We start from the raw sequence: 115,343 nt of genomic DNA on the forward strand, positions 1-115,343 counted from the left end.
AAGTGGGGGAGTATTCATTATTGGCTGGAAACAACTAAATAAAACTGCTTTTAGTACAGGGAAAACAGAAATATATTTTAAGGAAATTGGTGTAGAACTTGTACGAACGTTAGGCCCAAGGCATATTTGTTATCAAGCAATGAATCGTTCTGTAGTTGATGAAGTAGCACATTTCTTACATAATGTTCGTGCACCAATCATTCGTGGACCGATAGAAGTAAAAGAGTATTCAGAAGGATATTATACAGTCGATTTTTATGATCCAAATGGTTACATATTAGAAGTTGTGTATGCGCCGAATATGAAGATGTAAATAAAAGATGACCTCTGACAGAGGTCATCTTTTATCATATCTGGCGAGAAGACCCCCACCTCAAGAGCGAAGCAGATAGGTGGGGGTGGTTCAATAAATTAACTAAGCCAGGATAAAGATAAAAACAATTTACGAACATATATTCTTTTGTTAAAATTTACATGGAATAATATGGGGGTGGATTCGATATGGAGTTAAGGAATATAAATATTTCCGAACGTATGGAGCATTATCATGTATCTGGTTTAAGTATTGCTTTCATTCATAATGGTGAAATAAATAGGACAAAAGAATTGGGTGTTATGAAAGCAGGAACGAATAGTAGGGTAAATAGTGACTCTATTTTTAATGCTTGTTCAATGAGTAAGTTTTTAACAGCAATGCTGGTTTTAAAGTTAACTGAACAAGGTATCTTTGATTTAGATGAGGATATAAATAATAGACTTATATCTTTTAATATTCCGGAAAATGAATATACTCAAAATAAAAAAGTTACGTTACGATCACTACTTAGTCATCAAGCGGGAGTAATAGATCCTGAAGGAAGTTTTAGTGAGCTTGATTCTACTCTAGGTGTTCCTACAATGGTTGAATTATTAGAAGGAAGAACACCGTATTGTAAAGAACGTATTGAAGTGAAATATGAACCAAACAGTGACTTTCAATATTCAGATGCAGGCTTTTGTATCATACAGCAATTAATAGAAGATGTTTGTGGTAAACCTTTTACGGTGTTAATGAATGAACATATATTTGAACCGTTACATATGAAAAACAGCACATTAGAACAAACGCTGTTAAAAGTAAGAAATGGACAATTTTCTTGTGGTCACAATAAAAAAGGAGAAATAGTTCATGGTGAATATCCAATCTATCCATATCCAGTGGCTTCTGGACTTTGGACAACACCAACAGACTTAGCAATTTTAGTAATTGAATTAATGAATTCTTTAAAAGGTAAAAGTAAAATTGGTCTTTCTGAAAATAAGGCAAAAGAACTAATTACTTCACAAGGTTGTAAAGAATGGACTGGTCTAGGCGTTTTTCTTGATGGTTCAGGAGAAGAAATTGAAATTTCCTCACTTGGTTGGGGAATAGGATTTCAGTGTATGCTGGTTGCTTATCCGTATTTAGAAACAGGTGTTGTGATTATGACAAATACAGACTTAGGAGTTCATCAAATGAAGGGGATTATTGGAGAAATATTTGCATCTCTTAATATGTAATGATCTGAATTACAAATAGGATTGTTTAAAGGAAAAGAGCGCCCCATAAAAATTGGCGCTCTTTGTTTTGGGGATAAATCTTACTAATAGAAATTCTATTTTTCAGTTTTCGTAAACAGAAGCGGCTTTGTACTTAAAGTTGCTGGTAGGTGCAGTTTAAGCTCGTTTAGTTCACCTGCTATATTCATCTCATAAGAAATTAATATGTTCATTTCCATTTGGAAAACATTCCATTTCGTGCTGAACATATCATAGTGATGATGTTTCATTTCAATATCAAATGAGGCAAATTTTAAGTATAGGGTTTCATTTCGTTTGTGTATTTCGATTGTGCCGTAAGCAGGATGTTCGAACGTTCCGATATAATCCTTTAATGGATGTGAAAGAATAGTTTCCTTTACTTGTGGTAGCGGTTTGTCCATTTCTTTCATTATTTCTTTAAACTTCGCTGTGTCTTCTACAGCACGTTTATGCCAATCAATTGGTTCTAATCCAAGTAATTCATCATAAATTTGATGCGCAAGGTAAGATGGAAGTAACGTTTTACCGGAATTCGTTAACACGACAAGCCCAATATTATGTTCTGGCATAAAGGATACAAGTGCCGAGAATCCATCGATATTCCCGCCATGATGGATTTCTTTATGTCCGCGATAGGCGCTAATAAACCAGCCGAGACCGTAGCTGTTTAATGGGCATTCCGGCATAGCGAACATTGGTTCATCTGGAATTGGGATATGCGGTGTATACATTTGTTGGAGCATGTCCGGCATAATAAGTTCATGTTCACCAACTTTTCCTTTATTTAGATGAAGTAATATCCATTTTGCCATATCTTCTATATTAGAGTTGATACATCCAGCAGCACCAATTGTATCAATTTTGCAGAAAGGTACTTCTGTTATGTTCCCATCTTTCTCGCTGTATGGAAGTGCGTGGTCATCTGATTTTTGTGAAGTACTAACTGAAAAATTTGTGCGTTCCATATGGAGAGGTTCTAAAATATGTTCTGTGACATATTGTTCCCATGTTTGATTTGTAATGTTTTCAGCAATATAACTAATCGTGGCATACATTAAGTTGTTATATAAAAATGCCGAGCGAAATGGTGCATCTAGTTCTAAGTGGCGAATTTTTTCAGCGATTTCTTGTCGAGTTAAAGAAGAGATATACCATAATGTATCATGACGACTGACACCGGTACGATGAGATGCTAGGTCACGAGCTGTAATTTGTGCGCTTGCTAGCGGATCATGAAGTGAAAAAGTTGGAATGTAAGTTTGCACAGGTGTATCCCAATTAAATTTTTGCTGCTGTGCGAGTAAGCTTAAAGAAAGTGTACCAAATGCTTTTGTCGATGACCCAATTGCAAATAACGTTTTTGGGGTAACTGGTTTTTTATTTTTTGTATCACGGAACCCATAACCTTCTGAGAATACTACTTCTCCGTTTTTTACGATAGCAACTGCAGCTCCAGGGACGTTTAAATCTTTCATCATGTTTTGGATTTTCGTATGTAATTTACTTGTAAGAGGCATTTCAGTTTTTTGCATAGTAAAACCTCCACTCATATATTATTTACTTCCGCACTATAGTTTCTTGAAAAGGATAGGAAAATCCTTTTTCTTTTTATGGGAAAGATTGACAAAAGTATGTCAGATTTAAAAGTGAAAAAATTTTTAAATACTAGGTTTCTGCGCGTGTATACTATATGAAAGAGTTTTTTACTAAAAAGGCAGTGTGAAATTCAAAGGCATATGATAAACTCAAATAATGTTACATAAAGCAATTGTGAAAGAAGGTTACTTGATGAAACACGCAGAGTATGAATATTTAAATATGTGCCGTCACGTTATGGAAAACGGTACGAGAAAAGAAGATCGCACTGGTACAGGGACAGTATCTGTATTTGGGTATCAAATGCGCTTTGATTTAAGTCAAGGTTTTCCGTTGCTTACGACAAAACGTGTGCCGTTTCGTTTAGTAGCGAGCGAACTTCTTTGGTTTATGAAAGGTGACACAAACATTCGTTACTTGTTGCAGCATAATAATAATATTTGGAATGAATGGGCGTTTAAAAATTGGGTTGAGAGCGATGCGTATACAGGTCCAGATATGACAGATTTTGGACTACGTTCACAGCAAGATGAAGACTTTAATAAGCAATACGAAGAGCAAATGGAATTGTTTAAAACAAAGGTGTTAGAAGATGATGAATTTGCGAAGCGTTATGGTAATTTAGGAGATGTGTACGGGAAACAGTGGCGTGCATGGAAAACGACTGCTGGAGAGACGCTTGATCAATTGCAAGATGTAATTGACATGATTAAGAAAAACCCAGATTCCCGTCGTTTAATCGTGTCTGCATGGAATCCGGAAGATGTACCAAGTATGGCACTGCCACCTTGTCATACATTATTCCAATTTTATGTGGCAGATGGGAAATTATCTTGTCAGCTATATCAACGTAGCGGTGATATTTTCCTGGGTATTCCGTTTAATATAGCTAGTTATTCTTTATTAACACATTTAATTGCGCATGAGTGTGGACTAGAAGTAGGAGAGTTTGTTCATACAATTGGTGATGCACATATTTATACAAATCACTTTGAACAAGTAGAAAAACAATTAGCACGTGAACCACGTTCATTTCCAACGTTAAAGCTAAACCCAGATGTGAAATCTATTTTTGATTTTGAAATGAACGATCTTATGTTAGAAGGATACGATCCACATCCAGCAATTAAAGCACCGGTAGCTGTGTAAGCGAAGATAGGAGGATACATATGATTTCATTACTTGTAGCAATGGATAAAAATCGTCTAATCGGTAAAGACAACCAATTACCTTGGCATCTTCCAGCAGATTTGGCGTACTTTAAAAAAGTAACGATGGGCCATCCGATTATTATGGGAAGAAAAACGTTTGAATCAATTGGAAGACCTTTACTTGGTAGAACGAACATTATTTTAACTCGTAACAAAAATTATGAAATGGAAGGCTGTGAAGTTATCCATTCTATTGATGATGTACAGAAAATGGACGAGCAAATGAATGAAGAAATCTTTGTCATTGGCGGAGCAGAGATTTTTAAAGAAGTTCTTCCATTTGCAGATCGCTTATATATTACGAAAATTGAAGAAGTATTTGAAGGTGACACATTCTTTCCAGAAATTAATTACGATCAGTGGAAAGAAATATCTGTAGAACAAGGCGTGACAGATGAAAAAAATCCATATACGTATGCTTATCATGTGTATGGTAAATGAAAATAAAGTGGGAGAGAAGATTGGTGTATTACATACCAATCTTCTTTTGTTGTTGTCTTTTCTAAGTACACTCCACAATTTTGTATCCTCTCCTTTTTGTTTCTATACTAAGAAAACGAAAAATAAAAACAAATCCTTATGTAAAAATTTTCTGAATGTTATAATGGTAATATAAAGAACGACGCATATTGCGTCGGTTTTTATATTGGGTTAATTTTATAAAATTGGATTTTTATAGTATGATAGTATCGAAATATACAAGGAGGGGAAAATGTGAAAAAAATATGGGGAATGCTTTTTATTTTTTCAATGCTATTCATAGTAGGCTGCGGAAAAGAAGAGAAGCCAGAGCAAGCGATGGATACATATGTAAAAGCATGGAATGAGCAAAAGTTTGATGAAATGTATGAACAGTTATCAAAAGAGGCAAAGCAGTCGATTACAAAAGAAGATTTTGTAAAGAAATATGAAAACGTTTATACAGGAATTGCGGTGAAAAATTTAAAAGTAGAAGCAGAAACGAAAAAAGAAGATAAAAAAGATGAGAAAAACAATGCGAATGTACCTTTTAAAGTAAGCATGGATACAATCGGCGGGAAGATTACGTTTGACAATGATGCAAAACTTGTAAAAGAAAAGGATGGAGATAAGGACGTCTGGAAAGTTGATTGGAATCCATCATTTATTTTTCCAACTATGAAACAAGATGATAAAGTACTTGTTCAATCATTTTCGCCAAAGCGCGGTGAAATTTATGACAGGAATGGAAATGGATTAGCAACGAATGGGAAAGCTTCAGAAGTTGGAGTTGTGCCTGGAAAATTAGGTGAATCAGCACAGCAAACAAAAGAAACATTAGCAAAATTATTAAATATGCCGGTTGAAGATATCGAAAAGAAATTAACAGCAAAATGGGTACAACCAGGCTACTATGTTCCACTTTCTATTTTACCAGAGGGTGCAAATGAAGATGATTACATATCTATGCCTGGTGTAGCGACGCGTACAGTTAATGTTCGTACATATCCTTTAGGAGAAGCCGCGGCACATTTAACTGGCTATATGGGGAAAGTGAATGCAGAGGATTTAAAGAAATTAGCGGATAAAGGATATAAAGCCGATGATCCTATTGGAAGAACAGGTCTAGAAAGTGTTTTTGAAGATAAACTTCGCGGTGAAAAAGGCGGACGTGTTTATATTGCAGATGCGAAAGGAAAAGAATTAAAAGAACTTGCCAAAAAAGAAGCGAAAGATGGCGAACATATTACACTAACGATTGATGGAAGTTTACAACAAAAAATATATGCAGAAATGAAGGGCGAAGCGGGTTCAAGTGCAGCAGTGCATCCGCAAACAGGAGAAACATTAGCACTTGTAAGTAGTCCATCATACAATCCAAACGCTATGATAAGAGAGTCAGCAAAAGCAGAGCGAGACGCTTGGAATAATGATCCGAAGAAGCCGATGACAAATCGGTTTACACAAGTATACGCACCCGGTTCTGTTTTTAAGCCCATTACAGGCACAATTGGTCTAGAAACAAAAGTACTGAATCCAAAAGAATCGCTTAACATTGATGGTTTGAAATGGGCAAAAGATTCTTCTTGGGGTAACTATTATGTAACGCGTGTCAAAGATGTTAATCCAGTGGATTTTGAAAAAGCAATGATTTATTCCGATAACATTTATTTTGCACAGGAAGCATTAAAAATTGGTAAAGATAAGTTTATGGAAGAAGCGAAGAAATTTGGATTTGGTGAAAAGTTACCGATTGAATATGGATTTGCAACTTCGCAAATCGCAAAAGATGGTATAAAAAATGATATTCAACTTGCCGATACAGGGTACGGTCAAGGTGAAGTTTTAATGTCAACTCTTCACGTTGCATTATCTTATGCACCAATTGTGAATGAGGGGAATATTCCATCTCCACACCTTTTAAAAGATGAAAAGCAGGTAAAGGCGTGGAAAGAAAACGTGGTATCAAAAGAGAACAGTGATATTTTGAAAGACGCTTTAATAAAAGTTGTGAATGACCCAGAAGGAACAGGTAAGATTGCAAAATTAGATGGTATTACGCTTGCTGGAAAAACAGGAACAGCGGAATTAAAAGAATCAAAAGAAGCAGATGGAAAAGAGTTAGGATGGTTTGTTGCATTTGATGCAAATTCTCCAAATATGATTGTGGCAATGATGATTGAAGATGTAAAAGGTAGAGGGGGAAGTAGTATTCCCGCTGAGAAGGTCAAACATGTGTTTCAAAAGTGATGGAAAAAGAGCTATCTCATTCATAAGTGAGATAGCTCTTTTTTATCCCGCTATTCGTGGGCAGTAAGACCACCACCTCAAAATTTAGAGAGAAGCGAAGAAATGTCTCTAATTGTTAATAGCTTTCCGTAATTCAGTGATGAATTTCTTTCAATGATGAAAGTCTCGCTCAATATAATTATTTACTTACGAAAAAAAAGTAACTATTTTTATTGACAGATAAAAATTAATTATATATTATTACTTATGTAAGGTAAGTGATTTACTTTTTAACAAAAAATCTTGAATTGAAGATATTAATGAAGAGAAAAAAGGGAGAGAAATTAACATGACAAAAGTACTATTTATTACAGCAAATCCAAATCCAGTAGAAGTATCATTCGGTATGGCGGTAGGAGAAGCGTTTATTGAAGCTTACAAACAAGCGAATCCACAAGATGACGTTGTAACAATTGATTTATTCCATACAAACGTACCTGCAATTGATGGAGAAGTGCTTGCCGCTTGGGGAAAACTTGGTGCAGGAGAAGGCTTCGAAACATTAAGCGAAAGTCAACAACAAAAAATTGCAGCAATGAGTGGGAATTTAGAAACATTTATGCATGCAGATAAATACGTATTTGTAACACCAATGTGGAACTTAAGCTATCCACCAGTTGTAAAAGCATACTTAGATAACTTATCAATTGCAGGTAAAACATTTAAATATACTGAAAATGGTCCAGTTGGTTTATTAGAAGGCAAAAAAGCACTTCATATCCAAGCAACAGGCGGCATTTACGCTGAAGGACCATACGCAGCAATGGATTTTGGCCGTAACCACTTAAAAGCGATGTTAAATTTCATGGGTGTAACGGATGTAGAATATATTGCAGTAGAAGGTATGAGTGCAAATCCTGCACAAGCACCTGAAATTAAAGAACAAGCAATCGAAAAAGCACGTGAATTAGCAAAACAATTCTAATCTATCATACTTATGAAAAATGTCCAAACACTTGCCGTTTGGACATTTTTTCTTCTTTTTCCTTCGTTTGTCTAGTATAATGAAGAACGGAATGACAATATGTGGGGGTTCTATATGATTCAAACGGTTTTTAAGATTTTGTACTTAATTTTAATTGTAATTGGTATTACGCCAAGAATGTGGCGTGTAAAACGAAAGGTACATACATTATCACCGCAAGAAAAAGATTATCAGGTGTATAAAACAACAAATTGGTTTGGCAAGAAGATGATTCGTGTAGCTGGATCAACAGTACAAGTGAATGGACTTGAAAATGTACCGCAGGATATGCCGGTACTAGTAGTAAGTAATCATCAAAGTGATATGGATATTCCTGTTTTACTAGGGTATTTAAATAAGCCAATTGGATTTGTTTCAAAAGCGGAAATTAAAAAATTTCCACTTGTATCAACATGGATGGAATTGATGAACTGTGTATTTATGGATCGCAAGGATCGCCGTCAATCTTTACAAGCTATTAAAGATGGAATTGAGCTGTTAAAGCAAGGTCATTCTATCGTTATTTTTCCAGAAGGAACTCGTAGTAAGGGCGATAGAATGGGAGAATTTAAAGCTGGTAGTTTTCATCTTGCTGTAAAAGCAGGTGTAGCGATTTTACCAGTAACATTGGACGGAACTTATAAAATGTTTGAAGCAAACGGTAGACGAATGAAGCCGGCACATGCAACAGTCACAATTTCGAAACCAATTACAGCAGAACAATATCGAAATATGGATATTAAAGAATTAGCAAAATATACGCAAGATATTATTGCAGGTCAGCTAAATAAGTAAGTAAAAAGGTCTCAGCTTTTATTATAGCTGAGACCTTTTTTATCCCACTATTTGTGGGCAGTAATATCCTCGCCTCAAAATTCAGCAAAAGCAAAGAAGTTAGGTGGAGGGAAGAGAATCCTCCCACTGATTAAAGTTTCACTTCATGCTACAGGTAATACATAAAATAAAACGCATAAAAACATCATCGTACTTCCGCCTAATACAAATACGTGCCAAATTGCATGGTTAAACGGGAGCTTTTCCCATAAGAAGAAGATGGCGCCGACAGAGTATAAAATGCCACCAATTAATAATAACGAGAAGCCACTACCTGTTAAGTTTTCATATAACGGCTGAATGGCAACAATAATGAGCCAGCCCATAATGACATAAAACAAAGTTGAAAGTTTAATAAAACGACGTACAAAAAAGATTTTAAAGACGATTCCGGCGATTGCTAATGTCCAAATGATTGCGAGTAATGTCCAGCCCAGTGGTCCGCGCAGTGTAACGAGTAGAAACGGTGTATATGTGCCAGCAATTAATAAATAGATGGCAGAATGATCTAAGATAGTAAATAACTTTTCTACTTTTGGGTGATGGATACTATGTAATAGCGTTGAACATAAATAAAGTAAAAACATGCTCACACCGTATATAGTAAACCCTACAATTGCCGATGCTGTTCCGTACTTTGAGGCATGGATAATTAAAATAATTAACGCAGGGATACTTAAAATGGCACCGACGCCATGTGTAATTGCATTTGCGATTTCTTCTTTAACAAACTGAGTCATTCGATTCATCTTTTGAGTCATGTTTCGACTCCTTTCTTACATAGTAAAATGAGGAGTGCAGTTTCTTTCACCATATCATATACAAAAGGAATAGGAAATGAAAATTGTATAAAAATTATATTTTCAAATTTTTGCGACAAAAGGTAACGGATACATTGACGTTAACAAATTTTTCTGACAAAATAAAACCAAGGGATAGCAGAACCATTCAATCTACTTATAAGGGGGATGGAAATATGTTTTCAAATATTGGTTTTCCAGGCTTGATTTTAATTTTAGTAGCTGTACTTATTTTATTCGGCCCTAAAAAATTACCTGAAATTGGACGAGCTTTAGGGGAGACTTTAAAAGAATTTAAAAAGTCAACAAAAGAATTAACGGATGATGCTTTCCAAGATAAAGAGCGCAAATAATACATGTATGATTTAGAAAAGGTGTAAGGCGAAAAGCTCTCTTGCATCTTTTTTATCGGATGAAAAAAGAGTGGTGAAAAAATGGATGATCGAGAAATGAGTATTATAGAGCATATTAGTGAATTGCGAAAGCGTTTAATTATTACCGTCCTATCATTTGTTTTTTTCTTAATTATAGGATTTGTATATACAAAAGATATTTATTTTTTACTTGTGAAAGATTTAACAATGAAATTGACAGTTTTAGGTCCAAGTGATGTGTTATGGATTTTCTTTTCTATCGCTTCATTATTTGCAGTTGTTTGTACAATACCAATAGCTGCATTTCAATTATGGTTATTTGTAAAACCTGGTTTGCATCCACGAGAACAAAAAATGACTTTAATGTACATTCCTGTGTTGTTTATATTATTTATTGCAGGGCTATGTTTCGGATATTTTATTGTGATGCCGTTTTTATTTCACTTTTTAACGCAGATTGGAAATGAGATGTTTAATACGATGTTTACAACCGAGAAATATTTTTATTTCGTATTAAATTTAACGGTACCATTTGCAGTTATATTTGAATTACCTATTGTTGTTATGTTTTTAACAAGTATAGGTTTTTTAACGCCATACTTCCTACAAAGGATAAGGAGATATGCATATGTCATATTAATTATTATAGCATCATGTATATCGCCACCTGATTTTTTATCACATAGTATGGTAGCGGTGCCTCTTATATGTATATATGAAATTAGTATCATTCTGTCGAAAATTGTGTATAAGCGTAAACAAAGCCGTGAAAATGATTTTGAATCGAAAAGTGCCTCTTTATAACGGGCACTTTTTTTATTTCTTTGTTATACTATTAATGTAAGCGTATACAATATAAAGAAGAAAAAATTAATGCTTCTCCAAAATTTAGACAAACTTTTTGTCTTTGTCGGTTTATACTAACATTATAAATCCAAAAAAAAGAGGATTGATATCGTGATTATGAAGAGTTTTTATTTTACTCATCCAACAGGAAAATGCGTAAAGGTGGTCGAAATCCCTGTGCTACAAACACAGCATCCATTAGCGTTTCAAATTCAGTCGCGTCTTCAGCTCTTTATTTCAAAAATTCAAAAACAAAAACAACCAAGGTTTTCGTACTCATTTCGAGAATATTTGCGAAGTTGCTTAAAATGGAATGATTATTCAAATGTATATGAAACAAACACGTTAGAAAAAAATGCATAGAAAAATTCGAGACAGAGTAAATGCGCTCTGTCGTTTTCTTTTTAGTCATAAAAAGTGAGAATTTTGTCGGAAAATTATCTCAAACTGTTGAAAGCAATGGGAATACTAGTATAATAACAGGGAGAGCGTAGTGGAAAGGGAAGAAGTAAAATATGCAAAAAATTAAAATTGTCACAGACTCAACGGCGGATTTATCACCAGATGTGATTGAAAAATATGATATTCATGTTATCCCATTATCAATTTTTGTGAACGGACAAACTTATTTAGATCGTATAGATTTACAACCAGATGAGTTTATTGAAGAAATGGAAAAAGCGGAAGAATTGCCAAAAACATCTCAACCAGCAGTTGGTTCATTTGTAGAAATGTACGATCGTTTAGGAGAGGACGGCAGCCAAGTTCTTTCGATTCACTTAACAAATGGCCTAAGTGGATCAGTTGCAACGGCAAATAGTGCAGCAACGATGACAGATACAAAAGTAACGGTAGTAGATTCTTTATTAATTACTCATGCTTTAGGATATCAAGTAATTGAGGCAGCGAAAATGGCGCAAGAAGGCCGTTCTTTAGAAGATATTTTAAAACGTATTGAAGAAGTTAGAAAAAATACACGCCTATTTGTTGTCGTTGATACGTTAGAAAACCTTGTAAAAGGTGGCCGTATTGGTAAAGGAAAAGCAATGATTGGATCTTTATTAAATATTAAGCCGATTGCTAGTGTTGAAGATGGGGTTCTCAATCCGATTACTAAGGTACGTAGTCAAGGCCAAGTCGTAAAAACATTAGCGAAAATATTTGAAGAAGATATAGCTGGTAAGACAGTAAAGGCCGTTGCGATTCCACATGCAAAAGCATTACCGTTAGCGCAGAAGATGAAAGAGGCAGTTGAAAGAATTAGTGGATTTACACAATCAGAAATCTTCTTTACAACACCTGTTATTAGTACACATACAGGTGTTGGGGCGATTGGATTCACTTATTTTGCAGAATAGAAAAAAGCTACTTGATTATATTCAAGTAGCTTTTTTAGTATAGTGTAAAAGAAATAATACGCACGATATGAATGCTCACACTATTATGTTCTGATTTTGTAAATGTGTTATACATGCGTATTTTCTTTTTTTATTTTTTCTTCTTGTATGGAAGGCGAAGTAGCTATATACGTTTGCCCAAGAAATAAAATGTGCAATTGTTCCCATGGGAGCATTCGTAAATTCCAATTGTTGCGAAGTCTTGTAATCGCCTCCTTTGGCGTTTCATCTGCGAGCGAAAATGTACCGTAATGCATGGGGATAAAATGTTTTGCTTTTATATCTAAAAATGCTTGCACCGCTTCTTCTGGAGAAATATGCGATATTTTCATAAACCATTCGGGTTCATAGGCTCCAATTGGCATGAGGGCAATATCAATTGTAAAGCGTTCTCCAATTTCTTTAAAACCCCGAAAATATCCGCTATCGCCACAAAAATAAATGGTTTCTTCTGTTGTTTTGTTTTCGATGACCCACCCGCCCCAATGAGAGGAGTTCATATCAAATAATGATCTTCTCGTCCAATGCTGAGTTGGAACAAAATGCAAATGTACATTATCAATTACTGTATGTTCCCACCAGTTATATTCTTCAACATGGAAAAATTTCTTTCGTAAAAATAACTTTTTTAAACCACTTGGTACCAAATATAGTACATCCGATTTTAGTTGACGAAGCGTGGGGAAATCAAGGTGATCGTAATGACCGTGAGAAATAAGTACTATATCAATGGGCGGTAGTTCTTCAATAATTAGTCCAGGCTCTGTAAGGCGTGGTACAACTTTAACTTTTTTAGACCATACAGGATCGGTTAAAATATTGAGTCCATTTGTTTGAATAAGGAATGTCGAGTGGCCAATCCATGTAACGGTTGTTTTATATTCATTTGCACGTAAAAAAGTAGCTTGTTTTACAGGCGATTGTTCTATAACGAAAGAAAAGTCTTTCTTCTTTTGTTTGCGTTCTTTTCTCCACCGTAAAAATTCTCTTATCGGTTTTTGTGTACTAATATTATCCATGTTCTCATAACGCTTTCCACACATGAACATCACCTCACATAAAATCTATTAGCCCTATTGTATCGAAATGTTGTAAAGGAAAGAAGTGAATGAAATTGACTAATTATTAAAAAAGTGTAAAATTACAACGAGGTAATCTTTACAAAGCAAGCAGAGGTGTACACATGAATAAAGACCAAGTGGTACTGAAAATCGCGAAAAGAATGAAGTTGATCCGAACAGAACATAATTATACACAAGAAGAAATGGCAGAGATTTTAGGTCTTTCCAAAAAGACGCTTGTTCAAATTGAAAAAGAACGCATTTCACCTTCGTGGACGACTGTTGTTGCGGTATGTGCGTTATTTCAAGACAGTGAAGTGTTACAGTCTGCGTTTGGGGGAGCTGCTCTTGAAGTTGTTCAAACAGTCTCTCATCACCATATTGAATATAAAAAAGAAAAAACGATGGGTGGACATGTATGGTGGAAGGAAATTGAGAAAAGAGGACTTTTCTGCTTACAGCAAAATATTGTTAGTCAGCATTATCGTATTTTAGATGACGAAGATTATAGGTGGTTTAGCACATTTGATAAAGAAGAAGCTATTGAAAAATTAGTACGATTTAGTGAACAAGTGAAGTAAACACTTCTCTTGTAGTGTTTACCTTTGTTACAATAAAGTGAAACTTTCATTAGTAGGATTGTTCCGTATTGATGAAAATATCTTACAAATCGGACTCTTACTGTTCGTTAGCATAGGATAGAAAAAATGTTACATTTTGAAAGAGAGAAGGGTGTTCTAGAATGAAGAAATATCAAAAATGGATTGGTATTCTTACTGTTTTTTGCTTACTAGTCTTAGCTGGATGCAGTTCAGGATCAAAACTTCGAGATCCATTAAATTGGGATGTTGAAAGTTTTCAATACATAAATCAAAATGGTGAAAAGTTTGGTACGAAAGATTTAAAAGGAAAAGTGTGGGTAGCGGATTTCGTATTTACACACTGTCAAACGGTATGCCCACCACTGACAGCTAATATGGCGAAATTACAAAGGTTGGCGAAAGAACAAAAACTAGATGTTCAATTTGTATCGTTCAGTGTTGATCCAGAGGTAGATAAGCCCGAAGATTTAAAAGCATTTGCACAAAAGTTCACAGATGATACGAAGAACTGGAATTTGCTAACAGGGTATACGCAAGATGACATTGAAAAGTTTGCGAAGAAAAATTTTCAAATGCTTGTTGACAAACCTGACAATACAGATCAAGTTGTTCATGGCACATCATTTTATTTAGTAGATCAAAACGGGAAAGTCGTGAAGCAATATAGCGGAATTAAAAATACACCATATGAGGATATACTACGTGATATTAAGCGTTTAACACAGTAAAAAAGGATGCGAATGAGCATCCTTTTTTATTCAATTGATAAAATATCATGTTGCTGCGGAAGTTTTGGTGCACGAATTTCTAAAATGCCATCTTGATAAGAAGCTTTCGCTTGTTTCTTATTAATCGTATACGGTAGTTTAATCATGCGGGAAGCTTCTGACATTGCGCGTTCGCGGCGATAATAATTATGTGATTCTTCTATTTCTTCTCCTAAAACATCTTCTTTTACGGAAATTTTTAAGTATTCACCCTGTATTTCAATTTGAATCTGTTGTTTTTGAACACCAGGAAGTTCAGCTTTTATAACAAGGTCTTCTCCTACTTCAAATAAATCAACAGGAAATGTTAATAAACGATTTCCTTTTTGGAAAAAGTGATTCATATCTGCGATAACATCACGAAGCGGAGTTTGTTCGAAAAAGTCATCAATTTGCTTTAAGTAATTTCGAAATGGCGGACGTGAAGGCTTTTGTTCATCACTCATAATTTCCCCTCCTAAAGATAAATCTGAAATATCATATGACCAAAATGCCTAAATGTGAGTGTGGTTTTTTCAGTTACGTAAGAAATTGAAAGTTGATGAAGGATAGGATAAGAATAGGAGCGGTTTTTTTGTACTTTTTGTCGCCATATTGTTATGATTGTGCTAGTATAAATAGGGTTAGTAGTATAGAAAAAGAATGAAAACCGAAAGAGGGTAAGAAAGTATGTGTGGTTTTGTAGGATGTTTATGTGAAAACCCTAGAGAGTTTTCAGCAGAAGAAAAACATCAATTTGAAAATATGAATACGGTTATCTTTCACCGCGGTCCAGACGATGAAGGATACTTCCGTGATGAACATGTACAATTTGGCTTCCGCCGTTTAAGTATTATTGATTTAGAGGCAGGACATCAGCCGTTAACGTATGAAAATGATCGTTATGTAATTATTTTTAATGGTGAAATTTATAACTATGTAGAGCTTCGTGAAATGCTTCTTGAAAAAGGTGCAACATTTGCGACGCAATCTGATACAGAAGTAATCATTGCATTGTATGCTCATATGAAAGAAAAGTGTGTAGATTACCTTCGTGGTATGTTTGCATTTATGATTTGGGATCGCGAAGAGAAAAAACTTTTCGGTGCGCGTGATCATTTTGGTATTAAGCCGCTTTACGTTGCACAGCACGGAGATACAACATTCTTTGCATCTGAAAAGAAAAGTATCTTACATGTGATGGAAGATAAAGGGGTAAACCCAGCTTCTCTACAACATTATTTTACGTATCAATATGCTCCGGAACCTGAAACATTAACAGTAGATATTAACAAAATTGAGCCGGGTCATTGCTTTGTAAAAGAGCTTGGTAAAGAAATGGAAATCCGTCGTTATTGGCAACCATATTTCAATGCATCTGATGCAACGAAAGAAGAGCATATTCAAGCAATTCGTGATGTATTATACGATTCTGTGAAAATGCATATGCGCAGTGATGTACCAGTAGGTTCATTCTTATCTGGTGGTATCGATTCATCGATTATCGCGTCTATTGCAAAAGAAATGAATCCAAATCTGTTAACATTCTCTGTTGGTTTTGATCGCCGTGGCTTTAGTGAAGTTGACGTAGCGAAAGAAACAGCAGAAAAATTAGGTGTAAAAAACTATAGCGTATTCGTAACACCGCAAGAATTCATGGATGAATTCCCAAAAATTATGTGGCATATGGATGATCCATTAGCGGATCCAGCAGCTGTACCATTGTACTTCGTTGCAAAAGAAGCGCGTAAACATGTAACAGTTGTTCTTTCTGGTGAAGGTTCAGACGAGCTGTTTGGCGGATATAACATTTATCGTGAGCCAAACTCTTTAAAAATGTTCTCTTACATCCCTAGCCCAGGAAAACGTGTGTTAAAAGCGTTAAGTGGTGCATTAAAAGAAGGGTTCAAAGGAAAAAGCTTCTTAGAGCGCGGATGTACACCGATCGAAGAGCGTTACTATGGAAATGCGAAAATTTTCCGTGAAGAAGAAAAAGCAGCACTTATGAAGCACTACAATGAGAGTGTTAATTACATGGATATTACGAAGCCATTGTATGATGATATTAAGAACTACGACGATGTAAGCAAAATGCAATACATTGACATGTTCACATGGCTGCGCGGCGACATTTTATTAAAAGCTGATAAAATGACAATGGCACATTCATTAGAGCTTCGCGTGCCATTTTTAGATAAAGAAGTATTTGATGTTGCATCTAAAATTCCAACAGAATTAAAGATTGCAAACGGTACAACAAAAGCAATTTTACGTGAAGCAGTACGCGGTATTGTACCGGATCACGTATTGGATCGTAAGAAGCTAGGCTTCCCAGTACCAATCCGTCACTGGTTAAAAGATGAAATGCATGATTGGGCTGTAAATATTATTAAAGAAAGCAAAACAGAGCATTTAATCGACAAGCAGTACGTATTAAACTTATTAGAAGCACATTGTGCAGATAAAGGCGATTACAGCCGTAAAATTTGGACAGTACTTGCATTTATGGTATGGCATCAAATTTTTGTTGAGCATAAATATGATACAAATGTGTTCCATGAAGAAACAAAGCGTGCTTATAGCTTAGTATAAATAGAAAACCTTAAGATAACATTGTTATCTTAAGGTTTTTTTCATAAATACTTGTCCTACTTGATACAATAATAATAAGAATGAAGGTGAAATAGTTATGTTAACATTTGAAAAAGTGATAGGTGAAACAAGGCTAGTAATAGAAGAAATGTTTTTTTCTCATAATCTACCTGTTCAAGATGTAGCGTATTGTATAAAAGCAGACGATACATACGTAGGGATTATTGATTACACTGTGCAACAAAATAAAGCGATTTTATCTTATCTTCTCATTCATCATGATTATGAAGGATACGGATATGGAACAAATGCTTATTATACGTTTGAAGAAATCGTCAAAAGAGACGACGTGGAAGAGATTGAAATCACACTTATAGATAAGAATGAAAGAGTAAAAGCATTTTTTGAGCAACTTGGCTTTCAACAAAATAATCATGTTTATATAAAGCAACTGTAATGGGGGAGACGAAGAAATGGAAATTCGCAGCGCATATAGGGAAGATGTAAGAGCTATTTTACATATATATAATGATGCAATTGTACATACAACCGCTACATTTGATTTGCAAGAGAAATCATTAGCAGAAATGAATATGTGGTTTGATACACATAATGAAATGTACCCAATCATTGTTGCTGAAGAAGATGGTATCGTACTTGGGTATTGCTCTTTATCTCCATTTCGAGAAAAAGAGGCATATAAGCAAACAGTAGAAATTTCAGTTTATGTGGAAAAGCAAGCGCGCGGAAAAGGTATTGCGAAAAAATTGATAGAGCGCATACTTCGATTAGCAGAGGAATTGAGGCATCATACTATTATTGCTGGGATTACAAAGGGGAATGACATAAGTGTGAAGTTGCATGAACAAATGGGGTTTACATATGTAGGATGTTTTCGAGAAGTTGGCTATAAGTTTAATGAGTGGCAAGATGTGTTATTTTATCAGTACATTATAAAATAAGGTGGGAAGTGTATGGGAATGACGCTAGCGCTTATTGCAGTTCTAAGTTGTTTTTTATTTGCAGAGTTATTTCAATTACTTGTGAAAAATATATTGAACAAGAAGCGTACACCATATGAGTGGCAATATTTCCCTTTGTTTTCAATATTGTTTCTTGCACTATATACTTTGCAAAAAGTCACTTTTTTTCCACCACCAATTGCAATTTTTTTGAAATTAGGCTTGCTATATAGCGGTATTGGTATGGGAATTCTATTCTGTCTATTTTGTATGAGATATACCCACTATCAAACTTATATTTTTATTTTAAATTGGTTGAAACGAGATGATGGGAACCGTCTTTCATAAGATGGTTTTTGTCTATCGTTGTAACATTCTGTAAATTCTATGAATAAAATAGAAAGAGTACAACCATACGTGCTTTAAATGAAGGGAAAAAGAAAGGGATTGATTGATGAAACTTGTCATTGATGCAGGACATGGTGGATATGATTTGGGTGCTGATGGAAATGGCTTAGTAGAAAAAAATCTTACATTACAAATCGCACAGCGTGTTCATGATATTTTGATAGCAAACTATTATGTGGACATTGAAATGACACGTGATAGTGATGTATTCGTAGCATTATCACAACGTGCAAATATTGCTAATTCATATAATGCTGATTTTTTCATTTCATTTCATATTAATAGCGGTGGTGGGACAGGCTATGAAGACTATATTTATAATGGTCTCCCAAGCGGTAGTTCTGCGGCAGGAAAACAAGCGAAAATGCATGAAGCAGTACATTCTGTTTTAACTCAGCATGGCTTGCGTGATCGTGGTGCTAAAACGACAAATTATGCAGTATTAAGAGAAACAGCGATGGACGCTCTCTTAACAGAAACAGCATTTATTGACACTGCGTTTGATGTAAATTTATTAAAGAATCAACAATTTATTGAAGATTTATGTCAAGCGTATACACGTGGTATTGTGAATATTATGGGATTGTCTGCAAAAGAGAATCCGAATCCCCCAACGCCAGTACCAAACCCACAAACAATTGGTGTAGCAAATATTCTTGGAACGAACGTAAATTTACGAACAGGACCATCAACGAGCTATTCAGTTATTCGTTAGTTAAATGCACCAGAATCGTATGTTGTTTATCAAGAGGGTAATGGTTGGTTAGATCTTAGAGTGAGTCAATGGATTTATTATGATTTACCATATATTTAATAAACTTTATATTAAATTATTTAGAAGAAAAGAATCCATGCCTTATGGGTCTTTTTTTATTCCGCTATTCGTGGGCAGTAAGACCCCTGCCTCAAGATTCAAAGAGAAACGAGGAAGATAGGTGGGGGATGAAAAAAAACCTCACTGATGGAAGTTTCACTTTATCTTAATTCCGTCAAATGAATCTTTAAAATGGGATGTATACTAAAAGACTAGGGTTCCTTGTATTTTACAGGGGCCCCTAGTTTTTGTGAGTAGAAAATTATACTTTTTCAATGTACAAAGAGGCTTTCCGTTATGATAATTGCTTGAGATAATAACGTCTTCTTTTATTCATTCGCAGCTTTTGGAGCTGTTTCCTGTGAAATCGCTGCTTCCAATTCTGACTATAAAAATGAATAGAACGTACAATTAAAGGCGAAAATGCTCCGCTGAAACTATTATATCCTTCGAGTAACCCCAAGCTAATCCCCCCTTTTTAAGAGATAAAAAACTGTGAGAATTAGATACCTTAAACAGTTCGCGTCTAATATTTTATGTATATATATATGTTATGAGCAAGTCCTTTTGTAGATTGTGTTAGCATTTAAATGTAGAGAAGTTTTTTGTTATATAAAAGATTGAAAATTCTTTCTTTTTAAATGATTTAAGTTGTACAATGAAAGTATATATGAAGAGGAGGCGAGAGATTATGAAAAGTGTTCATAAAGATTGGATTTTATTTAATGGAAGCATCGTGAATACGAAAGAGAAAGAACCAATGATTTCATTAGAAGAGAGAGGATTACAGTTTGGGGATGGAGTATATGAAGTATTTCGTTTATATGATGGGAAGCCTCATTTATTAGATCTCCATTTAGATCGTTTCTTCCAATCTATGGAGGAAATTGAATTAGAACCGCCATTTACAAAAGAAGAACTTATTTCTCAACTGCAGCAATTGATTGAGAAAAATCAATTTAAAGAAGATGGGAATGTATATATTCAAATTTCGAGAGGTGTACAACCTAGAAATCACTTGTTCGAACTAAATCTCCAACCTACATACTACGCAAATATCGTACCATTTACGAGGCCAACTACTCTTATGGAAGATGGAATTAAAGTGACAGTAACGGAAGATATACGTTGGCACCATTGTCATATTAAATCTCTCAATTTACTTCCTAATATCATGATTAAAAATAAAATTGCAAAAGAAGGCTATTATGAAGCAATTTTAGTTCGTAATGGTATTGTAACAGAAGGGTGTCATTCTAATTTCTTTATCGTAAAAAATGGAACCCTTATTACACACCCTGCGAATCAATTTATTTTGTATGGAATTACACGTCATCACGTTATTTCCTTAGCAAAGCAGCTGAATATCCCTGTAGAAGAACGCCAATTTTCACTTCAAGAAGTATATGAAGCGGAGGAGTGTTTTTTTACAGCTACACCTATTGAAATTGTACCAGTAACGCAAATTGGAGAAGATTGGTATCAAACGGAAGAACAACGAGTTATAAGAAAGCTGCAGGCAGCGTATAAAGAAAGTGTTTATACTGCTAACATCTAATAAAAATGGTTTTTATTAGATGTTAAAAGTAAATAAATGCTTAAAAAGCTGGAACATGTCCAGCTTTTTTTTGTTATATGATATAATCAGACAAGTAGGGATTTTGAAAACGTTATAAAAGGGGATTTGGAGTTATATGGATTATCAAGCATTCAAAGATATTATTCATGGGCGCCGTAGCGTTCGTAAATTTACAGAGCAAGATGTTTCTGTGGAGGATATTGAAGAAATTATCGATTGTGCGAGATATGCACCGAGTGATACAAATTCGCAAACGTGGGAATTTGTCGTTATTATGAATCGTGACAAAATTAAAGATATAGAAGAAATGACATGGAACGCGTTACATAAGCGAGCGGAAGAAGCGGCACAAAAAGGAGAGGAAAAGGCAGGGAAGTTATTGACACGTTCCTTTGGACCATACGCAACCGCTTTTTCAGATGCGCCTGTTTTAATTATTTGTTTAGCAACACCATATCAGTCTAAGTTTCGTGAAAAGATTTTTGATCCGATTGATTTTGTTCCAGAGTCTATTTGGGAGGAAGAAGGAATTAAAAGCAGCTGTTTAGCTGCACAAAACTTAATGCTCGCAGCCCATGCTCGTGGTCTTGGTACATGTCCGATGACAGGACCGGTGTTATTAGCACAGAGCGAGCTAAGAGACTACTTACAAATTGAGTCTGATAAACAAATTAATATGGTTATTTCGTTAGGCCATCCAAAGGATCAGCCGAAAAAGTTAGCTCGAAAAGAAGTAGCGGAAATTACGAAATTTATCAAATAAAGTAAGACTCCTATTAATAGAGATAAACGTTAAAATAATCTTAGTTGTAAGGACTAAGATTATTTTTCATGTAGAAATGAAGGAAATATATAATTAATAGGTTATAAAGAATGCTGAAAAGGATTTACTAAAAATTTCTTGGAAAAATAATGATGATAATAGAGGGATAAGTGTGGTACAGTTAGTTGTGTAAATAACATGCTTCGATTATGAAAGTGTTTCAAATAAATGTATATATTTAAAAGTTATGTTTAGATAATAAATTAACATTAAGATACAGGGGGAATGGATTTTGAAAAAATTCATAATCACTGGATTATCTGTTATGTTGTTAGTGGGCTGCGGAGCAACAAAAGACAAGAAAGTGACGGAAGAAACACAACAAGAACAAACTGTTAATGCGCAGCAAGAAATCAAATATTCATTCCCAGAAGGAGTAACTTCAGTTGGTGAAGGAACAGTGAAAGTTATTACTCCGGATGGTACATCAGAAAATGGGAATGTGCCTGTAGTATTTATCAAAAAAGATACGATTATCCAAAAAATGGAAATTGAACTTTCGGATTTCCAAGAGGATAAAGAAACATATGTATACGTTGATAAACAATTTGAAGAAAAGCATCAAGTAAGGAAAATAACACAAACGACAATTGCATTAAAAGAAGAGACACTACAACCAGGTGTTCATACCGTAACAGCAATCCAGTATGAAAATAATGATCCGAATGGAAAAGTAATCAACTTTGCCCAGGCGAAGTTTGAAAATAAACCAGCACAATAAGAAGAAATCTGCTCTAGGAGCAGGTTTCTTTTGTTGTTACCCCGCTACTTTTGAGCAGTAAGACTCTCACCGCAAGATTCGGAGAAAGCGAAGAAGATAGGTGAGGGATGAAAAAACATTGATGGAAGTTTCACTTTATAGGGATTTTCATTACAAATGTCGAATATGTAATAAGGCGTCGTTATAACGCGTTTTCTATTGTTTACTGTGAAACGAAAGGAAGAGAAAAGATGAAACGAGCACTTATTAATATTGATTATACATATGATTTCGTAGCGAAAGATGGGGCCCTAACGTGCGGAAAACCAGCGCAAGTTATAGAAGAGCAGCTTGTAGAAATAACGAAGCAGCATATTGAAACTGGGGATTATGTTGTGTTCGCCATCGATAAACATGTAGAAAATGATTCTTATCATCCAGAGACTAGATTATTTCCACCGCATAATATAGCGGGTACAAAAGGAAGAGGCTTATACGGTGAATTGCAAAATGTATATGAAAAATACAAAGATGATGAAAATGTATACTACATGGATAAAACAAGGTACAGCGTTTTTGCTGGAACGGACTTAGAAATCAAATTGCGAGAAAGAGGGGTACAAGAAGTGCATCTTGTTGGTGTTTGTACGGATATTTGTGTGTTACATACAGCAGTGGATGCTTATAACAAAGGATTTCGTATCGTAGTATACGAAAAAGCAGTTGCCTCATTTAATGAACAAGGGCACGAGTTTGCATTACAGCATTTTAAGTCTTGTTTAAATGCTGAAGTAAAGTAGGAAGAAAAAACCGCCAGAAGAATAGGGATTCTGGCGGTTTCTTTATTTTTTGGCAACTATACAAATTGATCCCCTATATTCATGAAATACCACACTGTTATATCCAGTTTCTTTTAGTAATTTTTCTATATCTTCTTTTGTTTTAAATTGTGTCATATGATAATTTATTTTATAGAATTCAGCTACAATGATAAAATAGCCATTTGGTTTTAACACCCGAAATATTTCTTTCACATCATTCTCTAAGTTTGGCCAAAAGTAATGTGTTTGAAATGCAGTAATTAAATCAAAAAATTGATCTGAAAAAGGCATAGAAGATACGCTTGCTTTTTTTATAAGAACTTTCCCGAAATTTACATCCTCTTTATTCATCTTTATAGAGTTTTCTACTGCTTTTTCGGAATAATCTATACCATATACTTTTCCATCTGGATTCATTTTTGAGAGAGTATATACTGTCTTTCCTCCACCGCAGCCTATATCTAGTATTGTTGCACGTTTTTTAATTTTAATCTTACTTAAGGCCCACTTTGTCATGTTTGTATGAGCTACATTCATGATACCTAACATAGTTGAACCGACAAAGCCTTGTGGATTTTTAGCTTGTTTAATTAACCTGTTTAATAAGCTCAATTCCCTCTCACCTTTCTTATATTGTTTTAGCGTACAAAAGTTTTCACTGATAGCAATTCCTTTGTATATCTTCCTTGTATTTCCTTTTAATTCCTTTATATGAAAGAAAGATGTGATTTTTTAATTCTTATATTTATGAGTAGTAAAATTTTTTACCTTAAGATTATGAAAAAGCAAAGAAGATAGGCGGGAGATAGTTGCTGGCATTCAATTAATTAGGGATAGAAATTCCGCTCCATTTGTAGTATTTAGAATTTTCTTGATGTTATAATGGGAGATGGTGATGAACATGAATGAAAATGAAAAGCAAATGCATCGATTACAAGCGTTAAAAGAAATTGCCGAGTTATTAAATGAAGCGACTAATTTGCAGGAAATGTTAGAAAAGGTACTACATACGCTATTGCAAGTTATGAATTTACAAACAGGATGGATTTTTTTTATTGATGAAAAAGGAACGCATCGAATGCTTGTTGATACAAATTTGCCACCAGCACTTACATGGGAAGAAAAGAAACCAATGTGTGAAGGAGATTGTTGGTGTATTGATCGATTTGTTGCTGGACGTTTGCAAAAAGCAACAAATATTATTGAATGTAAGCGAATAGAAGATGCGATTGAAAATAAATGGGGAGAAACAGAGAGTGTTACTCATCATGCGACGATTCCGCTTCAAGCAGGAGAAGAAAAGTTTGGATTATTAAATGTTGCTTCTCCTCATAAAATGCACTTTACAGAAGAAGAATTAGCTTTATTAGAAGCCATTTCCTTTCAAATCGGGACAACAATTCAACGTATAAAACTGGTTGAGAAAGAACGAAAATATGTAGTCATTGCAGAAAGAAATCGATTAGCACGTGATTTACATGATTCTGTCAAACAACTTCTCTTTTCAATTATGTTAACAGCTAGAGGAACGATTGATATGACGAAAAATAAAGAACTACAAGAGATGTTGATGTATATAGGAGAGTTATCACAAGAGGCACTGCAAGAGATGACATTATTAATTTGGCAATTACGGCCTGAGGGTTTAGAAAAGGGCCTTGCTGAAGCGATTCAGAATTATGGGAATTTACTTGGTATCCATGTAACCATGCGAATTGATGGAGTTATTTCGATAAGCGATGAAATGGAAGAAATGCTATGGCGTATTAGCCAAGAGGCGCTTCATAATTGTAAAAAACACGCATCTTGCGAAAAAGTATTTGTACACTTAAAAATAGAAAATAATATGTTGAAGTTTCAGATTGAGGATGACGGAGTAGGATTTATGAAAGAAAAAGTAAGAGATTCTGCGCTTGGTTTGAAAAATATGCAGGAGCGTATTGAGTTAATGAAAGGAAAGTTTCATATTCAAACGAAACCTGGAGAAGGAACGAAACTGGGGATTCAATTACCCATTTGAAGGGGGAAATTCATTGAAAATAAAACTATTACTTGTAGAGGACCATCATATTGTACGAAGGGGTCTTGTTTTCTTTTTAAAAACAAAAGAAGAATTTGATATTATTGGTGAAGTGGGAGATGGAGAAGAAGCGTTGCAATTTATTCAAAAAGAACGACCTGATGTTGTATTAATGGATGTATCGATGCCGAAAATGGACGGAATCGAAGCGACGAAGCGTATGAAACAATATGATCCATCTATTAAAATACTTATGTTAAGCAGTTTTTCAGAACAAGATTATATTCTTCCGGCACTCGAAGCAGGTGCAGATGGATATCAATTAAAAGAAGTACAACCGGATCAACTTGTAGCTTCAATTATTGCAGTTCATCAAGGAAATACTAATTTCCATCCGAAAGTAACCCCTGCTTTATTAGGACGCCCAGCAACAGTTGAGATAAAGCAAGATAGTTTATCTATGTTAACGAAGCGGGAAAAAGAAGTGCTGCGAGAAATTGCTAAAGGGAGAAGTAATAAAGAAATTGCAGCAGAGCTACATATTACAGAACAAACCGTAAAAACGCATGTTTCAAATGTTCTTGCTAAATTAAATGTAGATGATCGAACGCAAGCGGCTCTATATGCGGTAAAGAACGGTGTTATATAGGAAGAATGAATTGAAATAAAACAGGAACTCATANNTATGAGTTCCTGTTTTATTTTTTCATACTATTTTCTCAATCGTTTTCCGTCTTTTTTACGGTTTATGAGAGAGAATTTTCTGATAATATAAATGTATAAATTCAAACAAGGGAGAGAAATAATTATGAAACTAGTTGTAATTAACGGTACACCACGTAAATCTGGTAAAACTCGCGTCATTGCAAAGCATATTGCGGAGGCTTATAAAGGAGAATTATATGATTTAGCTATTGAAGCACTTCCATTATATAACGGAGAAAGTTCTCAATATGAATTACAAGCAGTAGCAAAATTAAAGAAACTTGTAAAAGAAGCAGATGGAGTTGTACTATGCACACCTGAGTATCATAATGCAATGAGCGGTGCTTTGAAAAATGCATTTGATTTTCTTGGAAGCAGCGAGTTTATGCATAAGCCGGTTGGGCTTCTTGCGGTTGCAGGCGGTGGTAAAGGCGGTATAAATGCCTTAAATAGTATGCGCATTGTTGCAAGAGGGGTATATGCAAATGTCATTCCGAAACAAGTTGTCATTGATAGTCTTCACATACAGAACGGAGAATTGGGTGAAGAGGCAAAACCACTTGTTGCGGATTTATTAAAAGAATTGAGAGGATACATGAGCATCTTTCCAGAACTGAAAAAACAATTAGGAGCTGATTAATATGTCATCTCTTTACCGCGATTCTCGGTTGTACTATATTCTTGGAGCCAATAGCTTATCTGCGATTGGCTCCGGCATTACGATGATTACGATTTCGTGGCTACTTGTAACGTCACCAGGTGGAAATACCATGTTTGGCTATATTTCGATTATATCCACACTTGTTATGTTTTTGTGTACACCGTTTATTGGACATTGTATTGATCGTTTTTCTCGTAAAACGCTACTCTTAGTGAATGAAGCCATTGGAGCAATTGCTGTCGGTATTATGGTATGTTGGGGATTTACAGGTCATTCTTATGAAACAATACATTATATTGTGCTGTATATAACAGGTTCATTTTATTATTTAGTATTTTATCCGAACATTTTCGCCTTTAATCAAGAAGTGTTTGCATCGGAGCATTATAAATCATTAAGTGGAACGATGGAAATACAGGGACAACTGACACAAGTTATTGCTGGTGCGGTTGCCAGTTTTATGATTACAATTGTTGCTGTGAAATGGATTTTATTTATCAATATGTTAGCGTATGTAGGCGCATTTGTATTATTATCATTTATTCCTTATACAAGACGGAGTACAGAAAGCGGAAAACAACCATTCACAAAGCAAATTTTTGAAGGCGTTCATTTTATGAAGAAAAGAAAGAAATTATTTTGGTTTCTATTTGCGACATATATGCCGTTTATCGGTGTCATGATGACAAACTATTTAATGCCTGTGTACATTTCGGATGTGTTAAAGGAAAGTGGATCCGTATATGGTACGGAAGGAATGATGTACGGTATCGGTGCAATGCTTGCAGGAATTGGAATTCCAATTCTTATGAAATATGTAAAAACAGAAGTGTCAATTGTATTAACGATGTTCATATATACAATTTCAATTACCGTAATGGTTATAAAACCATCAGTTTTTTTACTATATGGCCTTGCTATTTTTATGGCGATGGGAAATGCCGGCACACGTGTTGCACGCAATGTGCTCATGATGGAACAAATTCCAAATGAAGTAATTGGCCGTGTGGATAGTCTATTTCGATTTGTTGGTACAGGTGTACGCGTTATTCTTCTTCTTGTCTTTACAACGTTTGTGTCTCAAATTGGTGTTATGATTCCGTTTTATGCACTGAGTATTTTATTAATTGTTGCAACGTGTATAGGATTTGTGTATGTGAAAATGAAGCAGCAAGAACGAATTCATATTACCAATAAAACAGTTGTATAGTAGCGAATCTAATGCACATCATATAGATGTAACATTCTAAAAAAGGTGTGAAATGATATGGGAAAAACAAAAGCATTAGGATCTGCTAAGCATAAGGGAAATCAAACGCAGGATCATACTTCTTCAAAGAAAGCACGCAATGCCCAAAATGCAGGGCAGCGTTAAGATTAGAAACATAGCGAGGATTTAATTTAAAGACATATAAATATTAACAGTAAAGATAGTAAGGATTGATTATCAATCCCTACTATCTTTTTTATATTGAATTACAAAAAGAAAAAACGTTCCCTGCATGAAGCAACCGCAAGAAAAGGAAGGAAAACAAAGAATGCAAGTGCAAAACGGAACAATAAAAACACACCGCATGTAGATGGAATCTACTTAGGGGATAAAGTGAAAGTATTTGGACAAGTAGGGTTTGTGACAGGATTTACAGGGGAAATGGTATATGTACAAGATATCAATGGACAATATATACAAAATCCTACTAAATCTTATAAGCAAGTGAAGATATCAGATATGGAATGTATACACCATATTAACAATTGGCAGTTCTTACAAATCAGTTAGGCTATGCCTAACCGAAATTCATCTCCACCTTATCGTTGGGCTCTTGCCCGTCACGTGCTTGAAGATGGGGATGAATTTTGGAAATACGTTAAAGGATATAACGCACAGAAGATCGCTCATCGCTCCGCATGCCGGATAAGCTGTTCAATGAAAGGGAACTATTAAAAGGGTACTATTACACAGAACAAGCCCAAGAAATGGATAAGGAGTGAGTGAGCGATGGACAACATGATGGCGGAGGGCGGTTCTGGCTCATCAACCGGAACGGCTCAAAAAACAGTTGGCCAGTATTTGTTCGATTGCTTGAAGATGGAGGGCATTACCGAAATTTTCGGCGTCGCAGGGGACTATAATTTTACACTGCTTGATGCTCTGGAGCGGTATAACGGCATCCGGTTTATAAATGGAAGGAACGAACTAAACTCGGGTTATGCTGCGGATGGCTACGCAAGAATCAAAGGCATGTCCGCTCTTATTACGACCTTCGGGGTCGGGGAGCTCAGCGCCTGCAATGCGATAGCGGGAGCCAACAGCGAGCATGTGCCAATAATTCACATTGTGGGTGCGCCTCCTGAGAAAGATCAAAAGGGGCATAAGCTGATGCACCACACCCTAATGGATGGAAATTTTAGTATCTTCCGGAAGATGTATGAGCAGATTACGGTTTATACCGCGGTGCTTACGCCGGATAACGCCAAGATTGAAATTCCGGCTGCGATTCGCATTGCTAAGGAAAAGAAAAAGCCGGTATATCTGGTTGTGGCAGATGATTTAGTGAATAAGCCGATCACTGCCCGGAAAGAGCCGATGCCGCCGCGTCCAACGTCCAACCTAAAAACCCTTCAGGCTGCGGCGGATCACGTCCGTCGGCTGCTAGAGCGTGCTCACAGGCCGGTTATCCTGGTGGATGTCAAAACAATGCGCTTTGGCCTTCAGACAGCAGTTCGGCGGCTGGCCGACGCTATGAACGTGCCTATTGTGACGATGATGCTTGGGAAGGGGGCATTCGACGAAACCCATCCAAATTATATCGGAATGTACCTAGGCTCTTTCGGAAGTTCTGAAGTCCAAAGTACGGTGGAAAATGCAGACTGTATCATTGCGGTCGGGATGTTATGGGCGGACACCAACACCGCGAATTTTACCGCAAAGCTGAACCCGCTGGTGACTATCAATATTCAACCGGACATGGTCAAGGTCGCTGAGGCGGAATATCCAAATGTTTTTGCAGCCGACATGCTGCTTGCAGTGCAGAAGGTGGGTTACATAGGTCAAGGTTTGGCGGGAAATTTGTTATTCCCTTACGATCAAGTCACAGCTAGTGCTGAAGAGCCTCTAATGGCGGCCGGCTATTATCCCCTTTTTCAGCGCATGCTGAAAGAAGGCGATATTGTGATTGCCGAGACAGGAACGTTCTACAATGGAATGGCTGAGGTGAGACTGCCGAGCAATGTAACATATATTGGGCAAGGAGGCTGGGGATCCATCGGTTACGCAACCCCCTCGGCGTTCGGTGCCATTATCGCCGCGCCGGAACGCCGGGTATTGCTGTTTACAGGTGACGGCTCCTTGCAACTAACAGCCCAGGAGATCAGTTCCATGCTCTATTACGGCTGCAAGCCTATAATCTTTGTCTTGAACAACGATGGTTATACGATCGAGAAATATTTGAATGCCAAAACAGAGGATCAAAAGTACAACCAAATTCCTCGATGGTCTTACACTAAGCTGGCCGAAGTCTTTGGAGGCAACGCGTTTACCGTTACGGTCCGGACCTATGGAGAGCTTGATCAAGCTATAACCCAAGCTGAAAAGGAACGTGCCGAAAGACTCTGTATCATTGAAATGATTGCTGGAAATCCGATGGACGCACCCGAATATATGCGACAGATGCGCAGTTATATGGAGAGGCAAGAGATGCAGCGCAGTCAGAAATAGTCCCGAATAACACGAGTGTTACTGAAAGATGGATCTGATCTTTAAGGGGTACCCTTGAAAAATGGTTATGGAGAAAAATTAGCATTTTTAAGCCGCTCCCTTCTATTAGCTACCTAAACTTTGCTAAGCAATTCTTTCTGTTACTCCCAGATGGACAAAAAACACCATTATTTTGATGGTGTTTTTTAAATCATGTGAACATTATGGATTATCTAAAAAAATGGCGTTCCATGTGGGTAAGAGTTAATAGGAAGAACTTAGAAGTTTGATTGTGAATTATTATACTTAAACTAACGGGTGTGATTCTTCAACAAGAAATACGGTTTATATATAAGAAAGCCTGTATCTATGATTANNTAATCATAGATACAGGCTTTTAAATTCAATCTCTATAAATCTTTATATATATTTAATGTGATACATTGCTATTTGTTGAAATCAAGTGCGGACCACAAGATAAAGTACTTCTGCATAATCCCTTTCTTTTATATAATAAAAAGAAAGGGAGAGAACTGCTATATGAATAAATGGTTTTTATTATTACTGTTGTTATTGCCGCCATTATACGTTGTGTATATGACATACCGCATTAAGAAAACTGCCAATGAAAAAGTAAGTCGTACAGCGCCATATGTTTTAGTTTTAGGTGCAAAATTATTTGGAGATAAACCATCATTATCACTACAATATCGATTAGATGCAGCGCTAGGTTATTTACAGATGCATCCAAAAGTAAAAGTAGTTGTATCTGGTGGACAAGGAGCCGACGAGGATATTCCAGAAGCACTTAGTATGTGCCGTTATTTAATGGCAAACGGTATTGAAAATGAACGGATTTTACTCGAAGATCGTTCTACAAGTACATATGAAAATATAAAGTTTTCTATAGATTTATATGATGTGAAGCATGCGGTTGTAGTAAGTAACACTTATCATTTATACCGAACAAAAATTATTGCAAATCGTTTAGGGATGAGGATGGAATCGCTTGCTGCACCAACGCCAAAGCGTTCAAAGAAAAAGGCATATATACGTGAATATGTTGCTATTATGAAAACAATTTTAGTGGATCATTAGAGCTCAAAATAGAGCTCTTTTTTATTTTTGAAAAAACAAATCATTTGAAAATAGCTCGAATTTCCGTGAGAATGGAAGAGAGAATGAAAAAGGAGTTGTGTATGTGATTCAATTTGAACGTGTTTCAAAAACATTTGATGATGGAACGAAAGCAGTAGACTCTCTACAGTTAGAGATTCGTAAAGGAGAATTTTTTGTTCTGATTGGCCCGAGTGGATGCGGGAAAACAACGACAATGAAAATGATTAATAGATTAATCGAAACAACAGAAGGCGCCATTTTTATTGATGGAAAGAACATTCGGGATTATAACATTCATGAATTACGATGGGATATTGGATATGTCTTGCAACAAATTGCATTATTTCCGCATATGACAATTTCAGAAAATATTGCGGTTGTACCAGAAATGCGCAAATGGAGTAAATCGAAAATTCAAAAGCGTGTTGATGAATTGTTAGAAATGGTTGGTTTAGATCCTAATATATATAGGGGACGTATGCCAGATGAATTATCTGGCGGTCAAAAGCAGCGTGTTGGTGTTGTGCGGGCACTTGCTGCTAATCCGAAAATTGTTTTAATGGATGAGCCATTTAGTGCACTTGACCCTTTAAGTCGTGAGCAGCTGCAACGTGATTTAGTAGCCTTGCAAAGAAAGATTCAAAAAACAATTGTCTTCGTAACACATGATATGCAAGAAGCGTTATCGCTTGGTGATCGCATTTGTATAATGAAAGATGGAAGAGTTGTCCAACTTGATACGCCAGAAGTGATTTTACAAAATCCCGCAAATGTATTTGTAGAAGAATTTATTGGGAAGCCGCGATTATCATCTTGGTATGATAATAGAAAAGTAGAGGATATAGTATCCATATTTGCACAAGAAGGGAAACGAGTTGGCGGTACCCCACTTTCGACTGAAGTTACCTTGCAAGATGCTTTACTTCGTTTAGAACATGAAAAAGAAATACCAATCGAACAAAACGGTACATATATTGGTACATTAACAAGTCAACATATCGTTCATAGTAAATCAAATGAAAGAAAGGGGATAGACAGTGTCAGCATTATTACAAACGATGCAAGAGCGTAAACAAGAACTGTTAAGTGCTCTTTTGGAACATTTGCAAATTTCGTTGATTGCTTTATTTTTCGCAGTTCTTATCGCGGTTCCGCTTGGAATTTTGTTAACAAGACGAGAACGCATTGCCGAATGGGTTATTGGTACTTCTGCTGTGATGCAAACCATTCCTTCCTTAGCGCTTCTTGGATTATTAATTCCATTAGTTGGTATCGGAAAGGTTCCAGCTATAATTGCTCTTGTTATTTATGCGTTGCTTCCTATATTAAGAAATACATATACAGGTATTCGCAAACTAGATCCATCTCTAATTGAGGCAGCAAGAGCGATGGGGATGAATGGTTGGAGACGATTATGGAAAGTAGAAATACCACTTGCCTGGCCCTTTATTATGGCAGGGATTCGGACAGCAATGGTACTAATTGTTGGTACGGCGACATTAGCTGCTTTAATTGGAGGCGGAGGATTAGGAAAGTTTATCTTGCTTGGAATTGATCGAAATGATTATGCTCTTATTTTGTTAGGTGCTATTCCAGCTGCACTATTAGCATTGTTCTTTGATGGAGTACTACGCATAATCGAGCATGTAAGATTTTCACCAAGGCGAACAGTGATTACAATAGTTGCTGTAGCCGTAATCACAATTGCACCTTTTCTTTGGAGTACACAGAAGAAAGATATCATAATTGCTGGTAAGATTGGCTCAGAACCGGAAATTTTAATTCAGATGTATAAACAATTAATTGAGCAGGATACCGATTTAAAAGTAGAAACAAGACCAGGTTTTGGAAAAACATCTTTTGTATTCGAAGCATTAAAATCCGGAGAAATTGATATTTATCCGGAATTTACAGGAACAGCATTATCAACTTTCGTAAAAGAAGAGCCAAAAAGTACAGATCGTCAAGAAGTATATGAGCAGGCGCGAAATGGCATGGAGCAGAAATATAATATGAAGCTGTTAAAACCGATGAAATATAACAATACATACGCATTAGCGGTACCAAAACAAATAGCGGAGCAGTATAACATAAAGACTATTTCTGATTTGAAAAACGTCTTTTCTCAAATGAAAGCTGGATTTACACTTGAATTTGCAGATAGAGAAGACGGATATAAAGGAATACAAAAGCTATATAATATACAGTTTCCAAATTTAAAAACAATGGAACCGAAGCTGCGTTATAGTGCGGTTCAATCTGGTGATGTAAATGTCATTGATGCTTATTCAACAGACAGTGAATTACAGCAATATGGTCTACAAGTACTAGAAGATGATAGAGGTTTATTTCCGCCCTATCAAGGAGCACCATTATTACGCGAAGAAACGTTAAAGAAATATCCAGAGATTGAAAAATCACTAAACAAACTTGCTGGGAAAATTACTGATGAAGAAATGCGTAAAATGAATTATGAAGTGAATGTAGAAGGGAAAGCAGCAGAGAACGTAGCACATGAATTTTTACAAAAAGAAGGACTATTGAAATAGACATAATTTACAAATATAACCTTAAAAAAGTCGTTTATACAAAAAGAAACGACTTTTTTTGTGCATACTTATACTTTTTTTCGAAAAAGTATTCCATTTTTGCTCGTTTTCTTTTAGAATAAGTAATGTTTTTCTGAAAGAATATAAAATGAAACGGTTCGTCATTTTCAGGGTACGTATTTGATATATAAATGACTCATAATATGAATGCCTGGTAGAGCGGAATGAACGCATCAAGAAATTGCAGACGGGGTGATACCAATAGAAAAGAAATTAGGATTTTTTCCATTAATCGCACTTGTAGTAGGAACAATGGTTGGAGGAGGGGCATTTAGTTTACCGCACGATTTAGCAGTAGGAGCAAACAGCGGTGCTACCTTAATTGGTTGGTGTATTACAGCACTAGGAATGATTCCACTTGCCCTCGTATATCAATCTTTGGCATATCGAAAGCCTGAACTTGAGGGCGGTATTTATAGTTATGCACGCGCTGGCTTTGGAGAGTATATTGGATTTAACAGCGCATGGGGATATTGGATTGCTGGAATATTAGGTAACGTTGCAACAATTATGATGTTATTTAACACATTAGCATATTTTTTCCCAATTTTTAAAGGCGGCAATAATGTCCCGGCAATCATCGGTGCATCATTCGTATTGTGGACGCTTCATTTTCTTATTTTACTTGGAATTCGTGAAGCCTCTATTATGAACTTTATTGCGACAATTGGTAAGCTTGTTCCAATTTTATTATTTATAGTCATTATGGTTACTGCGTTTAGTTTGGATACATTTACGCATGACTTTTGGGGGAAAGGTACAGTCTCATTATCTTCTGTACTTGGACAAGTGAAGAACACGATGCTCGTTACGCTTTGGGTATTTGTTGGCGTAGAGGGGGCAGTTGTTTTATCTGGACGAGCAAAACGTAGCCGTGATGTTGGTAAAGCAACTGTATTTGGTTTACTGCTAGTAATGAGTATTTATATTTTAATTTCTGTTTTATCGCTAGGGGCGATGCCACGAGAAGAATTAGCAGCACTTGAAACGCCGTCAATGGGACAGGTACTAGAACATGTCGTTGGTTCATGGGGAGCGTTTGTTATTAACATAGGATTAATTGCTTCTCTTATTGGTACTTTAATTGGTTGGTTTTTACTCGTTTCGGAAATTTCTCACGTGGCTGGAAAAGACGGTGTGTTTCCAAAGGTATTTACAAAAACGAATAAAAATCATACACCACATATGGCATTATGGATTTCAAACTGTGTTGCCCAAACAATATTTATTATTGTGTTATTTTCAGCATCCACATATCAGATTATGTATTTTATTGCATCGACATCGATTTTACTTCCATATGTATTTTCAGCACTATATCAATTGAAATTAGTGATTACAAAAGCGTATGAAGGAAATAGATTGAAAGATGGGATACTTGCTATTATGGCATCAGTATATGGTTTCTGGCTTGTGTATGCAGCTGGATTGAAAAACCTATTACTTGTTTCTTTAGTATATGGTATTGGACTTATCGTGTATGTCGCTGCAAGAAAAGAAAAAGGGAATCGATGTTTTACTCGTGGCGAACAATATGTGATGATTGTCATTTTACTTGCAGCGTGTGCGTCTATTTATATGTTAGCTACCGGAAAGATTGGAATGTAAACATATCAATCCAAAAAAGGATTTATGCTAAAGTGTGAGCATAAGTCCTTTTTTATTGGTGAATATGATTTATTTAATAGCAACTTGTTTCGTTTACGTAGTTTCTTATGTATCATTTTTATAGAAATAGCAGGGATTTTTAGTAATTGGCAGAATAGTTAGTTTATACGGTGTGTAGGAGGGATTGTTATGAAAGAGACGGAAAAATTGGTGCGAATTGCGGAGTTAGCAAAAGACGTTCAAAAATTATTAGTGCAAGAATCGTTCTTTAATCGACATCCCGAACTGCGCGGAGCGGTAGAGAATTTAGCGTGTTCTGTAGAAGTTTTAGCCAATATGCATATACACGGAGATGAGAATGCGGAAGATACATTACGTTATGTACTAACAAAAATGAGGATTGCTCACAATGCAATTTCTCAAGAAAAAGAAGGCTTTCATTTAACCTGACGATAAGCGTCAGGTTTTTTGTTTCTAGTTTGCTTTTATTGTTCATACAATGATAAAAGCATCGAAAAAAGAAGGTGAGTGAGATGAAACTGGAGAAAGCTCTTCATCCAAGCTTTGTAAAAAGATTGCAGCATATGCGTTTTGTTGGAAAATTTGTAGAAGAGCAAAAGGATAGGAAAGGCTCGTTTTTTGTCGTTTGTCTTTCACCAATTCCAAATATAATTGAAGCTGCTTTTGGAGAACGTTCTTATATATTTGAGGGTTTATATAAAAATAAACAAAATGAAAAGTTTTTTGCAAGTATAAAAGAAGGAAAAAGAGAAAAACAATTGTTGTTATTTCGTCTTTCTTATACAGGAGGCGCTTTATATGTGGAATTAATACGTGCTGAAGAACGAGAAATAGCAAATTCCTATAAAGTGATTCCTTCTCCTAAATTATCAGCTCCAAAGGCGAGAGAAGCATTTGAAAGAAAACTTGGAAAAGGATATGTTTCATTTTTGATACCAAAATTTCCGCATGATTTTGGTACGCCAGAGTTGTTATGGTATGAAGGACGGATATATGGGAATATATTTTTGAAGCCTTCGATTAGTGCTATTACATATCGGGAGCAGAGGGGGGATGTTCGTTACCTTGATGTAGACGATTGGGTGCAATATGCCGAGATGAATGTCGAGAATAGCTTGTTTTTTGTTCGTACAGAAGTGTATGAACAGCTAGAAAAGCAAGTAAAAGAGAGTGGAAAACAAATTGAAATTATCGATACATGTAAAGAAGAGAAAGGAAACGAATGGAATGAACGTGAACATTCTTTTTTACAATATGTAAAGCAAATTATCGCAGAAAAAGAATTATATATTGATGAGAGCGATATTTACAATTTTCATGTTTGTGTAAAAACAAATCTATTAACAATAGTAGGCGGTATGCCTGGTATTGGAAAATCACAATTTGTGCAAACCTATGCGGAAGCACTCGGATTAACGTTTGGGAAAAATTTTATTTGGATTCCGGTGTCACCATCCTATCAAGAACCTCATGATGTACTAGGCTATCTACATTCAAATGGAACGTACATGGAAAGTGAAACAAAACTTGTACGAACACTTTTGGAAGCAGCTGAAAACCCAAATCAATTATATATGATTGTATTTGATGAAATGAATATGTCGTATATTGAGCATTGGTTTACTCCTTTTTTATCTCTCCTGCAGTTAGATCGGAAAAATCGTATTTTATCTCTGTATGCAGCTTGTAATGAAAAAGAACAGGATATACCAGCACAAATTGAAATTGGTGATAATATCATTTTTATTGGTACAGTTAATTTTGATGAAACAACAAAGGAGCTATCTGACCGTTTATTAGATCGTGTAAATGTTGTATTACTTCAAAAAATTCCATTTTGTGAGATGAGCATGGTGGAGAAAAAAATGCTACATCTTCCGTTTGCATTTTCTGTTTCTGCATTAGAATTTCGAATGAACTGGGTTTATCGCAAGGCAATGCTTGATGTATTTACAGATGAAGAATTAGAGTTATTAGATAAAATGCATCAACTGTTATTTCATCACGATACTTCAAAAGGAATTTCTTTTCGCGTTGCATCAGCAATTGCATCTTATTTGAACAATATTCCATGTGATGAAGGCCGATCTTTGTTAATAAGCCGTGAAGAAGCATTTGACCTGCAAATAAAACAACGTATTTTAACGAAGTTACGCGGTACAGAAGCGACAATTGGTGCATTGCTTCGTGAAGAGGGAAAAAAAGAGATGTCTCTTGTACAATTGCTGCAATCAGCACTTGCAAATCGTGTATCAACTTTTGAACATTCTCTAATGTATATGAAGCAGAAACGGCGAGAATTGGAGCTGTACGGATATGTTAAATGAGAGTGCGTGTGAAACAGAAATTATAGAGACAGGGGAGAGGCTTCCTTTTGTGCTGAAAATAATAGTAGGGGCAGAAGAGAAGGGTGAGCATATTGTATTGAATAAACTTTGTACTTCGCCATTTACAATTTCTTCGTGTGTGTACAAAATTCAAGAATTAAAACCGCTCCGGCTACATATACAATCACAAAAGTCAATAAAGATTACGTTTATTTGGAATAAAGTATATGAAGGGCAAAAGCAACATATGGAATGGAAATATGAACTTAATGAACGACAACGTACTGTTTTACTGTATGAGCATGGTAAAACAGACTATTTATATCCATGGCGCTGTGGTGTATATCATTTTGAAGTGCAGGTTGGAGAAGAATTATTTTATGGAGCATTTCAAATTGTTCCGAAAAACTTTTTTGATGATCAGCTAGAGTTAATTCAGCAATATGTAAAGTCTGTGCTAGGTGGAATTATTTTAGATCGTGGGTATTATAAAAAGACGTTTGTTACGTTTACAGATATTGAAGATTATTCATATATGCGCATACTCCGTGCACTGCCGCAAAAAATGAAAAAAGTAAAGCAGTTATATTATGAAGTGCAGAAAAAAACAAATTTTGAACAAGAGTATATATGGGAGATGAGAGAGAGAAAACCAACAAGAAAAAGCATCATTACACATGAGAAAAAGCCATATGCAAAATGGTATAATCGCTGCTTTAGGGAGCAAAAGCATAGTAAAGAAAATGGCTATGTGAAATATAAAACGAATCAATTTTATAATAAGTTATTAGAAATTGATTCATTTTTACGCGAAACCATTCAGAAACTAGAGAGTGCACAACAAACGCGGAGAGAAGAGAAAAAAGCAGTGCATACTATTTTACAAACGATTGAACGAAATGGATCTGTGACCGAACGAGATAAACAAAAATATCGCAACATCCACTTGTTAAAAGACACTGACCTACGCAAAATGGCAATGAAAATCCAAGAATATAAAGTGCTCTATACAATTTTGCAAAGTACACTCACATATTTTTCATATCTTCTATATACGCCGTTTTGGAGAGGGATTCGGGAAGAAGTTACACTTACAACACATTCGCTGCCTCCTGTATATCATCAATTATTACATCAACTTGAGTTCTCACTGCATCGCAATGAATTAGAACCATCGTTTTTATTTGTTTATAAGCCGACATTTTTAATTTATGAGTACTTTGCGTATTTTACTGTTATTGCAATTTTACAAGAGATTGGTTTTGTTGATTCCCTGTCAATTGCAGAGCAAATTCAATCTTATTTTTATTTAGACGGTTTACAAGATGGAACAACAATTGTGTTAGACAATAAAGATTTGCAGCTGCATGTGGCTTTTAATGATTTAATTGAAACACATCCGCTTATTGCGCTTAGTAAAAATAGTCATTTTTATAATGGAGAAGACACAAAAAAGCCGGATATCCGTATTGATTGTTATAAAAGAGGAGAAACTGCTTATGAATATCAATCATCTATTATTATTGAAGTGAAGTATAGTCCGATGTATAACATTTTTCAACCAGTTGGAAATACGAAAGCAACCGAACAGATGTACAAATATTGGTCAATTAAATATGTAGAAAAGCAGAATGGAAAACGATTATTTCATCGCCGTGCGATTTATGAAGTCATATGTGTATATCCAGGAAGCAATATGCATGCGAAAAAAATTGAAGCAGGTTGTGGTGTGTTTTTACAATTGTATCCGTATAAAACGAAAAAGGGAGAAGAGAGGCTAGCAGGGAAAAAAGAACTATTAAATATTTTTCAGCATTGGTTAGCGGAGATAAGGAAATAAAGTGAAACTTTTATTAGTAGGGATCTTATCTCCACTCATTTTTTGCTTCCTCTGAATATTGAGGTGAGGATGTCATTCCCGGTCTGTAACATGTTTCCTTTTTTTTAATATTGTCATGTCTTTTGTAAATTTTTTATATAAATATAAAAGTAATACAGGAATGATGATTCATATATGGAAACTATAAATAAAGAAATAGTTTTTCTTGCATAGCATGTTTCCTTTTTATATGATATATGGTGAAAGCGCTAACAAAAAAGTAAAGGGTGATGAGAAAGGCGGGGGAGTATGTTCCAACGTGTTCAAACAAAGGAAGAACATTTTTGGTTCGAGCAATTATGGGGAGATTTTTGTGAAGAACGAAACTTAATGTTTGTAGAACGAAATTTAACACCTTCAAGATTTTTATTGGTAGAAGAAAATCATTACATCGGAACTGTTGAATGTATAAATTATACAGTACCTGAGCAATCAAATTCTGAGTTTTTTTACCCGTTTTCTAAAAATAAATATATAAAAGATTTAAAAAACGTGTACGAAATTGGGAAATTAAGTATTGCAAAAACATCTCGCGGTCGTGGACAATTTAAACAACTTGCGACGATTTTATTTATACATGCATTAGAAGTAAAAGCAGAGTGGTATATTGCGGTTGTAACAAAGCGGATGTATATGTACTTACGTTCATTAGGATTTCCAATCGAGCCAATTGATGATTCGTTTGCTGTTAATGATAAACTGCAAGGTGTACCGGTTCGCATTCATGTTATGAAAGGATTAACTCATATGTACTCTTTAAAAGAGTTTCGTGATGTGATTCAAGGAAATGCACATGCACAAGTTTTAATCCAAGAGAACAGTAAAAAAATTATGTTAACAAGATGAAGATTGTCACAAAATTGCATCATTCCATGTGATTATCATCACATCTTCCAATAGCGATGTGTATTACGCTTACATTGTAAAGATTGCTAGAGAGGGGATGGGAATGATGTTTTGTCATCAATGTGAACAAACGCCTACCGGTGGATGTAAAGTGATTGGAGTTTGTGGTAAAGACGAAACAATTGCAAGCTTGCAAGATATTATCGTCTTTGCTTTAAAAGGAATTGCCGCATATCGCACTCATGCAGCGCAACTAGGGTACACAGATCCGTTTGTAGATGCAGTAACACATGAAGCGTTATACATGACGTTAACAAATTCAAACTTTAATGAACAAGAACATTTAGATATGGCAATGAAAGTCGGAAAAGCTGCTATTCGCGTGATGGAACTACTTGATAAGGCACATACTGAACATTTTGGAGTGCCGGAACCAGTACAAATTACACAAAATCGTGCCTATGGAAAAGCGATTGTTGTTACAGGGCATAATTTATTTGCCCTAGAAGAGTTATTAAAGCAAACAGAAGGAAAAAATATCAATATTTATACACATTCTGAAATGCTGCCAGCACACGGTTATCCACAGTTGAAAAAATATGCACATTTAAAAGGGAATATCGGAAAGGCTTGGTATGATCAGCGTCGCTTATTCGAAAAATTTTCAGGAGCTATATTAGCAACGACAAATTGTGTTATGCCAATTAAAGGCACATATGCAGATCGCTTCTTTTCCTATGACGTTGCAGGGTTAGAAGGGGTACGTAAAATTGAAAATGATGATTTTACACCACTTATTGAAACGGCATTGAAGCTTTCAGATGTACAAATGGAATCAGAAGAACAATTAATAACAGGATTTCATCATGAGACGGTATTATCGCTCGCACCAGAAATTATTGATGCTGTGAAAGCTGGTAAGATTCAACGTTTCTTTGTAATTGCTGGCTGTGATGCGCCGGGAAAAGGTGGAGAATATTATCGTGAATTAGCAACATCATTACCAGCAGAAACAGTTATTTTAACGACATCTTGCGGGAAATTTCGTTTTAATGATGTAGATTATGGCGTTGTACCTGAAACGAATATACCGCGTTTTATTGATTTGGGACAATGTAATAATTCAATTTCAACAGTGAAAATTGCAGTAGCTTTAGCGGAAGCGTTCCAATGTGAAGTGAATGAGCTACCAGTCAGCATTGTACTGTCTTGGTTTGAGCAAAAGGCTGTAGCGATTTTACTTGGGTTATTTAGCCTTGGTATTCAAGATATTCGTATTGGTCCGAAAGCGCCGGAGTTTATATCACCAGGTGTACTGCAAGTGTTGCAAGAGGCATTTCGCTTAAAACTAATTACAACAGCAGAAGAAGATATGAAAGCTATGTTATCATAATAAAAAAGACGANNTCGTCTTTTTTATTATGATATATTAAAATCCAAAAATGCTTAAAAGCATTTTATGACGCTTCGGTTTTTCTTCCTGTTTTGCTGCTGCTACTTCTGGCGTCATATAAATTGATTCTTTTTGCTTAAGTGTCATTTCTAATTGCTCAATTCTTGCGTGCATTTCTTCCATTTCATTACGGTGTTGTAATAATTGATAATTCACCACATCATCTGCTTTTTCTTGTAATTTTTCTTCTAGCCGATCTAAGCGCAAGGAAATGTCTTTTAATTGCGTTATAAATTGTTGCATTTCATTGGATGGTGCTGCTTCAGCAGCATGATAGGAAGATGGTTCATGTTCTTGGTTTGGTACAGAGCGTTGAAATTCGAGCATTTGTTGTAAATCTTGTTCGTAAAAAACATAGTGTCCAAATTTATTCTTTTTTAATTCTAATCCAATTTGCTGTGCAAGACGGATGACAGCTTTTGGACTAGTACCTAATTTTTTTGCAATCATCGGCGTTTTATATTCCACAATAATCCCTCCCAAATCTTGTTGTTAGAAGGTTTCGTGATAGTTTGTTCGTTCCCTGCATGCTTGACAAAAGAAGTGAGAAATCGGCAAAGAAAGTGCTTTTTCACAAAAATAAAATTGTAAGAAAGAAAACATCTCGAAAATGAACAAAAGTTGTCTAATTTCAGTTGTTTCTCTTATTTGACGGAGAGTATAAGTTTCGTTATCATAAACGTAAATATCTTTATTATGTATGCATATAATGTATACAAGGAGATTGCTAGTGTAGAAACTTGTAAGATTGTTAGAGAAGTCCTTTCTTTAGAATAAAACTATTAGGAGGTGGCTTCCTTACTTACACAGTGAGTAAGGAAACGTATTTGGACATATTTAGTATAAGTATGGTGATTGTTTTAATTGCCTTAACTGCCTTCTTCGTTGCGTCTGAATTTGCAATTGTCAAAGTTAGGAGCTCACGTATCGATTATTTAATTGCAGAAGGAAATAAACGTGCAACTGCTGCAAAAACAGTCATTACAAACTTAGACGAGTATTTATCAGCGTGTCAGTTGGGAATTACAGTGACAGCACTTGGCCTTGGATGGCTAGGAGAACCGACGGTTAAACGTATGCTTGATCCGATTTTTGCAAGATTGGAAGTGCCTCCCTCGGTGGAATCCGTCTTATCTGTTTTTCTAGCTTTGATGTTTATTACTTTTTTTCACGTCGTAGTAGGTGAGTTAGCTCCAAAAACATTGGCAATTCAAAAGGCGGAAGGGATTAGTTTAGCAGTTGCAAGACCGCTTATCTTTTTCTACCGACTGGCGTATCCATTTATTTGGACATTAAATGGTTCAGCACGTATTGTTACGAGAATGTTTGGACTAAAACCAATGCATAAACATGAGGTAGCACACTCTGAAGAAGAGTTACGTATGCTTGTATCAGAGAGTTATAAAAATGGTGAAATTAATCAATCAGAATATAAATATGTAAATAAGATTTTCGAATTTGATGATCGACTTGCGAAGGAAATTATGGTTCCACGCACAGAAATGGTAATTTTAGGAAAAGGGCAATCTGTTAAGGAAGCAATGAAATTGATGTCAAATGAGAAGTATACAAGATATCCTATCATTGACGGCGATAAAGATCATGTTATTGGTTTTGTAAATTTTAAAGATATTTTTACAGATTTTGTGAAACATGATGGTACAAATAAAGAAACCGTTGCACAGTATGCCCGTCCGATTATTCAAATTATTGAATCAATTGCTATTCATGATTTGTTTGTGAAAATGCAGCGTGAACGCACACATATGGCAATTTTAGTGGATGAATACGGCGGAACATCTGGACTTGTAACAGTTGAAGATATATTAGAAGAAATCGTTGGTGATATACAGGATGAATTTGATACGGATGAAAAGCCGGAGATTCAGCGCATTAGCGAAACGAAAACAATTTTAGAAGGAAAAGTGCTTGTTAGTGAAGTCAACGCATTATTAGGGCTTTCAATTGACGATGGAGACGTCGATACAATTGGCGGCTGGATTTTAACAGAACATCTTGAAATTAAACAAGGTGATATTGTCGACATTGAAAATTATAAATTTCGTATTGTTGAATTAGATGGTCATTACATTAAACAAATTGAAGTGACGAAGCAAATTGCGCCGCAGCCTGTAGAAGTAACAGAACAACATGTTTCACTCCAAGAACAAGTAAGTTCATAACCTTGCCCATATGGTGAGATTTTTTATTTACGGTAAAGTATTTTATCCCGCTATTCGCGGGTAGTAAGACCACCACTTCAAGATTTAAAGGATAGGTGGGGGATAACTGCTGGCATGTGCCCACTGATGGAAGTTTCACTTTATAAAAATGCACCCGACTTCTAGTCAGGTGCATTTTTGTTAGTTCATCTCTTGCTTGTAAATTTCATCTTCTACATAAATATGCTTTTTCTCAACTGCTGTATCATGCGCGAGTACAAGGCCAATTGGTGTGTTTGTATCTTTATTTTGTACAATTGTAAACGGTACTTGTTTTTCATTTGCTAATTTAATGTATTTAGATAAATGTGGGTAAGCGATGCTACCGTTCACATACAATGTTAATCCTTGAGAAGAGCCCATGCTTTCTTTTACTGCTGTATATACGTTTGTTTGCATGACTTGCCCAATCGTTAACGCAATTTCCACACGCTCACGCAATGTGCTTAAAAACATGTTGCGTTCTTCAGGTTTGTTTTGTTTTTGTCCATGAATGCCTTCTTGAAGATAATCTTCCACATTTTTATTTCCCATTTTTTTCACACCTTTCCTATTTCTATTGTACGAAAGAAATGAAAAGGATGCAAAAAATAATTTCACGTACTGAATTTTAAAATTTTATCAACATGAAATAACAAAATGTGACATTACTCTCTTAACGAAATTTGTTTTTTGTGTTAATATTCAAAATATATAGGGTATTTTTTGTATGGAGATGGAGGGAATGGGGGTTTTTCCAATCGATAAGGATATTAGTAAAATGTTTTGTACGTACTTAAAAAAGAATAGTCAACAATTCATAGAGAACTGGAAAACCAAAATTATTATTTCAGCAAATGATCCATTTAAAAAAGAAATCATTGAAAATGGAGAAAATTTATTAACATTAATGATGGAACTCATTATGCAAGAGAAAGAAATTGAACATATTAGACTGTTATGCGAGAAAATCGCCATTGAGCGTGCGGAGGCAGATGCAAATATTGGAGATTTTGTCTATAATGCGAATGTAGGACGGAATGAATTGTTTGAGGCAATGTGTGAATTAGATGTGAGTGCTCGTGAATTGAAACCAATCATGGGGAAAATACATACTTGTTTTGACCGTCTAATCTATTATACAGTTTTGAAATACTCAGAAATTATATCGAAAAATTTGGAAGAAAAGCAACAATTCATTAACGAAACACATAAAGAGAGATTGACAATTTTGGGACAAATGTCAGCAAGTTTCGTTCATGAGTTTCGCAATCCGCTAACTTCTATTATGGGGTTTGTGAAACTGTTACAATCAGATCAACCGCATCTTCCATATTTAGATATTATTTCGCATGAGCTTGACCAACTAAATTTTAGAATTTCTCAATTTTTACTTGTTTCCAAAAAAGAAATTTGGAATGAAGCAGAGCGGTTTTGGCTGAATGATTTATTTCATGATATTATCCAGTTCTTATATCCAAGCTTAGTGAATGCAAATGTTTCTATTGAGAAAAATCTGCCGTATCCAATACCATTTATCGGGTATCGAAGTGAAGTTAGGCAAGTGCTTTTAAATATTTTAATGAACTCCATTGACGCTCTTGAAGGAATGGAAGAAAGTAAGAAAATTGTTATTGATGTGTGTGAAGATGAAGAACTAATACATATTTTTATTAAAAATAATGGACCGATGATTCCGCCAAAAAATATTGAAACAATATTTGAACCATTTGTAACGACAAAAAAGTTAGGAACTGGAATTGGCCTATTTGTTTGTAAGCAAATTGTAGAAAAACATAAAGGGTCTATTACATGTAAGTCAACAGAAGAATGGACAGAATTTCATATTTCTTTTGAAAAATCGATATAGAATAAAGTGAAACTTCCATCAGTGGGGGAGGGGGGATTTCCCACTGATGGAAGGCCCGTTAATGCGGGATAAAAAGAAAAGTCTACACGGCGATAGCGGTGTAGACTTTTTAATTTGTTAAAAATACTGTTTCTAACTTTGGTGATTTATTTGCATAACCAAGTGCAACAATTGTATAAATTTTATTTCCCTCAATTTTCACTTCGGGAATTGTTAATACAACGTTTTTTGTTCCCGCAACTGATACTTCTATATCTGCTACGCCAGGACTTACTTGCAAGAAATCTGTTACCTGTTTAAAAGCAGCCTTTTCGAACAGTTTTTCTCCATCTTTTAAAGCTACATCTATTTCGGGGGTATCAGGAGATAAATGGACGAATCGTATTTTTGCTTGACCATATGGTAGAGGCGTATTATCAATGAGAGGTAACAGTTGAAGTTTATCAACATTACCAGCTACCGCAAGGGTATATACATGGTTTCCCATTACAGGAACGAGAGCTGAAAAGATTGGAGTTTCATCACCGGCAGGTACGATATCAATGCGGTATTGTCCTTGTGTAAGTGAAAGGTATGGACTATGCTGCTTAAACGAAATGTTTTTCACCACTTTTTGTCCATTTATGACAATATCAACAGTGGGTGCATCAGGAGAAGCGTGTAAGATTCGAACTTGAGATGGTAATGACTGTTCGCTTGAATGTGGTAGTGATATCCGGCTTTGCTCGTAAGCCTGTACAAATTGTTTCATAGCGTTATAGTGTTTCAAATATAATTCCATATATTTTTGTGGATTTATATATTTGTAATAACAGGCAAGTTGCTCATACATTGCAGCTTGCTGCGCATACTTTTCTACTTCAGATGGATTCATTTATTTTCCCTCCTCTAGTATCATTATTACAACTATATGCATGTACAAATGTCATAAGTACTTGATAACTGCTGATTATTTCTTTGAAGAGAGAGGGAAAAGTTTTGTTACAATTGATTTTTTTGGTAAAAGTTAACGAATATTTTGTGCAAAATTAGCATTTGTAAACATTAAGTTTTTGGAAATAAATGATTTATGAATGCTTTAACTGCGTTTTTTTATATTTTGAAAAGATAAGATAATAAATTGTTATTATCAAAAAATAATTACATGTTGTTTTTGTGTTAAATAAAATGTATTAAAGCTATTGTTAATTTTCTGCTACTTCTGGAATTGTATTTGCTTTTAATGGATTTCAAAGTCCAATCAATATGGCTGGTGAAGCGAATAAGCCGAATCGCTCTATTCCAATTGCAGTCATCGGATCTATTTTGATTGCTACAGTTGTGTATGTTGTACTGCAGGTTGCCTTCATCGGAGCAGTAAATCCGGCGGTAATTGCCAATGGGTGGAATCATTTGAATTTCAATTCTCCGTTTGCTGATTTGGCAATTGCACTCGGAATGAATTGGTTAGTTATTTTACTGTATGCCGATGCGTTTATCTCTCCATCTGGGTCTGGAACTACTTATACTGCAACCACAGCTCGTATGGTTTATGGAATGGAGAAGAATGGTTATCTTCCTAAAAAATTAGGTGTTTTACACCCTGTGTATGGTGTTCCTCGTCCAGCTTTAATTTTGAACTTATGTATATGTTTTCTTTTTTTAATATTATTTCGTGGATGGGGCGTTTTAGCCGAGATTATTTCAGTTGCCACGTTGATTTCTTACATTATGGGACCAATTGCACTTATGACATTACGGAGTACAGCGGGTCACTTATATCGTCCATTTCGTTTAAAAGGAGCTAATTTTATTGCTCCGTGCGGATTTGTTTTTGCATCGCTCACTTTGTATTGGGCACGCTGGCCGCTAACAGGTGAGGTATTGTTCATCATGGCAATTGGATTACCGATTTATTTTTATTATCAATATAAAAATAAATGGCGTGGGTTTAAAAATCAGTTCCGTTCGAGCATTTGGTTAATTGTATATTTACTATGTATGGTAACGATTTCCTATCTTGGAAGTTACAAATTTGGCGGAATGAATATAATACCATATGGTTGGGACATGCTTCTTATTACAGCAATAGCACTTGTTTTTTATTTTTGGGGAGTAAGAAGTGGAAGTTATACAGAATACATGATAGAAGCTGAGAAAATTAATGGAAGTTTATCAGGTCAAGAAGATAAGAGTGAATTTTCTTCTAAAAGTCAAGCGATGTAAATTGTTATCATATACGATATTAATAAAGAAAAACGCAGCACATTGCTGCGTTTTTCCACTGTTATTAATTTTGTCTCTTCATTAGAAAAGCTGATTGAGTGTAGTACTTGAACAATTTTCGTTGAACATTGCTGAATTTATGTCAGAAGAATGTTCGGAATTTGTCTATAAGAAAATGAAAGCAATCAACAACAGTTGGGTGCACAAACTGAATTTAACTCATTTTTCACACTATCTTTTTTATCCCGCATTAACGGGCAGTAAGACCCCACCTCAAGATTCAGAGAAAGTCGAAGCGCTGCCCGTAAAAGCCCGATTGGTTCAACTAACCATCAGTGGGGGATGAAAAAACCCCCACTGATGGAAGTTTCACTTTATCTTTACCAGTAATCCTATATTTAAAAATGACAGTAAACGGAATCTCTAGCTAAGCTGGAGATTTTTTTTATTTCTAGGCAAACACACATACAAAGTGAGGTTTGTCCTACATATTTTGTCAATGTAAACTATTTTAAATGGATGTAAGGAGTGAAAAATTATGTGGGGTTATGGTGGAGGATATCCAGGTTTTGGATGTGGCTACGGTGGATATGGCTACGGCGGTTGTGGCGTTGGAGGCTGTGGTTCTGGCTTTGCAATCGTGGTTGTGTTATTTATTTTACTAATTATTATTGGAGCTACTTGCGTGCGCTTCTAGTTATTTAGAAAGAGCGTCATGGTGAACCGATTAATTATACATTAATCGGTTCTTTCTTTTGTAAAATCCTTATTTAACCAAAAAACATAGGGGAAATAGTTTTTTTACGAACATTAACGTTGTTATCTTGTAGATAATTCGTTAAATCCGTTGACATTCCAAATAGAACATGGTACTTTTAGTAAGGGTTTTCTAAGGAATGCAATGGGGGAATGAATACATGAATACGAACTATGATGTAATTGTTGTAGGTGCAGGTCCTGCTGGAATTTTTACTTGCTATGAAACAATTGTTAAAATGCCAGATGCAAAAGTGCTGTTAATTGATAAAGGACATGATATTTATCGTCGTAATTGTCCGATTCTTCAGAAGAAAATAACAAAATGTCCACCTGCTGCTGGAAAGAAAGATCATGCAGGATGTTTACCAGCATGCTCAATCACAAATGGTTTTGGCGGTGCAGGAGCATATTCAGATGGGAAATTTAACATTACAAGTGAATTCGGTGGTTGGATGACAGACTATTTATCTACATCGACTGTAATGGATTTAATCAAATATGTGGATGAAATTAACTTAGCACACGGTGCAACTACTTCAATTACAGATCCATTAACAGATGAAGTTCGTGATATCGAAAAACGCGCTTACGCAGCTGGATTAAAACTATTGCGTGCACAAGTTCGTCACTTAGGTACAGAGCAAAATTTAGAAATTTTAAAAAGTATTTTCGAATATTTAAAAGAGAAAATCGATATGAAATTTAAAATAGAAGTAGACGACATTATAACTGAAAAAGTGGAGAATGAACATGTCGTACGCGGCATTGTTTTAAAAGACGGAACAATGCTATCTGCGAAAAAAGTAGTAATTGTACCAGGACGTGACGGATCTGCTTGGTTAACAAAAATTATGAAAAAGCGCCGTTTAAAAATGAACGCGAACCAAGTTGATATTGGTGTTCGTGTTGAAACTTCAAACATTGTGATGGAGGAAATCAACAAGCATCTCTATGAAGGGAAATTCGTATTCAATACATCTGTCGGAACGCGAGTACGTACATTCTGTAGTAATCCATCTGGTCACGTTGTTGTTGAAAACCACTCCGGTATTATGACAGCGAATGGTCATGCGTACAAAGATCCTGCGCTTGGCAGTGATAACACGAACTTTGCGCTCTTAGTATCACATCAATTTTCAGAGCCATTCGATCAACCGAACGAATACGCACATGAAGTATCACGTCTAGCAAACCGTATTTCAATGGGCGGAGTGACGGTACAAAAGTACGGAGACATTCTAAAAGGTCGTCGTTCTACACCGAAGCGTATTCAAGAAGGTTTCCTTGAGCCGACATTAAAAGAAGCAGTACCAGGTGACTTAGGTCTTGTATTGCCATACAATACAATGAAAAGTTTAATTGAAATGACAGAAGCATTGAATCACGTCACACCAGGTATTGCATCTGAACATACATTATTTTACGGCGTAGAAGCAAAATTCTACTCCGCAAGACCAAAACTAACCGAACATTTCGAATCTGAAATTTCCGGCTTATACTTAGGCGGAGACGGTGCTGGCGTAACACGCGGATTAGCACAAGCAAGCGCTTGCGGCGTTCACATCGCTCGTCACATTATAGAACATTTAACGAGTAAAACAGAAAAAAGAGAAGAAGTTGTAGTGGGGTAATATATAATAGAAGAAAAACGATCTTATGATAGAATGAGATCGTTTTTTTATTAGTATTTCACCAACTTAACGAAATGACATGGCTGTAAAAAAGAATCAAATTAATAGAAGTCATGTGTTTGTAAGAAAGTCGCACCGTTTTGAAAAAAGTTCAATCGTTTATAAAAAAGATGAACCGAAATAACTTATTCTAAGTAGGTAGAAGGGAGTTCAGTTTCTTATTAAACAAGTGAGGTCATGTTAGTTTAAAAGAAGCATGCAATTTAATTGCTGTGAAATTAATATTTAGTTGTGTTTTGAAAGGAGGGGTATTAATGGATTCCATTCAAGAGAAATTGGATTTGCTACATAATGAAATAAAGGAAATGGGTGACATAATCGACTTAGATTGGTGTGGCAAATTGTTGTACACCTATTATGAACACTTTAATGATAATGACTTGAGATATAGAGCGGGTTCACTTATTGCTTTTTGGGGGCTTCTCCTTGAGTGGAAAGATGAAAGTGGATTCCCGTTCTATACAGGTACTGAAGAATACGATTGTCACCATTTTGATAAATACCTAAAAGAGTTTCTGAAGTATTCTTCTGACATTAAGAAGCAATTCCCAAATATTTATCTTGTTACTATTGAATCGCTAATTCAGTTGGATAAAAGAGAGAATTGGGAAAGTGAATTTCCTAACATCCCAAGTGGTCTATTCGATACCGTTAGAAAAAATTTGTTTCGAAATGATGTTAAAAAGCTAAATGATGAGACTTATCAAAAGGCATTGAAAGAAGCAGGCATGCTTTATTAAACTAAAGAGGGTAATGTTCAAAAAAACTTATCCTAAAATGAACAGACTTTTTTATAAAAATTCTATCTGTATTCTAAACTGCAAAATACATTTTAATCGATTTTTTCAAAATAGACTCTTTTTAATTATCATAAATTAAGCATTTATGAGGTATTTTTAATCAAACTTTATTCCAAACCAACAGTAAGAGAAGAAACCTCGTGTAGAGGATTAACACAGTTTCTTTTCTAGTCTACCTTCAAAATCCTGATCCATATAAGAGAAGAAACCTCGTATAGAGGATTAACACAGGATATTGGTTTGCCTAATAAAGCCATAGCTGTGCTAAGGGCAGTTTAGTGAGATTACCAGAAGAATGTCCTTTGCGTTTTATAAAATCTGTCTCCTGCGCGAGTTGTTGAAGGATATGTGGAGATAGATATCGTTGTAGTTCTTCAGCGAATAAATGGAACTCATCTTGAATCGAAAGTTTCATAAAAAACGCCATCTACAGTGAATGTTGGATTTCTAACACAATGTTTAAAGGATGAACTACCTTATTCCTCTCAATTTATGGCTAAATAAATGGCAAATTTATTTATTAAAAGCCCCCTTACAGTCCCTATGTTCTTCATAAACTTATATTAAATTTCCACCATCCATTTCATTTCAATTGGATGGTTTTTATATGTTGTCTTTTAATCCTACACTTTTGATTTTTCTGTGTTTCATAAGCTATTTATTGAATCCTTCATGACAATTGATATAATTTTTATAAACAATGTGTTGTTTATTGTTTCTTTTCATGGTGTAAACGTCTTTAAAACTAAATCTTTTTTGTTAATAAGGAGTGAACGACATGATGAGTAATCAAAATCAACGCCTTACTGAAGTAGATGTACTTATTGTTGGAGCTGGACCTACAGGCCTTACACTTGCATCTGAGCTGCGACGCTTTGGTGTGGATTGTAAAGTTATTGATAAAGTCTCTGGAATTTCAACAAAAACGAAAGCCCTTGGAGTTATGGCGAGGACATTGGAGCATTTAGAAAGAATGGGAGTTGCTCATGAATTTGTAAAACGCGGACATCCTACGTATGTTTTTAACGCCTGTTCTGAGAATATTTCATTAGCACGTCTAGACTTTAGAGAAAAATTACGAGGTCCTTATCCATTTGTTCTCATGATTCCTCAGAACATTACAGAAGACATACTATACTCTCACTTCCTCAATATTGGCGGTGAGGTGCAGTGGAGAACGACATTGTCAGGCTTCAAACAAGATCAATTAAGTGTTAAAGCGACTATAGTAAATTCTGAGGAAGAAGAATCGATTATAAAAGCAAAATATTTAATAGGATGTGATGGGGCCCATAGTGTAGTAAGGCATGGCTTAAATATGGACTTTGAAGGAATTACGATTGATCAAAATTTTGCGTTAGCAGACTTGACTGTGAACTGGGATTTGCCGCACGATGAATTATATGCTTTTGTAAAAAACGGAAAATTTACGGCTTATTTTCCAATGAAGAATGGGCAACATCGGATAATGATCTCCATTGACCACTTTGATAATCAGAAGGCAGACATCCGTTTAGATCAAATTCAACAGATTATTAATGAAGTCGGTCCGAAGAACACCACCGTCCATAGTCCAACTTGGCAATCTACATTTAGAGTCAATCAACGAAAAGTTAAGAACGGAAGTGTTGGTCGAATCTTTTTAGCTGGTGACGCAGCTCATATTCATTCGCCGATTGGAGCACAAGGAATGAATACTGGAATGCAAGACGCTTTTAATTTAGCTTGGAAAATCACATATGTCTTGAAGCACCAAAGTTCTCCCTCTTTACTGGATACTTATACAGAAGAACGAGAACCTATTTGGTCATCCCTTGTTAATGGAACAGAAAGAGCAACCAAAATGATTCTGAATGAAAGCCGTTTACTGCAATTGATTCGAAATATAGTAGCCCCAAGAATTACCTCTAATGAACGTGTAAAATCTCGAATTGTGAATATGTTATCTCAACTTGCTATTAACTACCGATATAGTCGGATTGTTGAAGGGCACATGGAAAATCGTTCTTTATCAAATAACTTAAGAAAGAAGAAGTTAATATATCCCGGAGATCGTTCTCCAGATGGTTACGTAGATGGAGTCAATCGTTTGTTTGAGTTAAATAGTGGTAAAGAACTTACTATCCTGCTTTTTTCTAATGACGAAACATTGTACGCAAACCTGGATTTTTCCCTGAAAAAGCAAGCTATTCCTTATAACTTTTACCAAGTGACAGCTGTACAAACTAATCAAGCTGATATTAAATTTCTTAAGGAGCAATATGGATTTGAAAAGGATGGACTTGTAGTCATTCGGCCGGATGGATATGTAGGCTTTATAAGTGATACTCCAACCATTGCGTCTACCTTAAATCACCTAAAAAAGTATTCCTAGTAGGAGCTACTATACATGCCAATTAACTTCATGCTCTCATCGCCTCTTTTTCTTTATTTTCAACAATAAAATGAAAGTGAAAAAATGTAAAATATTTCAACGAATTCATAGTTTAAAAGGGAAAGCTGTTTCACCATATTGGCAATTGAATAAAGAAAGATTTCAAGAAGAAGTGGGGAAACTTTATCGTATTTTGTAGTCGTTACAGCAAAATGAAGGTGCTATGAAAAAGAAAAACCCCGGGTTAGGGGATTAACACAAATCTGGGCTTTTTAATCGGCTCAGTATTACTGCGATGAAAAAGAAAAACCCGAATTAGGGGATTAAATGTGATTGCTATACCACCCTATGGTTCTTTGCCATAGGGTTTTTTATATTTTGTCCTAAGAAGCAATCCGATTTCTATTTCAAGAATTAAAGGAAGAAATCGTTGTCTGCTGGAAGAATTTTCTTTATCGAATTTTGTCTAAATTTATTTGAAAGTATACGATATAAAGTGAAGAAGAAGGAAGGAGATTTACTAGAGGAATGTCGAAGTTTACACATTAGCAGCATGTTTTCACTTCGAATGTTATTTTAGAAGAGAGGAGTAAGAGGGATTTTTTGGTTGTTGGTTGTGTTTGTGTAGGAGGGGGATGTAGAGAGAATATTGTTTACTTACATTTTTTTGTTTCTGAAATTTCTTTCTATTTAATTTTTATGCATTTATTTTTATATTCTATAATAATGACTTTTTAATAGATTCACTGCATAGGCAGAGAGTTCTTTTTTTATGAGAGAAAAGTCGATTTTTTTCACATTTACATATGAGTCGAAGAAACGGGGGAAGCGTCATGCGCGATTACTTAATTAAACCACTTGTTGGTCAACCTTATCCGATGATTTCGCATGGAGAAGGTGTATATTTATATGATCAAAACGGTAATAAATATTTTGATGGTTCGTCAGGGGCAATTACGGCAAGTATCGGACATGGCGTAAAAGAGATCGCAGAAGTTATTAAGCAGCAAGCAGAGGAGATTGCATTTGTATATCGCTCGCAGTTTACGAGTGAGCCGGCAGAGAAGCTTGCGAAGAAGCTTAGCGATTTAAATATGGGGGATTTGAATTGGAGCTTTTTCGTTAATAGCGGTACAGAGGCAAATGAAACGGCAATGAAGATTGCGATTCAACATTTTCAAGAGCGCGGTATTCAAGGGAAAAATAAAATTTTGTCACGCTGGATGAGTTATCACGGAATTACGATGGGAGCATTATCATTGTCTGGACATCCGCTGCGTAGGCAACGCTTTGTTTCCATTTTGGAAGATTATCCGACATTGCCAGCACCGTATTGTTTCCGCTGTCCGGTACAAAAGGTGTATCCGACATGTCAACTTGCATGTGCAACAGAGTTAGAGAGAGCAATTGAACGTATTGGGGCGGAGCATATTGCGGCATTTATTGCTGAGCCGATTATCGGTGCAGCTGGCGGAGCAATTGTACCACCGAAGGATTATTATAAGGTGATTAAGGATATTTGTGAGCATTATGATATTTTATTTATTGCTGATGAAGTCATGACAGGACTTGGCCGTACTGGTACGTGGTTTGCAATGGAACATTGGGGTGTTCAGCCGGATATTATGACGCTAGGTAAAGGATTAGGAGCTGGCTATACACCGATGGCAGCAACTATGGTAAGTGATCGCGTGATGGAACCAATTCTGCGCGGTTCTCGTTCTGTAATGAGTGGGCATACATTGAGTGCAAATCCACTTTCCGCTGCGACAGCTTTAGCGGTGATTGAATATACGGAGAAGCATCGTTTACCAGAAGCGGCTGCTGAAAAAGGAGAGTATTTAATCGCAGGACTGCAAAAGGTGCAGCAAGAATCGACAATTATTGCTGATGTACGCGGGAAAGGTTTGATGATTGGAGTAGAATTGCAACCGTTTACAAAAGCATCTGAACTTATTTCTGTTGCGGCGAAAAATGGCCTTCTTTTATATCAAGCTGTATCAGGACAAGCAGGCAAGGAAGATAGTGCATTGTTAGTTGCGCCGCCGCTTACTACTACATATGAAGAGCTTGACGAATTACTTCATATTTTTGCGAAAAGTGTAGAGGAAATAGTTCAAAAAGGAGGGCATAGTATCGTATGACAACTATTACAAATACATTTGGGAAATTAAAAACAATACAAGATGTTATGCCATATTTTCATGATGAGATGACACTTATGTTTGGAGGGTTTGGAGGTATTGGTTCTCCTCCCTCTTTAATTCAAGCAATTTTAGATAAAGGAATTTCCGATTTACATTTAATCGGTAATGATACTGGTTTTCCTGATGTGGGAATTGGCCGCCTTGTGACAAATGAGCGTGTAAAGTCGTTAATTACGTCGCATATCGGTTCAAATCCAAATGCAGGACGACAATTAAATGAAGGAAGACTGCATATTGAATTTTCTCCTCAAGGTACATTAGCAGAACGAATTCGAGCTGGCGGTGTCGGGCTTGGTGGTGTTCTTGTTGATGTTGGGATGGATACGATTGTAGAAGAAGGGAAACGAACTGTTGAAATAAATGGGAAGACATATTTAATTGAGACAGCATTAACAGCTGAAGTGTCCATCGTGTTTGCGAAACAAGCAGATCCTTTTGGTAATCTTGTGTTTGATAAAAGCGCACGCAATATGAATCCACACGTTGCAATGGCTGGGGATATTACGATTGTGGAGGCTGAAGAAATTGTTCCGCTTGGGGCACTGAACCCAGAAGAGATTATAACGCCTGGTGTATTTGTTGATTATATTGTTCCATCGGGAGGAGTGAATTGGAAATGGGCATGGGAGTAGAGGTTCGCAATAAAATTGCAAAGCGCGCTGCAAAGGAAATTCAAAACGGAATGATTGTTAATTTAGGGATTGGCATCCCATCTCTTGTTCCGAATCATTTGCCAGATGATATGCATGTTATGTTTCATGCGGAAAATGGCATTGTTGGTATGGGGCCGACACCAGTAAAGGGCGAAGAGGATGAAAATTTATGTAATGCGGCTGGATTGCCAACGTCGATTATTGACGGGGCTAGTTATTTTGACAGCAGCATGGCATTTGGGATGATTCGAAAAGGGTTGCTTGATATTACAATTCTCGGGTCATTGCAAGTAAGTGAAAACGGAGATTTAGCAAACTGGATTGTACCAGGTAAGCGTGTACCAGGTATTGGCGGGGCGATGGATTTAGCACAAAAGGCAAAGCGTGTTGTCGTTGTGATGAATCACGTTGATAAATATGGGAATGCGAAAATTGTTTCAGAGTGTACACTTCCGCTTACGTCAAAACGATGTGTGGATGTAATTATTACAGACATGGCAGTAATGGAAGTAACGCCAGAAGGTTTAGTGCTGCAAGAATTGATGAGTCCATACACAGTAGAAGATGTAAAAAAATGCACAGAAGCTGCTTTTCATGTGAGTCCATCTTTACTAGTAATTGAATGAAAGGGGATGTAATAATTGGAGCAATATAAAAAACAAGTGTGTGAATATATTGAAACTCATGAAAATATGAGTGTGAAATTATTAAAACGTTTAATTCAAGAGAAAAGTACGAGCGGGGATGAAAGCGGCGCGCAGGCAGTTGTGATTGAAAAATTGCGTGAACTTGGTTTAGATTTGGATATTTGGGAACCTTCATTTACGAAAATGAAAGATCATCCATATTTCGTTTCACCGCGTACAAACTTTACTGATAGTCCGAATATAGTGGCAACATTAAAGGGAAGCGGCGGCGGAAAGTCAATGATTTTAAATGGGCATATTGATGTTGTACCTGAAGGAGATTTGAACCAGTGGGAGCACCATCCATATGCAGGAGAAAAAATTGGGAATCGTATATATGGACGCGGCACAACAGATATGAAAGGCGGAAATGTTGCGCTCATGCTGGCGATGGAAGCAATTGTAGAAACGGGGATTCATTTAAAAGGAGATGTATATTTTCAAAGTGTAATAGAAGAAGAAAGCGGCGGCGCAGGTACGCTTGCGGCAATTTTACGAGGTTACGAGGCGGATGGTGTAATTATCCCAGAGCCGACAAACATGAAATTTTTCCCGAAACAACAAGGTTCAATGTGGTTTCGTTTATTCGTAAAAGGGAAAGCTGCTCATGGTGGTACGCGCTATGAAGGTGTGAGTGCCATTGAGAAAAGTATGCTTGTTGTAGAGCATATGAGAAAGCTAGAAGCAAAACGAAATGAAAGGATTACAGATCCGTTATATAAAGGAATTCCAATTCCGATTCCGATTAATATTGGAAAAATTGAAGGTGGCAGTTGGCCGAGTTCTGTTCCTGATTTCCTTACTTTAGAAGGCAGATACGGTGTTGCACCGAATGAAAGTATGGAGGGTGCAAAAATAGAGTTTGAAAATTGGGTAGAACAATTAAATAAAGTAGATCCATGGTTCATAGAGCACCCAGTAGAAGTAGAGTGGTTTGGCGCACGCTGGGTTCCAGGTGAATTAGAGGAAAAGCATCCACTTATTACAACTCTGAAGGACAATTTTGTGCATATTGAAGGCACAGAGCCGATTGTTGAGGCATCGCCATGGGGAACAGATGGTGGTTTATTTACACAAATTGCGAATATTCCAACTATCGTGTTTGGTCCAGGTGAAACGAAAGTTGCCCATTATCCAGATGAATATATTGAAATTGACAAAATGATTGCGGCGGCAAAGATTATTGCATGTACATTACTAGACTGGTGCGAGGTGGACGAATGAAATATTATGAAGAATTTGCAGAGCAGACGAAGGACTATACATTAGAATGTTCGTTAGATTATTTTAATAAGCGTATTCGTGTTGATCATTATAAAGGAAATGTTGAGCAAGTAATGCGTAAAGTGGAAGAACTCGCAAACTCTCATTCTTTCACTAAATTAATTATAAAAGGAAAAAGAGAGCACGTTCCTGCGTGGCTCTCTCTTGGCTTTATGCTTGAAGCTAGTATTCCGCAATACTTCCAAGGGCATGATGCATATTTTATGGTGAAATATCGTGATGATGAACGCCGTAATAGTGTGCAGTGGGTGAAGGAAGATGAAATTATAAGTGGTGTAATTGCGAAGAGAGTAATCGAAAAGGAAATACCAGCACAGTTTGTTTTGCGAAAAGCGACGGAACAAGATGCAGAGCAGCTTGCGGACGTATTTGGAAAAGTATTCGAGGTTTATCCAACACCTTTGAACGAAGCAGACTATATCGTGAAAACGATGAAGGAAGATACGATTTATTACGTGTATGAAATGGAAGGGAAGATTATTAGCACAGCTTCAGCAGAAATGAATCTAAAAGAAGGAAATGCGGAGTTGACAAATTGCGCAACATTACCAGAGTATCGAAAGCATGGATTCATGAAAAGCTTACTTATGAAGTTAGAAGAAGAGCTGCGAGATAGATCTATTTTTTGTTCGTATACAATTGCACGGTCGCTTTCTTTTGGTATGAATGCAGCGTTTTATCAGCTTGGATATACGTACACAGGCAGATTGGCGAATAACTGTTATATTTTTGATAAGTTAGAGGATATGAACGTTTGGGTAAAAGATTTATCTCGCACTAACGGACAATAAGCCCCTTACTGAGGGAAGTTTCACTTTATCCCGCATTAACGGGCAGTAGAACCCCCACCTCAAGATTGTGAGGAATCCGAAGAAGCTAGGTGGGGGATAACTGCCCGTAAAAGCCCGATTGGTTCAACTAACCATCGGTGGGGGATGAAAAAAACCCCCACCGATGGAAGTTTCACTTTATCTCGTATTTAATAGACATTACAGAATAGAAATAAAGGTTCATAAAGAATCAATTTATTCAACTTCCATAAGTTAGGGATGAAAAGCCCTTGCTGATGGGAGTTTCATTTTACCGGTAGGTGCTAAAAATTCGGCACGATATTGCTGATTTTTTAGCAAAGGAGGGAAATGCGTTGCTGGCGATTTCAACACAAGAAGTGATTGAAGCGATTTTAAGTAGTATTGATGAAGCTATTCATGCAGTAGATGAAAATGGGGTTACGATTTTTTATAACACAGTAGCAGCAAAACATGACGGATCAAATGTAGAAGATGTACTTGGTAAGTATTTATTGGAAGCGTTTCCTTCGTTAACGCCAGAAACGAGTACATTACTAAAGGTACTGCAAATGAAAAAGCCAATCCTACATCAAGTGCAGCGATATCAAAATCAAAGTGGGAAAGATGTTTATACGGTAAATACAACGCTTCCGATTTTTATAGAAGGGCGCATTGCTGGCGCTGTTGAGATTGCAAAAGATTACTCTACCATTCAAAAGCTGACAGAAAGTATTGCTGATTTGCAGTCAAAAATGAGGCGATCACCAGCGAAAAAAACACAGCAGAGGCATGTAGCATTTGATACGATTATAACAAATGATAAGCGCTTTTTGCAGACGAAACAGCTTGCACACAAGGTTGCTACCACTAATGCGAACGTACTCATTTATGGTGAAACAGGAACGGGAAAAGAGCTGTTTGTTCAAGCGATACATGAAGCTTCGAAAAGAAGAAATAATCCATTTATCGCTCAAAACTGCGCTGCTTTGCCAGAATCATTACTTGAAAGTTTACTGTTTGGAACAACAAAAGGTAGTTATACAGGTGCCATAGAACGCGCAGGGTTATTTGAGCTTGCGGATGGTGGTACGTTATTTTTAGATGAATTAAATTCGATGCCTTTAGATTTACAAGCAAAAATGCTTCGGGTATTGGAAGATGGTGTCATTCGCCGCATCGGTGATAACAAAACAAGAAAGGTTGATGTACGCGTTATTACAGCAATGAATCAGCCGCCGGATGAGTGCCTTCGTGAAAATAAAATTCGTACGGATTTATATTATCGATTAAATGTGTTTTCTTTATTTATTCCACCGCTTCGCGAGAGAAAAGAAGATATTTTATTGTTAGTCCCGCACTTTCTGAAGGCCTATAACATGGAATATACAAAGCATGTGATCGATATAGATGAAGATGCGAAAAAGCAATTGCTTCAGTATCATTGGCCAGGTAATGTGCGTGAATTAAAGCATATGATAGAACATGCGGTCATTGTTACAGAAGGAAAAACACTCACGTTATCTTGTTTACCACGTTCGTTTCGACAAGTGCCGCATCCGCAGAAAAAGCCGATATTACCGCTGCGGGAGGCACTTCATGAAACGGAAAAAGAATTAATTGAACAAGCAATGTTAGAAACGAAAGGAAATGTTCTACAAGCTGCAAAGTTGTTAGGCATTCCAAGACAAACTTTACAGTATAAATTAAATAAAAATGCGAAAGCTGCCGAATAATTGGCAGCTTTTGTGCATTTGCACCAATAAATGAGTGCTTACATATATAGAAAGTAAAGAAAACTCTGTTTTTTCTGTTAATTATTTTTATTTTGTTTTTGTATAAAATGATATTTTTATAGTAAAGAAACGTGTAATAGCAAGGTTGTACTAGTAGAGATAAATAGAAATTTAAATTTAATAGTTATAATTGGCATGATTATTGCTTTAATAAATAGCGAGCGTTTGAAAAAAAGGGGGAATTGCAATGTTACACGACGTATATAAACCAAATCGTCATTGGAAAGAGATTGAATTATGGAAAGATGTTACAGAGGAGCAATGGAATGATTGGATTTGGCAATTAACAAATACAATTAAAACATTAGATGATTTAAAGAAAGTTATCAATTTAACACCGGAAGAAGAAGAAGGTGTTAAAATTTCAACAAAAACAATCCCATTAAACATTACACCATACTATGCATCCCTTATGAATCCAGATGATCCGCGTTGTCCGATTCGTATGCAATCAGTACCGATTTCAGAGGAGTTATATAAAACGAAGTATGATTTAGAAGATCCGCTTCATGAAGATGAAGATTCACCAGTTCCAGGATTAACACATCGTTATCCAGACCGTGTTCTTTTCTTAGTAACAAACCAATGTTCTATGTATTGTCGCTATTGTACACGCCGTCGTTTTAGTGGACAAATTGGAATGGGTGTTCCGAAGAAGCAATTAGACGATGCAATTGCGTATATTCGCGAAACGCCGCAAGTACGCGACGTCTTAATTTCTGGCGGTGATGGTCTTCTTATTAACGATAATATTGTAGAGTACATTTTAAAGAATTTACGTGCAATTCCGCATGTGGAAATTATCCGTATTGGAACGAGAGCTCCTGTTGTGTTTCCGCAGCGTATTACAGAAAATCTTTGCAATATTCTTAAGAAATATCATCCAGTTTGGTTAAATACACACTTTAATACTTCTATTGAGATCACGGAAGAATCAAAACTTGCTTGTGAAATGCTTGCAAATGCAGGTGTGCCACTTGGTAACCAAGCTGTTATTTTAGCAGGTATTAATGATAGCGTACCGATTATGAAAAAATTGATGCATGATTTAGTAAAAATTCGCGTGCGTCCTTACTATATTTATCAATGTGACTTATCAGAAGGAATTGGTCATTTCCGCGCACCAGTTTCCAAAGGTCTTGAAATTATTGAAGGGTTACGTGGACATACGTCTGGTTATGCAGTTCCAACATTTGTTGTAGATGCACCGGGCGGCGGTGGTAAAATTGCCGTTCAGCCAAACTACATTATTTCACAAAGTGCTGATAAAGTTGTTCTTCGTAACTTTGAAGGTGTAATTACAACGTATCCAGAGCCAGAGAATTATGTGGCAGGCAGAGCGGAAGGATACTTTAAAGAAATTTATCCAACTTACGAAGAAAAACGTTCTGATGTTGGAATCGCAGGGCTGATGAGCGATAAGAAGTTTAACCTTGTACCAGAAGGCTTGCAGCGTATGAATCGCCGTAAAGATTACGAAACAAGTACAGAACATGCTTCATTAAAAGATAAACGTGACAAGCGTGACCAGTTGAAGGATAAAAAATATCAAGCGCAAATGGCAAAACTAGATGAGAGCACGAAAACTGAGGGAGATGCAGTATGAGATGTATGTGGTGTGAAGGTGAGGAAGCAATTGAGAGTGTAAACACTGTATACTGGGAATTACCAGACGGAACAAAAACAGTTGCAATTGAAGAAACACCTTGTATCGCATGCCAAAATTGCGGAATGCATTATCAATCAGAGGATATTGTGAAAGAAATTGAAGATCAGCTCTTTTTGATTTATACGAAAGATTTGCCAAAACAAGTCACTTATACAGAGCTCATGGAGCGTCCACGTTTATTAAAGCGAAATTATTTTGATTTTTAACCAGCATTTTTATGCTGGTTTTTTTCTTGTTGGCCTTGTATAATGTAGCCAAGTTAGAAAGGCAGGGAATATTGTTGAAAAAGTCATTTTATCATTATATGATGAAGCACCGTGCTTCTTTACTGAAAGATGAACTCTCAGACTTGGCGGAAACAATGTATGAGGACCATAGTTTTCCAAAACAATCGGAGGATTATGATGAGATTAGTTCATATTTGGAATTAAGCGGTTCACTAGAAAGCATGGCCATTTTTGATCGTGCATGGGAATTATATATGCAAGAACGATAGAGTGAAATGTCTATCCATAGGCCGTTTTATCACTAATCATTTTCAATTTGTGTTATGTACACTCCAATAGCGGAGTGTATTTTTTTTATCCCGCATTAATGGGCAGTAAGACCCCCACCTAAAGAAATTAAAGTGAATTTTAGGAATTTTAAATATTATATTTTGGGTATACTACTTAATTAAGTAATCATCTAACTTCTAACGAACCTTCCCCTTTTAACGAAAAATGCAATTGTATATAATAAATCCTAAAACTAACACTAAAATTAATAAACCTGTACCTTTCCAATCTATACAACCAGATAAATCAACTAAATTACCATTTTCTTCTCTTTTTAATCCTTCATTAAGAGAACCTGTAGGGTTATTTTTTAATTCGTTTTGTCTTAAGCGTTCTCTTTTTTCTTTTGGTGTTTCTTTTGAACCCATGTAATAATCACCTCTAAAATTAATTCATACTTTGCTTATTTATACCACTATTTTACAGATAAATAGGAAAATAGAATTTATGGATTCAAATTCTAATCCAACACCATTGTTTTAAACGATTTTATTATTCGTGAAATGTATGCCTCTTTTTTGAGGGAGCTATTTATTCTTAAAAATCCTACATATGTTACATCATCCTTTTGTCAAAAAATAAAAACTGATCTTTTACGGATAAAGGAAGAGGTCATTTTAATCAAACTTTATTATAAAACAATAATAGGTGGAGGATAACTACCCGTAAAAGCCCGATTGGTGAGAGCTTTTCATCAGTGGGGGATGGAGAACCCCCACTGATGGAAGTTTCACCTTATAAAAAAATATTCAATTATACAACCTCATGTGATAAGCGTTTTTGTAGTGGCTGGCATATACTGTTAGCGTCACATACTTAAAATCACGACTTCAAAAGGAGAGAGAGAAATGATGAGAAAAAAGCAGCCCAAATATAATATAGGAGATATAGTCGTGATTACGTTATATGGTACAGTCGGTAAAGTCACAAATGTTAATTTTCTATTTTTATTCGGTTAATAATGTGGAATCATTCCCAATACATAGACTAAGAGGTGAAGTAAATGGGATTAGCCGCGATTTATTTACGTTTATCCAGAAACGAAGAGCAACTAAACATAGATGAAATTTTATCTAACCATAGAAATGCTCTAACGAAGCTTGCAAAACAGCAGAAATTAACTTACGACATTTATCAAGAAATTTCAAGCGGAGTTAATACTGACAGACCTCAATTGAATTTACTATTAAGCAGATTAGATGATTATGACGCTCTCCTTGTAATGGACATAGACAGAATTTCTCGTGATAACGCTCATGCTGAAGAAATTAAAAAGATGCTCATTCTTCATGATATCAAAATTTTGACTCCTCAAGGTGCAATTGATTTGTCGCAGGAAAGCAATGAAATGCTGTTCTCCTTTCAAGCAATGATGGCAAACTTTGAATATAAACAAATTCGTAAACGTTTGGGAAGAGGACGATTAGCAGCAGCAGAACAAGGGAAATGGACGATGTCAAATCAAATTCCTTTGGGATACAAGAAGAATGAAGAAAAACGATTAGAGATAGTTGAAGATGAAGCTAAAATCATTCGCTTTATCTTTCAAAAGACATTAGAACGAGTTAGTGCTAACGAAATTGCAAAACAGTTAGATACTTTCGGATGGAGAAGCAGAAATGGTAAAGTTCTCACATCAGCACATGTTAGTCAAATCAGAAGAAATGTCGTTTATTATGGAGTTGTTCAAGCGTGCAGACGAGTTAACGGTAGGGTGGTTGATGAAGTATTTGTTGAAAATGCTCATGAACCGATTATAAGCAAGCAAACATTTTTAGAATTGCAGGAGATATTGGCAGAAAATACGACTGGTAATTTCTTTAACAAAGCGAAATCTATAAGAAAACTTCAAGGCTTAATTTACTGTAATTGCTGTAAAAGGAAAAGATATATTCAATGTGATGGAAATGATGTGGATTATATAAAATCATGTATCTATAAAGTTGATAATAATAAATGTAGGGATCGAGGATTCAAATATAATCCAATTGAGAAATTTGTATTACAAAAGGTTAAAGAAATGAAACCAGCTTTTGAACAAGAGCTGAAAATGTTGAAATCTCTTGATACGACAGAGATAGAAAAGAAACTATTAATTCAAAGAGAGTCTTTAGAGAAACAAATAGATAGATTTAATAAACGTCAACGGAATCTTAAAGAAATGCGGATGGATGGAGAGATTACGAGAACTGAGTTTTATGAAATGCGTGAAGAAAACGAAGAACAAATCAAACAAGTTAAGCAACAAATGGAGCTCATTGATATTAAAATTGAGAATTTGTCTAATACGGATGAAGAACAGGAAAGATTGCAAGATGCTATTAAAAAATTAGATAAATTAGAAGAGCTTAAAGCAGAATCATGTAATACTTTTTTGAAGAAATTTATAAAAAAGATATGGTTCAGTAGTAATACAGAAGCAAATTATGATACGACAAGACCGAGAGAAGCAGCTACAATAGAAATTGAGTGGTTATAAATTGATAAGATTGCGGAATGGTTCTTAGAAAACTTTAGAGAATCACTGTTGAATTATATAATGTGGAGAGTGTAGCACTGAGTATTGAGGACGTTTTAAGACTTATCATAGTCCAAAATAAGTAACGGGCTCTATCGAAATTGATAGAACCCTTTGGTTAAAACTTCATTTATTATCTCTCACATTATTAATTATACACGGTTTATTCCAATTTATAAGCGGTTTTAGGTAAAATTCCCGAAAGTTACCAATTAATCTAAACTCTGTTGAAGTAAAAAGGATTCTTCTTTACGAATAACCCTCGAAAATTACTTCTTCTTTTTCTCTTCACCTTTTTCTATATTCCATTCGTCGCCCCAATAAATTGAAATACCATCTCCATCTTGCATGCTTACCTCTTCTGTATCATTCAATTCATCAATGTTTTGGCTTTTTCTTGATGCTGACTCTTTTTTGGAATTATTCCACTTATTAGTAGGCATATTCATTTCTCCCCTTTAATTTAATAATTACTACATACACCGGTATTATTTCTGTTTTATGAAATCTTATACCGTTTTATCATATCTAGTGAGAAGACACCAACCTCAAGTGCGAAGCGGTAGGTGGGGGGGAATTCAATGTCTAGTAGACATTAGGTCTTCGGTATTAAAGAAACCGCTCAAACTCAGTTGAAGTTAATTATGTCATATAATATTTAGTGAATTGAATAAAAGATATTTTATATTGGTTGAAAGGATGAAATAGGAGGAAAAAGCCGTAAAAGTGCAAATGATTAGTCAGTTTAAAAAAAATAAATAAAATGATTTATTAAAGAAACACCTTTGATGATGAAGTTGAAAAAGCCTTAATTAAATCAGGTGATCTTAAAAACTAAACAATAGATTACAAATAAGCTTCCTACGAGAGGCTTATTTTTTATGTTTTTTAGTTCTTGATTTACATTTCCCATTCTCTCGATAGAAAACCGATAGGGACAAAGAACACAGACAAAATGTCTCGCATATCATATCGGCAGAGGTGAGAAGCATCATGAATTTTAAATACAAAGAAATTGGAAAATTTGATGCTCGTAAAGCAGCAAAAGCTCTCCTTGAATTGGCACAAGAAATTAAACTAGAAGATGAACAAGAACGTAAAAGTGAAGATAAAAATGATAATGAGAAAGTAAGTTGAACCCGTACATATTCTGTGTGTACGGGTTTTCTTTTATGTTTTATAATTATATTAAGGAGCGATACGGGTAAAGATGAATGAATATTCTGCTGATTCAGAGGGTATAAAGAAGATGCTGGAGCTTTACTCAAAGTTAAAGGATACGGATATCTTCAAGGAGTTTTAAGAAGAAAAAATCGAGCCAATAAAAGTAGAAAAATCATAAATATAAAAATGCTAGATGGTGTTTATGTATATGAAGTGAACAATCACGATGGATTTTACGTAGAACATACACTGCAGCTTGTGACAGAACAAGAGGTGAAAGATGGCGAATTAGAATGGATTGAACTGCGCTATAAATTTACATTTGGCGATCTTGTTCAAGTAACAGGCTATGAAAAAGATGTATTCCGTGTTGTTGGATACCGGACGGAAGTATGGCGTTATAAAAATGATGCTTGGGAAGACACGATTTATGAATTATCACGTATTACTGATGGTGAGTGGCTAGAAGCGGATGAATCAGATTTGACGCTTATTGCGAATGCACAAACAGCAAATGCAATTTTAAAGAGGTTAAAGCAAGATAAGGCGGGAATGAATAAGCTTGATCTAGGTAAATTAAAGTCTATTAATAACTCGAAAAAAGTAAGTATAAAAACGAATCGAAAAGAAATTATCGACGGTTTATTAGATATTTTTAATGATTACAGAACATTATATGAAACATTTCAAGATGAAGAATATAAGATTGTGATGGAAGTTGTACGTAACTATTTAATCAAATTATCTGAGAAAAAATAATCTAGAAAGAGAGAAGGAATTGAAAGAGAATATAAGCTGTATATGGTATGCCTACAATCGTTAAAAATATAATAAATATAGAAATAAGCTTGTCCACCCATTCATCATCATGTATGAACTCTTCTTTTGCATGCGTCATTTCTTCTTTATATTTCATTGCGTTTTCCTCCCTTATATAGCTTGTACTACATCCTATGCAAAAGTTTCTCTGCATATAACCTACATATCTAGTATGAAAAGAAAAATGTTTTTCTATTCTTATACATAATTTCTATTTTTTTTCATAAAACAGAATTAAAGGGGTGATGCTCATGAAGGAAATAGAAGTCGTGATTGATACGGAAGAAATTGCGGAATTTTTTTATGAGCAATTAATTGTGAGAGGGTATGTACCAAAGCGCGAAGAAATTGAAGATCTTGCAGATATTGCGTTCGATTATTTGTTAGAAAAATGTATGATTGATGAAATATTTGATGAAGATGATGAATGAAAGTAACGACGGGACAGACTCGTCGTTTTTTATATCGTATATGGCTTGTCCATGTTTATCCCGCTATTCGTGGGCAGTAAGACCCTCACCTTAAGATTCTGAGAAAAGTGAAGACGATAGGTGGGGGATGAAAAAAATCCCCACTGATGGAAGTTTCACTTTATAAAACAGCTATAACTATATCGTGTTGTATTTGGTATAATAAAAGTGAAAATTTTTTGAAGAGGTGAAGAGATGATCAAAAAAATTATTGATTCTTTACTAGGAAATAAGCATAAGCATCGCTCTTACTCCAGTAGTGATTATCATCATAGACATCGTTCTTATTCTAGTAGCGATTATCACAAGCGTCGCCCATCTCATGAATATGGACATCACCATTATAAAAGAAAACATAAAAGCCATAGTTTTTTCTCTAGTAGCTGATGACTTTTCGTAAAATATTGACATGGTTTGATCGACCGCTGTCCATTGATACTGTCGTTGCACAGCGGTACCAAATTAAGAGTACTCTTGGTATGGGAAGTTATGGTTTTACATATCTTGTTACTGACATGCTGTCTGGTGAGAACAAAGTATTAAAACAGCTTCGAAAAAGTAAACAGAGGTATGCATCAGGAAGGGAATCGTTCACATACGAACAAGCCATTTTACAGCAGTTAGAGCACCATGCAATTCCTCGTTTCTTTCATAGTTTTATATGGAGAAAAGAACCATTTTTTGTGATGGAGGAAATGTGTGGGAAAACATTTGAGGATTTTATTTTTCGAGATGGAGAAATGTATACAGAGAAAGAAACTTTTCTTATTTTATATAAAGTGCTTCATATTGTTTCCTATTTTCATAGTCAAGGTATCGTTCATCGGGATTTACGAATTCCTAACATTTTAATGAGAGATGATGATATATCTATCATTGATTTTGGATTAGCTCGATTTATTGGTGAACATGATGAACGTGCTCAATCTTATGAAGGTGAACAAGCGTATATGCGTGAAATTCATTATCGTAGTGATTTTTATGCCTTAGGTCATTTTGTTTTGTTTTTGTTGTATTCTAGTTATGAATCTTCAAAAGAAGAGCAGCCTTGGTATAAAGAATTAACATTATCAGTAAATAGTTGTGATGTAATCATGCGGATGCTGCAAATGAAAGAGCCGTATTATGAAAGTGTACAAGAGCTAATAGAAGATGTGCGTTGTATAATAGAAAGGATGGGGAATACATGTTCCAAAAGTTTTTAGCAAGTGTTGGTATTGGTAGTGCAAAAGTTGATACTGTGTTAACACAAGAGGAGTGGCTCATTGGGGAAGAAATTACAGGGGTTGTACATATTACTGGTGGATCGGTAGAACAAGAAATTGATAGTATTTATTTAACGTTATCGACTACATATATTCGTGAAGTGGATGATAAAAAAATGAGTTCAACATATGATTTAAAGAAAGTTCGTTTAACAACTCCAATTACAATTGGAATAAACGAAAAACGAGAAATCCCATTTTCTTTTCCAATGCCGATTGAAGTACCGTTAACATTTGGTATGAAAACCGTTTGGGTGCATACTGGTCTAGATATTAAACGCAGTATTGACCCGAGTGACCGTGATTATATTCAAGTACTTCCAAATATATTGTTAAAAAGTGTGTTAGATGCAGTCCAAAATCTTGGATTTCGTCTTCGTCAAGCGGAATGTGAAGAACTTCCATATCGTTTGCGTGATCACGTACCATTTGCACAAGAATTTGAATTTGTTCCTGTATCTGGACAATATTACGGAAAGCTCGATGAATTAGAGATGCTTATCATACCGCGCTCGTACGATAGTCTAGAAATTGTGATGGAAGTAGATCGAAAAGCACGAGGCCTTGCTGGATTATTTGCTGAAGCTCTAGAGATGGACGAAAAAGTTTTACGTTTCACAGTGAAGCGTGAAGACATTCCAACAATGCAGCAAAAAATTAACAATTATATTTCTCGATAATGCATGCATAAAAAAGAAGTGGAGGGGGAAAATAAGACATCCCCTCCATTTCTATATAGTGAGGTTATGCAGATGAAGAGATATCGACATTTATATACGTTACTATTTGTTTTGCTCATTTGTTTTATCGAGTTGTCTTTTTCTTATCAAACACCTTTCATTGATCAGTTTGATAATGCAGTGAGTAATTATATACAAAGCTTTCGTAATGAATATCTTACTTCTTACTTTATATGGATGTCTTATATTGGATCAAAAAAGGTATATTTTCCTGTATTGTTTATTCTGCTTATGTATTTCTTGATTCGAAGACGATATATGACAGCAATCTTGTTAATGATAAATTTTTACGGTTCGCGCTATATGAACTATATGTTAAAACTATGGTATGAACGACCAAGGCCTGATATATCACAACTTGTTACTGCGACAGGTTACAGTTTTCCGAGCGGACATTCGATGAATGCTGTTACATTTCTTGGGTTTATTGCATATATTACGATTACCGAACACCGTCTACAATTGCATCAAAAAATATTACTTATTTTCATTTCCTGTTTTCTTATTTTTTCAATTTCTATCAGTCGTATATATCTAGGTGTACATTATCCTTCTGATATTTTAGCAGGTTGGGCTGCTGGGGGAAGTTGGCTTGTTTTGTGTATCATGTTTCATCAAACATTTATCCCATACTCAGCGGATAGTAAATCTTCTGTATCAAGATAGTAAGCAATCGCAGGATGGAATGATGAAAGCTTCACTTTATGCAAAAAGAACCTATGTGAGCATAGGTTCTTTTTGCATTGGTTCCACATGAATGTGTGTGTACCAAATATTGTGATTGTGGTGCAACTTTTCTTCAATTTCATCGGTAATACGATGACTTTCACTTACATCCATGTGTGCATCTACTTCAATTGTAATATCAACATAAGTTTTATTTCCATACATTCGTGCTCGAATGTCCACAATGTGTTCGACGCCTGCAATTGTTTTTACTGTTTCAACGTATTTTTCCATATTGTCTGGGTCAATACCGTCTGTTAGCATATGCGATGCTTCTTTAAAGATGTCCCATGCAGTTTTACAAATAATCATACCAACGATAAGTGCTGCAATTGGATCAAGAAGAGGCATCTGAAACTGTGACCCCAAAATACCAACAACTGCCCCAAGACTTACGAGAACATCAGATAAATTATCCTTCGCTGCAGCTTCTAGAGCTTTACTTTTTGTTTGCTTTGCAATTTTGCGATTATATATGTATACGCTATACATAACAGCGGCACAAAATAAAGCAACCCAAGCTGCAAGTAAATTGGGTGTCGTTTGTTCCTCTTTGAAAAAGTATTGAACAGCATTCACAATAACTTCTAATCCGACAGTCATCATGATAAAGGACGCGACGAGTGAAGCGATTTGTTCAGCTCGTGAATGACCATATGGGTGATCAAGATCGCGAGGCTTTCGAGAAATTTTTAATCCAATTAAAACAGCTAGTGATGCTCCAATATCGGTTAAATTATTAAGACCATCTGCACGTAGTGCGCTAGAAACAGTTATGTAGCTTATTACAATTTTAATGGTTGATAAAAAAATATATGCAGCAATGCTTAGCATTGCCCCTTTATCAGCAGCTTTGTTAGAAAGTGAATCCATGTTTTTCACTCACCTTTCCTTCAAAGATTCTCTATGTATAAGCGTACCAAATGAAAGTCGTGTGGGTCTATACAAACATTGTTGTGTACTTTTAGCTTTTTAAGGAAGAGAGAACATTGTTTCGTGAGGGCAAAAAAAGTTCGCTCATAAAAAAGACAAAAAAAGCGCTTAGATATACCTAAGCGCTTTTTGTATGCTATTTATACCATTTTAATATACTTCTAAAAACTCAGTAACTTGCTCTTCTGTCTTTGCATTTGCACTATGTAAATGTCCAAGTTTTTCACCGTTTTGATACACTAATAAACTTGGAATTCCCATTACTTGATATTCTTCAGCGATACTTGGGAACTCATCTTTATTAATGGAATACCATTCAAATTTATTGAACTCTTCCATTACATCATCGATAAAGTTATCCATACGTACACAATCTGGGCACCATGTTGTAAAGAACTTAACGACTACTGGATTTTCCTTTGCGATAAGATCGCGAAACTCTTGTTCAGACTTGATTTCTTTCATGTTTTTGACTCCTTTCAATGTTAGAGGAATTTGCTAGTATTTTTATGCAAAACTCGTATTTGCAAACATTAGTGTTTTTGAAATAGATTGTTTGCAAAATCTTCTACAGCTTTTTCTTGAAGACCTGGTACAACGTGAGAGTAGGTATCCAATGTGATGCCTATTCTTTTATGTCCTAATCGCTCACTTACAATTTTCGGATGGATACCTTGTTTGAGCATGAATGTTGTGTGAGTGTGCCGAAGATTATTGAAGCGAATATCAGGGACTTCACTTTTCTTTATAAGCTTTTTCTACAAATGTGTCAAACTTTTGAAATTGCAGGGATGCCTGTTAGATGTGGAACAGATTAAATCGAAGTCATTATATTCCACTACTATAGCGTTCTTTGTCCGTATTAATTCGGCCAAGTTGTTCTTCTAGAGCATGTAATGTAATTTCAGGAAGAACAATTAATCGTTTTCCGGAAGAAGTCTTAGGTTCATGAAATTCTTTTATAACATGAGAAAGAGTTGGTTGCAGAAACAAAACTTCGTCTGCAGGTAGAAGAATATACAGAATTTTATCAGAAGCAATTCCGTGATCTCGAGGAAGATTACAATTCCTTGAAAAATGAGTTTAGCGCCATCACTGAAACAGATTTTGAACAGCGGGCGGAAATCAAGAAGTTACACGAGCAGATTCAAATATCACATACCGAACTGGAAAATGAGTGCTCAATCCGTCTTGAATTTCAAGGTAAGTCACAAGCATTAGGGATGGCTCTCGAAGCTGTCTTGTAGGTGACCATCATGAAACTGACAAAAGAGGAACGTACAAAACTCACATACGAAATTGGAGACATTATTGAGCAGAAATGTAGACGATGCGTATATAACAAATCATCTGAAGAAAGTTTTAATGTCACTGTTTGTCCTACTTGCCCAACTGGCGTGGAATTACTCCAGTTGGGGCGGTATTTTGATTCTGGAGAGAGAAATCGACGTGGCCTAAAGAAGAATACGCCAGCAGGATTGACGCCGGAATTTGTTCGGAAGTTGAATGAGCAAGGCATTCCAGATATAGAGATTAGCATTATGTTTGACCGTAGCGGTTCGTATGTTTCGAAATTAAAGCGGCAATGGCAGAAGGAAGGTCTTTGGGTGGGAACGACAGCTCTTGTTATTGGATACGAGTGTTAAGTTTTATAACAAAAGCGTTATTTGGTAGGGAGGTAACGAATTAGATAATTCGTTTTACTTAACACTTTCCAAAATTAATCTTCATAACATATTTTGTAGTCACTTATACGAAAGTGAGTTGAATAATAATGTTTTATCCTTATCTTAACAACCAAATGAGAATTCCTGCTGGGTATGGTGCTAGTGTAACGTCTAGTGGAGCGCAAAGTACAATTCAAGCTGTTCAACAAACATTACAAGCACAGCAACAGGCGCAACAAATGCAACAAAGTATGCAACCTTATTATCCATTGCAATATTATTACCCAATGCATATTACACAATATGGAATATCTTTTTCAACGATTCCGTATGGAACTGAATACAATTTATAGTAAATAATAATAAAAAATAATAGCTGTTTAATGGAAACTTATTCATGTCAGTAAAATTTGATCCGTTTGAGGATTATCGTAATGAAGGAAAACGAAAGTGGTACAAGTTCAATAAAAAGAGTAGCTAGCAAAAGCTAACTGCTCTACAAAAGAAATATGGGGTCGCTTCGCTAAAATTAGCTGAAACTAGCTGTAGTATAAAAGGGATTTGAAATATTTTGCAGTGGAGAGAAAAGGATAAATAATTTTAGGCTGTTCCAATTTGATTTTGATCAGCTACATCTGAATCAAATGTATTCGTACCGCTTATACCGTTAAAGGTATTAAGAACAAAAGCAACGTTAGATGAACCGGATCCGTTATAAGCTTTCGTATTTTCTTTCGGAGATACATTATAGAAGTCTCCTAAGTTAAAAGAACCGTTACTATTTTGAACGACTAAGTTCCCAACAACAGACGGCATATTTTCACCTACTTTATCAGGGATTGCTTAAATCACTATATGATTCATTCTTCGAAAGGGTTCGACTGTAATTTATTCATGGAATTGCGAAGGGATTAAAACAAAAATTTCATTTTGTAGTGAAGTAAGGGGAAAGTACTGGACAAATAAATAAAGACACTCGAATTGAGCGCCTTCTCTTAGCATCAGCAGCCAAATCCACCTCCAAAACAACTACAACCGATTATGATTAATAAGATAAATAACACAATCAGTAAGGCGAAGCCGCCGCCGAAGCCACCACAACCAGCAAAACCCATGATCTATTCCTCCTTTTGGTGAGGAAAAAAACTATGAGGGCTGTTGTTATAGATATTCCAGCGGATTTACATTACATTATGTGACGTGGATCTAAAGAGTGCATGTATGTAAAGAAAGTTAATTTAGCAGCTCTAATTACAATTTGAAGAAGTTACATTGAAAAGAGCAGCTAGCAAAAGCTAACTGCTCTCAATGGAAAAGTGGCAATAGCTGCAAATACGGAGTCGCCTGTTTGTACTATGTGCAGATGGAGAGATGTTATGCAGGAGGGGAAGCGTATCGTATGGAACAAATGTCATTTTTCGAGGACATCGATGAAAGAGAGATGCGTAGGTTAGTAGTAAAGGAATTGAAAAACTACAAAGCGCTACGAGTTCAGATGCAGAATAGACAGGAACGGAATGCAGCAGGATACGCTGTTCTTTTTCCAAAAATGAAAGATGATCAAATTCATGAGATTAAATTTAAACAAATTGAACGGGCATGGGCGGTAGGAACCCGCGATTAAGGTGGTAAGATTCCCTTACTTGAATTATTGAAGTTAATTAAAACAAATTAAGACATATTCTAGTGTGGCGAGTGTGAAAATAATCGCATTCGTCATACTGTTTTACATCTCATTAAGCATAGTTACATCAATGCGATGTTTAAAAGATGTAAAACCACCATCTCGGAATGACTTGCAACATTTCCTTTCGTTCTGATGAATATTTCTTTTAGTCGAAATGCAAATTAAATTAATGAAAGGAGTGGGATGGATGATTAAACAACAAGGTTATGATGAGCTAAAACTTCATGAAGGAGAAACATTGACTAAAGCTTTATTGAAGTTGAATGAGGATACTCGTCGAGAGTCTGAAGCGCAATACGTTGAGATTCATCAAGTTGTACCTCATGGAAATCATCGTTTTACAGTAATACTTAATATATATAAGTGATGAAATAAAAAAGGCATCCATAACGGGTGCTTTTTTATTTTGTCTTGTAATTCTTACTTTTAATGTCTATTGCACTAGATGCCCAAACGTAAAGGCATGCTAATGTTAATAGTGCACGTATCCAGCTAAAGTCATTGTCTATAATAATCTTTGAAATGAATAGAACTGCATTAAAAACAAACAAAGGAAAAAAGAGAATTATATCCCGTTTTAAAGATTTTAAACTTTGCATATTATTCACCTCTAATATGATATTACATTGAGGGATATAGAACAGCAAAATTGTTTTACCAAATTATAGCGTGGCGTTTTATATATATAAAGAACTGCAATTGAAGTAGAAAAGTAGTGTGAAAGGAGGAGAAATATATTGAATGGAACAACTTACAAAGTATGATGTGTCCTGATGAAAAAAGAAGAACAAAATGAAGCAGGATATACTGAGATAGTGATAAAGCGGGAAGGATTTGCTGTTATTTTAAGTGTTCATACAGATTATGAGACAAGCTATCGAATACAATAATGTAAAAGGAGAAAATAAATCATGGGATATATCATAGATATTTCAAAATGGAATGAAAATATAAATTGGGATATAGCTGCCCAGCACATTGATTTAGCAATCTGCCGTGTGCAGTATGGTTCCCGAAAAATAGACGAGATATATACAGACCATGTGGAACATTTAGAAGCACGAGGTATTCCCCATGCAGCTTATGCTTACGGATGCTATGTATCTGTGGCAGATGCTATTGTAGAGGCGAAAGATTTTATGAACCGAGTAAGCCCTAATGCTAAATTTCTTGTTCTAGATGTTGAGAATGATACTTTAACAAGCTGCGGAGCTGCTAATCTAGCAGAAGCGTCGCAGACATTTATTGATACATGTAAAGAGGATGGATGGAAAGTAGGGTTATATGTATCGCACTATATGTACGGATCCTACGGATTGCAAAATGTGAGTGCAGATTTCATATGGTTACCCCGTTATGGAACAAATGACGGAACACCACAGGTAAAACCTGATTATGCGAGTGACTTGTGGCAATACAGTGATAATGGTTATGTTGAAGGGATTGGGAAAGTTGATGTGAACCTATTAACAGGGGACAAGCTGTTAGAATGGTTTATAGGCACAGAGTCCTATCGTATTTATGTAGGGGATTTCAATTCTGTTGAGTGGACTGCAGATGTATTGAGAAAAATTAAAGAAACATTACCAGGATATGGTGTTTGGGTGCAGTGTCTAGATGATGGAAATCACCGCATTGTAGTTGGTGATTTTAATTCAAAAACATGGTGCGATGAGACATTTTCGAAGTTGAAGGCAGTGTATCCGAGGTATGGAATGTGGATTTCAGAAATGTAATGAGAAAAGCTGGCTCATGAGAGTCAGCTTTTCTCATTACATTATTATTGTGCTTATAAAAACTATAAAGAAATTGGACAACTAACAGTTAAGTATGGTGTGTTTGTAAAAGCATCCATCATAAATGAGCTTTAAAGGTAGTTTTTCATATCAATATCCTCAATATTGATATGGGATTTGTGATTGATAATAATATGATGGATGTTGGGGATGTGTTTGATTTTGGTTAGGTATATGATGTATTGTATTTCGATGTTGACTTTGATGACAGTCTTTTGGAGGGCCAATTACAGTAGTAGATTGAATAGGAGCTACTGCTTGTTTCCATTGTTGTTCATCAAGACAATAAGTATGAGCCATTACGTTTGATGGAGTTAATCTTAAAATATCCGATCCAAAAATAACTTCTGGAGTAGGAGCATTAAAAATGGCTAATAAATGTGTATTGTCTACAGTGGCAATTTCATAATGCCACCAACCTTGCGGTACATTAGTAACTTGACCTGGTTTTATTGGGAAATTAAGAATTTGATTCGTAAATGGATTAAGTAAGGAAACGACAGCTGCACCAGAAATACAATAAACGAGTTCAGCAGCATTTTGGTGTACATGAGGCTCTACAATATTATTCGCACTTAAAAAAATGTCTAGTAAAGAAGTATTATCTAATGTATTTAATTGTTTAATCCCTAACACGTTTATATAATTTTGCGCATCCTTTGTGAAAAAATTACTTTTACTTACATCTTGAGCGAATTGGATAGAAGGAGAGGTGTAATTTATATAAGAAGTCATCACTTTTCCTGCCTTTCTGTTTTGAAATATGTCTAGGTATATGGAATATGTGCAGCAGTCTGTGTAACCTTAAATTTAAAACAAGGAACAAAATTGGATCGTTTTTTTTAGAATTGTAAATATAAAGGAGAAATAAAATAGCAGAAAAATTGATTAAAGTGAAATGAATATTAGTGGGTATTGAAGTAATATGGTAAATTGTTATTATTGGAATTTTCTGTTCAATAAATAAGTGTAAAAAATGTGAGGTTAGGAGAATTAATTTGAGACAATTTAGCTTGTGTTCTGAAACTGAGAGGTTAGTATTGATACCTTATCGGAAAGAAGACTTTAACAATTGGCTTATACAATTTGCAAAGTCAGTTCCTAGGAAAGGGGGCCTAAGTGATGCTGCAGAAAGTTGATGATTCAAAAGCTTTAGAAAATCAACCGGCTTGGTTACAAAGTTACATTGATTCTCCAAAAAAACAACGACAGTTATATCAACGGACGTTGATTATAGTTGTCATTTCACAAATTTTCGGTGGTGCAGGACTTGCAGCGGGCGTAACCGTCGGAGCACTTCTTGCACAAGACATGCTAGGTACAGATAGTTTTGCAGGGGTTCCGGCTGCGTTGTTCACTTTGGGTTCTGCTGGGGCAGCGCTACTTGTAGGGCGACTCTCTCAGCGTTTTGGACGACGTTTCGGACTCGCGACAGGATTTTTGACTGGCGGTATCGGCGCAATCGGAGTGGTGGTTTCAGCATTAACTAATAATCTTGTACTTCTTTTTGCTTCACTACTAATCTATGGTGCCGGAACTGCTACAAATTTACAAGCACGCTATGCAGGTACAGACCTAGCAAATTCTACACAGCGAGCAACAGCAATCAGCATTGCAATGGTATCAACCACTTTAGGTGCTGTCGCAGGGCCAAATTTGGTTGATGCAATGGGGCGATTCGCATTAATGATTAAAGTTCCTGCTCTAGCTGGTCCGTTCATTCTAGCAGCTGCAGCCTATATCCTTGCCGGTTTGGTACTTCTAGCTCTACTTCGCCCAGACCCTCTCGTTGTTGCGAAAGCAATTGCAGATGTGCAGAGAACGGACGGGAGTAATCTTTCAGATGAGAAATCTAGTAAATTAGCAATAAAAAAACGAGGAATCGTTGTTGGTGCCACAATCATGGTCTTAACTCAAATTGTCATGGTTTCAATTATGACAATGACACCTGTACATATGGGACATCATGGACATAGTTTGAAAGAGGTAGGACTGGTAATTGGTTTTCATATAGGTGCAATGTACCTACCATCTCTTATGACTGGTATCCTCGTAGATAAGATTGGACGTACTGCAATGGCAATCGCTTCTGGTGCCACTCTACTTGCTGCCGGTGTTTTGGCTGCTGTTGCACCTGCTGATTCTATGTTAGTACTCATCATCGCGCTCGCTTTGCTTGGGCTTGGTTGGAACTTTGGCTTGATTAGCGGCACTGCGCTCATCGTGGATGCAACTACTCCGTCCAATCGCGCAAAGACGCAAGGATCTGTTGATGTCTTGATTGCTTTGGCGGGGGCATCAGGGGGAGCACTATCTGGCATGGTCGTAGCTCATTCCAGTTACACAACACTTTCATTTGCCGGAGGTATCCTTTCATTACTGCTTATCCCAGTCATTGTCTGGTCTCGTGGTAATCAAAAGAGGGCTAATAGAAGCTAATATTGGTTTAAAGTCAGAGTAAATTATCCAACTTTTGAATGAATATAAATCAGTCTCAAGATTCATTCACATATTATAGAATAAAATGTAAAATATTACATAATAAAGAAAATGCGAATGAAAAGGAGCAATTTTTAAATGGAGAATAAAGGACTGAAAATATTCATTCATGCTAGTACTTGGTTTGCACCTGTATTAGTTCCGTTTATTATATTTCTTGTTAGTTCAGATCGAGAAATTAAAAGTTTATCATTACAAGCAGTCATATTTCATTTTGTAATAGGTGTATTAATTGCTATTTCAGTATTTTTTTCTTGGGTATTAATTGGAATTCCGTTCTTAATTATTTTTGGGTTAATTGCTTTAATTACTCCAATCGTCGGTATCGTTCGTGCGATAAAAGGTCGACCTTTTCAATATCCGATTGTTGGGTCATGGTTGAAGTAGAATTTACAAGTATAAAAGTGTGAAAAGGATAGCGTGATGCTATCTTTTTTTTTTGAAAATCATCTTGTGAAAGCTGATTTCGTATGGTTACCTCGTTATGGCAATATACAGATAATGCTACGGGCGGTTATGTGGAGGGAATTGGTTCTTGTGATGTAAACTGCATATTGAAGTGTTTACTTTTTTGATTCTGAATCACAAAAGAAACAAATTAAATTTTCTGTCTCACTTTACGAGACACTAGTGAAATGAGGGAATAAGAAAATTTTTCCAAAACCATTATTTATTCTGAATTTTTAGAATATAATCATTTTAGTTTTATCGAGATTATCTATATAAAAATGGCAAGTCATCTTTTTATCTGTGTCCTTAAGATAAAGTTGAATCGTTTATAACAATCATTGTTTTTTACCTGAGATAAACATATATTTTTAGCAATCTAAAAAATGTTTTACAATTTAACGTATTTCCAACTGTTTGAGCGTATTTTTCAACAAACTCTATCTTGAAGCTGCAGTATATCTATATGGAGATATTTTATACTTATATAAAATAAGGTTTAAAAATTCTTTAGCCAATCGATAAAACTAAAAATATATTATGGAGGAAAGAATAATGCGTAGGAAAGGTTGGAGCAAAAAAGTATTAGCAGTAGTTATGACCGGAGCGATTAGTCTTAATTTAGTCCCGCTTTCAGCTGAAGCAGCGAACGAATTTACCGTTCTTGTTATGTGTTGATTAATTTTACTAGTTTCTTGTAATTATTTTTTGTAATAGTATACCTATTGTCTTTCTCTTTTATTTTAGCTATTACAAGTACAATTTCGTTATCTAGGTCAAAAATTTTATATGTGTCATTTTTGACATGAATGGTATAATTGGGTTCAATATTCCCAACCATAGCATATTTCACGTTATCAGTCTCTCTCTGGTTGATAATATTGATAATTTTTTGATTAAATGGTACTTCTCTATTATTTATCTTCATTGTCTTTACATCAGAGTATTCCTTATTATTGCTAAGCGGACTACATGAAGTTAAGCAAAATAAAATTATTATTAGTAAAGTAAAAGTATATGTCCTCATTTTCTCCCATCCTTTACTTTTAATTATATACTACGGAATGTAAATTTTGTTATCAAAAATGCTAATATAAAAGATAATAACTTTATGTAAAACTAAAAAAATCAACATTTGTATATTGTTGGTTCATGGTTAAAGTAGAAGATACAAGTAAAAAGGATAGCGTGTTGCTATCCTTTTTTTAGTTGTAAATGATGGTGTGGAAGGTGAATGATTTCTGCTGGTAAATGCTTCTTTTCACTATTTCCAAAAAGTTAGATGCAAATGCAATTATTGTGTCAGAAAATAAAACAAATTGTAATTTTTAAAAAAGTCTGATATATTTGAATAGAAAGTAAGTGTAAAACAGGTGAAGATATGATGTTGATTTTATCTTTTTCAAAAGGAATTCTTTAAACCTAACAATGAGCAGAAAATATATTTGGAAACGATGAAATCCTTTGTCTGTTTGAGTACACGGGGAGGTGTTAAGTGCGAAGCTAAATACATTGTCTCTTCGAATTGTAGGAGTTTCTTCGGTGGTTGTTTGTATTGTTATGATTCAGTAATAGATTATCAAGTTTATGAGAAATTCTTTGTTTGGAACATTTCCTAATTTATCAACTCTTTTAAAACTATTAGATATGAACAATCTAAACATAAAAAACCTTGTACGCTGCTTATAAGTATTCTTTATTAGCGGATGAAATAACTAGAAGAGAATATAAGAGAAATATATTTGCGCGATCTTGGAAAGGCTTACAGAATTGTAAATGAAGATCTATTTGGATGGGAGGAAGATAAAATGGGAGCTGAAAAAAATTTTTTTCCAGGACTTGATGGGGTAGTTGCAGCAGAGACGAAGATTTCTTTTCTTGATACACAAAAAGGAGAAATCGTTATTCAAGGGTATGATCTGATTGAGTTATCTAAAACGAAAAGTTATTTAGATATTGTTCATCTTTTATTAGAGGAGAAACTTCCTAATTCAGATGAAAAAGCGGCATTAGAAGAAACGCTAAAGCATGAATATGAAGTTCCTACTGGTGTTTTTGATGTTTTAAAAGCATTGCCAAAACAAACGCATCCGATGGACGGGTTACGCACGGGAATTTCAGCACTCTCTGGTTATGATAATGAAATTGATGATCGCTCATTAGATGTGAATAAAAAACGTGCTTATAAATTGTTAAGTAAAGTGCCGAATATAGTAGCTAACAGTTATCGAATTTTGAATAATGAAGAACCGATTGAACCAATTCAAGAGTTATCTTATAGTGCGAACTTCTTCCATATGCTTACGGGCAAGAAGCCTTCTGAATTAGAAGAAAAAATATTTGATAAATCACTTGTTCTGTATAGTGAACATGAGATGCCTAATTCTACTTTTACGGCTAGAGTAATTGCGTCGACACAATCAGATTTATACGGTGCCTTAACCGGAGCAGTTGCTTCTTTAAAAGGTAATTTACATGGAGGCGCAAATGAGGCAGTAATGTACATGCTGCTAGAAGCGGGTACTGTTGAGAAATTTGAAGAATTACTGCAAAAGAAACTGTATAACAAAGAAAAAATCATGGGATTTGGACATCGCGTCTACATGAAAAAGATAGATCCTAGAGCGCTTATGATGAAAGAAGCATTAAAACAGTTATGTGATGTGAAAGGCGATTATACATTATATGAAATGTGTGAAGCTGGAGAAAAGATTATGGAGAAGGAAAAAGGAATCTATCCAAACTTAGATTATTATGCTGCTCCAGTCTATTGGATGTTAGGTATTCCAATTCAATTGTATACACCAATCTTTTTCAGTTCAAGAACGGTAGGCTTATGTGCGCATGTGATTGAGCAACATACAAATAATCGATTGTTCCGCCCACGTGTAAATTATATCGGCGAGCGACATGTGCTTAGCAAATAAAAACAACTGGGGAGTTGTTAAGGCCGCCCGCCATGTGGGTGTTTGACCGACACCCATTCTTAATAATAACGAATTTTCGACAGAAAGGGAAGAATAGCGTGATTAAAACAAATGAAATTAAACAAAAAGATGCAATTTTAGAAGAGATTACGGATTATGTATTAAATGATGAGATTACAAGTTCAGAAGCATTCAGTACAGCGCGCTATGTGTTACTTGATACGCTTGGATGTGGAATTTTAGCACTGCAATATCCAGAGTGTACGAAATTACTAGGACCAGTTGTACCAGGAACAGTTGTACCAAATGGTACACGTGTACCGGGAACATCATTTGTACTTGACCCAGTACGCGGTGCTTTTAATATCGGATGTATGATTCGCTGGTTAGATTATAACGATACATGGCTTGCAGCAGAATGGGGACATCCGTCTGATAATTTAGGTGGTATTTTAGCTGTTGCAGATTATGTGAGCCGTGTTCGTATTTCGGAAGGAAAAGAACCATTAAAAGTAAGAGATGTACTTGAAATGATGATTAAAGCACATGAAATTCAAGGTGTACTTGCATTAGAAAATAGTTTAAACCGTGTTGGTCTTGACCATGTGTTATACGTAAAAGTAGCGACGACAGCAGTTGTTACTAAAATGCTTGGTGGCACGCGTGAAGAAATCTTTAACGCATTGTCTCATGCATGGATTGATAACTCTAGTCTTCGTACATATCGTCATGCTCCAAATACAGGTTCACGTAAGTCATGGGCAGCTGGGGATGCAACAAGCCGTGGTGTTCATCTTGCACTTACTGCATTAAAAGGTGAAATGGGTTACCCAACAGCATTATCTGCACCAGGATGGGGCTTCCAAGATGTATTGTTTAACAAGCAAGAACTAAAATTAGCAAGACCTTTAGATTCTTATGTAATGGAAAATGTATTGTTTAAAGTATCATATCCAGCAGAATTCCATGCTCAAACAGCTGCAGAATGTGCAGTGAAATTACATCCAGAAGTGAAAGAACGATTAGATGAAATTGACCGTATTACAATTACGACACATGAATCAGCGGTTCGTATTATTGATAAAGAGGGTCCATTAAATAACCCAGCTGACCGCGATCATTGCTTGCAATACATTACTGCAATCGGTTTATTAAAAGGTGACATTGTTGCAGATGATTATGAGGATGAAGTAGCTTCTGACCCTCGCGTAGATGAATTACGAAATAAGATGGTTGTTGTTGAAAATAAACAATACAGTTTAGATTACCTTGATCCGAACAAGCGCTCAATCGCCAACGCTGTTCAAATTCATTTTAAAGATGGTACAGTAACAGAAAACGTAGAATGTGAATATCCATTAGGTCACCGTTTCCGTAGAGACGAAGCAATTCCAAAAGTTGTTCAAAAGTTCTCTGCAAATATGGCTGTTCATTATTCTAATAAACAACAAGAAAAAATTCATGAAGCTTGTTTGAATGAAGAAAAATTAGAAAATATGAATGTAAATGAATTTGTAGATCTTTTCTTAATTTAAGTATAGGGGGAATAAGAATGGCTTGGGTTGTGAATAAACTGTCAACACAAGAAGAACTTGCCAATCGATTCCGAGCTTTAGTAGAAGCACCAGAAATTTTGCAAATTCCTGGTGCACATGATGCGATGGCTGCTCTTGTTGCAAAAAATACTGGATTTTCAGCTCTTTATTTATCGGGAGCTGCTTATACAGCAAGTAAGGGTTTACCAGATTTAGGTATTGTAACATCTACTGAAGTAGCTGAAAGAGCAAGAGATCTTGTTAGAGCAACGGATTTACCTCTTCTTGTCGATATTGATACAGGATTTGGTGGAGTGTTAAATGTAGCGAGAACTGCTGTAGAAATGGTGGAAGCAAATGTAGCCGCTGTCCAAATTGAAGATCAGCAACTCCCTAAAAAGTGTGGACATCTCAATGGGAAAAAACTTGTTTCCATTGAAGAAATGCAACAAAAAATTAAAGTTATAAAAGAAGTAGCACCATCGATGGTTGTTGTAGCTCGTACGGATGCTCGTGCAGTTGAAGGGTTAGATGCGTCGATTGAGAGAGCAATTGCTTACATAGAAGCAGGTGCAGATGCTATTTTCCCAGAAGCTTTGCAATCAGAAGAAGAGTTTCGTTTATTTACAAAGAAAGTAACAGTACCTTTACTTGCTAATATGACCGAATTTGGAAAAACACCGTATTATACTGCTGAAGAGTTTGCCAATATCGGTTATCAAATGGTCATATATCCAGTGACGTCTCTTCGCGTAGCAGCAAAAGCTTATGAGCGTATTTTTCATCTCATAAAAGAGGAAGGATCGCAAAAAGAAGGGCTTTCTGATATGCAAACAAGAAGTGAATTGTATGAAACAATTTCGTACCATGATTTTGAAGAGTTAGATAAGGGAATTGCAAAAACCGTCTTATCTGATGGGCAATAAATAAAATAAGAAAGCGATGATACACATCTTTAGCAAAAACACCTGCTTGATGTGAAATGAATCATCGCTTTTTTTCATATTAAAGGGCAGTAAGAATGAGATTGATAAAAGTTTTTGGACGAAAAAGAAACGAAATCCTCGTTTATGTAGTTGCATTTTATCATAATATTTTTTCCACGGTAGAAAAGCATTAGCGTGTTAACCAGATAGGAAAAGAGGAGTATAGACATTCTAAAGGAAGGGAAATTCAGTTATGATGGCCGCAAAATATGAATCTGTTCGAAATTGGATGAAGCAGGACCCGTACATTTTGAGGAAAGATGATACAATTCGAGAAGCATTACGACTACTAGCTGAATCAGAGAGCGCAGAACTCCCTGTTTTAGAAAATAATCATGTGATTGGGGTTGTTAAACTAATCGATTGTGTAAAGTGGTTAGAGGATCATTCAGAGTGGGATGAACCGATTGTTACTATACTGAGACATTCTTTCTATAACGTAAGGGAAGAGTTTTCATTAAGCGAGTTAGAGAATATTCCACTTTACGTTACCTGTGAGGAAAACAAAGAGCTTAAAGGAGTGTTCAGTAATAAGGAATTATTAGCCTTTCATAAAGATTTGGTTCAAGAAATCAAATGTGCACATCAAACGATAGAGTGGTTTAAACTTTGTTTTGATACTGCATACGAAGGTATTGCAATTGTGGATGAAAATGGAGTTATCCAAATGTTTAATGACACGTATAGTCGCTTTGTTGGTGTAACGAAAGAAGAAGCAATTGGGCAGCACGCTGAAAATGTAATTGAGAATACGCGGCTTCCAGTTGTATTAAAAACAGGAGTACCAGAAAGAAATCAAGTGCACCGTCTGCAAGGACAGAATCTAGTTGTGCACCGGATGCCGATTTGGAAGCATGGAAGAGTGATAGGTGCTGTAGGGATGCTTATTCATGAAGGGATTTCAGATATTTATAAAATACTAGAACGATTTGATCAAAAGGATAGGACAATCAAACCAACGTTTTCTAAACCGAAAAAGAAACAGATTCGATTTGAAGATATTCTTGGAGAAAGCCAAACAATTTCTGAAACGAAAAAAATGGCTCGAAAAGCAGCTGGATCAAAAGCATCAGTATTAATTACTGGGGAAAGCGGTGTTGGTAAAGAGCAATTTGCACGTGCTATACATGATACCGGTATAACAAAAGACGGTCCATTTATTAGTGTGAACTGTGCTGCTATTCCTGATAATTTACTAGAATCTGAATTGTTTGGTTATGCAGAAGGTGCTTTTACAGGTGCGAAAAAGAATGGGAAGGCAGGGAAGTTTGAACTTGCAAATCATGGAACATTATTTTTAGACGAGATTGGCGATATGTCTCTATTAACGCAAGTAAAAATTTTGCGTGTTTTACAAGAAAGGGAAATAGAAAGAATAGGTGGTACACATCCAATTCCTGTTGATTTCAGGCTAATCGCAGCGACAAATAAAGATTTAAAACAAATGGTTAGAGAAGGAACTTTTAGGGAGGATTTATATCATCGTCTTCATGTTATTCCGATTCATATTCCACCGCTTCGCTTTCGAAAACAAGATATACCACTCATTGTCGAAGAACATTTACAAAAGTTATGTCAAATGTATGGTGCCGAAGAAAAGACACTTGATAAAGAAGTATTACGCCTTATGTTCCATTATAATTGGCCGGGTAATGTCAGGGAATTAATCAATGTGTTAGAAAGGCTATTTGCACTATCAGATGATGCACATATACGGGCTAAGGATTTACCAGAAGAATTTTATTATCGGGATATGGAGCAAAAGAAATTAGTACCTATGATTCAGTCTTTACCAGCAAAACAAGAAGCGATGAAAGTAGTACGTGAAGAGGAAGAAAGAGGATTAATTGAACGCGTTTTAAAAGAAGCAAAAGGAAATAAGTCAAAAGCAGCGGCATTGTTAGGGATTTCTAGGGCGACCCTTTATAATAAATTGTCAAGATTCAAAATCTAAACAATTGTTATATCAATTGTAAAACTGTCTAGACAGTTTTACGTTTTCTTTTCATTTTGCCCTTGTTCTATCAAGTTTTTAGATTGGCATAGATTTTGCACATAAATAAAATGAAGACCGAAATGATAGGGGGATACAGATGGAGAAAACAAAGTTGCAATGGAACGAATTTTTTTCGCTGAATCAGGAGCTTAAGACAACCTTTTTTACACCTGAGGATTTTTCAGATGATGAAGATTTAATCGCAAAAACTACAGAACAATTTGTGAAACAGGAAATTGTTCCTCAAATTGAAAATATCGAGCAGCACAATTATCAAGTTTCCCGCAGGTTGTTTGAAAAGGCTGGAGAACTTGGATTGTTGAGTATAGAGGTTCCAGAAGAGTATGGTGGATTTGAATTAGGGAAAGCAGTTTCTGGACTTGTGGCGGAAAAGATGGGATATGCAGGAGCCTTTAGTGTTTCCTTTAATATTCATGCTGGAGTAGGAACGCTGCCATATATATATTACGGAACAAAAGAGCAGAAGGAAAAATACTTACCTAAAATTGCATCAGGCGAATGGATTGGAGCTTATGCTTTAACAGAACCTAATGCTGGATCTGACGCATTAAGTGCAAAAACAAGTGCTGTCTTAAATGAAGAAGGAACAGCTTGGACATTAAATGGTGAAAAACAGTGGATTACAAATGCTCATATGGCTGACGTATATGTTGTTTTTGCAAAGACAAATAAAGGAATGACAGCATTTATTGTCGAAAGAACATGTGAAGGCGTTTCGATTGGCCTAGAAGAAAAGAAAATGGGTATTAAAGGTTCTTCAACTGCGACACTGATTTTAGAGGATGTCGTCATTCCTGCTGAAAATGTACTAGGGGAAGTAGGAAAGGGACATCACGTAGCTCTTAATATTCTCAATTTTGCTAGATTGAAACTTGCTTTCGGAAATATTGGAACAGCAAAGCAAGCAATTGGCCTATCTGTTCAATACGGAAAAGAACGAAAACAGTTTCAAACAGAATTAGTTGATTTCACGATGATTCAAGAGAAAATTGCAAATATGATTATCGCTACATACGGTGCAGAGAGTGCAGCTTATCGAACAGCAGGCGTAATTGATGAAGCAATTCATGAGAGTGATGAAGGTATTATGCAGAAAATGTCTCAGTTTGCAATGGAGTGTGCGATCAACAAAGTGAATGCTTCAGAAACACTTGGAAATATTGTGGATGAAGCGGTACAAATTCATGGTGGTTATGGTTATATGCAAGAATATGAAGTAGAACGATTATATCGTGATGCTAGAATTAGCCGTATATTTGAAGGAACGAATGAAATTAACCGCTTAACAGTTGCGAAAATGTTAATGAAACAAACGAAACAACTAGGGGACCAAGTAGATAAAGACACATTTGAAAATATAGAACGAAATCATCGTTATATTTTATTATCGAAACAATTATTGAAGCAATCTTTGAAAACGCTATCTCAAACTCCTGAATTAAAAATCGAACAAGAACAAGAATATTCACGCGTGTTAGCAGACATGTTGAAAGATGTATATGTAATGGAATCGGCATTTTTACGTACAAAGAAAGCGATCAGTAAAAATGGTGAAGAAAAAGAACGTACAAAACAGTTTATAACGGATGTGCTTTGTGAAGAAGGATATCGAAAAGTAGAATCAGCAGCAATTGTTCTTCTTTCTGCAGCGGTGCAAGAAGAGCAAACTAGAAACGCCATTCTAGATGAAATTCGTCAACTGTCAGTACCTCTATACACGAACTTGTTTACGAAAAAGAGAGAAATCGCAAAAACGATTATAAATCGCGGGAAATATATTGTTTAAATAGGAGGAGAGCAGTATGAAAAAGATTGGTTTTATCGGTTTAGGTAACATGGGTCTTCCGATGTCTAAAAATTTAGTTAAATCAAATTATACGGTATATGGAGTCGATTTAAATAAAGATGCTGAAGCTTCCTTCGAGAAAGAAGGGGGAATCATCGGTTTATCAATTGGAAAATTAGCAGAAACATGTGATTTGATTTTTACAAGTTTACCGTCACCGCGAGCTGTTGAAGCTGTTTATTTTGGAGAAGAAGGTTTAATTGAGAATAGTCATTCGAATGTTGTTTTAATTGATACAAGCACAGTAGCTCCGCAACTAAATAAAAAGCTTGCAGATGCTGCGAAGGATAAAAAAGTCGATTTCTTGGCTGCACCGGTTAGCGGTGGAGTAATTGGAGCGGAAAACCGCACATTAACTTTTATGGTTGGTGGATCAAAAGAAGTATATGAAAAAGGTTTACCAGTGATGGAAGTATTGGGAGCAAATATATTTCATGTGAGTGAGCAAATTGATAGTGGTACAACTGTAAAATTGATTAATAACTTATTAATTGGTTTTTATACAGCAGGTGTTAGTGAAGCTCTGACATTAGCAAAGAAAAACAATATGGATTTAGATAAAATGTTTGATATTTTAAATGTGAGTTATGGACAAAGTAGAATTTATGAGCGCAATTATAAAAGCTTTATTGCGCCAGAAAACTATGAACCAGGATTTACTGTAAATCTACTAAAGAAAGACTTAGGATTTGCAGTTGATTTAGCAAAAGAAGGTGAGCTTCACTTACCAGTGAGTGAAATGCTTTTGAATTTGTATGATGAAGCTGATAAAGCGGGATATGGTGAAAAAGACATGGCTGCTTTATATCAAAAGGTAAGTGAACAATTAATCTCTAGTCATAAATAACAATGAATACTAGCAAATATAAAAAATAAAAAGGAGCGAATACAATGATTACAACAGAAATTAAACGCGTGAAAAATCATATTAATGGTGAATGGGTAGAATCTACTGGCACAGAAGTGGAAGCTGTTCCGAATCCTGCGACTGGGAAAATAATTGCTTATGTTCCACTTTCTCCAAAAGAAGATGTGGATCGTGCTGTTGAAGCTGCAAAAGCAGCATATGAAACATGGTCTAAAGTACCAGTTCCAAATCGCTCAAGACAGCTATATAAATATTTACAACTTTTACAAGAAAACAAAGATGAGCTTGCAAAAATCATTACATTAGAAAATGGTAAAACATTAAAAGATGCAACTGGCGAAGTGCAGCGAGGGATTGAAGCTGTAGAGCTGGCAACATCAACACCAAATTTAATGATGGGGCAAGCACTTCCAAATATTGCAGGTGGAATTGATGGTTCAATTTGGAGATACCCAATTGGAGTTGTTGCGGGTATTACACCGTTCAACTTCCCGATGATGATTCCACTATGGATGTTCCCATTAGCAATCGCTTGCGGTAATACATTTGTATTAAAAACATCTGAAAGAACGCCGCTTTTAGCAGAAAGACTAGTAGAATTATTCTATGAAGCGGGCTTCCCGAAAGGGGTTTTAAACTTAGTACAAGGTGGAAAAGATGTTGTAAATAGCATTTTAGAAAATAAAGATATTCAAGCTGTTTCATTTGTTGGATCTGAGCCAGTTGCACGCTATGTATACGAAACAGGAACAAAATATGGAAAACGAGTACAAGCACTTGCAGGAGCGAAAAACCATGCAATTGTTATGCCGGACTGCGATATTGAAAAGACAGTACAAGGTGTCATTGGTTCTGCATTTGCGAGCAGTGGGGAGCGCTGCATGGCATGCTCTGTTGTAGCGGTAGTGGATGAAATTGCTGATGAATTCATTGATGTTCTTGTATCAGAAACGCGTAAATTAAAAGTCGGTGATGGTTTCTATGAAGAAAATTATGTAGGTCCATTAATTCGTGAATCTCACAAAGAGCGTGTACTAGGCTATATTAATAGCGGTGTAGCAGATGGAGCTACTTTATTAGTAGATGGCCGTAAAATTAATGAAGAAGTTGGGGAAGGGTATTTCGTTGGAGCAACAATCTTTGATAGTGTGAATCAAGATATGAAAATTTGGCAAGATGAAATTTTTGCTCCAGTATTAAGCATTGTGAGAGTAAAGGATTTAGAAGAAGGAATTAAGCTTACAAACCAATCAAAATTTGCAAACGGTGCAGTCATTTATACGTCAAGTGGTAAACACGCACAAACATTCCGTGATAATATCGATGCAGGGATGATTGGCGTAAACGTAAACGTTCCAGCTCCAATGGCATTTTTCGCATTTGCAGGAAATAAAGCTTCTTTCTACGGTGACTTAGGTACAAATGGAAAAGATGGTGTACAATTTTATACACGTAAAAAAGTAGTGACAGAACGCTGGTTTTAAGAAGAATATAAAAAAGTGTCCATGGTATTGGACACTTTTTTTATTTGAAATAAAATGTATAAGCTTCACTTGATATAATTAGCTTCTTAAAAGGTTGAAAAAGCTGTTCACAACCTCGTCTGAAACATCTTCTAATTTCTTATATTTATATTGCGGATTTTGGTCCTTGTCAATGACAACTGAACGTACTCCTTCGAAAAAATCTTCATGTTTCATAAAATTTTTAGCAAGTACAAGATCAGTATTAAAGCAATCCTCTAACGTTTTTTCTTCTCCATCAATTAGTTGTTTTAAAGTAATCTTTAAGGAGAATGGGGATTTTGATAAAATTGTTTCTTTTGTTTTAGCTGCAAAATGGCTAGCATCTTTTTCTAATGAATGTATAATCTCTTCAACTGTGTGAAAAGAAAAGTGATTGTTAATGTCTGTTTGGAATGACGCTAGCTCACTTTCGTTAACAGGAAGCTCAGAATAGTCATTTACCAGTTGTGTCAATGTTGTATGTATGTCTTTTACAGGCCAATCTATATGTTCGACACGGTTAAGAAAAGCATTTAAGTTTTCGTTTGTCATGTAAAAATCTGCACAGTTTATATATAGTACATCAGGAGCTTTAATAACAGAAGCTGTTAATGCTAAGTAACGTCCTATATACCCTGGAGATTTATTTAAGAAATAGGCAGCCCCGACATCCGGGAAAAAGCCAATATTCATTTCTGGCATGGCCCACTTCGTCTGCTCAGTTACAATTCTATGGCTCGCTCCGGAAGTTAGTCCGACGCCTCCGCCCATAACAAAGCCATCTAAACATGCGATAATCGGTTTAGAAAACTTATAAACGAGCATATCTAATTTATATTCATCTTCAAAAAATTGCTCTGCTTTTTTCATGGCAGATTCATGTAAACGAGCCTCGTAAAGTGTCTTGATGTCACCACCAGCACAAAGTCCCTTCGTACCTGCGCCTTTTATAATGACAAGATGAATTTGATCATCAGCTTCCCAATCTTTTAACTTTTGTGTAATCGGTCCTATCATTTCATAAGAAAGTGAGTTTAGTGCTTTCGGACGATTTAACGTAATAGTGGCTACACCATTTTCGTTAGTTGAAAATAGAACTTGATCAGTCATAACATATCCTCCTTTTATGAATGTATAAAGTTAGGTTTCCGCTTCTCGATGAAAGCTTGAATGCCTTCTTTAGCGTCATCAGTTAAAAATAATTCAGAGAATTTCTCGCGCTCTCTTTTCAAGCCTTCAGATATATTTTCGTTATATCCTTGTGTAATACATTCTACGGCACGTGTGACACTAGTCATGCTTTTTCCTTCGAGAAAGGATTGAGCAATTAAGAGAGCAGTTGGTAATAATTCTTCTTGGGAAACAACCAATTGAACAAGACCGAGATTGGCTGCTTCTTTTCCGCTTATTTGTTTACTAGTTAAAATTAAGTCTAAAGCCGTTGCCATATTTGTTATTCTGCTAAGGCGTTGTGTACCGCCGAATGTTGGGAGTAATCCAAGTTTTAATTCCGGTAAACCGAGAATAGCAGTATCTGATGTAATTCTAAAATGACATCCCATAGCTAACTCTAATCCACCGCCAAGAGCAGGACCGTTTATGGCAGCAATGACTGGCTTCTTCATGGCTTCTATTTCGTCACAAAGTGCTTGTCCTGCTTTTGCCATTGCTAATCCTTTCTCTTGATCTCCTAGTGCAGAAACAAACTCTTTAATATCGGCACCAGCTACAAAAAAACGTCCGGCACCTGTTAGAATAATAGCCCTTGTTTCGTCATCCTCAGCAAGCATTGAAAAGATTGAGCGTAATTCAGCTATGCATGCAGATGATAAAGCATTTGCTGGGGCATTGTTCACCTCTACTATTGTAATAAAGTTTTGTTTTCTTATATTTGCAAATTTGGTTTCCATTATCTATATCCTCCTTTATGATCATATATTTATTTTTGCAAGAACTGTGCCAATTCAAATGCTGTATATTAGCAAGGATGGATTGGACACAAAATGTTTAAGTGTCTAAACAAATAGACATTTTATAAGAAGACAGAGCGGGAGCATCTATGGTGATAATTGTAGCAACGAATTAAAATATGTAGCGATCTCCTGAATCGTTATGAAAGATGAGCTCTTGTGTATATCTTTCTTGTTTTATTTCTTGAATCCTGCCATATTGCATGTCTTTTTTTGTTTTAAAATGAAGAGCAAATGAGTATACTGTAGAAAATAGAAGAGAAGTAGTGCGTTGTTTCGTGTTTTTTTGTATCATTATGCTAAAGTTTTAGACTGAAAGAATATGTCTTTTAAAATAAAAAAGTGGTAAACAATCAAAAATATGTAAAGAAGGAAAGCATGAGAATTCATGAAATGAAAACTTGGCATATTTTGACGAGTTGTTTTTAGAGGATTTTCATTAGAGAAAAAGGAATATACAACTTCTAACGGATATTGTTTTGAACAGATTTTTACTAAATATATAATTTGTAATTTTTTAGAATAAAGGTTTAAATAAATATGGATAATACATTTTCTGTATTTGAATTTTTTGTTTTGTTGCTAATATGTCATATGTATTAAGTTCGCTTATAAGTTTTATTTATTATAAGTATAGAATGTCTAATGTGCCCTTAGAAAGGAAAGAAAAGAAAGGGGAGATCGGAATGTCAGGGCCTTTGTTATTATCGGTCATTATTTTATCTTCTCTTATGATTGGCTTAACTTTCTATTTTCATCAAGAAGATGCACAGCATGATACTATACAAGATAAAGTACGATTTGTATTCCCGGTCCTTATCTTAACAATTGCGATTAGTTTTGCATTAAATCAAAATGATTACGTTGCGATTCTTTCGTGGCTTTTGACAACAGTATTATTATTTATTGTTTTGTACGTTGTAATGAAGGATTATTTACAAAAATAAAAGTGCCGTAAACGGCATTTTTATTTTAAATAAATATTTAATTTCACATACCGTATTAAAAATTAAAATGTTAACAAAAGCATCAGCAACATTATTTGCATCTATCTCGCTATTCGCAGATGTAAAGGGGCTCTTATAACATATTGAAAAAAAGCAGTTCTAAAGGTGTTTGTTGAAGATGGTACATGGAAAACTCTTACTTCAAGATTTAAAGGAGATAAGTGGCGGGAGTTTTCATATTCTTTTATTACTTTTCTCATACTACAAATGAGAAGTTGAAGATATATTGCAGTTATAATGTTGTAAGTAGAGGGAATGTTCATTAGGGAAGTCCTACCTTTCTTACTGATTCTCTTGTCAATCAGTAATGCCCGCTATACTATTAAAATAGAGACATAAAAAAGGGGTGTTTTCGCATGAAATTTGAAATGCATACAAAGATTATTGTAAACGAAACAGAGAAACGATTACATATAGAAGATAATATATTTCAGTTAATTTTAGAAGGATATCATTTATTTGTAGTTGATGAAATATTGCCAGTGTATAAAACAAATCAAGAACTTGTTGGAAGTGCAGTTGTAAAAAAAGTGGAATGGACAGAAGAGAAGACGACGCTTTTATATCAGCTTATTTCACTTCAATCTGTGAACTAATAAAAAGAAAGGAAGGGAAAGATGAAATTTTTTCATACAGCCGATTGGCACTTAGGAAAGCTTGTTCACGGTGTTTATATGACAGAAGATCAGCGTTATGTCTTAGAGCAATTCGTACAAGCTGTTGAAGAGGAAAAACCAGATGCCGTGATTATTGCAGGAGATTTATACGACCGCGCAATTCCGCCAACAGAAGCAGTAGATTTATTAAATGAAGTATTACAAAAAATTGTGATTGAATTACAAACGCCAGTACTTGCGATAGCTGGGAATCATGATAGTCCAGACCGTATTCATTTTGGGAGCGGCTTAATGAAGAAACAAGGGCTGCATATTATTGGGCAATTTCAATATCCATATGAGCCTGTTATCATGAATGATGAATACGGAGAAGTGCATTTCCATTTGGTTCCATATGTTGATCCGAGCATTGTTCGTCATGTGATGAAAAATGATGATATTCGTAGTCATGATGATGCGATGCGTATTTTTATGAATGAGTTATCGGAAAGTATGGATAAAGAGGCGCGTCATGTTTTTATCGGACATGCTTTCGTAACAGCGTCTGGGGAAGCGGAAGAAAATACAAGTGATGCTGAGAGGCCATTATCAATTGGCGGAGCAGAATATGTAAACAGTCATTATTTTGATGCCTTCCATTATACGGCACTTGGTCATTTACACCAAGCGCATTACGTACGTAATGAAACAATTCGTTATGCGGGTTCGCCGCTTGCGTATTCGATTTCGGAAGAGCATCACAAAAAAGGATATTCCATTGTTGAATTAAATGAAACAGGAGAAATAACAATTGAGAAACGGTTATTAACACCGCAACGTAAAATGAGAACGGTTGAAGCAAAAATTGATGAATTGTTGCAACATCCTGTTTGTGAAGACTACGTATTTGTGAAATTATTAGATGAAAATCCTGTATTGCAGCCAATGGAAAAGATTCGTTCTGTTTATCCAAATGCGATGCATGTAGAGCGTGTTATGCAAAGAAAAGAGCTGGTGAATGAAAATACTACAGTCACTTCACGTCATAAAATGGATGATCTTTCCCTTGTGAAAGCTTTTTATAAAGAAATGAAAGGGACTGAGTTATCGGAAGAAAAAGAGCGTCTCTTCTTAGAAGTATTAAAGACAGTTCATGAGCGAGAGGGGGAGAGAGCATGAGACCTATCAAACTTATTATGACAGCGTTTGGTCCCTATAAGCAGCAGGAAACAATTGATTTTGAAGAATTAGGTGAACATCGAATCTTTGCGATTTCTGGAAATACAGGTGCAGGAAAAACAACGATTTTTGATGCGATTTGTTATGCGCTGTACGGAGAAGCGAGTGGAGAAGAACGCAATGATACGAGTATGCTTCGTAGTCAATTTGCTGATGATAACGTGTATACAAGCGTTGAATTATTATTTCAATTAAAAGCAAAAACCTATTGTATAAAGCGTCAACTTGGTCATAAAAAACAAGGCAACAAAACGATTACAGGTCATGCGATTGAATTTTATGAAGTCGTTAATGACGAACAAATTCCTTGTGTAGATCGTTTCCATGTGACGGATGTAAACAAAAAAGTGGAAGATTTAATTGGTCTTAGTAAGCATCAATTTAGTCAAATTGTAATGCTTCCACAAGGTGAATTCCGTAAACTATTAACATCTGAAACAGAAAATAAAGAAGAAATTTTACGCCGTATTTTTAAAACGGATCGATATAAATTAATGCGAGAGTTATTAGATCAAAAGCGTAAAGAATGGAAAGATGTTCTGCAAGAAAAGCAAAAAGAACGAGAATTGTACTTTCGTAACGTTTTCAAGCTTCCGGTGCGGGACGGTGCACTGCTTGAAATATTAGCAAATCAAGAACATGTAAATACACATCAAGTAGTAGAAGCGCTTCAACAAGAAATCGCTTTTTATGAAAAACAAGAAAAGCAATTAGAAAAACAAGAATCAATACAGCTAAAGCAATTAAAAGAAGCGGAAACAGGGTATCATGAAGCGAAGGCTTTAAATGATAGATTGCAAGATTTGCAAACAAAACAAAATCGTTATGACTCATTGCAACAGGAACATTCTTCTATTGAAGTGAAAGAACAACAATTTAAACGTGCAGAGCAAGCAAGCCGGTTATTACCGTTTGAACAGTGGTATGATGAAGCGGTTCAAAGTGCTCAGCAAGCCGAGCAATATATGAAACAAATTGCTGCCAAACAAGAACAATTTGTATTAGCTTATGAGCGTGCGGAGCAGCAGTACGAACAAGAAAAAAACAATGAAACAGTTCGTGAAGAAACGAAGCGAAACGTACAAATGTTAGAAGAGTTAAAAGAGGTTATCGCCACATTTGCTGATAAAAAAATAAAATTAGCGGCATCAAAAAAACAAATGGAGCAATTTAAGCTTGAGGTAAGTAAATTAGAGAAACAGCAAGAATTCAGCAGTACACGAAAGCAACAGCTTTCAGGTAAGCTAAAACAGATTGAACAAGCACTTGAGCAATACCGAGCAAAAGTAGAACAGTTAAGTCGTATGCGTGAAGATGCAAAAGTATTAAAAGACGCATATCAAGTGTGGCAAGAAGTGCAAAAGTATGAGAGGGAAAGAAAAGGTGTATTAGAACGTATGAGTGCGGCTCAACAAGCGTATGAAACGTTGGAGAAATCATGGTTAAGCGAACAAGCTGGTCAGTTAGCGATTCATTTACATGATGGTAAACCTTGCCCGGTTTGTGGTAGTACCTCTCACCCAAACAAAGCAACTGAACAAGAAGTGTCTATTAATGAAGAACAGTTAAATATTCTTCGTGAACAAAAAGTACAAGCTGAAAAGCAACACGTTCAAATAGAAGAAAAATGTAATTTTTATAAAGGTCAATATGAAGAATTATGTAAAGAAGTACAGGCTCGGGGGTACGCTGTATCAGAGTTAGCAGATGCGTATCAAACGTTAATCCAACAAGGAAAACAGCTAGCTGCAGAAGTAAATGAATTAAAAGAAAGTGAAGAAGAACGTAAACAATTATCATCGCAGCTTCAAAAGCTAGAAGAAGAATTAGATATGTTGCAAGCAACTAAACGTGATATAGAAGAAAAACTGCATCGCTCTGAAATGGAATCGATTCAACTGCGAACATCGTATGAAAATGACAAAGAAAAAATTCCAGCAGAGATGCAAACATTAGAAGCGTGGCAACAAGCGTATGAAGCAAAAGCCTCTTTACTTCGTCGTCTGCAAGAATCATGGCAAAGAGCACAAGAGGAATTTCAGCGTTGCACCAGTGAAAAAATTCGTGTTGAAGAAGCATATAAAGCAGCGCAGCAACAATATACACAAGGAAATGAGAACAAAGAAGAAAAGTATGCACGTTTTATGGCAGAACTTGAAGCAAGTGGTTTTGTGAGTCAGCAAGCATACACAGAGGCTAAATTATCAGACGCAGAGCGTAACGATTTACAGCAACACATTCAATCCTACTACTCTATGCTTGAAGTATTAACAAAACAAATTGAAGAATTAACAGAGCAATTACAAGGAAAAGAATGGACAGAGTTAACGCAACTAGAAGAACAGTTGAAAGAACTAGAAATTCAGCTTGATATCATAAAAGAACAGCGTCAGCGTACAAAAAGTGCCAATGAATATATTTCCGATTTGCATGAAAATATTTGCCGCATTGATGAACAAATTCATGAAGAAGAAGCGGCATTCCAAGAGCTTGTTGATTTGTATGAAGTTATGAAAGGTGACAATGAAAGCCGCATTTCGTTTGAGCGTTACATTTTAATAGAATATTTAGAGCAAATTGTTCAAGTAGCCAATGAACGACTTCGTAAATTATCAAACGGACAGTTTTATTTAAAACGAAGTGAACGCGTGGAAAAACGAAATCGTCAAAGTGGTTTAGGATTAGATGTGTATGATGCTTATACGGGGCAAACACGTGATGTGAAAACATTGTCCGGCGGTGAAAAATTTAACGCATCTCTATGCTTAGCGCTGGGTATGGCTGATATCATTCAATCATACGAAGGCGGTATTTCGATTGAAACGATGTTCATTGACGAAGGCTTTGGTTCATTAGATGAAGAATCGTTAACGAAAGCAGTAGATGCTTTAATTGATCTTCAAAAATCAGGTCGCTTTATTGGTGTAATCTCACACGTACAAGAATTGAAAAACGCTATGCCAGCAGTGCTGGAAGTAATGAAGCAGAAAGATGGATGTAGTAAGACGAAGTTTGTGGTGAAATAGATAGAGTGCTTGATTTTAATCAGCGGTCACAATTTTGGTCACGCATTTCGAATACGGCATCTAATTTTTCAGAGACGGTACGTGTTTCATTTTCTTAGGAATACTCGTTCCGTCTTTGGTTTTTAATCATATTAAATAGGTTTATATTTTTCAACTTTGGACTCTGCAAAATTGCAGGGTCTTTTTTATGTTCTTTATGGATTTGCTATTCACCAAGAACAAGGTAATCAAGCTATACATACGAGAACCATTCTATAAAAATCATACATGAAAAAGGAATTTGGATGATTTTTCCGAATTTATTTATCTATGAAAACAACACTTTCACATTCAAATCAACCATAGGGCTATGGAATGACTAGTCAAAGAAGTGAAAAAGGAAGGGTGATCGACTGTTTGTGATGTGCAATAAATTTTATAGCTAAGAATGAAACTTTTTTACAGAAGGCACATATATTTATATTAGACCGACAGTCGGTCTAGATGAAAGGAGTTTCTTTATGAGGATTGTAAAGGAATATGAAGAACGTAGAAATGAAATTCTAGATACCGCAGAAAGGCTGTTCGTTTCTAAAGGATATATGAAAACCACCGTGAATGACATTCTACGAGAAATTGGTATTGCAAAAGGAACATTTTATCATTATTTCAAATCAAAGGAGGAAGTGATGGATGCTATTATTTTGAGAGTTGTAAATACGGATGTAGCAGCAGCGAAAAAGATTGCTTCAAATCCAAATATCCCTGTAATTGATAAGTTGTTTCAAATTTTAATGGCTCAAATGCCAAAAGCGGGTGAGAATAAAGAAAGAATGATTGAACAATTCCATCAACCAAATAATGCAGAAATGCATCAAAAAAGTTTAGTGCAAGCTATTGTGCATTTAACACCTGTTTTAACAGAGGTAATTGAACAGGGAATCAAGGAAGGGGTTTTTGTGACTGTATATCCCAGGGAAACAATAGAATTTTTAATTGCGTCTGCACAAATCATATTTGATGAAGGATTGTTTCAATGGCAGCCTCATGAAGCGATGCAAAGGGCAAAGGCGTTCATCAACATGATGGAGACCACTCTCGGAGCTGAAAAAGGTACCTTTGATTACATGCTAGCTATTTTGCTGGGACAGTCATAGCAAAATTGTTTTATAAATTTGTTAGACCGACAGTCGGTCTAGCGTTCTACTGAAAGGTGTGTATACGATGGAAAACAGTGCGAGTATAAAGTCTTCCGCTAAAGATTTTAATCTTATGGTAATCGGGCAAATTGTATCGATTTTAGGTTCCACCCTTTTACGCTTTGCTTTATCACTTTATGTCTTGGATATAACAGGTCGTGCAGATATTTATGCTACTTTATATGCTATATCCAGTGTGCCTCTTTTGCTATCCCCTCTTGGTGGTGCTATCGCTGATCGGTTTAATCGACGCAATTTAATGGTCATCTATGATATGTTAAGTAGTATTATTATTTTCGGCTTTCTTTTGTTACTGTCCATCGACAATACTTCTGTGATATTGATTGGTATTGTCATGATTTTGTTAGCAATTATTAGTGCAATGTATTCTCCCGTTGTTATGGCGAGTATTCCGCTACTCGTTGCGGAAAAAAGATTAGAACAGGCCAATGGAATTGTAAATGGTGTTCAAGCATTGTCAAGTGTGGCAGCTCCTGTTTTAGGAGGGGTACTTTATAGTATGGTAGGGTTAAAAACTCTTGTTTTCATGAGCTGTATTGCTTTCTTTTTATCAGCAATATTAGAAATGTTTATTAAAATCCCATTTACGAAAAGAGATATAGACGCACATATTGTACCAACAATTATAAAAGACATGAAAGTTGGATTTACTTTTGCTATTAGAGCGCCTTATATATTGCAATCTATGATTCTGGCAGCAATTCTTAACTTAATTCTTACACCACTTTTTGTTGTAGGTGGTCCCATCATTTTGCGGGTAACGATGCAAAGCAGCGATACATTGTATGGTATCGGGATGGGACTTATAGAGTTTGCTACAATTTTAGGGGCTTTATCTATTGGTTTCTTTGCAAAAAAGATGAAAATGAACACAATATACCAGTGGTTACTTATTATTGCTTTATTGATTATACCGATGGCTGTCTCCGTTATGCCCCTTGTTCTTAGATTTGGATACTACTCGTCATTTATTCTCTTTATCTTGTGTGCAATCCTTATTGCAATAGTAATGACCATTATTTCTATCTTTGTCATTACAGTTGTGCAAAAGAAAACACCTGATGAAAATTTAGGAAAAGTTATGGCAATTATTACAGCGGTTGCGCAATGTATGGCACCTATAGGGCAGGTCATATATGGATTTATTTTTGAAACCTTCAGTATAAAAATTTACTTACCTATATTATTTGTAAGTTTCATAATGATAGTAATAGCGATTGTAACAAAGAGAATATTAAGAAAAGAAGGATAGGATTAGGTAATGATAGATGTAAGAAAAATTAGACACAAATGGAAATCGTAAATCGATTAAAAGTTAGTCATTATGTAGTTTTGTAATAAAGTTTGATAAAAAGGCCACAAATAGTCCTTTTTAAATAGCAAACAACAGAATTCATGATTAAAAAAGATCGATTAAAATGAATTTTAAAGTTTTAGATCCATGTGGAATTTTTATAAAAATTTTTTGATCATTTTAGGATATGTTTTGTTCAGCGGTGGCACCCGTTAGTTGAAAAGGGTACTTTCTTTTAATATAGCTAAATCACTTTCACTTATTCTTTGAGGTGCCCTAAGTCGTACCTTTTTACCACTCCAATATGATACTTTCATTATCCTCATCTCACTTTCTAATTTTATTGTTAAGTAAAATTATACCATTAATGTCGTTGCTTATATATTAAACGCAAATTGTTGAATTTTTGCTTAATAAAGAATTCAATTGTCTAAAGATTAAGTGATGTAATATAACTTTCATAAACGTAACTAGCCTCTAATTGCTTTACTTTGTTGAAAGTATCATCAAGTAGTTTAAATAAAAAGCAAAAGGACCTGCGTCCGAAGCATGCCACTTCGTTAGATAATGAAACTCGTTAGGAGTTCACCTATTATGTTAGCAGTTGATAATAGTGCAGTCTATAGGTCGTAGGCTGAGAAAGTTTATTTTGTAGGATGGCTGAGATTTATTTCAAGATTAGAAGGATGGGGACCTTTTGTTTTAGAATTTAAATTTTTCGGATTAATATGATAATATTTTATGGTAAGGTGTATGTATAAAGATAAAATAAAAAGGATGGTAAAAATGCAAAAGAGACCAGAAGCAAATGAATATAACCCGTATTATTCAACGTACATAAACTTATTGCCAGATGGAGATATCATACATATTTTAGAAGAGCAAATGAAGGAGACAAACCTCTTATTAAAAGGTATTTCTGATAGTGAAGGACATTTTCGCTACGCTCCTAATAAATGGAGTATAAAAGAAGTAATCGGTCATATTGCGGATACTGAACGTATTATGGGATATCGACTGCTTTCTATAGCGAGAGGCGAGACAGCAGAACTTCCTGGATATAACGATGATAGGTATGTTCTAAGAGCTGCATTTGATAAGCAATCTATGCAAGATCTTCTTGAGAATTTAACAGTTGTTCGTCAAGCTACCGTGCATTTGCTTAAAAGTTTAGATGAAGAAGCTTGGTTACAAAGAGGGGTGGCAAATAATTCTGAAGTAACGGTTCGTGCATTGGCAAGCATTATTGCTGGTCATGAGCTTCATCATCGCCAAATTATAAAAGAACGTTATTTGAGTTCTGATGCTTATCCATTCAGCTGAAATATGAAATTGTAAATGAAAATTAAAAAGAGATTGATTCATAAAAAATTCTGAATCAGTCTCTTTTTAATTTTGCTGCGTATCAGTGGAATTATAAAAGTTTTTATGTCAAAATAAAATTCTCATTAGATATAACTGTTAATTCATAAATGTATAGTATGTAAACAATCGTAAATGAATGGTTATAATGAAACATATAGAAGAGGGGGATACTTTGAAAGCGAGAAATTTATTTAATATTATTATTTTATTTACGCTATATACGCTGTTAATGATTTATATTGGATGGAATGGCTGGGTTTGGATTCGTACGACCTTTCAAGTTCAATCTTGGGGATATTATGCGATTATAGTTGGATTATTTTCATACGCGTATATTCTAGATCGATTGATTAAATTTGATTCACCACTTAGAACAATTGGTTCTTATTGGTTTGCAGTCGTACAATATGCAGTCATACTATTACCAATAGCGGATGTAACGGTATTCATTTTAGATTGGTTCTCTATTCCGAAAGAACAATCTATTTTTTGGACTGGATTAATCGTTCTTATTATTTTTGTTCTTATTTTTGTTTATGGAACATTTAATGCGTATAGTCCAATCGTTCGAAAATACGAGATTCACGTACCTAAAAAAGCTAATAATCGTAAGACACTTCGAATTGCGATGGCTTCAGATATGCACTTCGGTAAACTGTCTGGCTTGTCGCACCTTCAAAGATTGGTTGATCATGTAAATGATATGAAACCGGATATCATACTTTTGCCAGGAGATATTATTGACGATCATCCAGAATATTTTATAAAAAAGAATATGGGACAAGTGATGAAACAAATGCATGCTCCGCTTGGCATCTATGGGGTGCTAGGAAATCATGAATATTACGGCGGGGCTATTCCGGAGTTTTTGCAGGAAATGGATAAGATTGATGTAAATATATTATTAGATGAAGTTGTAAAAATTGAAGATTGTTTTTATATTGTAGGAAGAAGAGATAAGACGGACCGAAATCGTAAAAGTTTTGAGGAGTTAATGAGTGCTGTAGATAAGAGTTTTCCAATCATTGCAATGGATCATCAGCCCTTTGAATTAAAGCAAGCTGAAGTATCAGGTGTTGATTTATTATTGTCTGGACATACTCATAGAGGACAAATGGCGCCGAATCATATCATTACAAGAAGAATGTACGAATTAGATTGGGGATATGTACAGAAAGATTTATTTCATGCGATTGTTTCCTCGGGATTTGGATTTTGGGGACCAGCTTTAAGACTTGGGAGTCGATCAGAGATTATTCAAATAGAACTTACATTTGATTGAGTAGAAAAAACAAGGGGTTATCTGTAAATACTATTCCTAGTTTGAGCTACTAAATATAGAGATAGACTTAACAAATATAAGATGTTGCACTTTATATTTAAAGGGATAAATCTTTTAAAGAGATTTATCCCTATTTTTTATAAAAAAGACCATTTGTAAGACCCTTTACAACAACCAACTGTTTTACTATGACATTAATGATTTCCGATGTCGAAGACTATACACTTTATTTACAAACTAACGTATCCTGAACCCTTTCTTTTTGTCTAATTTCTGCAACCCATATAAAAAGGAAGATACTTGAGTGAAATACGGTTTAAAGAATGTGTTTTCTCAATATGTTACAATTCCAACACTGAAGGGAAGAAGGGGTTTTGTTAGTTCCGTTGCAATTGGTGTAATTGCCTCAGTATAGCCATTCCAATTGGTCAGTAATTGGTGCTTTTGCTGGCTTTATTTCACATAATAAGTAAACTAATCTAATAAGAATTATAAAAGAAGTTAAACCTTAGTAAAAAGCAATGTAGCACTAAAGTTAATTTTACCATTACACTTATTTTAAATGTTGTGGCAACAAAGAGTCTTTACAGGTCATTATAAATGAAAAAGGGATAGATTCTATCCCTTTTACTTTTATATATCTAGATGTGCAACATCATATATAAAACTTGCTGGTTTCTGTCTATTAGGAACAAACTGTGGAATTATATATAAATTTTAACTCTTGCTTTTTCTATTAGGAAGTATTGATTTTTGTAATTATATTTTCCTTATAATTTTGATTTTTCTATTTAGTTTCTTTAAAATAAAAATATAAGATGTTAGTGATGTCAATGAAGAGAGAGCTGTATGAAAGTTTTGGAGAAAATAAGGGGGATACGAGTATGTTAATTAAGTCTATTAATTGTAAAGTTGACGAAGAAAAAAAAGAACGATTTTCAACTGCTCAAGAGCAATGGGGAGAGTTGAAAGAATTAGAAGGATTTCATGGACAAGTCGGGGGATGGAATGAATCAGAGGCTTATATAGTTGGTTGCTGGGAAAATATGAAAATGTATCAAAAGTTTATGAATGAAACACACGATAAGATTTTTTATGATAGCAATCAAAAAGGTATGTATACATCATGTGCAACAGAACTATATCAATCTTTATTTGACATAAAGGATACCTCATTTGTAGAAGCACTGGAGTATAGTTCCTTCTTACGAGTAGCGATATGTGATGTGAAGCAAGGGTATGAAAAGCAATTTTTACATATGCAAGAAACCGTTTGGAATCCAGGCATGGCAAGAATAGAAGGAATGATGGGAGGAGTTGTTGGAAGATCTCTTTCTTCGAACCGTTACATTGTTTTGTCTTTATGGGAAAATGCAGCAGCTCACCAACATTATGTAAAAGAAATATTCCCTCAATTACAACATTTAGCAAACCCATCTGAACAAGTGTTACGTATAGAGGGGAAACAAATCACACTTGTCAGCTCTTGGTCTGTACTACCTATTCATTGTGTATAGAAATTCATTGTTTTTTACAAAGGAGGGGGATGTATGCCTTATCCAAAGCATATTGTAACGGCTGCAACGGTCGTATTAAATGATAAAAATGAAATTTTACTTTTAAAAAGTCCAATGCGAGGTTGGGAAATCCCTGGTGGTCAAGTAGAAGAAGGAGAAGCAATTCCAGTAGGTGCTATTAGAGAAGCGAAAGAAGAGACTGGAATTGATATTGAAATTATAAAATATTGCGGAGTGTATCAAAATGTTTCACAATGTATTTGCAATCATTTGTTCCTAGGAAAGCCAGTTGGTGGACAATTTACAACAAGTAGTGAAAGTTTAGAAGTTGGGTACTTTTCTATTGAAGAAGCATTGCAAATGGTAACATGGACAAATTTCAAAGAGCGTATTTTATATTGTTTAGATGAAAAGAAACAACCATTTTTGGTGGCTTTTTAATGAAATAACAGGATAGATATCAATAAAACAGCGGTTATTGAAAAATAAACCGCCGTTTTATATTTGTATTTTTATAAAGGAGGTAAATCAATTTTTCCTTCTTCAAATAACTCTTTCAGCATGTGCTTTGTATAGCCAGCTGCCTGTGCGAATGTAATTTTTGCCGGCATAGGGGCTTCATTGACATCAACGATAACGTCTATAATACATGGTTTATTTTGCTGTACAGCTTTTTCAAAAGCAGGCATTAATTCCTCGAGTTTCTCCACACGGTAACCGATTCCACCACATGCCTCAGCATATTTCGCGAAGTTTGGATTTGTAAGTTCTGTACCAAACTCAATATTTCCCATTACTTCTTGTTCAAATTTAATCATAGCGATTTTATGGTTGTTTAATACGACTACAATGATTGGGAGGTTATATTTCACAGCTGTTACAAAATCGTTCATCGTCATACCAAATCCACCATCTCCGCAAATTGCGAAAACTTGTTTATTTGGATACGCAATCTGCCCAGCAATTGCGCCGGGAAGACCGCAGCCAAGTGTTGCTAACCAGCTTGATAAAATAAAGCGCTGATTTGTCATACGGAAATGGCGCGCTGTCCAAACTGTTACATTGCCTACATCTACTGATAAAATAGCATCATCGTGTGCAACTTGCTGCACAGCATGCATTACTCTTTGTGGTTTAATTGGAATAGAAGTGTCGTTTTCTTGATTGTGCAGTCTTTCTTCCCATTTCTTCATCAGTTCTTGATGATGTTCTAAGAAAGAGTGATCAGTATGCTTTTCAATATTTTGTGTGAGCCATTTTAAGGTTTTATCAGCATTACCAGCAAGACCAATATCGGTTGGATAACGCTTTCCGATTTGTGCTGGATCTGTGTCGATATGAATTGTTTTTGCTTTGTCTGGTAAAAATCCTGTGAATGGGTAAGAAGTACCGACCATAATGAGTGTATCGGCATTCTTCATCGCTTCATATGAAGGTTTTGTACCGATTAAACCTAAACCACCAATACAAAATGGATGCTCATCGGGAATGATCCCCTTAGCTGGAAGTGTTAACACAATAGGAGCTCCAATATGTTCTGCAAAAGCAAGTAAGGATTCCCTTGCATCTTTTGCCCCTTTTCCTGCTAGAATAACAGGCTTTTCTGCTTCATTTAATGCAGCCGTTGCTTTTTCTAAATCATGTTTTTGCGGAAATAACTCCGGCATCGTAAAAGAAGAGGTTGTAATCCGTGCTTTTGCATCTACCTCAAATTTTTGAATGTCATCTGGAATTGTAAGAACTGACACACCTTTTTTTGTATAAGCCATGCGAATTGCTTGATTTACAACAGCTGGCAGTTGCTCAGCTGACATGATTCGCTGGTTATAAACTGCGACATCATCAAACATTCTTTCTAAATTTACTTCTTGAAAAAAACCAGTTCCAATTAAATCAGACTCAATCTGACCGGTAATAGCGAGGACGGGCGCTTGATCTAACTTGGCATCATACAATCCATTTAGTAAATGAATTGCACCTGGCCCTGCGATTGCCATACATACGCCAAGTTTTCCAGTTAATTTTGCATAAGAAGCAGCTGCTAAAGCACCTGCTTCTTCATGACGAACTTGAATGAATTTAATTTTATCTTGTGCTTTACGAAGAGGTTCGATAATAGAATTAATGGAATCACCAGGCATGCCATATACGTGATCAACGCCCCATTCGATTAGTAAATCGACTAGTACTTCACCGGCTGTTTTTCGAAACAACGTACTCACTCCTTTATTATTAAGCTAAACTTATTTTTTGATAAACTAGGTAAAATATACAAATAAATAGAAGCTATAGAAAAGGGAGCTTATTCAAGTACGATAATCCACAATGATACGATACAGAAGGGGGAATGGAAGTACTGTGTAGGAAAAAGAGCCACATAAAGTGAAACTTCCATCAGTGAGGGGTTTCTTCATCCCTCACTGATGGTTAGTTGAACCAATCGGGCTTTTACGGGCAGTGGATCCCTCACCTATCTTCTTCGCTTCTCTCAATCTTGAGGTGGGGGTCTTACTGCCCGTTAATGCGGGATAAAGGAGTAAGCACAACAAAAAAGCAAAGTAGTTTATTTACTACTTTGCTTTTTGTTGTAATGAAGTATAAGGGAAAATAGAAAATACTCAATGATTCATATAGTTAGTAATATGATGTATTTTATGCTGGTGATAATAAGGGAGGAAGAGGGTTCAATAGCTGTTAGCAATTATGTATAGCTTGGAAATCATTTGAATCATCATTTAGGAGAGATGAAAGAAAAAGCCTTGCAGAGAACATCTTGCAAGGGGCAACCTATGGTTTATCCCAATCGAGGCAATAAACGTTCTCCGCTTTTCATTTCACTTCCACATAAAGGACATTTCGGATGTTCTTCAAATGCGAAGTTCTTTCGCATCCATCCTAAGCACTCTTCTGACTCACATTCCCAAACCGGGATTTCTTCTGGTGGTACTTCTGCAACGTCATTCTTTTTGTTACGATACATGAGATCACTCCTTTTATGTGAAATATTTGTTTGTATAAGTAAAAAGGTTGTTAACCGTTCGTGTTAACAACCTTTTTATTGTCTAAATTATAGCTTTACAACGTTTTTAGCTTGAGGTCCGCGGTTACCTTCTTCAACTTCGAAGCTAACTTCTTGACCTTCGTCAAGAGTTTTGAAGCCGTCGCCAGTGATAGCTGAGAAGTGAACGAATACGTCGTTTCCGTCTGCAACTTCGATGAATCCGAAACCTTTTTCGCTGTTAAACCATTTTACTTTACCTGTTAATGTCATGGTAAATGCCTCCTAAAAATAAAAAAATAAATATAATATGATCCGTCTTATTTCTAAGAAAATAAAAATTCACATATTATCAAAAACCCATAAGGAACGCATATCATCCCTATTGATGCTTGATAATATGTGAAGTGGATTTGTCTGCATATTGTATTCTACCGTTTCATTTTACAACGAAATGAGAAATATTGCAAGTGATGGTAACATTTTTGGCTATTTTAACAAATGGCCTCTCCATGCAGGATTAACTTGCTTGGAGAGGTGAGGCATTATAAGGAAGCTACGATATAGAATCGATGTGCTTTTACTTCAATATACCCATTTTGTTGAATGGAGTTATAAGCACAAAGTAAGCGATCTTCATATTTGGATATTGAAAAATCAGGGATTTGCTATGGAACTGCTTTTAAATAATACACAATGCTTCCGATGTCGAAAAAGCGTTGATACGGGAATGCTTCTTGTTGCTTAAGAATTTGAAAGCCAGCTTGTTTTAGTTGTGAAGAGGCGTACTGCATGTTCCAATAACTATATTCACTTTCATTATATGCATGAAGCAGGTGATTTAATTCTAAATTATCTAATCCACCAACTTGCTGTGTAATAAAAATTCCGTTTGGTTTTAAAATTCGTTTTATTTCTAATTCACAATATGATTCATGTTTATTAATAATTAAATCAAATTGATTGTTTGCGAAAGGCAAACATGTATCATCCTCGACTGGATAAACAGAGACACCTAAAGGTTCTAATTTCGCTTTTGCTAAAGCTACATTTTGCGGATGGCCTTCTGTTGCTGCAGTTCTATCAGGAAGCGGGATTAACAAAGATAAAAACTCACCGCCACCAGTTCCCATATCTAGCATGCTATCTACTTTTTGTATATAGTGTAATACATTTGCTGCATAACTCCATGGCAGAGGTTCTGTGCTTAGCCTTCCGGTATCTGCTAAAAACGAGAAGTTCCACCCATGAAAAGGCTTATTCGCCTGTTTAATGAAATGGTAAAAAGTGTCCTTCATAGTAATTCCTCCTGAGTTATATGTTTATAGCTGTAATATATAAGAGGAGGTCCACGACATGAAATGAAGTTACTATATGTCTATTACATAGTGATACATATATGTACATTTCCTTTCTAAATGGAATATCTTAAGGGTTATTGTAAGATTTTAACGTTAATTAGCAAATGGAAAAATCAGAAAAAAGAAATTGTTTTCGTTTTTCTATTAATTAAGAAGAATAGTATGAAGGAGCTGAATTAAATATGGAAGTAAGATTTAAATTTTGTTAAGAATTTGTTGGAAATGATACTTGAAGACTAGAAAAATAACATTCGATCTAAAACACTGTTTAAACTAAACAATGAGAAAATACGAAACAAGAACCCGATATAAACATATTGGGATATCCTTTTATCCCACTTTTTTTAATGATGATTATATTTTTGTGAACATAAACTTTTTTTAAAAAATTATGATAATATATTGTAAGATAAAATTTATTCTTTATTTCACTTCTTACATTTTATGTTAAAAAATAAGGGGAATATAAGTAGTGATTTGTAAGTGGAGGAACAACATGGATAATCTTACAATTTGTGTTAATTATGCGTTTGAAAATGAACGAAGAGAACAATTATATGGGTTGTTCGAACGAGTATTTCACATTCCAGTATATACATTACAAGACTTTTATAAAAAGGGGTTTTGGGATGAAACTTACTCTCCGTTTACTTTATTTGAAGAAAATACAGCAATTGCAAATGTATCTATGTTTTCAATGCCAATGATGGTTGGGGGAGGGCGTATAAAAGCAGCTGGCATTCAGTCTGTGATGACACATCCTGATTATCGTAATAAAGGTTTAATGAAGCACTTGTTGTGTGAAGCATTGAAAAGCATGGATGAAGAGTATACATATTCATTTTTATTTACAGAAACACCAGAACTGTATACATCATTTGGTTTTCAAACAGTGAAAGAATATATATCCACTATGCAGTATGAAAAGAATGAACTACAGTTATCGGCTATTCGAAAATTAGATTTTTTTGATGTAGAAGATTTGCAGCTTATAAAAGATGTATTTGAAAATAAAGAATGTCTTTCGCGAGTTTTTGCACCACTTCACTATCAATCTTCTTTTTATTTACATATGTACGATGAAAAGTGGAACGATAAGCTTTACTTTTCAGAAGAAATCAAATCTATACTTATATACGAAGTTGTAGATGGCGTGTTGAAGTTATACGGAGTAATAAGTGAATTAATGCCTGTTTTAGATGAACTATGTGCAGTAATTCCGGAAGCGTTTCATACAATAGAGTTTTATTTTTCTCCAGATCAATTAGGAGTCGAAGATTTTAAGTTGAAATTATATGAATCAAATAAGCATTTTATGGTAAGAGGAGAACTTCCTATTGAATTTAACCAGGGTAAGTTTCCAATATTAGCAGAATTTTGATTTTTTATTTATAATTATCGAAAAATACTGATATTGGTTATAAACAAATAAAGCATAAAGTATTGTTTCGATAGAACAGTGCTTTACAGAAAGAAGTAAAAACACTCATCCAATTATGATTGATGAGTGTTTTTGTATCAGTAACATCGTTGAAAAAAATTCATAAGGAACAAAAACAACTCAAAGAAAAGTAGAGCAACTAAAATTTTTTTGAAATAATTGGAAATCAATATTCGAAAGAAGAAGTAGAGACAATTATCCAGTTGAAAAGCCTATTAATTAGGCATTTTAATGTGTTTTTAAATTAAAGCAGGGGTTTCAGTTAATAACCAATGGTGGGCATAAGATGCACGATAATAGATATGAGGTAAAATTAATTTTTACCAAAAAAATATTTTTTTACCAGATTGTTTTAAAATGATATAATTTTCTTAAAATTACATTTATTTAAATGAGGACTGGTGAAGAGTATGCTGACATTTGGTGCAGTTATAAAGCAAAATGCAAGTAAGTACAAAAATAAGCCTGCTGTTATTTTTCAAGATACAATCAAGACATATGAAGAGTTAAACATTCGCGCTAACAAAATCGGAAACGCTTTCTTGGATCGTGGCTTTCGAAAAGGCGATAAAGTAGCTGTCATGTTAAAGAATCATTCTGCTTATGTCGAGATCATGGCCGGGCTGTCCAAAATCGGAGTCATCATTGTACCGATAAACTATCGCCTGATTGGACCGGAAGTAGAATATATACTAAGAAACTCTGAAAGCCGGGGATTCATTATTTCAAAAGAATATGAAGGGATTGCCCAAGATTTACTTCCAAAAAACTCTCAATTAGACACCGTACTGGTAGTGGGTGGTGCGTCCAATGAAAATATGGAAGGGTATGTAGATTTTCTTGCTTCAGGCTGTGATGCGGAACCGAACATTGAGGTTCATGGGAAAGATACTTTCTATCTGGGCTACACTTCCGGTACGACCGGAAAGCCAAAAGGAGTGGTCATTTCCCATCGATCCCGAATACTGACAGGAATGGCCGCAGCTTATGAATACAAGATCGACGAATCAGATATTCACCTTGTTGCCGGGCCCGTTTATCATGCAGCCCCATGGATTTTTCTTGTTATGCAGCTGCTCGTGGGCGGCACCCTTGTCATTCATGAATCATTTAATGCAGAACAAGTGCTTGAAGACATTGAGCGATACCAGATCACAAACACGTTCCTTGCACCAACGATGTACAATTTCTTGATCAACACGAAGGAAGAAACAAAAGCAAAGCATGACATTTCTTCTATGCGTGTGTTGATTTCAGCAGGCTCGCCGCTGCCGACACAAACAAAACTGGATATTCTGGACTTTTTCAAAAAGGCCGATTTGAACGAATTTTACGGTTCGACAGAAAGTGCGATTACACTGAACATTAAACCGGGTGACATTCGCCGGAAAGAACGTTCAGTGGGACATCCTTTCCCGCTTGTGGAATGTGTAATTTTGGATGACGAGAAGAACCCGATTTCGAACGGTGAAGTAGGGGAGCTGTATTTTAAATCACCGTACAACTTAGACGGCTATTATAACAATCCGGATGCTGACGCCGCTTCGTTTTATCGTGGTTTTTTTACAGTGGGAGATATGGCGCTGCAGGATGAAGATGGATTTTACTATATTGTAGACCGAAAGAAAGACATGCTGATCAGCGGCGGTGTTAATATTTATCCGCGTGAAATTGAGGAAGTCCTTTATTCACATCCCGGGATTCTCGATGTTGCGGTGATCGGTGTACCGGATGCCGTGTGGGGGGAATCGGTTAAAGCCATTGTTGTACAAAGAGAAGGGGCTAATCTCATAGCAGAAGATATCATTGGTTACTGTGAAGGAAAATTAGCCGGCTATAAGAAACCAAAATCGGTAGACTTTGTCCATGAACTCCCACGCAACCCATCGGGGAAAATATTAAAAACAACATTGCGGGATTCCTTGGCAAATGATAGAAAAGGAATCTTTCATATTAATTAATTTTTTCTATTACGGAAACAAGTTGAAAAGCAACTGCGTTGATTAAGCAGTTGCTATTTTTTTATAAAATAGTAAACGTCAAGTAACTCCAAAATATACAATAAAGGTTAATTTTAGAGTTACTTGACGTTTACATAGATACTATATTTATATCTGTTAAGAACTCGATATAATCCGTAATAATAGTTTGATTTCTGGCATGGGGTAATCCTTATCACCATGAATATTTAGCGTCATAAGTCCAGAAAGGACAGTAAAGTAGCAGGAAATTAGATTCCGAGGATTCCCCTTAGCAAATACGCCTAATTTTTGCCCCTCTATGAATAATGGCTCCAATTTATCGACATAAACTTCCATAGAATATTGTTTGAGTAGCACTTTAGCTTCTTCGGGTACTTCATCTGATGTGCGAGCCTGATGAATTAGCATGAAACCAAGTTGATTTTCTTTATCGAGTATATGCTGAGTTAAAGCTCTTATTTTATCCATTGGTGATCCTGGTAGATGATAGAAGCATAGGCCATCAATTGATTCTTTCATTGCCCGTTGAACGAGTGTAGTGAAAAGTTCATCCTTTGATTTAAAATAGCGATAGAGAAGACCTGGGCTGATATTTGCTTCAGTAGCAATCATACTCATTTTCGTTCCGTTGATGCCCCGGCGTGCGAAGACTTTAAGGGCAGATTCCATAATTTGTTCCTTTCGCTCATTACGAATCTGTTGTAACTGATCTTCATTTAAAGGTGACA

The 115,343-nt window shown here is 35.6% G+C and carries 110 protein-coding genes and 4 pseudogenes (1 of these 114 running past the window's edge); 89 read left to right on the top strand and 25 right to left on the bottom strand.

The annotated features are described in order from the left end of the window. Positions 1-16: 16 nt before the first annotated feature. Both CN326_RS05850 and CN326_RS05855 read left to right on the top strand, forming a co-directional pair. On the top strand, positions 17-313 hold the full coding sequence (locus tag CN326_RS05850; RefSeq protein WP_098307597.1) for a VOC family protein: 297 nt from the start codon (positions 17-19) through the stop codon (positions 311-313). A gap of 188 nt (positions 314-501) precedes the next feature. Next, the gene (locus CN326_RS05855) at positions 502-1,539 is read left to right on the top strand and encodes a serine hydrolase domain-containing protein (protein ID WP_098307174.1); all 1,038 of its coding nucleotides are present in this window, start codon (positions 502-504) and stop codon (positions 1,537-1,539) included. Between the two features lie 95 nt (positions 1,540-1,634). Here the strand turns inward: CN326_RS05855 and CN326_RS05860 are convergent, their stop codons facing one another. Continuing rightward, a complete protein-coding gene (locus CN326_RS05860) occupies positions 1,635-3,092 on the bottom strand; it encodes a serine hydrolase (RefSeq protein WP_098307177.1) in 1,458 nt (485 codons plus the stop codon). A 256-nt stretch (positions 3,093-3,348) separates the two neighbouring features. Here CN326_RS05860 and CN326_RS05865 point away from each other — a divergent pair, with 256 nt between their 5' ends. The 5 genes from CN326_RS05865 to CN326_RS05885 all read left to right on the top strand — a co-directional run bounded on the left by CN326_RS05865 (position 3,349) and on the right by CN326_RS05885 (position 8,874). Then, positions 3,349-4,305, top strand: coding sequence for a thymidylate synthase (locus tag CN326_RS05865; RefSeq protein ID WP_098307179.1), 957 nt, complete (start codon positions 3,349-3,351; stop codon positions 4,303-4,305). Positions 4,306-4,325: 20 nt separating this feature from the next. Continuing rightward, positions 4,326-4,808: a dihydrofolate reductase gene (locus CN326_RS05870; protein WP_098307181.1), complete on the top strand. Its 483-nt coding sequence runs from the start codon at positions 4,326-4,328 to the stop codon at positions 4,806-4,808. Positions 4,809-5,081: 273 nt separating this feature from the next. Beyond that, positions 5,082-7,076 carry a penicillin-binding transpeptidase domain-containing protein gene (locus CN326_RS05875; RefSeq protein WP_098307184.1) on the top strand — a complete coding sequence of 665 codons (1,995 nt, stop codon included), beginning with the start codon at positions 5,082-5,084 and terminating at the stop codon, positions 7,074-7,076. A gap of 328 nt (positions 7,077-7,404) precedes the next feature. Beyond that, entirely contained in the window at positions 7,405-8,040 is a 636-nt protein-coding gene (locus CN326_RS05880; protein WP_098307185.1) for an FMN-dependent NADH-azoreductase, read from the top strand. A gap of 114 nt (positions 8,041-8,154) precedes the next feature. Further along, a complete protein-coding gene (locus CN326_RS05885; RefSeq protein WP_098307187.1) occupies positions 8,155-8,874 on the top strand; it encodes a lysophospholipid acyltransferase family protein in 720 nt (239 codons plus the stop codon). Positions 8,875-9,017: 143 nt separating this feature from the next. On the opposite strand, the gene trhA is transcribed toward CN326_RS05885, so the two are convergent. Beyond that, positions 9,018-9,674, bottom strand: coding sequence for a PAQR family membrane homeostasis protein TrhA (trhA, locus tag CN326_RS05890; RefSeq protein ID WP_098307189.1), 657 nt, complete (start codon positions 9,672-9,674; stop codon positions 9,018-9,020). 215 nt (positions 9,675-9,889) lie between these two features. Between trhA and CN326_RS05895 the strand changes: the two genes are divergently transcribed. From CN326_RS05895 to CN326_RS05910, 4 genes are all read left to right on the top strand, one after another. Further along, entirely contained in the window at positions 9,890-10,066 is a 177-nt protein-coding gene (locus CN326_RS05895) for a twin-arginine translocase TatA/TatE family subunit (RefSeq protein ID WP_098307191.1), read from the top strand. An 81-nt stretch (positions 10,067-10,147) separates the two neighbouring features. After that, a complete protein-coding gene (tatC, locus tag CN326_RS05900) occupies positions 10,148-10,891 on the top strand; it encodes a twin-arginine translocase subunit TatC (protein WP_098307193.1) in 744 nt (247 codons plus the stop codon). 153 nt (positions 10,892-11,044) lie between these two features. Further along, positions 11,045-11,296 (top strand): DUF2535 family protein, encoded by a 252-nt coding sequence (locus tag CN326_RS05905; protein WP_141524979.1) that lies wholly within the window; start codon positions 11,045-11,047, stop codon positions 11,294-11,296. A gap of 152 nt (positions 11,297-11,448) precedes the next feature. Then, the gene (locus tag CN326_RS05910) at positions 11,449-12,291 is read left to right on the top strand and encodes a DegV family protein (protein ID WP_098307195.1); all 843 of its coding nucleotides are present in this window, start codon (positions 11,449-11,451) and stop codon (positions 12,289-12,291) included. 107 nt (positions 12,292-12,398) lie between these two features. On the opposite strand, the gene CN326_RS05915 is transcribed toward CN326_RS05910, so the two are convergent. Beyond that, a complete protein-coding gene (locus CN326_RS05915; RefSeq protein ID WP_098307197.1) occupies positions 12,399-13,379 on the bottom strand; it encodes an MBL fold metallo-hydrolase in 981 nt (326 codons plus the stop codon). 134 nt (positions 13,380-13,513) lie between these two features. On the opposite strand from CN326_RS05915, the gene CN326_RS05920 reads away from it, so the two are divergent. Together CN326_RS05920 and CN326_RS05925 are read left to right on the top strand one after the other, a co-directional pair. Further along, entirely contained in the window at positions 13,514-13,972 is a 459-nt protein-coding gene (locus tag CN326_RS05920; RefSeq protein WP_098307199.1) for a helix-turn-helix transcriptional regulator, read from the top strand. A 161-nt stretch (positions 13,973-14,133) separates the two neighbouring features. After that, positions 14,134-14,721, top strand: a complete 588-nt coding sequence (locus tag CN326_RS05925) for an SCO family protein (protein WP_098307201.1) — start codon at positions 14,134-14,136, stop codon at positions 14,719-14,721. Positions 14,722-14,747: 26 nt separating this feature from the next. Here CN326_RS05925 and CN326_RS05930 read toward each other — a convergent pair whose 3' ends face one another. Continuing rightward, positions 14,748-15,206 (bottom strand): Hsp20/alpha crystallin family protein, encoded by a 459-nt coding sequence (locus CN326_RS05930; protein WP_098307203.1) that lies wholly within the window; start codon positions 15,204-15,206, stop codon positions 14,748-14,750. 223 nt (positions 15,207-15,429) lie between these two features. On the opposite strand from CN326_RS05930, the gene asnB reads away from it, so the two are divergent. The 9 genes and pseudogenes from asnB (at position 15,430) to CN326_RS05975 (ending at position 23,417) form a co-directional block, all read left to right on the top strand. Beyond that, on the top strand, positions 15,430-17,331 hold the full coding sequence (gene asnB / locus CN326_RS05935) for an asparagine synthase (glutamine-hydrolyzing) (RefSeq protein ID WP_098307205.1): 1,902 nt from the start codon (positions 15,430-15,432) through the stop codon (positions 17,329-17,331). Positions 17,332-17,428: 97 nt separating this feature from the next. Continuing rightward, on the top strand, positions 17,429-17,788 hold the full coding sequence (locus CN326_RS05940; RefSeq protein WP_098307207.1) for a GNAT family N-acetyltransferase: 360 nt from the start codon (positions 17,429-17,431) through the stop codon (positions 17,786-17,788). A gap of 16 nt (positions 17,789-17,804) precedes the next feature. Then, a complete protein-coding gene (locus tag CN326_RS05945; RefSeq protein WP_098307209.1) occupies positions 17,805-18,293 on the top strand; it encodes a GNAT family N-acetyltransferase in 489 nt (162 codons plus the stop codon). Positions 18,294-18,311: 18 nt separating this feature from the next. Beyond that, positions 18,312-18,641 carry a hypothetical protein gene (locus tag CN326_RS05950; protein ID WP_098307601.1) on the top strand — a complete coding sequence of 110 codons (330 nt, stop codon included), beginning with the start codon at positions 18,312-18,314 and terminating at the stop codon, positions 18,639-18,641. Positions 18,642-18,747: 106 nt separating this feature from the next. After that, positions 18,748-19,512, top strand: a pseudogene (locus tag CN326_RS05955) (N-acetylmuramoyl-L-alanine amidase); the annotation flags it as partial. A 694-nt stretch (positions 19,513-20,206) separates the two neighbouring features. Next, on the top strand, positions 20,207-21,073 hold the full coding sequence (gene dat, locus CN326_RS05960) for a D-amino-acid transaminase (RefSeq protein WP_098307211.1): 867 nt from the start codon (positions 20,207-20,209) through the stop codon (positions 21,071-21,073). A 136-nt stretch (positions 21,074-21,209) separates the two neighbouring features. Continuing rightward, entirely contained in the window at positions 21,210-21,857 is a 648-nt protein-coding gene (locus tag CN326_RS05965) for a nitroreductase family protein (protein ID WP_098307213.1), read from the top strand. A gap of 292 nt (positions 21,858-22,149) precedes the next feature. Further along, positions 22,150-22,638, top strand: coding sequence for a putative periplasmic lipoprotein (locus CN326_RS05970; protein ID WP_098307215.1), 489 nt, complete (start codon positions 22,150-22,152; stop codon positions 22,636-22,638). Between the two features lie 230 nt (positions 22,639-22,868). Further along, a complete protein-coding gene (locus tag CN326_RS05975) occupies positions 22,869-23,417 on the top strand; it encodes a cysteine hydrolase family protein (protein ID WP_098307217.1) in 549 nt (182 codons plus the stop codon). Between the two features lie 42 nt (positions 23,418-23,459). Here CN326_RS05975 and CN326_RS05980 read toward each other — a convergent pair whose 3' ends face one another. Further along, a complete protein-coding gene (locus CN326_RS05980; protein WP_098307219.1) occupies positions 23,460-24,050 on the bottom strand; it encodes a class I SAM-dependent methyltransferase in 591 nt (196 codons plus the stop codon). Between the two features lie 289 nt (positions 24,051-24,339). Between CN326_RS05980 and CN326_RS05985 the strand changes: the two genes are divergently transcribed. From CN326_RS05985 to hcp, 15 genes are all read left to right on the top strand, one after another. Next, positions 24,340-25,458 (top strand): GAF domain-containing sensor histidine kinase, encoded by a 1,119-nt coding sequence (locus tag CN326_RS05985; RefSeq protein WP_098307603.1) that lies wholly within the window; start codon positions 24,340-24,342, stop codon positions 25,456-25,458. A gap of 13 nt (positions 25,459-25,471) precedes the next feature. Then, the gene (locus CN326_RS05990) at positions 25,472-26,107 is read left to right on the top strand and encodes a response regulator (protein WP_098307221.1); all 636 of its coding nucleotides are present in this window, start codon (positions 25,472-25,474) and stop codon (positions 26,105-26,107) included. A 159-nt stretch (positions 26,108-26,266) separates the two neighbouring features. Beyond that, on the top strand, positions 26,267-26,803 hold the full coding sequence (locus CN326_RS05995; RefSeq protein ID WP_098307223.1) for an NADPH-dependent FMN reductase: 537 nt from the start codon (positions 26,267-26,269) through the stop codon (positions 26,801-26,803). 1 nt (position 26,804) lies between these two features. Beyond that, positions 26,805-28,034 (top strand): MFS transporter, encoded by a 1,230-nt coding sequence (locus CN326_RS06000; protein ID WP_098307225.1) that lies wholly within the window; start codon positions 26,805-26,807, stop codon positions 28,032-28,034. Between the two features lie 393 nt (positions 28,035-28,427). Next, on the top strand, positions 28,428-28,604 hold the full coding sequence (locus CN326_RS24965) for a hypothetical protein (RefSeq protein WP_255258098.1): 177 nt from the start codon (positions 28,428-28,430) through the stop codon (positions 28,602-28,604). A 219-nt stretch (positions 28,605-28,823) separates the two neighbouring features. Next, the gene (locus CN326_RS06010; protein ID WP_098307228.1) at positions 28,824-30,542 is read left to right on the top strand and encodes an alpha-keto acid decarboxylase family protein; all 1,719 of its coding nucleotides are present in this window, start codon (positions 28,824-28,826) and stop codon (positions 30,540-30,542) included. Positions 30,543-31,061: 519 nt separating this feature from the next. Then, positions 31,062-31,619: a YdcF family protein gene (locus CN326_RS06015; RefSeq protein WP_098307230.1), complete on the top strand. Its 558-nt coding sequence runs from the start codon at positions 31,062-31,064 to the stop codon at positions 31,617-31,619. Positions 31,620-31,722: 103 nt separating this feature from the next. After that, positions 31,723-32,712: an ABC transporter ATP-binding protein gene (locus CN326_RS06020; RefSeq protein ID WP_218007843.1), complete on the top strand. Its 990-nt coding sequence runs from the start codon at positions 31,723-31,725 to the stop codon at positions 32,710-32,712. Continuing rightward, entirely contained in the window at positions 32,699-34,189 is a 1,491-nt protein-coding gene (locus CN326_RS06025) for an ABC transporter permease/substrate-binding protein (protein WP_483295638.1), read from the top strand. Before CN326_RS06020 ends, CN326_RS06025 begins: the two co-directional genes overlap by 14 nt. A 240-nt stretch (positions 34,190-34,429) precedes the next feature. Further along, positions 34,430-35,857: a basic amino acid/polyamine antiporter gene (locus CN326_RS06030; RefSeq protein ID WP_098307234.1), complete on the top strand. Its 1,428-nt coding sequence runs from the start codon at positions 34,430-34,432 to the stop codon at positions 35,855-35,857. A 189-nt stretch (positions 35,858-36,046) separates the two neighbouring features. Further along, positions 36,047-36,307 carry a LemA domain protein gene (locus CN326_RS06035; RefSeq protein WP_098307236.1) on the top strand — a complete coding sequence of 87 codons (261 nt, stop codon included), beginning with the start codon at positions 36,047-36,049 and terminating at the stop codon, positions 36,305-36,307. Positions 36,308-36,390: 83 nt separating this feature from the next. Then, entirely contained in the window at positions 36,391-38,205 is a 1,815-nt protein-coding gene (locus CN326_RS06040; protein WP_098307238.1) for an AAA family ATPase, read from the top strand. Next, complete coding sequence (locus CN326_RS06045; RefSeq protein WP_098307240.1) at positions 38,195-40,045, top strand: hypothetical protein; 1,851 nt, start codon at positions 38,195-38,197, stop codon at positions 40,043-40,045. The genes CN326_RS06040 and CN326_RS06045 overlap by 11 nt, the downstream gene beginning before the upstream one ends. A gap of 288 nt (positions 40,046-40,333) precedes the next feature. Next, positions 40,334-40,930 carry a hypothetical protein gene (locus tag CN326_RS06050; protein ID WP_098307242.1) on the top strand — a complete coding sequence of 199 codons (597 nt, stop codon included), beginning with the start codon at positions 40,334-40,336 and terminating at the stop codon, positions 40,928-40,930. Positions 40,931-41,036: 106 nt separating this feature from the next. After that, positions 41,037-42,323, top strand: a complete 1,287-nt coding sequence (hcp, locus tag CN326_RS06055) for a hydroxylamine reductase (protein ID WP_098307244.1) — start codon at positions 41,037-41,039, stop codon at positions 42,321-42,323. 36 nt (positions 42,324-42,359) lie between these two features. Here hcp and CN326_RS06060 read toward each other — a convergent pair whose 3' ends face one another. Next, positions 42,360-42,851: a chromosome segregation protein gene (locus tag CN326_RS06060; RefSeq protein ID WP_098307246.1), complete on the bottom strand. Its 492-nt coding sequence runs from the start codon at positions 42,849-42,851 to the stop codon at positions 42,360-42,362. 359 nt (positions 42,852-43,210) lie between these two features. On the opposite strand from CN326_RS06060, the gene CN326_RS06065 reads away from it, so the two are divergent. Further along, on the top strand, positions 43,211-44,566 hold the full coding sequence (locus CN326_RS06065; RefSeq protein ID WP_255258099.1) for a hemolysin family protein: 1,356 nt from the start codon (positions 43,211-43,213) through the stop codon (positions 44,564-44,566). Between the two features lie 180 nt (positions 44,567-44,746). Here the strand turns inward: CN326_RS06065 and CN326_RS06070 are convergent, their stop codons facing one another. Further along, positions 44,747-45,139, bottom strand: a complete 393-nt coding sequence (locus tag CN326_RS06070; RefSeq protein ID WP_098307248.1) for a YueI family protein — start codon at positions 45,137-45,139, stop codon at positions 44,747-44,749. Between the two features lie 175 nt (positions 45,140-45,314). On the opposite strand from CN326_RS06070, the gene CN326_RS06075 reads away from it, so the two are divergent. Beyond that, positions 45,315-46,454: a BA2291 family sporulation histidine kinase gene (locus CN326_RS06075; protein ID WP_098307250.1), complete on the top strand. Its 1,140-nt coding sequence runs from the start codon at positions 45,315-45,317 to the stop codon at positions 46,452-46,454. A 109-nt stretch (positions 46,455-46,563) separates the two neighbouring features. Here CN326_RS06075 and CN326_RS06080 read toward each other — a convergent pair whose 3' ends face one another. Further along, positions 46,564-47,328 (bottom strand): DUF4397 domain-containing protein, encoded by a 765-nt coding sequence (locus CN326_RS06080; protein ID WP_098307252.1) that lies wholly within the window; start codon positions 47,326-47,328, stop codon positions 46,564-46,566. Between the two features lie 320 nt (positions 47,329-47,648). Here CN326_RS06080 and CN326_RS06085 point away from each other — a divergent pair. The 14 genes and pseudogenes from CN326_RS06085 to CN326_RS06150 all read left to right on the top strand — a co-directional run. After that, positions 47,649-48,659 (top strand): annotated as a pseudogene (locus CN326_RS06085) (APC family permease); the annotation flags it as partial. 538 nt (positions 48,660-49,197) lie between these two features. After that, the gene (locus CN326_RS06090; protein WP_098307256.1) at positions 49,198-49,356 is read left to right on the top strand and encodes a YjcZ family sporulation protein; all 159 of its coding nucleotides are present in this window, start codon (positions 49,198-49,200) and stop codon (positions 49,354-49,356) included. A gap of 220 nt (positions 49,357-49,576) precedes the next feature. After that, positions 49,577-51,049, top strand: a complete 1,473-nt coding sequence (locus CN326_RS06095; protein WP_098307258.1) for an NAD(P)/FAD-dependent oxidoreductase — start codon at positions 49,577-49,579, stop codon at positions 51,047-51,049. Between the two features lie 314 nt (positions 51,050-51,363). After that, the gene (locus CN326_RS06100) at positions 51,364-51,849 is read left to right on the top strand and encodes a hypothetical protein (protein WP_098307260.1); all 486 of its coding nucleotides are present in this window, start codon (positions 51,364-51,366) and stop codon (positions 51,847-51,849) included. An 838-nt stretch (positions 51,850-52,687) separates the two neighbouring features. Further along, positions 52,688-54,283, top strand: coding sequence for an FAD-dependent monooxygenase (locus tag CN326_RS06105; RefSeq protein WP_098307262.1), 1,596 nt, complete (start codon positions 52,688-52,690; stop codon positions 54,281-54,283). 833 nt (positions 54,284-55,116) lie between these two features. Continuing rightward, a complete protein-coding gene (locus CN326_RS06110) occupies positions 55,117-56,427 on the top strand; it encodes an aspartate aminotransferase family protein (protein ID WP_098307264.1) in 1,311 nt (436 codons plus the stop codon). Then, a complete protein-coding gene (locus tag CN326_RS06115; protein ID WP_098307266.1) occupies positions 56,424-57,122 on the top strand; it encodes a 3-oxoacid CoA-transferase subunit A in 699 nt (232 codons plus the stop codon). Before CN326_RS06110 ends, CN326_RS06115 begins: the two co-directional genes overlap by 4 nt. After that, positions 57,107-57,769, top strand: coding sequence for a CoA transferase subunit B (locus CN326_RS06120; protein ID WP_098307268.1), 663 nt, complete (start codon positions 57,107-57,109; stop codon positions 57,767-57,769). The genes CN326_RS06115 and CN326_RS06120 overlap by 16 nt, the downstream gene beginning before the upstream one ends. A gap of 15 nt (positions 57,770-57,784) precedes the next feature. Beyond that, positions 57,785-59,053, top strand: a complete 1,269-nt coding sequence (locus tag CN326_RS06125) for a peptidase (RefSeq protein ID WP_098307270.1) — start codon at positions 57,785-57,787, stop codon at positions 59,051-59,053. Then, positions 59,050-59,904, top strand: a complete 855-nt coding sequence (gene ablB / locus CN326_RS06130; RefSeq protein ID WP_098307272.1) for a putative beta-lysine N-acetyltransferase — start codon at positions 59,050-59,052, stop codon at positions 59,902-59,904. Before CN326_RS06125 ends, ablB begins: the two co-directional genes overlap by 4 nt. 353 nt (positions 59,905-60,257) lie before the next feature. Then, positions 60,258-61,637, top strand: coding sequence for a sigma-54 interaction domain-containing protein (locus tag CN326_RS06135; protein WP_098307274.1), 1,380 nt, complete (start codon positions 60,258-60,260; stop codon positions 61,635-61,637). Positions 61,638-61,884: 247 nt separating this feature from the next. Continuing rightward, on the top strand, positions 61,885-63,303 hold the full coding sequence (gene kamA, locus CN326_RS06140; protein WP_098307276.1) for a lysine 2,3-aminomutase: 1,419 nt from the start codon (positions 61,885-61,887) through the stop codon (positions 63,301-63,303). Further along, positions 63,300-63,572 carry a YokU family protein gene (locus CN326_RS06145; RefSeq protein WP_098307278.1) on the top strand — a complete coding sequence of 91 codons (273 nt, stop codon included), beginning with the start codon at positions 63,300-63,302 and terminating at the stop codon, positions 63,570-63,572. The genes kamA and CN326_RS06145 overlap by 4 nt, the downstream gene beginning before the upstream one ends. A gap of 74 nt (positions 63,573-63,646) precedes the next feature. Then, positions 63,647-63,862, top strand: coding sequence for a YozE family protein (locus CN326_RS06150; RefSeq protein ID WP_098307280.1), 216 nt, complete (start codon positions 63,647-63,649; stop codon positions 63,860-63,862). Positions 63,863-64,078: 216 nt separating this feature from the next. On the opposite strand, the gene CN326_RS06155 is transcribed toward CN326_RS06150, so the two are convergent. Beyond that, complete coding sequence (locus tag CN326_RS06155) at positions 64,079-64,291, bottom strand: DUF6366 family protein (RefSeq protein WP_098307282.1); 213 nt, start codon at positions 64,289-64,291, stop codon at positions 64,079-64,081. Between the two features lie 635 nt (positions 64,292-64,926). On the opposite strand from CN326_RS06155, the gene CN326_RS06160 reads away from it, so the two are divergent. After that, positions 64,927-66,402 (top strand): recombinase family protein, encoded by a 1,476-nt coding sequence (locus tag CN326_RS06160; RefSeq protein WP_098307284.1) that lies wholly within the window; start codon positions 64,927-64,929, stop codon positions 66,400-66,402. 308 nt (positions 66,403-66,710) lie between these two features. On the opposite strand, the gene CN326_RS24530 is transcribed toward CN326_RS06160, so the two are convergent. Beyond that, a complete protein-coding gene (locus tag CN326_RS24530) occupies positions 66,711-66,884 on the bottom strand; it encodes a hypothetical protein (RefSeq protein WP_176524537.1) in 174 nt (57 codons plus the stop codon). 550 nt (positions 66,885-67,434) lie between these two features. Here CN326_RS24530 and CN326_RS24535 point away from each other — a divergent pair. Both CN326_RS24535 and CN326_RS06165 read left to right on the top strand, forming a co-directional pair. Beyond that, positions 67,435-67,578, top strand: coding sequence for a hypothetical protein (locus CN326_RS24535; protein WP_176524538.1), 144 nt, complete (start codon positions 67,435-67,437; stop codon positions 67,576-67,578). Positions 67,579-67,791: 213 nt separating this feature from the next. Next, positions 67,792-68,364: a hypothetical protein gene (locus tag CN326_RS06165; protein ID WP_098307286.1), complete on the top strand. Its 573-nt coding sequence runs from the start codon at positions 67,792-67,794 to the stop codon at positions 68,362-68,364. A gap of 1 nt (position 68,365) precedes the next feature. Here the strand turns inward: CN326_RS06165 and CN326_RS06170 are convergent, their stop codons facing one another. Beyond that, positions 68,366-68,521 carry a DUF3930 family protein gene (locus tag CN326_RS06170; RefSeq protein ID WP_098307288.1) on the bottom strand — a complete coding sequence of 52 codons (156 nt, stop codon included), beginning with the start codon at positions 68,519-68,521 and terminating at the stop codon, positions 68,366-68,368. A 154-nt stretch (positions 68,522-68,675) separates the two neighbouring features. On the opposite strand from CN326_RS06170, the gene CN326_RS06175 reads away from it, so the two are divergent. From CN326_RS06175 to CN326_RS06195, 5 genes are all read left to right on the top strand, one after another. Then, entirely contained in the window at positions 68,676-68,855 is a 180-nt protein-coding gene (locus CN326_RS06175; RefSeq protein WP_098307290.1) for a YozD family protein, read from the top strand. Between the two features lie 234 nt (positions 68,856-69,089). Next, entirely contained in the window at positions 69,090-69,281 is a 192-nt protein-coding gene (locus CN326_RS06180) for a hypothetical protein (protein ID WP_098307292.1), read from the top strand. Next, positions 69,281-70,099, top strand: coding sequence for a serine/threonine protein kinase (locus CN326_RS06185; protein WP_098307294.1), 819 nt, complete (start codon positions 69,281-69,283; stop codon positions 70,097-70,099). Before CN326_RS06180 ends, CN326_RS06185 begins: the two co-directional genes overlap by 1 nt. Beyond that, positions 70,081-70,839, top strand: coding sequence for a sporulation protein (locus tag CN326_RS06190; RefSeq protein ID WP_098307296.1), 759 nt, complete (start codon positions 70,081-70,083; stop codon positions 70,837-70,839). The genes CN326_RS06185 and CN326_RS06190 overlap by 19 nt, the downstream gene beginning before the upstream one ends. A gap of 72 nt (positions 70,840-70,911) precedes the next feature. Further along, positions 70,912-71,565 carry a phosphatase PAP2 family protein gene (locus tag CN326_RS06195; protein ID WP_098307298.1) on the top strand — a complete coding sequence of 218 codons (654 nt, stop codon included), beginning with the start codon at positions 70,912-70,914 and terminating at the stop codon, positions 71,563-71,565. A gap of 51 nt (positions 71,566-71,616) precedes the next feature. Here the strand turns inward: CN326_RS06195 and CN326_RS06200 are convergent, their stop codons facing one another. The 3 genes and pseudogenes from CN326_RS06200 to CN326_RS25335 all read right to left on the bottom strand — a co-directional run bounded on the left by CN326_RS06200 (position 71,617) and on the right by CN326_RS25335 (position 73,461). Beyond that, positions 71,617-72,498, bottom strand: a complete 882-nt coding sequence (locus CN326_RS06200) for a cation diffusion facilitator family transporter (protein WP_141524981.1) — start codon at positions 72,496-72,498, stop codon at positions 71,617-71,619. Positions 72,499-72,708: 210 nt separating this feature from the next. Continuing rightward, positions 72,709-73,023 carry a thioredoxin family protein gene (locus tag CN326_RS06205; RefSeq protein ID WP_098307302.1) on the bottom strand — a complete coding sequence of 105 codons (315 nt, stop codon included), beginning with the start codon at positions 73,021-73,023 and terminating at the stop codon, positions 72,709-72,711. A 68-nt stretch (positions 73,024-73,091) separates the two neighbouring features. Next, a pseudogene (locus CN326_RS25335) lies at positions 73,092-73,461 on the bottom strand (tyrosine-type recombinase/integrase). 74 nt (positions 73,462-73,535) lie between these two features. On the opposite strand from CN326_RS25335, the gene CN326_RS06215 reads away from it, so the two are divergent. From CN326_RS06215 to CN326_RS06225, 3 genes are all read left to right on the top strand, one after another. Beyond that, on the top strand, positions 73,536-73,805 hold the full coding sequence (locus CN326_RS06215; RefSeq protein ID WP_098307304.1) for a hypothetical protein: 270 nt from the start codon (positions 73,536-73,538) through the stop codon (positions 73,803-73,805). Between the two features lie 9 nt (positions 73,806-73,814). Further along, positions 73,815-74,204 carry a hypothetical protein gene (locus tag CN326_RS06220; protein WP_098307306.1) on the top strand — a complete coding sequence of 130 codons (390 nt, stop codon included), beginning with the start codon at positions 73,815-73,817 and terminating at the stop codon, positions 74,202-74,204. A 128-nt stretch (positions 74,205-74,332) separates the two neighbouring features. After that, the gene (locus tag CN326_RS06225; RefSeq protein WP_141524982.1) at positions 74,333-74,578 is read left to right on the top strand and encodes a DUF3947 family protein; all 246 of its coding nucleotides are present in this window, start codon (positions 74,333-74,335) and stop codon (positions 74,576-74,578) included. A 247-nt stretch (positions 74,579-74,825) separates the two neighbouring features. Here the strand turns inward: CN326_RS06225 and CN326_RS06230 are convergent, their stop codons facing one another. Both CN326_RS06230 and CN326_RS06235 read right to left on the bottom strand, forming a co-directional pair. Next, complete coding sequence (locus CN326_RS06230) at positions 74,826-75,041, bottom strand: spore germination protein (protein WP_098307308.1); 216 nt, start codon at positions 75,039-75,041, stop codon at positions 74,826-74,828. Positions 75,042-75,226: 185 nt separating this feature from the next. Next, complete coding sequence (locus CN326_RS06235; RefSeq protein ID WP_090913000.1) at positions 75,227-75,340, bottom strand: YjcZ family sporulation protein; 114 nt, start codon at positions 75,338-75,340, stop codon at positions 75,227-75,229. Positions 75,341-75,573: 233 nt separating this feature from the next. Here CN326_RS06235 and CN326_RS06240 point away from each other — a divergent pair, with 233 nt between their 5' ends. From CN326_RS06240 to CN326_RS06255, 3 genes are all read left to right on the top strand, one after another. Next, positions 75,574-75,849: a hypothetical protein gene (locus CN326_RS06240; protein WP_255258102.1), complete on the top strand. Its 276-nt coding sequence runs from the start codon at positions 75,574-75,576 to the stop codon at positions 75,847-75,849. Between the two features lie 250 nt (positions 75,850-76,099). After that, positions 76,100-76,279: a hypothetical protein gene (locus CN326_RS06245; RefSeq protein ID WP_098307310.1), complete on the top strand. Its 180-nt coding sequence runs from the start codon at positions 76,100-76,102 to the stop codon at positions 76,277-76,279. A gap of 544 nt (positions 76,280-76,823) precedes the next feature. Next, entirely contained in the window at positions 76,824-77,648 is an 825-nt protein-coding gene (locus tag CN326_RS06255; RefSeq protein ID WP_098307314.1) for a GH25 family lysozyme, read from the top strand. Between the two features lie 159 nt (positions 77,649-77,807). Here the strand turns inward: CN326_RS06255 and CN326_RS06260 are convergent, their stop codons facing one another. Next, entirely contained in the window at positions 77,808-78,443 is a 636-nt protein-coding gene (locus CN326_RS06260; RefSeq protein ID WP_098307316.1) for a cupin domain-containing protein, read from the bottom strand. Positions 78,444-78,830: 387 nt separating this feature from the next. Between CN326_RS06260 and CN326_RS06265 the strand changes: the two genes are divergently transcribed. The 3 genes from CN326_RS06265 (at position 78,831) to CN326_RS24980 (ending at position 81,332) form a co-directional block, all read left to right on the top strand. Continuing rightward, complete coding sequence (locus CN326_RS06265; protein WP_098307318.1) at positions 78,831-80,147, top strand: MFS transporter; 1,317 nt, start codon at positions 78,831-78,833, stop codon at positions 80,145-80,147. A gap of 138 nt (positions 80,148-80,285) precedes the next feature. Beyond that, complete coding sequence (locus CN326_RS06270; RefSeq protein ID WP_098307320.1) at positions 80,286-80,594, top strand: DUF4870 domain-containing protein; 309 nt, start codon at positions 80,286-80,288, stop codon at positions 80,592-80,594. A 615-nt stretch (positions 80,595-81,209) separates the two neighbouring features. After that, a complete protein-coding gene (locus CN326_RS24980; RefSeq protein WP_255258103.1) occupies positions 81,210-81,332 on the top strand; it encodes a hypothetical protein in 123 nt (40 codons plus the stop codon). Here the strand turns inward: CN326_RS24980 and CN326_RS06275 are convergent. Next, positions 81,322-81,681 carry a hypothetical protein gene (locus tag CN326_RS06275; RefSeq protein ID WP_098307322.1) on the bottom strand — a complete coding sequence of 120 codons (360 nt, stop codon included), beginning with the start codon at positions 81,679-81,681 and terminating at the stop codon, positions 81,322-81,324. The genes CN326_RS24980 and CN326_RS06275 overlap by 11 nt on opposite strands. Before the next feature lie 781 nt (positions 81,682-82,462). On the opposite strand from CN326_RS06275, the gene mmgD reads away from it, so the two are divergent. The 7 genes from mmgD (at position 82,463) to CN326_RS06310 (ending at position 92,317) form a co-directional block, all read left to right on the top strand. Then, positions 82,463-83,581 (top strand): citrate synthase, encoded by a 1,119-nt coding sequence (gene mmgD / locus CN326_RS06280; protein ID WP_098307609.1) that lies wholly within the window; start codon positions 82,463-82,465, stop codon positions 83,579-83,581. 98 nt (positions 83,582-83,679) lie between these two features. Continuing rightward, positions 83,680-85,116, top strand: a complete 1,437-nt coding sequence (gene prpD / locus CN326_RS06285) for a 2-methylcitrate dehydratase (RefSeq protein ID WP_098307325.1) — start codon at positions 83,680-83,682, stop codon at positions 85,114-85,116. Between the two features lie 17 nt (positions 85,117-85,133). Further along, the gene (gene prpB, locus CN326_RS06290) at positions 85,134-86,042 is read left to right on the top strand and encodes a methylisocitrate lyase (protein ID WP_098307326.1); all 909 of its coding nucleotides are present in this window, start codon (positions 85,134-85,136) and stop codon (positions 86,040-86,042) included. A gap of 253 nt (positions 86,043-86,295) precedes the next feature. After that, complete coding sequence (locus CN326_RS06295) at positions 86,296-88,056, top strand: sigma 54-interacting transcriptional regulator (RefSeq protein ID WP_098307328.1); 1,761 nt, start codon at positions 86,296-86,298, stop codon at positions 88,054-88,056. Between the two features lie 139 nt (positions 88,057-88,195). Further along, positions 88,196-89,905, top strand: a complete 1,710-nt coding sequence (locus tag CN326_RS06300) for an acyl-CoA dehydrogenase family protein (protein WP_098307330.1) — start codon at positions 88,196-88,198, stop codon at positions 89,903-89,905. Positions 89,906-89,921: 16 nt separating this feature from the next. Next, positions 89,922-90,812, top strand: coding sequence for an NAD(P)-dependent oxidoreductase (locus CN326_RS06305; protein WP_098307332.1), 891 nt, complete (start codon positions 89,922-89,924; stop codon positions 90,810-90,812). Positions 90,813-90,856: 44 nt separating this feature from the next. Then, on the top strand, positions 90,857-92,317 hold the full coding sequence (locus tag CN326_RS06310; protein WP_098307334.1) for a CoA-acylating methylmalonate-semialdehyde dehydrogenase: 1,461 nt from the start codon (positions 90,857-90,859) through the stop codon (positions 92,315-92,317). Positions 92,318-92,395: 78 nt separating this feature from the next. Here CN326_RS06310 and CN326_RS06315 read toward each other — a convergent pair whose 3' ends face one another. Further along, positions 92,396-93,448 carry an enoyl-CoA hydratase/isomerase family protein gene (locus CN326_RS06315; RefSeq protein ID WP_098307336.1) on the bottom strand — a complete coding sequence of 351 codons (1,053 nt, stop codon included), beginning with the start codon at positions 93,446-93,448 and terminating at the stop codon, positions 92,396-92,398. A gap of 14 nt (positions 93,449-93,462) precedes the next feature. Continuing rightward, positions 93,463-94,248: an enoyl-CoA hydratase-related protein gene (locus CN326_RS06320; protein ID WP_098307338.1), complete on the bottom strand. Its 786-nt coding sequence runs from the start codon at positions 94,246-94,248 to the stop codon at positions 93,463-93,465. Between the two features lie 746 nt (positions 94,249-94,994). On the opposite strand from CN326_RS06320, the gene CN326_RS06325 reads away from it, so the two are divergent. The 10 genes from CN326_RS06325 (at position 94,995) to CN326_RS06370 (ending at position 107,274) form a co-directional block, all read left to right on the top strand. Continuing rightward, positions 94,995-95,255 (top strand): hypothetical protein, encoded by a 261-nt coding sequence (locus tag CN326_RS06325; protein WP_098307340.1) that lies wholly within the window; start codon positions 94,995-94,997, stop codon positions 95,253-95,255. Positions 95,256-95,671: 416 nt separating this feature from the next. Further along, positions 95,672-95,911 (top strand): DUF2584 family protein, encoded by a 240-nt coding sequence (locus CN326_RS06330; RefSeq protein WP_098307342.1) that lies wholly within the window; start codon positions 95,672-95,674, stop codon positions 95,909-95,911. A 21-nt stretch (positions 95,912-95,932) separates the two neighbouring features. After that, positions 95,933-97,090: an exonuclease SbcCD subunit D gene (locus CN326_RS06335; RefSeq protein ID WP_098307344.1), complete on the top strand. Its 1,158-nt coding sequence runs from the start codon at positions 95,933-95,935 to the stop codon at positions 97,088-97,090. Next, entirely contained in the window at positions 97,087-100,176 is a 3,090-nt protein-coding gene (locus CN326_RS06340; RefSeq protein WP_098307346.1) for an AAA family ATPase, read from the top strand. Before CN326_RS06335 ends, CN326_RS06340 begins: the two co-directional genes overlap by 4 nt. A gap of 500 nt (positions 100,177-100,676) precedes the next feature. Continuing rightward, positions 100,677-101,312: a TetR/AcrR family transcriptional regulator gene (locus CN326_RS06345; protein ID WP_098307348.1), complete on the top strand. Its 636-nt coding sequence runs from the start codon at positions 100,677-100,679 to the stop codon at positions 101,310-101,312. Positions 101,313-101,379: 67 nt separating this feature from the next. Next, a complete protein-coding gene (locus tag CN326_RS06350; RefSeq protein WP_098307350.1) occupies positions 101,380-102,627 on the top strand; it encodes an MFS transporter in 1,248 nt (415 codons plus the stop codon). Positions 102,628-103,455: 828 nt separating this feature from the next. Next, on the top strand, positions 103,456-103,992 hold the full coding sequence (locus tag CN326_RS06355; protein ID WP_098307352.1) for a DinB family protein: 537 nt from the start codon (positions 103,456-103,458) through the stop codon (positions 103,990-103,992). Positions 103,993-104,263: 271 nt separating this feature from the next. After that, positions 104,264-105,316: a metallophosphoesterase gene (locus CN326_RS06360; protein WP_176524544.1), complete on the top strand. Its 1,053-nt coding sequence runs from the start codon at positions 104,264-104,266 to the stop codon at positions 105,314-105,316. A gap of 884 nt (positions 105,317-106,200) precedes the next feature. Beyond that, positions 106,201-106,833: a YdbC family protein gene (locus CN326_RS06365; RefSeq protein ID WP_098307356.1), complete on the top strand. Its 633-nt coding sequence runs from the start codon at positions 106,201-106,203 to the stop codon at positions 106,831-106,833. Between the two features lie 33 nt (positions 106,834-106,866). Beyond that, on the top strand, positions 106,867-107,274 hold the full coding sequence (locus tag CN326_RS06370; RefSeq protein ID WP_098307358.1) for an NUDIX hydrolase: 408 nt from the start codon (positions 106,867-106,869) through the stop codon (positions 107,272-107,274). Between the two features lie 71 nt (positions 107,275-107,345). Here the strand turns inward: CN326_RS06370 and CN326_RS06375 are convergent, their stop codons facing one another. The 4 genes and pseudogenes from CN326_RS06375 to CN326_RS06390 all read right to left on the bottom strand — a co-directional run bounded on the left by CN326_RS06375 (position 107,346) and on the right by CN326_RS06390 (position 111,129). Continuing rightward, a complete protein-coding gene (locus CN326_RS06375) occupies positions 107,346-109,046 on the bottom strand; it encodes a pyruvate oxidase (protein WP_098307360.1) in 1,701 nt (566 codons plus the stop codon). 581 nt (positions 109,047-109,627) lie between these two features. Continuing rightward, on the bottom strand, positions 109,628-109,813 hold the full coding sequence (locus CN326_RS06380; RefSeq protein WP_098307362.1) for a cold-shock protein: 186 nt from the start codon (positions 109,811-109,813) through the stop codon (positions 109,628-109,630). Between the two features lie 87 nt (positions 109,814-109,900). Beyond that, positions 109,901-110,104 carry a cold-shock protein CspD gene (cspD, locus tag CN326_RS06385; protein WP_090911503.1) on the bottom strand — a complete coding sequence of 68 codons (204 nt, stop codon included), beginning with the start codon at positions 110,102-110,104 and terminating at the stop codon, positions 109,901-109,903. A gap of 272 nt (positions 110,105-110,376) precedes the next feature. Continuing rightward, positions 110,377-111,129 (bottom strand): annotated as a pseudogene (locus tag CN326_RS06390) (class I SAM-dependent methyltransferase). Positions 111,130-111,688: 559 nt separating this feature from the next. On the opposite strand from CN326_RS06390, the gene CN326_RS06395 reads away from it, so the two are divergent. Continuing rightward, the gene (locus tag CN326_RS06395; protein WP_098307364.1) at positions 111,689-112,573 is read left to right on the top strand and encodes a GNAT family N-acetyltransferase; all 885 of its coding nucleotides are present in this window, start codon (positions 111,689-111,691) and stop codon (positions 112,571-112,573) included. Between the two features lie 470 nt (positions 112,574-113,043). Continuing rightward, positions 113,044-114,594 carry a class I adenylate-forming enzyme family protein gene (locus CN326_RS06400; protein WP_098307366.1) on the top strand — a complete coding sequence of 517 codons (1,551 nt, stop codon included), beginning with the start codon at positions 113,044-113,046 and terminating at the stop codon, positions 114,592-114,594. A gap of 156 nt (positions 114,595-114,750) precedes the next feature. Here CN326_RS06400 and CN326_RS06405 read toward each other — a convergent pair whose 3' ends face one another. Then, positions 114,751-115,343 carry the 3' portion of a TetR/AcrR family transcriptional regulator gene (locus CN326_RS06405; RefSeq protein ID WP_098307368.1) on the bottom strand. Its footprint extends 1 nt past the window's final position, so 593 of the gene's 594 nt are visible here — the last part of the coding sequence; only part of the start codon is in view: it crosses the right edge, with 2 bases visible at positions 115,342-115,343; its stop codon occupies positions 114,751-114,753.

This window comes from Bacillus sp. AFS018417 (assembly GCF_002560985.1).
Taxonomy (GTDB): domain Bacteria; phylum Bacillota; class Bacilli; order Bacillales; family Bacillaceae_G; genus Bacillus_A; species Bacillus_A rhizoplanae.

Coding starts and splice junctions, on each gene's coding strand:
- CN326_RS05855 (WP_098307174.1), top strand. CDS start 502: ATGGAGTTAAGGAATATAAATATTTCCGAACGTATGGAGCATTATCAT.
- CN326_RS05860 (WP_098307177.1), bottom strand. CDS start 3,092: ATGCAAAAAACTGAAATGCCTCTTACAAGTAAATTACATACGAAAATC.
- CN326_RS05865 (WP_098307179.1), top strand. CDS start 3,349: ATGAAACACGCAGAGTATGAATATTTAAATATGTGCCGTCACGTTATG.
- CN326_RS05870 (WP_098307181.1), top strand. CDS start 4,326: ATGATTTCATTACTTGTAGCAATGGATAAAAATCGTCTAATCGGTAAA.
- CN326_RS05880 (WP_098307185.1), top strand. CDS start 7,405: ATGACAAAAGTACTATTTATTACAGCAAATCCAAATCCAGTAGAAGTA.
- CN326_RS05885 (WP_098307187.1), top strand. CDS start 8,155: ATGATTCAAACGGTTTTTAAGATTTTGTACTTAATTTTAATTGTAATT.
- trhA (WP_098307189.1), bottom strand. CDS start 9,674: ATGACTCAAAAGATGAATCGAATGACTCAGTTTGTTAAAGAAGAAATC.
- CN326_RS05895 (WP_098307191.1), top strand. CDS start 9,890: ATGTTTTCAAATATTGGTTTTCCAGGCTTGATTTTAATTTTAGTAGCT.
- tatC (WP_098307193.1), top strand. CDS start 10,148: ATGGATGATCGAGAAATGAGTATTATAGAGCATATTAGTGAATTGCGA.
- CN326_RS05910 (WP_098307195.1), top strand. CDS start 11,449: ATGCAAAAAATTAAAATTGTCACAGACTCAACGGCGGATTTATCACCA.
- CN326_RS05915 (WP_098307197.1), bottom strand. CDS start 13,379: ATGTTCATGTGTGGAAAGCGTTATGAGAACATGGATAATATTAGTACA.
- CN326_RS05920 (WP_098307199.1), top strand. CDS start 13,514: ATGAATAAAGACCAAGTGGTACTGAAAATCGCGAAAAGAATGAAGTTG.
- CN326_RS05925 (WP_098307201.1), top strand. CDS start 14,134: ATGAAGAAATATCAAAAATGGATTGGTATTCTTACTGTTTTTTGCTTA.
- CN326_RS05930 (WP_098307203.1), bottom strand. CDS start 15,206: ATGAGTGATGAACAAAAGCCTTCACGTCCGCCATTTCGAAATTACTTA.
- asnB (WP_098307205.1), top strand. CDS start 15,430: ATGTGTGGTTTTGTAGGATGTTTATGTGAAAACCCTAGAGAGTTTTCA.
- CN326_RS05940 (WP_098307207.1), top strand. CDS start 17,429: ATGTTAACATTTGAAAAAGTGATAGGTGAAACAAGGCTAGTAATAGAA.
- CN326_RS05945 (WP_098307209.1), top strand. CDS start 17,805: ATGGAAATTCGCAGCGCATATAGGGAAGATGTAAGAGCTATTTTACAT.
- CN326_RS05950 (WP_098307601.1), top strand. CDS start 18,312: ATGACGCTAGCGCTTATTGCAGTTCTAAGTTGTTTTTTATTTGCAGAG.
- dat (WP_098307211.1), top strand. CDS start 20,207: ATGAAAAGTGTTCATAAAGATTGGATTTTATTTAATGGAAGCATCGTG.
- CN326_RS05965 (WP_098307213.1), top strand. CDS start 21,210: ATGGATTATCAAGCATTCAAAGATATTATTCATGGGCGCCGTAGCGTT.
- CN326_RS05975 (WP_098307217.1), top strand. CDS start 22,869: ATGAAACGAGCACTTATTAATATTGATTATACATATGATTTCGTAGCG.
- CN326_RS05985 (WP_098307603.1), top strand. CDS start 24,340: ATGAATGAAAATGAAAAGCAAATGCATCGATTACAAGCGTTAAAAGAA.
- CN326_RS05995 (WP_098307223.1), top strand. CDS start 26,267: ATGAAACTAGTTGTAATTAACGGTACACCACGTAAATCTGGTAAAACT.
- CN326_RS06000 (WP_098307225.1), top strand. CDS start 26,805: ATGTCATCTCTTTACCGCGATTCTCGGTTGTACTATATTCTTGGAGCC.
- CN326_RS06010 (WP_098307228.1), top strand. CDS start 28,824: ATGGACAACATGATGGCGGAGGGCGGTTCTGGCTCATCAACCGGAACG.
- CN326_RS06015 (WP_098307230.1), top strand. CDS start 31,062: ATGAATAAATGGTTTTTATTATTACTGTTGTTATTGCCGCCATTATAC.
- CN326_RS06025 (WP_483295638.1), top strand. CDS start 32,699: ATGCAAGAGCGTAAACAAGAACTGTTAAGTGCTCTTTTGGAACATTTG.
- CN326_RS06035 (WP_098307236.1), top strand. CDS start 36,047: ATGAAAGAGACGGAAAAATTGGTGCGAATTGCGGAGTTAGCAAAAGAC.
- CN326_RS06040 (WP_098307238.1), top strand. CDS start 36,391: ATGAAACTGGAGAAAGCTCTTCATCCAAGCTTTGTAAAAAGATTGCAG.
- CN326_RS06045 (WP_098307240.1), top strand. CDS start 38,195: ATGTTAAATGAGAGTGCGTGTGAAACAGAAATTATAGAGACAGGGGAG.
- CN326_RS06050 (WP_098307242.1), top strand. CDS start 40,334: ATGTTCCAACGTGTTCAAACAAAGGAAGAACATTTTTGGTTCGAGCAA.
- hcp (WP_098307244.1), top strand. CDS start 41,037: ATGTTTTGTCATCAATGTGAACAAACGCCTACCGGTGGATGTAAAGTG.
- CN326_RS06070 (WP_098307248.1), bottom strand. CDS start 45,139: ATGGGAAATAAAAATGTGGAAGATTATCTTCAAGAAGGCATTCATGGA.
- CN326_RS06075 (WP_098307250.1), top strand. CDS start 45,315: ATGGAGATGGAGGGAATGGGGGTTTTTCCAATCGATAAGGATATTAGT.
- CN326_RS06080 (WP_098307252.1), bottom strand. CDS start 47,328: ATGAATCCATCTGAAGTAGAAAAGTATGCGCAGCAAGCTGCAATGTAT.
- CN326_RS06090 (WP_098307256.1), top strand. CDS start 49,198: ATGTGGGGTTATGGTGGAGGATATCCAGGTTTTGGATGTGGCTACGGT.
- CN326_RS06095 (WP_098307258.1), top strand. CDS start 49,577: ATGAATACGAACTATGATGTAATTGTTGTAGGTGCAGGTCCTGCTGGA.
- CN326_RS06100 (WP_098307260.1), top strand. CDS start 51,364: ATGGATTCCATTCAAGAGAAATTGGATTTGCTACATAATGAAATAAAG.
- CN326_RS06105 (WP_098307262.1), top strand. CDS start 52,688: ATGATGAGTAATCAAAATCAACGCCTTACTGAAGTAGATGTACTTATT.
- CN326_RS06110 (WP_098307264.1), top strand. CDS start 55,117: ATGCGCGATTACTTAATTAAACCACTTGTTGGTCAACCTTATCCGATG.
- CN326_RS06115 (WP_098307266.1), top strand. CDS start 56,424: ATGACAACTATTACAAATACATTTGGGAAATTAAAAACAATACAAGAT.
- CN326_RS06120 (WP_098307268.1), top strand. CDS start 57,107: ATGGGCATGGGAGTAGAGGTTCGCAATAAAATTGCAAAGCGCGCTGCA.
- ablB (WP_098307272.1), top strand. CDS start 59,050: ATGAAATATTATGAAGAATTTGCAGAGCAGACGAAGGACTATACATTA.
- kamA (WP_098307276.1), top strand. CDS start 61,885: ATGTTACACGACGTATATAAACCAAATCGTCATTGGAAAGAGATTGAA.
- CN326_RS06145 (WP_098307278.1), top strand. CDS start 63,300: ATGAGATGTATGTGGTGTGAAGGTGAGGAAGCAATTGAGAGTGTAAAC.
- CN326_RS06155 (WP_098307282.1), bottom strand. CDS start 64,291: ATGGGTTCAAAAGAAACACCAAAAGAAAAAAGAGAACGCTTAAGACAA.
- CN326_RS06160 (WP_098307284.1), top strand. CDS start 64,927: ATGGGATTAGCCGCGATTTATTTACGTTTATCCAGAAACGAAGAGCAA.
- CN326_RS24530 (WP_176524537.1), bottom strand. CDS start 66,884: ATGCCTACTAATAAGTGGAATAATTCCAAAAAAGAGTCAGCATCAAGA.
- CN326_RS24535 (WP_176524538.1), top strand. CDS start 67,435: ATGAATTTTAAATACAAAGAAATTGGAAAATTTGATGCTCGTAAAGCA.
- CN326_RS06165 (WP_098307286.1), top strand. CDS start 67,792: ATGCTAGATGGTGTTTATGTATATGAAGTGAACAATCACGATGGATTT.
- CN326_RS06170 (WP_098307288.1), bottom strand. CDS start 68,521: ATGAAATATAAAGAAGAAATGACGCATGCAAAAGAAGAGTTCATACAT.
- CN326_RS06175 (WP_098307290.1), top strand. CDS start 68,676: ATGAAGGAAATAGAAGTCGTGATTGATACGGAAGAAATTGCGGAATTT.
- CN326_RS06180 (WP_098307292.1), top strand. CDS start 69,090: ATGATCAAAAAAATTATTGATTCTTTACTAGGAAATAAGCATAAGCAT.
- CN326_RS06185 (WP_098307294.1), top strand. CDS start 69,281: ATGACTTTTCGTAAAATATTGACATGGTTTGATCGACCGCTGTCCATT.
- CN326_RS06190 (WP_098307296.1), top strand. CDS start 70,081: ATGTTCCAAAAGTTTTTAGCAAGTGTTGGTATTGGTAGTGCAAAAGTT.
- CN326_RS06195 (WP_098307298.1), top strand. CDS start 70,912: ATGAAGAGATATCGACATTTATATACGTTACTATTTGTTTTGCTCATT.
- CN326_RS06200 (WP_141524981.1), bottom strand. CDS start 72,498: ATGGATTCACTTTCTAACAAAGCTGCTGATAAAGGGGCAATGCTAAGC.
- CN326_RS06205 (WP_098307302.1), bottom strand. CDS start 73,023: ATGAAAGAAATCAAGTCTGAACAAGAGTTTCGCGATCTTATCGCAAAG.
- CN326_RS06220 (WP_098307306.1), top strand. CDS start 73,815: ATGAAACTGACAAAAGAGGAACGTACAAAACTCACATACGAAATTGGA.
- CN326_RS06225 (WP_141524982.1), top strand. CDS start 74,333: ATGTTTTATCCTTATCTTAACAACCAAATGAGAATTCCTGCTGGGTAT.
- CN326_RS06230 (WP_098307308.1), bottom strand. CDS start 75,041: ATGCCGTCTGTTGTTGGGAACTTAGTCGTTCAAAATAGTAACGGTTCT.
- CN326_RS06235 (WP_090913000.1), bottom strand. CDS start 75,340: ATGGGTTTTGCTGGTTGTGGTGGCTTCGGCGGCGGCTTCGCCTTACTG.
- CN326_RS06245 (WP_098307310.1), top strand. CDS start 76,100: ATGATTAAACAACAAGGTTATGATGAGCTAAAACTTCATGAAGGAGAA.
- CN326_RS06255 (WP_098307314.1), top strand. CDS start 76,824: ATGGGATATATCATAGATATTTCAAAATGGAATGAAAATATAAATTGG.
- CN326_RS06260 (WP_098307316.1), bottom strand. CDS start 78,443: ATGACTTCTTATATAAATTACACCTCTCCTTCTATCCAATTCGCTCAA.
- CN326_RS06265 (WP_098307318.1), top strand. CDS start 78,831: ATGCTGCAGAAAGTTGATGATTCAAAAGCTTTAGAAAATCAACCGGCT.
- CN326_RS06270 (WP_098307320.1), top strand. CDS start 80,286: ATGGAGAATAAAGGACTGAAAATATTCATTCATGCTAGTACTTGGTTT.
- CN326_RS24980 (WP_255258103.1), top strand. CDS start 81,210: ATGCGTAGGAAAGGTTGGAGCAAAAAAGTATTAGCAGTAGTTATGACC.
- CN326_RS06275 (WP_098307322.1), bottom strand. CDS start 81,681: ATGAGGACATATACTTTTACTTTACTAATAATAATTTTATTTTGCTTA.
- mmgD (WP_098307609.1), top strand. CDS start 82,463: ATGGGAGCTGAAAAAAATTTTTTTCCAGGACTTGATGGGGTAGTTGCA.
- prpB (WP_098307326.1), top strand. CDS start 85,134: ATGGCTTGGGTTGTGAATAAACTGTCAACACAAGAAGAACTTGCCAAT.
- CN326_RS06295 (WP_098307328.1), top strand. CDS start 86,296: ATGATGGCCGCAAAATATGAATCTGTTCGAAATTGGATGAAGCAGGAC.
- CN326_RS06300 (WP_098307330.1), top strand. CDS start 88,196: ATGGAGAAAACAAAGTTGCAATGGAACGAATTTTTTTCGCTGAATCAG.
- CN326_RS06305 (WP_098307332.1), top strand. CDS start 89,922: ATGAAAAAGATTGGTTTTATCGGTTTAGGTAACATGGGTCTTCCGATG.
- CN326_RS06310 (WP_098307334.1), top strand. CDS start 90,857: ATGATTACAACAGAAATTAAACGCGTGAAAAATCATATTAATGGTGAA.
- CN326_RS06315 (WP_098307336.1), bottom strand. CDS start 93,448: ATGACTGATCAAGTTCTATTTTCAACTAACGAAAATGGTGTAGCCACT.
- CN326_RS06320 (WP_098307338.1), bottom strand. CDS start 94,248: ATGGAAACCAAATTTGCAAATATAAGAAAACAAAACTTTATTACAATA.
- CN326_RS06325 (WP_098307340.1), top strand. CDS start 94,995: ATGTCAGGGCCTTTGTTATTATCGGTCATTATTTTATCTTCTCTTATG.
- CN326_RS06330 (WP_098307342.1), top strand. CDS start 95,672: ATGAAATTTGAAATGCATACAAAGATTATTGTAAACGAAACAGAGAAA.
- CN326_RS06335 (WP_098307344.1), top strand. CDS start 95,933: ATGAAATTTTTTCATACAGCCGATTGGCACTTAGGAAAGCTTGTTCAC.
- CN326_RS06340 (WP_098307346.1), top strand. CDS start 97,087: ATGAGACCTATCAAACTTATTATGACAGCGTTTGGTCCCTATAAGCAG.
- CN326_RS06345 (WP_098307348.1), top strand. CDS start 100,677: ATGAGGATTGTAAAGGAATATGAAGAACGTAGAAATGAAATTCTAGAT.
- CN326_RS06350 (WP_098307350.1), top strand. CDS start 101,380: ATGGAAAACAGTGCGAGTATAAAGTCTTCCGCTAAAGATTTTAATCTT.
- CN326_RS06355 (WP_098307352.1), top strand. CDS start 103,456: ATGCAAAAGAGACCAGAAGCAAATGAATATAACCCGTATTATTCAACG.
- CN326_RS06360 (WP_176524544.1), top strand. CDS start 104,264: ATGATTTATATTGGATGGAATGGCTGGGTTTGGATTCGTACGACCTTT.
- CN326_RS06365 (WP_098307356.1), top strand. CDS start 106,201: ATGTTAATTAAGTCTATTAATTGTAAAGTTGACGAAGAAAAAAAAGAA.
- CN326_RS06370 (WP_098307358.1), top strand. CDS start 106,867: ATGCCTTATCCAAAGCATATTGTAACGGCTGCAACGGTCGTATTAAAT.
- CN326_RS06380 (WP_098307362.1), bottom strand. CDS start 109,813: ATGTATCGTAACAAAAAGAATGACGTTGCAGAAGTACCACCAGAAGAA.
- cspD (WP_090911503.1), bottom strand. CDS start 110,104: ATGACATTAACAGGTAAAGTAAAATGGTTTAACAGCGAAAAAGGTTTC.
- CN326_RS06395 (WP_098307364.1), top strand. CDS start 111,689: ATGGATAATCTTACAATTTGTGTTAATTATGCGTTTGAAAATGAACGA.
- CN326_RS06400 (WP_098307366.1), top strand. CDS start 113,044: ATGCTGACATTTGGTGCAGTTATAAAGCAAAATGCAAGTAAGTACAAA.